The organism is Plantibacter sp. MMLR14_011, from assembly GCF_001865025.1.
In the GTDB taxonomy this organism is placed as follows: Bacteria; Actinomycetota; Actinomycetes; order Actinomycetales; family Microbacteriaceae; genus Plantibacter; species Plantibacter flavus_A.
Genome location: NZ_MJGW01000010.1, coordinates 1 through 112510, shown reverse-complemented (window position 1 = coordinate 112510; position 112510 = coordinate 1). Strand labels below are relative to the sequence as shown.

Annotated in this window: 110 protein-coding genes and 3 tRNA genes (1 of these 113 cut by a window edge); 53 read left to right on the top strand and 60 right to left on the bottom strand. The window is 69.2% G+C overall.

Annotated features, from left to right (window positions below; translation table 11 throughout):
- Positions 1-899, bottom strand: the 5' portion of a protein-coding gene (locus BIU99_RS19350; RefSeq protein ID WP_083397247.1) for an AAA family ATPase. The gene continues 334 nt to the left of window position 1, outside the view; only the first 899 of its 1233 coding nucleotides appear in the window; it begins with the start codon at positions 897-899; its stop codon lies beyond the left edge, outside the window.
- Between the two features lie 19 nt (positions 900-918).
- Here BIU99_RS19350 and BIU99_RS07785 point away from each other — a divergent pair, with 19 nt between their 5' ends.
- From BIU99_RS07785 to BIU99_RS07770, 4 genes are all read left to right on the top strand, one after another.
- Complete coding sequence (locus BIU99_RS07785; RefSeq protein WP_071260643.1) at positions 919-1098, top strand: hypothetical protein; 180 nt, start codon at positions 919-921, stop codon at positions 1096-1098.
- Between the two features lie 157 nt (positions 1099-1255).
- Positions 1256-2674, top strand: a complete 1419-nt coding sequence (locus BIU99_RS07780; RefSeq protein WP_071260641.1) for an FAD-binding oxidoreductase — start codon at positions 1256-1258, stop codon at positions 2672-2674.
- A 57-nt stretch (positions 2675-2731) separates the two neighbouring features.
- Positions 2732-3781 (top strand): biotin/lipoate A/B protein ligase family protein, encoded by a 1050-nt coding sequence (locus BIU99_RS07775; RefSeq protein ID WP_071260639.1) that lies wholly within the window; start codon positions 2732-2734, stop codon positions 3779-3781.
- Between the two features lie 91 nt (positions 3782-3872).
- Positions 3873-4418: a HEAT repeat domain-containing protein gene (locus tag BIU99_RS07770; protein ID WP_082916113.1), complete on the top strand. Its 546-nt coding sequence runs from the start codon at positions 3873-3875 to the stop codon at positions 4416-4418.
- 72 nt (positions 4419-4490) lie between these two features.
- Here the strand turns inward: BIU99_RS07770 and BIU99_RS07765 are convergent, their stop codons facing one another.
- The 3 genes from BIU99_RS07765 to BIU99_RS07755 are packed head-to-tail and all read right to left on the bottom strand — an operon-like array spanning position 4491 to position 6307.
- Positions 4491-4991 carry a hypothetical protein gene (locus tag BIU99_RS07765; RefSeq protein WP_064295762.1) on the bottom strand — a complete coding sequence of 167 codons (501 nt, stop codon included), beginning with the start codon at positions 4989-4991 and terminating at the stop codon, positions 4491-4493.
- A 41-nt stretch (positions 4992-5032) separates the two neighbouring features.
- The gene (gene ppk2, locus BIU99_RS07760; RefSeq protein ID WP_064295763.1) at positions 5033-5953 is read right to left on the bottom strand and encodes a polyphosphate kinase 2; all 921 of its coding nucleotides are present in this window, start codon (positions 5951-5953) and stop codon (positions 5033-5035) included.
- Positions 5954-6013: 60 nt separating this feature from the next.
- Entirely contained in the window at positions 6014-6307 is a 294-nt protein-coding gene (locus BIU99_RS07755; RefSeq protein ID WP_071260637.1) for a GNAT family N-acetyltransferase, read from the bottom strand.
- 70 nt (positions 6308-6377) lie between these two features.
- Between BIU99_RS07755 and BIU99_RS07750 the strand changes: the two genes are divergently transcribed.
- Positions 6378-7244 carry a site-specific DNA-methyltransferase gene (locus BIU99_RS07750; protein WP_064295765.1) on the top strand — a complete coding sequence of 289 codons (867 nt, stop codon included), beginning with the start codon at positions 6378-6380 and terminating at the stop codon, positions 7242-7244.
- Between the two features lie 78 nt (positions 7245-7322).
- On the opposite strand, the gene BIU99_RS07745 is transcribed toward BIU99_RS07750, so the two are convergent.
- The 4 genes from BIU99_RS07745 to BIU99_RS07730 all read right to left on the bottom strand — a co-directional run bounded on the left by BIU99_RS07745 (position 7323) and on the right by BIU99_RS07730 (position 13155).
- Positions 7323-8336, bottom strand: coding sequence for a LacI family DNA-binding transcriptional regulator (locus BIU99_RS07745; RefSeq protein ID WP_071260635.1), 1014 nt, complete (start codon positions 8334-8336; stop codon positions 7323-7325).
- A 137-nt stretch (positions 8337-8473) separates the two neighbouring features.
- A complete protein-coding gene (locus tag BIU99_RS07740; RefSeq protein ID WP_071260633.1) occupies positions 8474-9922 on the bottom strand; it encodes a GH1 family beta-glucosidase in 1449 nt (482 codons plus the stop codon).
- A gap of 232 nt (positions 9923-10154) precedes the next feature.
- Complete coding sequence (locus BIU99_RS07735) at positions 10155-11951, bottom strand: MDR family MFS transporter (RefSeq protein WP_071260631.1); 1797 nt, start codon at positions 11949-11951, stop codon at positions 10155-10157.
- Between the two features lie 109 nt (positions 11952-12060).
- On the bottom strand, positions 12061-13155 hold the full coding sequence (locus BIU99_RS07730; protein WP_071260629.1) for an alpha/beta hydrolase: 1095 nt from the start codon (positions 13153-13155) through the stop codon (positions 12061-12063).
- Between the two features lie 81 nt (positions 13156-13236).
- Between BIU99_RS07730 and BIU99_RS07725 the strand changes: the two genes are divergently transcribed.
- Positions 13237-14088, top strand: coding sequence for a M15 family metallopeptidase (locus BIU99_RS07725; RefSeq protein WP_071260628.1), 852 nt, complete (start codon positions 13237-13239; stop codon positions 14086-14088).
- Positions 14089-14225: 137 nt separating this feature from the next.
- Here the strand turns inward: BIU99_RS07725 and pgm are convergent, their stop codons facing one another.
- The 4 genes from pgm to BIU99_RS07705 form a co-directional block, all read right to left on the bottom strand.
- The gene (gene pgm, locus BIU99_RS07720; RefSeq protein WP_064296891.1) at positions 14226-15845 is read right to left on the bottom strand and encodes a phosphoglucomutase (alpha-D-glucose-1,6-bisphosphate-dependent); all 1620 of its coding nucleotides are present in this window, start codon (positions 15843-15845) and stop codon (positions 14226-14228) included.
- A gap of 28 nt (positions 15846-15873) precedes the next feature.
- Positions 15874-16314 carry a type II toxin-antitoxin system VapC family toxin gene (locus tag BIU99_RS07715; protein WP_231884428.1) on the bottom strand — a complete coding sequence of 147 codons (441 nt, stop codon included), beginning with the start codon at positions 16312-16314 and terminating at the stop codon, positions 15874-15876.
- Between the two features lie 2 nt (positions 16315-16316).
- Positions 16317-16559 carry a ribbon-helix-helix protein, CopG family gene (locus tag BIU99_RS07710; RefSeq protein WP_071260626.1) on the bottom strand — a complete coding sequence of 81 codons (243 nt, stop codon included), beginning with the start codon at positions 16557-16559 and terminating at the stop codon, positions 16317-16319.
- A 125-nt stretch (positions 16560-16684) separates the two neighbouring features.
- On the bottom strand, positions 16685-18253 hold the full coding sequence (locus BIU99_RS07705; protein WP_071260624.1) for an alpha/beta hydrolase: 1569 nt from the start codon (positions 18251-18253) through the stop codon (positions 16685-16687).
- Between the two features lie 289 nt (positions 18254-18542).
- On the opposite strand from BIU99_RS07705, the gene pheA reads away from it, so the two are divergent.
- Positions 18543-19505, top strand: coding sequence for a prephenate dehydratase (gene pheA, locus BIU99_RS07700; protein WP_071260622.1), 963 nt, complete (start codon positions 18543-18545; stop codon positions 19503-19505).
- A gap of 131 nt (positions 19506-19636) precedes the next feature.
- Here the strand turns inward: pheA and BIU99_RS07695 are convergent, their stop codons facing one another.
- Complete coding sequence (locus tag BIU99_RS07695) at positions 19637-20305, bottom strand: GntR family transcriptional regulator (RefSeq protein WP_071260621.1); 669 nt, start codon at positions 20303-20305, stop codon at positions 19637-19639.
- Between the two features lie 93 nt (positions 20306-20398).
- On the opposite strand from BIU99_RS07695, the gene BIU99_RS07690 reads away from it, so the two are divergent.
- From BIU99_RS07690 to BIU99_RS07670, 5 genes are all read left to right on the top strand, one after another.
- Positions 20399-21688, top strand: a complete 1290-nt coding sequence (locus tag BIU99_RS07690) for an MFS transporter (protein ID WP_371263771.1) — start codon at positions 20399-20401, stop codon at positions 21686-21688.
- A gap of 188 nt (positions 21689-21876) precedes the next feature.
- Complete coding sequence (gene gdhA / locus BIU99_RS07685; RefSeq protein ID WP_071260619.1) at positions 21877-23232, top strand: NADP-specific glutamate dehydrogenase; 1356 nt, start codon at positions 21877-21879, stop codon at positions 23230-23232.
- A gap of 162 nt (positions 23233-23394) precedes the next feature.
- Entirely contained in the window at positions 23395-24687 is a 1293-nt protein-coding gene (locus BIU99_RS07680) for an FAD-binding oxidoreductase (protein ID WP_071260617.1), read from the top strand.
- A complete protein-coding gene (locus BIU99_RS07675; RefSeq protein ID WP_071260615.1) occupies positions 24684-25910 on the top strand; it encodes an FAD-dependent oxidoreductase in 1227 nt (408 codons plus the stop codon). The genes BIU99_RS07680 and BIU99_RS07675 overlap by 4 nt, the downstream gene beginning before the upstream one ends.
- Positions 25907-27481, top strand: a complete 1575-nt coding sequence (locus BIU99_RS07670; protein ID WP_071260613.1) for an ABC transporter substrate-binding protein — start codon at positions 25907-25909, stop codon at positions 27479-27481. Before BIU99_RS07675 ends, BIU99_RS07670 begins: the two co-directional genes overlap by 4 nt.
- Before the next feature lie 295 nt (positions 27482-27776).
- On the opposite strand, the gene BIU99_RS07665 is transcribed toward BIU99_RS07670, so the two are convergent.
- The 10 genes from BIU99_RS07665 to BIU99_RS07620 all read right to left on the bottom strand — a co-directional run bounded on the left by BIU99_RS07665 (position 27777) and on the right by BIU99_RS07620 (position 38236).
- On the bottom strand, positions 27777-28409 hold the full coding sequence (locus BIU99_RS07665) for a HutD family protein (protein ID WP_071260611.1): 633 nt from the start codon (positions 28407-28409) through the stop codon (positions 27777-27779).
- Entirely contained in the window at positions 28406-29602 is a 1197-nt protein-coding gene (hutI, locus tag BIU99_RS07660) for an imidazolonepropionase (RefSeq protein ID WP_071260610.1), read from the bottom strand. The genes BIU99_RS07665 and hutI overlap by 4 nt, the downstream gene beginning before the upstream one ends.
- Entirely contained in the window at positions 29599-31068 is a 1470-nt protein-coding gene (locus BIU99_RS07655; RefSeq protein WP_071260608.1) for a formimidoylglutamate deiminase, read from the bottom strand. Before BIU99_RS07655 ends, hutI begins: the two co-directional genes overlap by 4 nt.
- Positions 31065-32282, bottom strand: a complete 1218-nt coding sequence (locus BIU99_RS07650; RefSeq protein WP_139205376.1) for an allantoate amidohydrolase — start codon at positions 32280-32282, stop codon at positions 31065-31067. Before BIU99_RS07650 ends, BIU99_RS07655 begins: the two co-directional genes overlap by 4 nt.
- On the bottom strand, positions 32279-33940 hold the full coding sequence (gene hutU / locus BIU99_RS07645; RefSeq protein WP_071260606.1) for a urocanate hydratase: 1662 nt from the start codon (positions 33938-33940) through the stop codon (positions 32279-32281). Before hutU ends, BIU99_RS07650 begins: the two co-directional genes overlap by 4 nt.
- 132 nt (positions 33941-34072) lie before the next feature.
- Positions 34073-34999 carry an ABC transporter substrate-binding protein gene (locus tag BIU99_RS07640; RefSeq protein WP_071260605.1) on the bottom strand — a complete coding sequence of 309 codons (927 nt, stop codon included), beginning with the start codon at positions 34997-34999 and terminating at the stop codon, positions 34073-34075.
- Between the two features lie 75 nt (positions 35000-35074).
- The gene (locus tag BIU99_RS07635; protein ID WP_071260603.1) at positions 35075-35809 is read right to left on the bottom strand and encodes an ABC transporter permease; all 735 of its coding nucleotides are present in this window, start codon (positions 35807-35809) and stop codon (positions 35075-35077) included.
- On the bottom strand, positions 35806-36456 hold the full coding sequence (locus tag BIU99_RS07630; RefSeq protein WP_071260601.1) for an ABC transporter permease: 651 nt from the start codon (positions 36454-36456) through the stop codon (positions 35806-35808). Before BIU99_RS07630 ends, BIU99_RS07635 begins: the two co-directional genes overlap by 4 nt.
- Positions 36453-37544 (bottom strand): ABC transporter ATP-binding protein, encoded by a 1092-nt coding sequence (locus tag BIU99_RS07625; protein WP_071260599.1) that lies wholly within the window; start codon positions 37542-37544, stop codon positions 36453-36455. The genes BIU99_RS07630 and BIU99_RS07625 overlap by 4 nt, the downstream gene beginning before the upstream one ends.
- Complete coding sequence (locus BIU99_RS07620; protein ID WP_064296873.1) at positions 37541-38236, bottom strand: IclR family transcriptional regulator; 696 nt, start codon at positions 38234-38236, stop codon at positions 37541-37543. The genes BIU99_RS07625 and BIU99_RS07620 overlap by 4 nt, the downstream gene beginning before the upstream one ends.
- 184 nt (positions 38237-38420) lie before the next feature.
- Here BIU99_RS07620 and BIU99_RS07615 point away from each other — a divergent pair, with 184 nt between their 5' ends.
- Positions 38421-39869 (top strand): aromatic amino acid lyase, encoded by a 1449-nt coding sequence (locus BIU99_RS07615; RefSeq protein ID WP_071260597.1) that lies wholly within the window; start codon positions 38421-38423, stop codon positions 39867-39869.
- Positions 39870-39891: 22 nt separating this feature from the next.
- Here the strand turns inward: BIU99_RS07615 and BIU99_RS07610 are convergent, their stop codons facing one another.
- Positions 39892-40860 (bottom strand): diacylglycerol kinase family protein, encoded by a 969-nt coding sequence (locus BIU99_RS07610; protein ID WP_071260595.1) that lies wholly within the window; start codon positions 40858-40860, stop codon positions 39892-39894.
- Between the two features lie 57 nt (positions 40861-40917).
- On the opposite strand from BIU99_RS07610, the gene serS reads away from it, so the two are divergent.
- From serS to BIU99_RS07575, 7 genes are all read left to right on the top strand, one after another.
- On the top strand, positions 40918-42183 hold the full coding sequence (gene serS, locus BIU99_RS07605; protein WP_071260593.1) for a serine--tRNA ligase: 1266 nt from the start codon (positions 40918-40920) through the stop codon (positions 42181-42183).
- Positions 42180-43004, top strand: a complete 825-nt coding sequence (locus BIU99_RS07600; protein WP_071260591.1) for an HAD family hydrolase — start codon at positions 42180-42182, stop codon at positions 43002-43004. The genes serS and BIU99_RS07600 overlap by 4 nt, the downstream gene beginning before the upstream one ends.
- Positions 43005-43153: 149 nt before the next feature.
- Entirely contained in the window at positions 43154-44401 is a 1248-nt protein-coding gene (locus BIU99_RS07595; protein ID WP_064296868.1) for an LCP family protein, read from the top strand.
- A gap of 96 nt (positions 44402-44497) precedes the next feature.
- A tRNA-Ser gene (locus BIU99_RS07590) sits at positions 44498-44582 on the top strand.
- A 140-nt stretch (positions 44583-44722) separates the two neighbouring features.
- The gene (locus tag BIU99_RS07585) at positions 44723-46027 is read left to right on the top strand and encodes a hypothetical protein (protein WP_071260589.1); all 1305 of its coding nucleotides are present in this window, start codon (positions 44723-44725) and stop codon (positions 46025-46027) included.
- 60 nt (positions 46028-46087) lie between these two features.
- Complete coding sequence (locus tag BIU99_RS07580) at positions 46088-47428, top strand: LCP family protein (protein WP_083397245.1); 1341 nt, start codon at positions 46088-46090, stop codon at positions 47426-47428.
- 113 nt (positions 47429-47541) lie between these two features.
- Positions 47542-47630: transfer RNA gene (locus tag BIU99_RS07575), tRNA-Ser, on the top strand.
- A 203-nt stretch (positions 47631-47833) separates the two neighbouring features.
- Here BIU99_RS07575 and BIU99_RS07570 read toward each other — a convergent pair.
- Positions 47834-48082: a DUF2795 domain-containing protein gene (locus BIU99_RS07570; RefSeq protein WP_139205375.1), complete on the bottom strand. Its 249-nt coding sequence runs from the start codon at positions 48080-48082 to the stop codon at positions 47834-47836.
- 102 nt (positions 48083-48184) lie between these two features.
- Here BIU99_RS07570 and BIU99_RS07565 point away from each other — a divergent pair, with 102 nt between their 5' ends.
- The 3 genes from BIU99_RS07565 to BIU99_RS07555 all read left to right on the top strand — a co-directional run bounded on the left by BIU99_RS07565 (position 48185) and on the right by BIU99_RS07555 (position 50997).
- Positions 48185-49087 (top strand): hypothetical protein, encoded by a 903-nt coding sequence (locus BIU99_RS07565; protein ID WP_139205374.1) that lies wholly within the window; start codon positions 48185-48187, stop codon positions 49085-49087.
- A gap of 106 nt (positions 49088-49193) precedes the next feature.
- Complete coding sequence (locus BIU99_RS07560; RefSeq protein WP_139205373.1) at positions 49194-50162, top strand: putative RNA methyltransferase; 969 nt, start codon at positions 49194-49196, stop codon at positions 50160-50162.
- Between the two features lie 91 nt (positions 50163-50253).
- Positions 50254-50997: an RNase H family protein gene (locus BIU99_RS07555; RefSeq protein ID WP_071260583.1), complete on the top strand. Its 744-nt coding sequence runs from the start codon at positions 50254-50256 to the stop codon at positions 50995-50997.
- A 131-nt stretch (positions 50998-51128) separates the two neighbouring features.
- Here BIU99_RS07555 and BIU99_RS07550 read toward each other — a convergent pair whose 3' ends face one another.
- Both BIU99_RS07550 and BIU99_RS07545 read right to left on the bottom strand, forming a co-directional pair.
- Positions 51129-51839 carry an endonuclease/exonuclease/phosphatase family protein gene (locus tag BIU99_RS07550; RefSeq protein ID WP_064296862.1) on the bottom strand — a complete coding sequence of 237 codons (711 nt, stop codon included), beginning with the start codon at positions 51837-51839 and terminating at the stop codon, positions 51129-51131.
- Positions 51840-51941: 102 nt separating this feature from the next.
- Positions 51942-54179, bottom strand: a complete 2238-nt coding sequence (locus BIU99_RS07545; protein WP_083397244.1) for a UvrD-helicase domain-containing protein — start codon at positions 54177-54179, stop codon at positions 51942-51944.
- Positions 54180-54357: 178 nt separating this feature from the next.
- On the opposite strand from BIU99_RS07545, the gene BIU99_RS07540 reads away from it, so the two are divergent.
- Entirely contained in the window at positions 54358-54870 is a 513-nt protein-coding gene (locus BIU99_RS07540) for a DUF4190 domain-containing protein (protein ID WP_064296860.1), read from the top strand.
- A gap of 45 nt (positions 54871-54915) precedes the next feature.
- Here the strand turns inward: BIU99_RS07540 and BIU99_RS07535 are convergent, their stop codons facing one another.
- Positions 54916-55806 carry a metal-dependent hydrolase gene (locus BIU99_RS07535; protein WP_071260580.1) on the bottom strand — a complete coding sequence of 297 codons (891 nt, stop codon included), beginning with the start codon at positions 55804-55806 and terminating at the stop codon, positions 54916-54918.
- 126 nt (positions 55807-55932) lie between these two features.
- Here BIU99_RS07535 and BIU99_RS07530 point away from each other — a divergent pair, with 126 nt between their 5' ends.
- Positions 55933-56307 carry a hypothetical protein gene (locus BIU99_RS07530; protein ID WP_139205372.1) on the top strand — a complete coding sequence of 125 codons (375 nt, stop codon included), beginning with the start codon at positions 55933-55935 and terminating at the stop codon, positions 56305-56307.
- A 98-nt stretch (positions 56308-56405) separates the two neighbouring features.
- Here BIU99_RS07530 and BIU99_RS07525 read toward each other — a convergent pair whose 3' ends face one another.
- The 7 genes from BIU99_RS07525 to BIU99_RS07500 form a co-directional block, all read right to left on the bottom strand.
- Positions 56406-57434, bottom strand: coding sequence for a YdcF family protein (locus tag BIU99_RS07525; RefSeq protein ID WP_071260578.1), 1029 nt, complete (start codon positions 57432-57434; stop codon positions 56406-56408).
- A gap of 73 nt (positions 57435-57507) precedes the next feature.
- The gene (locus BIU99_RS07520) at positions 57508-59088 is read right to left on the bottom strand and encodes a sodium:proton antiporter (protein ID WP_071260577.1); all 1581 of its coding nucleotides are present in this window, start codon (positions 59086-59088) and stop codon (positions 57508-57510) included.
- 145 nt (positions 59089-59233) lie between these two features.
- The gene (locus BIU99_RS19930; RefSeq protein WP_153303529.1) at positions 59234-59404 is read right to left on the bottom strand and encodes a hypothetical protein; all 171 of its coding nucleotides are present in this window, start codon (positions 59402-59404) and stop codon (positions 59234-59236) included.
- A gap of 571 nt (positions 59405-59975) precedes the next feature.
- A complete protein-coding gene (locus BIU99_RS07515) occupies positions 59976-60815 on the bottom strand; it encodes a class II fructose-bisphosphate aldolase (protein ID WP_071260575.1) in 840 nt (279 codons plus the stop codon).
- Positions 60812-61762: a 1-phosphofructokinase family hexose kinase gene (locus BIU99_RS07510; RefSeq protein WP_071260573.1), complete on the bottom strand. Its 951-nt coding sequence runs from the start codon at positions 61760-61762 to the stop codon at positions 60812-60814. The genes BIU99_RS07515 and BIU99_RS07510 overlap by 4 nt, the downstream gene beginning before the upstream one ends.
- Complete coding sequence (locus BIU99_RS07505) at positions 61759-62637, bottom strand: ROK family protein (protein ID WP_071260572.1); 879 nt, start codon at positions 62635-62637, stop codon at positions 61759-61761. Before BIU99_RS07505 ends, BIU99_RS07510 begins: the two co-directional genes overlap by 4 nt.
- Entirely contained in the window at positions 62634-63518 is an 885-nt protein-coding gene (locus BIU99_RS07500; RefSeq protein WP_071260570.1) for an SIS domain-containing protein, read from the bottom strand. The genes BIU99_RS07505 and BIU99_RS07500 overlap by 4 nt, the downstream gene beginning before the upstream one ends.
- A 175-nt stretch (positions 63519-63693) precedes the next feature.
- Here BIU99_RS07500 and BIU99_RS07495 point away from each other — a divergent pair, with 175 nt between their 5' ends.
- From BIU99_RS07495 to BIU99_RS07475, 5 genes are all read left to right on the top strand, one after another.
- Positions 63694-64482, top strand: coding sequence for a DeoR/GlpR family DNA-binding transcription regulator (locus BIU99_RS07495; protein ID WP_064296851.1), 789 nt, complete (start codon positions 63694-63696; stop codon positions 64480-64482).
- Positions 64483-64726: 244 nt separating this feature from the next.
- Entirely contained in the window at positions 64727-65959 is a 1233-nt protein-coding gene (locus BIU99_RS07490; RefSeq protein WP_071260569.1) for a Gfo/Idh/MocA family protein, read from the top strand.
- 23 nt (positions 65960-65982) lie between these two features.
- Positions 65983-67317, top strand: a complete 1335-nt coding sequence (locus BIU99_RS07485; protein WP_254628459.1) for a sugar ABC transporter substrate-binding protein — start codon at positions 65983-65985, stop codon at positions 67315-67317.
- Positions 67314-68258, top strand: coding sequence for a carbohydrate ABC transporter permease (locus BIU99_RS07480; RefSeq protein ID WP_079003469.1), 945 nt, complete (start codon positions 67314-67316; stop codon positions 68256-68258). Before BIU99_RS07485 ends, BIU99_RS07480 begins: the two co-directional genes overlap by 4 nt.
- A complete protein-coding gene (locus BIU99_RS07475; protein WP_079003468.1) occupies positions 68251-69180 on the top strand; it encodes a carbohydrate ABC transporter permease in 930 nt (309 codons plus the stop codon). The genes BIU99_RS07480 and BIU99_RS07475 overlap by 8 nt, the downstream gene beginning before the upstream one ends.
- Before the next feature lie 95 nt (positions 69181-69275).
- Here the strand turns inward: BIU99_RS07475 and BIU99_RS07470 are convergent, their stop codons facing one another.
- From BIU99_RS07470 to BIU99_RS07440, 7 genes are all read right to left on the bottom strand, one after another.
- The gene (locus BIU99_RS07470) at positions 69276-70475 is read right to left on the bottom strand and encodes an acyl-CoA dehydrogenase family protein (RefSeq protein ID WP_071260567.1); all 1200 of its coding nucleotides are present in this window, start codon (positions 70473-70475) and stop codon (positions 69276-69278) included.
- Positions 70472-71653 (bottom strand): hypothetical protein, encoded by a 1182-nt coding sequence (locus tag BIU99_RS07465; protein WP_071260565.1) that lies wholly within the window; start codon positions 71651-71653, stop codon positions 70472-70474. The genes BIU99_RS07470 and BIU99_RS07465 overlap by 4 nt, the downstream gene beginning before the upstream one ends.
- Positions 71650-72315 carry a methionine ABC transporter permease gene (locus BIU99_RS07460; RefSeq protein WP_071260563.1) on the bottom strand — a complete coding sequence of 222 codons (666 nt, stop codon included), beginning with the start codon at positions 72313-72315 and terminating at the stop codon, positions 71650-71652. The genes BIU99_RS07465 and BIU99_RS07460 overlap by 4 nt, the downstream gene beginning before the upstream one ends.
- Entirely contained in the window at positions 72308-73474 is a 1167-nt protein-coding gene (locus BIU99_RS07455) for a methionine ABC transporter ATP-binding protein (RefSeq protein ID WP_083397243.1), read from the bottom strand. The genes BIU99_RS07460 and BIU99_RS07455 overlap by 8 nt, the downstream gene beginning before the upstream one ends.
- A gap of 100 nt (positions 73475-73574) precedes the next feature.
- On the bottom strand, positions 73575-74555 hold the full coding sequence (locus tag BIU99_RS07450) for a MetQ/NlpA family ABC transporter substrate-binding protein (RefSeq protein ID WP_071260561.1): 981 nt from the start codon (positions 74553-74555) through the stop codon (positions 73575-73577).
- Positions 74556-74775: 220 nt separating this feature from the next.
- Positions 74776-75003, bottom strand: coding sequence for a hypothetical protein (locus BIU99_RS07445; protein ID WP_064296845.1), 228 nt, complete (start codon positions 75001-75003; stop codon positions 74776-74778).
- Positions 75004-75124: 121 nt separating this feature from the next.
- On the bottom strand, positions 75125-76396 hold the full coding sequence (locus BIU99_RS07440) for a hypothetical protein (RefSeq protein ID WP_071260559.1): 1272 nt from the start codon (positions 76394-76396) through the stop codon (positions 75125-75127).
- Between the two features lie 142 nt (positions 76397-76538).
- Here BIU99_RS07440 and BIU99_RS07435 point away from each other — a divergent pair, with 142 nt between their 5' ends.
- Positions 76539-77921: an MFS transporter gene (locus tag BIU99_RS07435; protein ID WP_071260557.1), complete on the top strand. Its 1383-nt coding sequence runs from the start codon at positions 76539-76541 to the stop codon at positions 77919-77921.
- 27 nt (positions 77922-77948) lie between these two features.
- Here BIU99_RS07435 and BIU99_RS07430 read toward each other — a convergent pair whose 3' ends face one another.
- Complete coding sequence (locus tag BIU99_RS07430) at positions 77949-78440, bottom strand: MarR family winged helix-turn-helix transcriptional regulator (protein ID WP_071260555.1); 492 nt, start codon at positions 78438-78440, stop codon at positions 77949-77951.
- A gap of 38 nt (positions 78441-78478) precedes the next feature.
- On the opposite strand from BIU99_RS07430, the gene BIU99_RS07425 reads away from it, so the two are divergent.
- Both BIU99_RS07425 and BIU99_RS07420 read left to right on the top strand, forming a co-directional pair.
- Positions 78479-78721, top strand: coding sequence for a hypothetical protein (locus BIU99_RS07425; RefSeq protein ID WP_071260553.1), 243 nt, complete (start codon positions 78479-78481; stop codon positions 78719-78721).
- Positions 78722-78801: 80 nt separating this feature from the next.
- Entirely contained in the window at positions 78802-79839 is a 1038-nt protein-coding gene (locus BIU99_RS07420; RefSeq protein ID WP_071260551.1) for a DUF418 domain-containing protein, read from the top strand.
- Between the two features lie 58 nt (positions 79840-79897).
- On the opposite strand, the gene BIU99_RS07415 is transcribed toward BIU99_RS07420, so the two are convergent.
- On the bottom strand, positions 79898-80695 hold the full coding sequence (locus BIU99_RS07415) for an NmrA family transcriptional regulator (RefSeq protein WP_071260549.1): 798 nt from the start codon (positions 80693-80695) through the stop codon (positions 79898-79900).
- A 79-nt stretch (positions 80696-80774) separates the two neighbouring features.
- Between BIU99_RS07415 and BIU99_RS07410 the strand changes: the two genes are divergently transcribed.
- From BIU99_RS07410 to BIU99_RS07395, 4 genes are all read left to right on the top strand, one after another.
- The gene (locus tag BIU99_RS07410; RefSeq protein WP_071260547.1) at positions 80775-81188 is read left to right on the top strand and encodes a helix-turn-helix domain-containing protein; all 414 of its coding nucleotides are present in this window, start codon (positions 80775-80777) and stop codon (positions 81186-81188) included.
- 117 nt (positions 81189-81305) lie between these two features.
- Positions 81306-81707, top strand: a complete 402-nt coding sequence (locus BIU99_RS07405) for an MmcQ/YjbR family DNA-binding protein (RefSeq protein ID WP_064296837.1) — start codon at positions 81306-81308, stop codon at positions 81705-81707.
- 95 nt (positions 81708-81802) lie between these two features.
- Positions 81803-83311, top strand: a complete 1509-nt coding sequence (locus BIU99_RS19925) for a hypothetical protein (protein ID WP_071260545.1) — start codon at positions 81803-81805, stop codon at positions 83309-83311.
- 23 nt (positions 83312-83334) lie between these two features.
- Positions 83335-84717, top strand: coding sequence for an LLM class flavin-dependent oxidoreductase (locus BIU99_RS07395; RefSeq protein WP_064296835.1), 1383 nt, complete (start codon positions 83335-83337; stop codon positions 84715-84717).
- 101 nt (positions 84718-84818) lie between these two features.
- On the opposite strand, the gene BIU99_RS07390 is transcribed toward BIU99_RS07395, so the two are convergent.
- From BIU99_RS07390 to BIU99_RS07380, 3 genes are all read right to left on the bottom strand, one after another.
- Positions 84819-86060, bottom strand: coding sequence for an acyl-CoA dehydrogenase family protein (locus BIU99_RS07390; protein ID WP_071260543.1), 1242 nt, complete (start codon positions 86058-86060; stop codon positions 84819-84821).
- 76 nt (positions 86061-86136) lie between these two features.
- The gene (locus tag BIU99_RS07385) at positions 86137-87399 is read right to left on the bottom strand and encodes an acyl-CoA dehydrogenase family protein (RefSeq protein WP_083397242.1); all 1263 of its coding nucleotides are present in this window, start codon (positions 87397-87399) and stop codon (positions 86137-86139) included.
- Positions 87396-88871, bottom strand: a complete 1476-nt coding sequence (locus BIU99_RS07380; RefSeq protein ID WP_083397241.1) for an LLM class flavin-dependent oxidoreductase — start codon at positions 88869-88871, stop codon at positions 87396-87398. Before BIU99_RS07380 ends, BIU99_RS07385 begins: the two co-directional genes overlap by 4 nt.
- A 191-nt stretch (positions 88872-89062) precedes the next feature.
- Between BIU99_RS07380 and BIU99_RS07375 the strand changes: the two genes are divergently transcribed.
- From BIU99_RS07375 to BIU99_RS07350, 6 genes are all read left to right on the top strand, one after another.
- Positions 89063-89599 carry a TetR/AcrR family transcriptional regulator gene (locus tag BIU99_RS07375; protein WP_071260541.1) on the top strand — a complete coding sequence of 179 codons (537 nt, stop codon included), beginning with the start codon at positions 89063-89065 and terminating at the stop codon, positions 89597-89599.
- Positions 89596-89958 carry a multidrug efflux SMR transporter gene (locus BIU99_RS07370; protein ID WP_071260540.1) on the top strand — a complete coding sequence of 121 codons (363 nt, stop codon included), beginning with the start codon at positions 89596-89598 and terminating at the stop codon, positions 89956-89958. The genes BIU99_RS07375 and BIU99_RS07370 overlap by 4 nt, the downstream gene beginning before the upstream one ends.
- Positions 89955-90281: a multidrug efflux SMR transporter gene (locus BIU99_RS07365; protein ID WP_071260538.1), complete on the top strand. Its 327-nt coding sequence runs from the start codon at positions 89955-89957 to the stop codon at positions 90279-90281. The genes BIU99_RS07370 and BIU99_RS07365 overlap by 4 nt, the downstream gene beginning before the upstream one ends.
- A 49-nt stretch (positions 90282-90330) precedes the next feature.
- Positions 90331-91017 (top strand): GNAT family N-acetyltransferase, encoded by a 687-nt coding sequence (locus tag BIU99_RS07360; protein ID WP_071260537.1) that lies wholly within the window; start codon positions 90331-90333, stop codon positions 91015-91017.
- Positions 91018-91136: 119 nt separating this feature from the next.
- Positions 91137-91643: a hypothetical protein gene (locus tag BIU99_RS07355; protein WP_139205370.1), complete on the top strand. Its 507-nt coding sequence runs from the start codon at positions 91137-91139 to the stop codon at positions 91641-91643.
- A gap of 96 nt (positions 91644-91739) precedes the next feature.
- Positions 91740-92279, top strand: coding sequence for an AAA family ATPase (locus BIU99_RS07350; RefSeq protein WP_071260533.1), 540 nt, complete (start codon positions 91740-91742; stop codon positions 92277-92279).
- A 128-nt stretch (positions 92280-92407) separates the two neighbouring features.
- Here the strand turns inward: BIU99_RS07350 and BIU99_RS07345 are convergent, their stop codons facing one another.
- Positions 92408-94087, bottom strand: a complete 1680-nt coding sequence (locus BIU99_RS07345; protein ID WP_071260532.1) for a hypothetical protein — start codon at positions 94085-94087, stop codon at positions 92408-92410.
- A gap of 248 nt (positions 94088-94335) precedes the next feature.
- Here BIU99_RS07345 and BIU99_RS07340 point away from each other — a divergent pair.
- A tRNA-Arg gene (locus BIU99_RS07340) sits at positions 94336-94408 on the top strand.
- Between the two features lie 171 nt (positions 94409-94579).
- On the opposite strand, the gene BIU99_RS07335 is transcribed toward BIU99_RS07340, so the two are convergent.
- From BIU99_RS07335 to BIU99_RS07290, 10 genes are all read right to left on the bottom strand, one after another.
- Positions 94580-95221, bottom strand: a complete 642-nt coding sequence (locus tag BIU99_RS07335; RefSeq protein ID WP_139205369.1) for an SHOCT domain-containing protein — start codon at positions 95219-95221, stop codon at positions 94580-94582.
- A gap of 151 nt (positions 95222-95372) precedes the next feature.
- On the bottom strand, positions 95373-95831 hold the full coding sequence (locus BIU99_RS19345; RefSeq protein WP_254773593.1) for a hypothetical protein: 459 nt from the start codon (positions 95829-95831) through the stop codon (positions 95373-95375).
- Between the two features lie 153 nt (positions 95832-95984).
- Entirely contained in the window at positions 95985-96575 is a 591-nt protein-coding gene (locus BIU99_RS07325; RefSeq protein WP_071260527.1) for a hypothetical protein, read from the bottom strand.
- Complete coding sequence (locus BIU99_RS07320) at positions 96572-96973, bottom strand: hypothetical protein (protein ID WP_071260526.1); 402 nt, start codon at positions 96971-96973, stop codon at positions 96572-96574. Before BIU99_RS07320 ends, BIU99_RS07325 begins: the two co-directional genes overlap by 4 nt.
- 465 nt (positions 96974-97438) lie before the next feature.
- Positions 97439-99370: an AAA family ATPase gene (locus BIU99_RS07315; protein ID WP_083397239.1), complete on the bottom strand. Its 1932-nt coding sequence runs from the start codon at positions 99368-99370 to the stop codon at positions 97439-97441.
- Positions 99371-99910: 540 nt separating this feature from the next.
- Entirely contained in the window at positions 99911-101272 is a 1362-nt protein-coding gene (locus tag BIU99_RS19340) for a dsDNA nuclease domain-containing protein (RefSeq protein WP_175484364.1), read from the bottom strand.
- Positions 101273-101566: 294 nt separating this feature from the next.
- Positions 101567-102190: a hypothetical protein gene (locus BIU99_RS07305; protein ID WP_139205368.1), complete on the bottom strand. Its 624-nt coding sequence runs from the start codon at positions 102188-102190 to the stop codon at positions 101567-101569.
- 323 nt (positions 102191-102513) lie between these two features.
- The gene (locus tag BIU99_RS07300) at positions 102514-103290 is read right to left on the bottom strand and encodes an HNH endonuclease family protein (RefSeq protein WP_071260521.1); all 777 of its coding nucleotides are present in this window, start codon (positions 103288-103290) and stop codon (positions 102514-102516) included.
- A 68-nt stretch (positions 103291-103358) separates the two neighbouring features.
- Entirely contained in the window at positions 103359-103619 is a 261-nt protein-coding gene (locus BIU99_RS07295; protein ID WP_071260519.1) for a type II toxin-antitoxin system RelE/ParE family toxin, read from the bottom strand.
- Positions 103616-103864, bottom strand: coding sequence for a type II toxin-antitoxin system Phd/YefM family antitoxin (locus tag BIU99_RS07290; protein ID WP_064296825.1), 249 nt, complete (start codon positions 103862-103864; stop codon positions 103616-103618). Before BIU99_RS07290 ends, BIU99_RS07295 begins: the two co-directional genes overlap by 4 nt.
- Before the next feature lie 342 nt (positions 103865-104206).
- On the opposite strand from BIU99_RS07290, the gene fdhA reads away from it, so the two are divergent.
- The 9 genes from fdhA to BIU99_RS07245 all read left to right on the top strand — a co-directional run bounded on the left by fdhA (position 104207) and on the right by BIU99_RS07245 (position 110925).
- Positions 104207-105427 carry a formaldehyde dehydrogenase, glutathione-independent gene (gene fdhA / locus BIU99_RS07285; RefSeq protein WP_071260517.1) on the top strand — a complete coding sequence of 407 codons (1221 nt, stop codon included), beginning with the start codon at positions 104207-104209 and terminating at the stop codon, positions 105425-105427.
- A gap of 357 nt (positions 105428-105784) precedes the next feature.
- The gene (locus BIU99_RS07280; protein ID WP_071260515.1) at positions 105785-106819 is read left to right on the top strand and encodes a helix-turn-helix transcriptional regulator; all 1035 of its coding nucleotides are present in this window, start codon (positions 105785-105787) and stop codon (positions 106817-106819) included.
- 167 nt (positions 106820-106986) lie between these two features.
- Positions 106987-107406 (top strand): Asp23/Gls24 family envelope stress response protein, encoded by a 420-nt coding sequence (locus tag BIU99_RS07275; RefSeq protein WP_064296822.1) that lies wholly within the window; start codon positions 106987-106989, stop codon positions 107404-107406.
- On the top strand, positions 107403-107591 hold the full coding sequence (locus BIU99_RS07270; protein ID WP_064296821.1) for a DUF2273 domain-containing protein: 189 nt from the start codon (positions 107403-107405) through the stop codon (positions 107589-107591). The genes BIU99_RS07275 and BIU99_RS07270 overlap by 4 nt, the downstream gene beginning before the upstream one ends.
- Complete coding sequence (locus tag BIU99_RS07265; RefSeq protein WP_064296820.1) at positions 107588-107941, top strand: hypothetical protein; 354 nt, start codon at positions 107588-107590, stop codon at positions 107939-107941. Before BIU99_RS07270 ends, BIU99_RS07265 begins: the two co-directional genes overlap by 4 nt.
- A complete protein-coding gene (locus tag BIU99_RS07260) occupies positions 107938-108513 on the top strand; it encodes a hypothetical protein (RefSeq protein WP_071260514.1) in 576 nt (191 codons plus the stop codon). The genes BIU99_RS07265 and BIU99_RS07260 overlap by 4 nt, the downstream gene beginning before the upstream one ends.
- Entirely contained in the window at positions 108513-109115 is a 603-nt protein-coding gene (locus BIU99_RS07255; RefSeq protein WP_071260512.1) for a hypothetical protein, read from the top strand. The genes BIU99_RS07260 and BIU99_RS07255 overlap by 1 nt, the downstream gene beginning before the upstream one ends.
- 84 nt (positions 109116-109199) lie before the next feature.
- Positions 109200-110510, top strand: coding sequence for an Asp23/Gls24 family envelope stress response protein (locus tag BIU99_RS07250; protein WP_071260511.1), 1311 nt, complete (start codon positions 109200-109202; stop codon positions 110508-110510).
- Position 110511: 1 nt separating this feature from the next.
- The gene (locus BIU99_RS07245; protein WP_071260509.1) at positions 110512-110925 is read left to right on the top strand and encodes a hypothetical protein; all 414 of its coding nucleotides are present in this window, start codon (positions 110512-110514) and stop codon (positions 110923-110925) included.
- Between the two features lie 71 nt (positions 110926-110996).
- On the opposite strand, the gene BIU99_RS07240 is transcribed toward BIU99_RS07245, so the two are convergent.
- Both BIU99_RS07240 and mmsA read right to left on the bottom strand, forming a co-directional pair.
- On the bottom strand, positions 110997-111287 hold the full coding sequence (locus BIU99_RS07240) for a DUF1905 domain-containing protein (protein WP_071260508.1): 291 nt from the start codon (positions 111285-111287) through the stop codon (positions 110997-110999).
- Positions 111288-111514: 227 nt separating this feature from the next.
- Positions 111515-112510 (bottom strand): CoA-acylating methylmalonate-semialdehyde dehydrogenase (gene mmsA, locus BIU99_RS07235; protein WP_071260507.1); only part of this gene is annotated, 996 nt, incomplete at its 5' end.

The window sequence follows — 112510 nt, the reverse complement described above, 5'->3', positions numbered from 1 at the left end:
GCGATGAAGAAATGCGAGCCGGATCCCTCCGGGTGCAAGGTGCGCAAGAGTGGAATAAATGCCGACTGCCAATTCGGGTGTAGCCCGAGCTCAGGTTCATCAATTAGGATCAGTGAACCGGTCTCTAGTGTTGCCGCAACTCGCGCAAAGATTGAAAAGAGCATAGCCTGACCGGAACTGAGCTCTCGGGCAAGAACTCCCGTGTAATCTCGAGCGAATTCTACTTCTAGATGAAGACCCGCCGTTCGTCTGACTTGCCGCATTATGAAGGGTATCGGAAGTCCATACTTTCGGGCGAGGTGCGCGATAAAACCCGGATACCGGCCTTCGTCGGTGACAGCGCGTTCGGTGTATGAATTGCCGAAAGCCCTCATCTCGTCATTCAAGTCAGTTACTACTTCGGCCGCACGTGGCTCTTCTGCCTTATCGAGATCGTTGAGAAGTCGTGATCGCGGTGCCTGTGCGGATTTAGTGTTTGAGCGTCGGACGATCAATCGCCAATCATCAAATTCAAGCTCCGAGAGGAGAGGGGCAAGGTCGGCGTTCGACTGGCGCGCGAGATATTCGATAAGTGAATTTGCGATTGAATCGTGAAGTGATCCTGTCGACATGTTGTTGGCGGCTTGTCGCAACCCTAGGTAGCGGTAGGGGCCCTCGATGCGTGCCGAGGCAAAGGGAAATGAGTCTGACACCAAATTCGATATCGCGAGTATGGCGCTCGGAGTTCCGTTGTTCATCCATAAATCGGATCTACGTGTCTCAGCTAGCCTTCGAAGCATCTGGCTCTTGCCGCAACCGTTGGGACCAATGATGACGGTGAAACGATCGCGTTCGCTAGCCGATTGAGGCGTGAGACTGAAAGCGAAGCGTTCGTCACGAAAATTGTCCAACGAGAACATTGCCTCACCCTATAGGCAGATGCTTCTTCAGAGAAACGGCGCAGCAGTCATCTACCCCGAGGCGCGGCACGAGATCTTCACCGAGCTGAACCGCGAGGACGTCGAGCGCGACGTCGTGGAGTGGCTCGACAAGCGCACTTGCGCAGACGGGGCGTCGGGTACCCGGCCCCGGTCCCTGAGCGGCGGCCCCGGTCCCTGAGCTTGTCGAAGGGCTGACCGAAGGCGGGCCCATCACCCTTCGACAGGCTCCGGGACCGGTATCGCGCTCAGGGACCGGTAAGGCGGGCCACCCGGTGACAAGTGCGGGAGCCGCGGGGTACAGTCGCGACACCCACACTCGACGCAGAGGAGACCCGGTGACCTCGGACGGACCCACCTACAGCCACCGCAGACGGAACTCGGCCGAGCGCATCGCGCGGTCGCTCGCGGGAGCGAGTACGGTCCCGTACTGGCTCGACAGCCCCGACCGGCCGACGCCGGAGCCCCGACTCGTCGGCCAGGTCACGGCGGATCTGCTGGTCGTCGGCGGCGGCTACTCCGGACTCTGGACGGCGCTCATCGCCAAGGAGACCGACCCCTCGCGTGACGTCGTGCTCATCGAGGGCAAGGAGGTCGGCTGGGCGGCGAGTGGCCGGAACGGCGGCTTCTTCGAGGAGAGCCTCACCCACGGTGTCGACAACGGCGAGCGTCACTTCGCCGACGAACTGCCGGAGCTCGATCGCCTGGCGGACGAGAACTTCGACGAGTTCGTCGCCACGCTCGACCGCCTCGGGATCGACGCCGAGTTCGAGCACACCGGTGTGCTCACGGTCGCGACCGAGCCGCATCAGGTCGACGCGCTGCGCGAGGTGTCGGGCGACGGTGTCTTCCTCGATCGCGAGGCCGTCCAGGCGCTCGTGCACTCACCCGTCTACCTGGCTGGTCAGCGGGAGTGGAAGAGCACTGCGCTCGTCCACCCGGCGAAGCTCGCCTGGGGTTTGAAGCGCGCCTGCATCGAGCTCGGAGTGCGGGTCTTCGAGCACACCCCGGCGACCCGGTTGCGGCGCTCGGGCGACGGCGTCGCGGTGACCACGAAGCAGGGCGGGGTGCAGGCTCGGCACGTCGCGCTCGCCACCAACGGCTTCCCGTCGCTCCTCAGGCGCACGGAGCTCCTGACGATCCCCGTGTACGACTACGTGCTCATGACCGAGCCGCTCTCCCCGGAGCAGCTCGAGAGCATCGGGTGGACCGACCGCTTCGGCATCGCCGACTCGAGTCGCGAGTTCCACTACTCCCGCAGGTCCGCCGACGACCGCATCCTCTACGGCGGCTTCGACGCGGTCTACCACCGGGGTGGCAGGATCCGGCCGGAGCACGATCAGCGCCGCGAGACGTTCGAGACCCTCGCCGACCACTTCTTCACGACCTACCCGCAACTCGACGTCCGGTTCACCCACGCGTGGGGCGGCATGATCGACATGTGTTCGCGGCTCTCGGCGTTCCAGGGCACGGCACTCGGCGGACGCGTCGCCTACAGCGCCGGGTTCACCGGACTCGGGGTCGGCGCCACGCGCTTCGGTGCGAAGGTCATGCTCGATCTGCTGAGTGGCGAATCGACCGAGTTGACCCGCCTGAAGATGGTCAGATCAAAGCCGATCCCCATCCCTCCGGAGCCCATCGCGAACCCCGCGATCCAGACCGTCCGCCGTGCGGTCGCCCGTTCCGACGCGAACGAGGGCCGCGACGGCCTGCTCCTGAAGGTCATGGACCGCTTCGGTATCGGCTTCGCCTCCTGACCCGGTTCGACGCCCCTTCCGGGGAATCCGGACGCCGTCCAGGAATAGGCTGGGTGCATGCATGGTGAGTACAAGGTCCCGGGTGGCAAGCTCGTCGTCGTCGATCTCGAGGTGGTCGACGACCGCATCGCGGACTTCCGCCTCGCGGGTGACTTCTTCCTCGAACCCGACGACGCACTCGCGCTGATCGACCGCGCCGTCACGGGGCTTCCCGCCACCACCGACGCCGCAGGCCTCGCCGCAGCCATCCGCGGGGCGCTGCCCGAGGACGCCGTGCTCCTCGGCTTCACGCCCGAGGCCGTCGCGACGGCGATCCGCCGCTCGCTCGCGAAGGCGACGGGCTGGGGCGACTACGACTGGCAGCTCATCCACGAGGGCTCGGTGTCACCGCAGCTCCACCTCGCGCTCGACGAGGTGCTGACGAACGAAGTCGGCGAGGGCCGCCGTGGTCCGACGCTCCGCATCTGGGAGTGGGACCAGTCGGCGGTCGTCATCGGCAGCTTCCAGTCGCTCAAGAACGAGGTCGACCTCGACAACGCGAAGGCGAACGGCTTCGAGGTCGTCCGCCGCGTCTCCGGCGGTGGCGCGATGATGATGCAGCGCGGTGGCATCATCACCTACTCGCTCTACGTCCCGGCCGAGCTCGTGAACGGCATGACCTTCGCCGACTCCTACGCCTACCTCGACGACTGGGTGCTCGTCGCCCTCCGCTCGCTCGGCATCGAGGCGACGTACCAGCCGCTCAACGACATCACGAGTCCGTCGGGCAAGATCGGCGGTGCCGCGCAGAAGCGGCTCGGGAACGGTGCCGTCCTGCACCACGTCACGATGAGCTACGACATGGACGGGGAGCTCATGACCCGGGTGCTCCGCATCGGGCGTGAGAAGCTCAGCGACAAGGGCACGACTTCTGCGGCGAAGCGCGTCGACCCGCTCCGCAGCCAGACCGGGCTCTCGCGGGCCGAGATCATCGACCGCATGAAGGACACCTTCGTCGAGATCACCGGCGCGACCCCCGGCCACGTCACCGATGCCGAGCGCTCCGCCGCCGAGCAGCTCGTCACCGACAAGTTCGCCACCGACGCCTGGCTCACCCGCGTCCCATAACCTGCCGCAGCCCGCGAACTGTCACCAGGGGCGGGTGTAGGCCTGCATCACCCACCGTTGGTGACAGCTCGCGGGCTAGGGTGGGGGGACGATGACAGCGCAGAACGAGACACCCGACCCGTCGACCCCCGCCACGCAGGCGTCCCTCGAGCAACGGCTCTCCGACGCGGTGGCCGCCGAGAGCGAGACCCGGGTCGTCGAACGCTGCGTCTCCCTGCTCGCCGGTCGCTACGAGGGTGAGGACTTCCTCCGCGTCGTCGGCGGACACCACGCCGAGGGCATCCTCGGCGGAGCGCCCGCGCTCTACTGGCCCGAGCTCTGGGGCACCCGCGCCCTGCTGCACGTGTGGGACGACTCGGCCACCGCGCCCGTCGTCGGAGCACTCGGCAACCAGGCCTGGCGCGTCCGGGAGATGGCCGCACGCGTCTGCGCCGAGCGTCGGATCGGCGACGTCGCCGCGATCGCCCCACTGCTGAGCGACGACCACGCCCGCGTGCGCGCAGCCGGAGCCCGGGCGCTCGCCGTCGTCGGTGGTGAGGACGCCAAGCCGCTCCTCGAAGCGCTCCTCCGTGACCCCGACCGCGAGGTCCGTCGCGCCGCGCAGCAGTCGGCGAAAGCGCTCGCCGCCCGCCGCTGAGCTCGCGAGGGGGCCCGAACGGTCGGTCCCGGACGCTCGGCGCCAGCCATTCGGGACCCGTCGCGGGCCGGACTAGTGGGTGCCGGCCTCGAGCAGGATGATGACGATCCCGAAGAGGGCCGTCGCGACCCCGCCGAGGAGACACCACCACCAGCGTGACCCGCGCACCACGAACGCCGCGCAGCCGAGCACGAAGAGCATCAGCGTGGACACCTGCAACGCCAGCATCACGGCGTGCTCATGGCTGAGCACACCGGCGATGCCGAAGACGAGCGGGATCGTCGGGAGCACGGCGGACAGGAGCATCCCGGACGACTCCTGGAACCCGTGCCTGATCGACGCGCCGAGTGTCACCAACGCCTCGTGCCGATCGTCACCGTGGTGCGCGAGGGTGGCCGAGTAGACGTGCGCGAGCCAGAACACGATGAGGGTCAGCGCACTCGTGATGAGCACCTGCTCGACGTCGTCGTCCTCGTACACGCTCGACGCACCGACGAGGCCGGCGTAGACGACGGTGCCGTAGATCGCGCTCGACGAGGTGAGGCGTCGCAACGGTGACGGTTTCGGCTGCATGATCCAGAGGATAGCGGGCGCTGCAGCCCTGCGTCCCCGGTTCAGTCGCCGACGTTGCGCTCGCCGCGCTCGTAGACCGAGGCGGCGGGCCCGACGATGTTGGTGTCGGGCGTGCCGACGACCTCGTGGTCCTTGTTCTCGTAGTCGAAGCGGTGCAGCACGTGCCGCATCGCCTCGACCCTGGCGCGCTTCTTGTCGTTGCTCTTGACGATCGTCCACGGGGCGTCGGCGGTGTCCGTCGCTTCGAGCATCGCCTCCTTCGCGCGGGTGTAATCGCCCCACTTGTCGAGTGAGGCCAGGTCCATCGGGGAGAGCTTCCATTGCCGCACCGGGTCGACCTGGCGGATCGCGAAGCGCGTGCGCTGCTCGTCGGCGGAGACGGAGAACCAGAACTTCACGAGGTCGACGCCGTCGCCGACGAGCATCTGCTCGAACAGCGGCGCCTGACGCATGAACTCGTCGTACTGCGCCGGGGTGCAGAACCCCATCACGCGTTCGACGCCCGCGCGGTTGTACCAGGACCGGTCGAACAGCACGATCTCGCCGGCGGCCGGCAGGTGCTGGACGTAGCGCTGGAAGTACCACTGCGTGGACTCGCGGGCGGTCGGCTTCTCGAGCGCGACGACGCGGGCGCCACGCGGGTTGAGGTGCTCCGTGAAGCGTTTGATCGTGCCGCCCTTGCCCGCGGCGTCGCGTCCCTCGAACACGACGACCAGCCGACGGTCGTTCGCCTTGATCCAGTTCTGCAGCTTCAGCAGCTCGATCTGGAGCAGTCGCTTGTCGCTCTCGTACTGCTCACGCGACATGCGCTCCGCATACGGGTAGCCCTCGCGCCACGTGTCGATGTGGCTGCCGGCGGCGTCCAGCAGGATGGGGTCGTCGTCGTCGACATCGACCACCTGGTAACCGTCGACCTGGTCGAGTGCGGGCGGTGGTGCGTAGTGCGAGACGAGCTGCTGCATGGTCGGGACGCTAGTCCCCGTGCGTGACCGCCAGGTGGCCGGTGGGTGACGCGCTCGTGGCTAGCCGGCGGAGCGGGTGAGGAGGTCCTGACGCTCGGGGTGCGCGTCGAACCACTCGCCCACGTACCAGCACATCGGGACGATCCGACGGTCGCTGTGCTGCTCGACGTCGTCGACCGCGTAGGCGACGAGTTCGCCCGCGTACCCCTTGCCGCGGAAGGGCGGCGTGGTGAAGGTGCGGGGGAAGGAGATCGAGTCGCCCGAGATGCGGTAGTCGACGACGCTCACCAGCTGGCCGTCGACGTGCATGGTGTAGCGCTGGGCATCGGTCTCGTTGGCGAACTCCGTGGTCATACGCGGTACAACGCGCGGGGTCGGTCGTTCCTTCCCGGGTGTGCGGGCCGCGGGCTGCCAGAATAGGCACATGTCCCTCGCCGCAGCAGCCGATGAAGTGCCGCTGCGGTGGACCCCGGACGGCCCCGACCTCGTCCTCGAGGGCGACAACCTCGACGTCGTCGCGCAATTGCCCGACGAGGCGTTCACGCTCATCTACCTCGATCCGCCGTTCAACACCGGGCGCGTGCAGCGTCGACACTCCTCGACCTCGGTGCGCACCGCTGAGACGGGGGTGAACCGTTTCGCCGGCTTCAAAGGGCAGGCGTACGAGCGCATCCGCGGCGACCTCAGACGCTTCGACGACGCCTTCGACGACTACTGGGGCTTCCTCGAGCCGCGACTCGTCGAGGCCTGGCGCGTCCTGGCGGCCGACGGCACCCTCTACCTCCACCTCGACTACCGCGAGGCGCACTACGCGAAGGTGCTCCTCGACGCCCTCTTCGGTCGGGAGTGCTTCCTCAACGAGATCATCTGGGCCTACGACTACGGCGCGAAGGCGCAGAGCCGCTGGCCGACGAAGCACGACACGATCCTCGTCTACGTGAAGGACCCGAAGGGGTACCACTTCGACAACGCGACCGTCGACCGCGAGCCCTACATGGCGCCCGGGCTCGTCACCGCGGAGAAGGCGGCGCGCGGCAAGCTCCCCACCGACGTCTGGTGGCACACGATCGTGTCGCCGACCGGCCGCGAGAAGACCGGGTACCCGACGCAGAAGCCGGAAGGGATCCTGCGTCGCATCGTGCAGGCGTCCTCCCGCGAGGGCGACTGGGTGCTCGACTTCTTCGCCGGCAGCGGCACGACGGGGGCGGTCGCGAAGGCGCTCGGTCGTCGTTACGTCCTCGTCGACGAGAACCCGCAGGCGATCGAGATCATCCGCTCCCGCCTCTCCTAGCCCGCGAACGGTCAGTTCAGCACAGTCGCTGCGCCCGGGACTATCGTCTGGTGACCGTTCGCGGGCTGGTGGGGAGGGTCAGACGGAGGCGCGCGAGACGAGGCGGGTCGGCATCATCGTGACGCGCTCGACCGGCTCGCCGGCGAGGCGACGGACCAGCACCCTCGCCATCTCGGCACCGAGGTCGATGGGTGACTGCGCGATCGTCGTGAGCGGCGGTGCGGCGGTCTCGCCGTAGCGGTCGTCGTCGTAGCCCACGACGGCGATGTCGCCGGGGATCGTCAGGCCGGCTTCGCGGATGACGGAGTAGGCGCCGGCGGCCATCTGGTCGTTCGCGGCGAAGAGTCCGTCGATGGGCACGCCGCGCGCGAGGAGACGCCGCATCGCGGCAGCGCCGTCGGCCGGGGAGAAGTCGCCCACCTCGACGAGGTCGTGCGGAAGACCCGCGACCTCGAGCTCCGCGCGCCACCCGGCGAGTCGGTCGACCCCACCCGGCATGTCCTGACGGCCCGCGATCGTCGCGATCCGCGTCCGGCCGGCCTCGATGAGGTGACGGGCCGCGGTCCTCGCGCCCTCGACGTTGTCGACGTCGACGTAGGTGCTGTCGACGACGTCGGCACCCATCGGGCGACCGCCGAACACGATCGGGAGCTCCTGGCCGAGCCGCGTGTACGAGTGGTCGCCACTGTGGTGTGACACGACGAGCGCGCCGTCGACGTTGCCGCCGAGCAGGTATCGGCGGGTCTTCTCGGAGTTCGCCTCGCTCGCGATGAGGAGGTTGAGTGTGTAGTCGGTCTCCGCCAGCTCGAGGGCCACTCCCTGCACGACCGCCGCGAAGAAGGGGTCCGAGAACACCCGGGCGGTCGACTCCGGGACGACGAGCGCGATGACCTGGGTCCGGCGGGAGGCCAGGGACCGGGCGGCGCGGTTCGGGACGTAGTCGAGCGCGGCGATCGCCTCGTTCACGACCGCGACGACCTCGGCCGTGACCTTCGGCGAGCCGTTGACGACGCGCGACACGGTCGCGCGGGAGACGCCTGCGCGTGCCGCCACCATCTCGAGTGTCGGGGCCCCTTGACCGGACTGCATCATCGTCCCCTTCCGAGCGGGTGAGCGTGCCGAGTGCAGTGTATCGCCGGGCGTCTGGACGTCCGTGGCCGGTGTCGCTCCTCAGGAGGTGACCGGCGTGTCGCGGCCCCTCGATCGCGACACGCCGGAGTGTTCCTGCGTCAGGGAAGCTCCGCCACGGTGGGCGCCACACGCGAGGCGGCGATGCGGCGTGCGTACGCCAGTCCGCTGTCCTTGATCGTGCGCTCCTGCGTGTCGTAGTCGACCCGCACGATGCCGAACCGCTTGTCGTAGCCGTAGGCCCACTCGAAGTTGTCGAGCAGTGACCAGACGAAGTAGCCGCGCACGTGGGCGCCGTCGGCGATCGCGAGTTCCACCTGGTCGATGTGGTCCTGGATGAAGGCGTCGCGGTCGACGTCGTGGATGTGGCCGTCCTCCGCGACGACGTCGTCGTAGGCCGCACCGTTCTCGGTCACGTACAGCGGCGGCAGCGTCGGATACTCGTGGCCGAGTCGGACGAGCAGGGCGCGGAGGCCGGCGGGGTGCACCTCCCAGTCCATCGCGGTGCGGGAGAGTCCGCGGCTCGGGAAGGAGATGTCGGGCGAGGCGAGCCACGGCGAACCTGCCTCGCGCTCGGTCGCGCCGGAGTGGCCGCCGTCGGCGCCGGAGTCGTCGGGGTGACCCGACACGAGGTCGTCGTGGTAGTGGTTGACGCCGAGGAAGTCGATCGGGGCGGAGATGGTCTCGAGGTCGCCGTCGTGGACGAGTGTGTCGAGGCCGAGGCCCTCGAGGTCTTGGGCGACGTCGGCCGGGTACTCGCCGAGGACGATCGGTTCGAGGAAGATGCGGTTCATGATGCCGTCGACGCGGCGGGCGGCGTCGACGTCGGCCGGGTCGGTGGGGTCCGCCGGGATCGCGTTGGTGAGGTTGAGGGTGATGCCGATCTGCTCGGCACCGAGCTCGCGGAGGCGGGTGGTCGCCAGCCCGTGGGCGAGGTGCTGGTGGTGGATGGCGGCGAGCGCGGCGGCCTCGTCGCGACGACCCGGTGCGTGCACGCCGACCGCATAGCCGAGGAGTGAGGAGCAGAACGGTTCGTTGAAGGTCGTCCAGTGCCGGACGCGGTCGCCGAGGGCCTCGTAGGTCACCTCGGCGTAGTCGACGAAGCGCAGGGCGGTGTCGCGGTTCGTCCAGCCGCCCTGCTCCTCGAGCGCCTGCGGAAGGTCCCAGTGGTACAGGGTGAGCCAGGGGAGGATGCCGGCGTCGAGGAGCTGGTCGACCAGGCGACTGTAGAAGTCGAGGCCGGCTGGGTTGACGTCGCGGTCGCCCGGCTTGATGCGCGCCCAGCTCGTGGAGAAGCGGTAGGCGTCGAGGCCCAGCTCGGACATGATCGCGATGTCGCCGGCGGTGCGGTGGTAGTGGTCGACGGCGACCTCGAGGTCGTCACCGTTGGCGATCGCTCCAGGCACCCGGGCGAAGGCGTCCCAGATGGAGTCCTCCTTGCCGTCCTCGTGTGCCGCCCCCTCGACCTGGGCGGCCGCGGTGGCGGAACCCCAGAGGAACGGCGGCAGGATCAGGGCCGGGCGGGTGGTGGGCTGGGGGGCGTGCGTCATCGAAGCTCCTCGTGGCTGGGTGCACGCCCATGCTATCGCCTGCTGAGAGCGCTCTCATGTCGGTCTCGCGTGTGGGTGGGGTGTGGCGCCAGCGCGGTGCGCTGACGCGAGCGCGGGTCTACGGAGTGAGCGCGCCCCTCCAGAGGGGCGCGCTCACGTGCTGGGGCCGCGGTGACGCCGATTCGACAGCGCTCACGTCAGCGCGGTGCGCTGGCAAACCGACGAACGACGGTCAGCGACGGGTGGAGGGATCGACGACGCGGTTGCTCGCGGTGTCGGGTGACAGCTGCGACCCCGCCAGCTCGGCGGCACGCTGGGCGGCGAGCGACAACTCGTCCTCGGCGTCCTCCGCAGCCTGGGCATCGGTTCGCTCCTGCAGCGCCGACTTCGCCCGCAGCGGCGGCGCCTTGAGGAACCAGCTGAGCACGAACGCGACGGCCACCACCGCGAAGCTCACCCAGAAGACGGTCACGGTCGCATCCGCGAACCCCGTGAGGAACGGCGCGGCCAGGTCGTGGTTCGCACCGACGAGGAACGAGGTGTCGCCGTCGAGCGCGGAACCGGCCGAGCCGCTGTTCTCCTGCGCACGCTGCAGCACCTTGAGGATGCCCTCGTTCGCCGGGTCCGACAGCACGGCCGGGTCCTGCGCCGCAGCCCGGACCCGCTCGCTGAGCGTCGGGTCGGCGAACGCCGCCGCGATGGTCGTCGGGATCCGCGTGTAGAGCACGGAGAAGATCACGGCCGTGCCCAGCGTTCCACCGATCTGGCGGAAGAAGGTCGACGAGCTCGTCGCCACCCCGATGTCGCGCGCCTCGACGGCGTTCTGGCTCGCGATCGTCAGCGTCTGCATCAGCTGGCCGAGTCCGAGGCCGACGAGCAGCATGCCGCCCATCATCCACCAGACCGGCTTGTCGGCCGTCGCGAAGCTGAAGTAGAAGAAGCCGCTCAGGAGCAGGAAGGTACCGACGATCGGGAACGCCTTGTACTTGCCGGTCCGGGCGATGATCTGGCCGCTCGCGATCGACGAGATCATGAGGCCGAGGATCATCGGCAGCATCAGCAGACCGGACTCGGTCGGCGTCGCGCCCTCGACGAGCTGCAGGAACAGCGGCACCGTCATCATCGCGCCGAACATGCCGAACCCGACGAGCACGCCGAGGATGGTGGCGACCCGGAAGGTGGAGTTCTTGAAGAGCTTCAACGGGATGAGTGCGTCGTCGCCCATCGCCCGTTCGACGAGGATGAACCCGACGATGCCGGCGACCCCGATGGCGTAGCAGGCGATGGACCCCGCCGAAGCCCAGCCCCAGATGCGGCCCTGCTCGGCGACGAGCAGCAGGGGCACGACGGCGAGGACGACCGTTGCGGCACCCCACCAGTCGATGCGGACGCTGTGGCGGGTGTGCGGGATGTGCAGGAAGCGGAGGACGATCGCGAGCGCGATGACGCCGATCGGCAGGTTGATGAGGAACACCCAGCGCCAACCGGTGATGAACAGCAGCTCGGGGGCACCGGCGAACAGACCGCCGATGAGCGGGCCGATGACACTCGAGACGCCGAAGACCGCGAGGAAGTACCCCTGGTACTTGGCGCGCTCGCGCGGGGCGAGCATGTCACCCATGATCGTCAGCGGCAGGGCCATGAGGCCGCCGGCGCCGAGGCCCTGGATGGCACGGAAGATCGCCAGCTCGTACATCGAACCGGACATGCCGGCGAGCAGCGAGCCGATGAGGAAGATCGAGATCGCGATGATGAACAGCGGGCGGCGGCCGAAGATGTCGGACAGCTTGCCGTAGATCGGCGTCGAGACGGTCGAGGTGATCAGGTACGCGGTGGTGACCCACGCCTGGAGGGCCATGCCGTCGAGGTCGTCGGCGATCGTGCGCATCGAGGTGCCGACGATGGTCTGGTCGAGTGCGGAGAGGAACATCCCGGCCATGAGGCCGAAGATGATGAAGAGGATCTGCCGGTGGCTGAGGACGGGGGCGGATCCCGACGGCTCGGTCGAGGCGGGGGAACTGGATGACATGCGGTCTCGTTCGACTCTGGGCGCGCCGGTCTGCAGGCGCACCGACGTTGGGGATTTTGCGTAGTGTGCAAACTTACACCCGGCGCAAGTTCCGCGGCAACCGCTTCGGTCAGGGCGTGGCGGTCTGCGCTGCGTCGAGGTCCGCGTCGAGCGCCGCGAGGTAGTCCAGGGTGGCCGTGAGCGCCACGTGGGCGTCGTCGAGGTCGAGGTGGAACTGATACTCGTGGGGGAGCGCCGGCTCGTGGTCCGCGGCCCAGAAGAGCTTCGTGACGTCGACGCCGGCGTCCTCGAGGGCACTGCTCATCGGGACCGACTGCAGCCAGGTGAGCGCGTCGCCGTTCCCACCGGTGATGAAGGTCGGCGGGAAGTCGGCGGTGACGAAGTCGATCGTCGACATGAGCGCGCCGGTCGACGTCTCCGACCAGTCCTTCGTGCCCGCGTAGGCCCAGAGGGCGGTCTGGAGGCCCCAGGCGCCGATGCCGTCGAGCTCGGCCATCGCCGGCAGGTCGTAGACCCCGCAGTTGAGGATCGTCCCGACGAGCTGGTCCGCAGCGATGCCAGGGGTCATGCCCGACAGCGTCGCGTAGTCGGGGTTGGTCGTGAGGACGGCGAGCTGGCTGGCGAGCTGCGATCCCGCTGAGTCGCCCGCGAGCACCAGGCGGTCCGGGTTCCCGTTCCACTCGGCGGCGTGCTCCGAGATGTACGCGAGGGCGTCGTTGAGCTGGTTCACGGCCGTCGGATAGACGGCCTCGGGAGCGATCGTGTAGTTGACCGCGATCGTCGTGTACCCCTCGGCCGCGAGGATGCGGAGGTAGGGTTCGACGTTGCCCTTCTCGCCGGAGATCCAGGCGCCGCCGTGGATCCAGACGATCGTGGTGAGCGGTTCGGTGCCGTCCGCCGGGGTGAAGACGTCGAGGGTGGTGTCCACCTGTGGTCGGCCACCGCTCGGTGCCGCGTACGCGATGTCGCGGAACTCCGTGAGCTTCGTGTCGGGGACGTACGGCTCCATCTCGGCGACCGTCGCAGCACCGCCGCGTTCGAACACCGAGCGGATGAGGAGCGCGGACGGCCACGGGGTGATGGCCGCGACGACCGCGACGACGAGGCCGAGACCGACCACGACGGCGGCCGCGGTCAGGAGCCGACGGAACCGCGGGCGCTTCCGGTGCGTCGGCGCGTGGTGTGCTGGCGTCCCTGCGGTCATGGTCGGGCCCCTCGTCCGGTGTGCAAGCCTGTCGACAGTGTGGCAGAGGCGCATGCGCCGTGTCGCGGTTAGGCTCGACGTGTGACCGCAGCCCACCAGCCCTCCCACCGACGCCCGGTCTCGCGGCGCGTCCGACGCAACCGCGTGATCGCGTTGAGCGTCCTGGCCGCCGCGCTCGCGATCCTGCTGGTGGTGCTCGTCGTGAACATCGCCGGCGGCGCCACGCCCACCCCGGCCGCCGCCACGAAGACACCGAGTGCGACCCCGTCCGTCACCCCGACGCCGACCCCCACGCCCACGCCGACGGAGACGGTTCCGGTCGCGCCCCCCGCCCCGCCGGCGTTCGACAAGGCCGCCTACTCGATCGATGACCCGCTGAGCCCGTGGGTGGTCGTCAACAAGACCCGGCCGCTGAACCCGGTCGACTACACGCCACCGGACCTCGTGTCCGTCCCCGTCGCCCACACCTGGGACCCGCTGTTGCGAGCCGAGGCCGCCGCCGCGATCGTGCAGCTGTTCGACACCGCCTCAGCCGAGGCCGGCCTGTCGCTCGCTTCGAACAGCGCGTATCGCAGCTACTCGAGCCAGGTGTCGGTGTACGACAGCGAACCCGACGACTCGACGACCGCGCGCCCCGGCTACAGCGAGCACCAGACCGGCTGGACGATGGACATCGGTGCCGAGAGCGGCAACTGCTCGCTCAACACCTGCTTCGGCGACACGGCGGAGGGGCAGTGGCTCGCCGCGAACGCCTACCGCTTCGGGTTCCTCCTGCGGTACCCGGCCGACAAGGTCGACGTCACCGGCTTCTCGTTCGAGCCGTGGCACTACCGCTACATCGGCGTGCCGCTCGCGACCGAGATGCACAACACGGGCGTGACGACGCTCGAAGAGTTCTTCGGGCTCCCGGCGGCTCCCGGATACCTGAACTAACCCTCCGACAGGCTCAGGGACCGGGTAGCGGCTCAGGGACCGGGCGTCCGCTCAGGGACCGGGGTAGCGTCAGGGAAGACCGGTCACTGAGCCTGTCGAAGTGCGCCCTTCGACAGGCTCAGGAACCAGGAGATGAGCTAGGCGCCGAGGGCGGCGTCGACGATCTGCTTCGCCTCCGCCTGGACGAGCTTGAGGTGCTCCGCGCCCTTGAACGACTCGGCGTAGATCTTGTAGACGTCCTCGGTGCCGGACGGACGCGCGGCGAACCACGCGTGCTCGGTCACGACCTTGACGCCGCCGATGGCCGCGTCGTTGCCCGGCGCGTGGCTGAGCTTCGCGACGATCGGGTCGCCGGCGAGCTCGGTCGCCGTGATGGCGTCGCCGTCGAGCTTGCCGAGCCGTGCCTTCTGTTCCTTCGAGGCTGCGGCGTCGACACGCTCGTACACGGGGTCGCCGAAGCGCTCGGTCAGTTCGCGGTAGAGCACCGACGGGGTCTTGCCCGTCACGGCGAGGATCTCCGCGGCGAGCAGGCAGAGGAGGATGCCGTCCTTGTCGGTGGTCCACACCGAGCCGTCGAAGCGGAGGAAGCTCGCGCCGGCGCTCTCCTCGCCACCGAAGCCGACCGAACCGTCGACGAGACCGGGGACGAACCATTTGAAGCCGACCGGGACCTCCCAGAGGCGGCGTCCGAGGGACTCGGCCACGCGGTCGACGACCGACGACGACACGAGGGTCTTGCCCACGGCGGCGTCGTCGCGCCAGCCCGGCCGGTTCGCGTAGAGGTAGTCGATCGCGACGGCGAGGTAGTGGTTGGGGTTCATGAGCCCGGCGTCGGGCGTGACGATGCCGTGGCGGTCGGCGTCGGCGTCGTTGCCGGTGAGGAGGTCGAACTCGTCGCGTCGTGCGACGAGCGCCGCCATGGCGGAGGGCGACGACGGGTCCATGCGGATCTTGCCGTCCCAGTCGAGCGTCATGAACGCCCAGGCCGGGTCGACGTGCGGGTTCACGACGGTGAGGTCGATCTCGTAACGGTCGGCGATCGCCTGCCAGTAGTGGACGCTCGCACCGCCGAGGGGGTCGGCGCCGATGCGGATCCCGCTGCGCTTGATGGCGTCGAGGTTGATGATGTGCTTCAGATCGTCGACGTAGTTGCCGCGGAAGTCGTACGTCTCGACGGCGGACGGTTCCGCCATCTTGACGTCGTGCAGCCCACCGGCGATGAGCTCGTTGGCGCGGTTCGCGATCCAGGAGGTCGCGTCGGAGTCGGCAGGTCCGCCGTGCGGGGGGTTGTACTTGAAGCCGCCGTCGGCCGGCGGGTTGTGGCTGGGCGTGACGACGATGCCGTCCGCCTGGTCGCCGTTGCCTTCGGCGTTGTACTTGAGGATCGCGTGGCTGAGCGCGGGGGTCGGCACGAAGTCGTCGAACTCGTCCACCAGGACGCGCACACCGTTGGCGACCAGGACCTCGAGCGCCGTCGTCTGCGCCGGCCCACTGAGCGCGTGGGTGTCGGATCCGATGAAGAGCGGCCCGGTGATCCCCTGGCTCGTGCGGTACTCGACGATCGCCTGCGTGGTCGCGGCGATGTGGTCCTGGTTGAACGCGGTGTTCAGCGAGGAGCCGCGGTGGCCGGAGGTGCCGAACACCACCCGCTGCTCGGGGATCGAGACGTCCGGCTTCAGCGTGTAGTAGGCGTCGATGAGCGACGGGACGTCGATCAGATCTGCTTCGGTGGCGGGGGTACCTGCGCGATCGTTCATCGCACCAGTCTGGCAGGAACGACCGATGTCAGGAAGGCGCTTGACCCGTGGCGAGTGGCGATTCCCACCGGAGGTCCGGGAAGCGCGCGAAGTCGCGATCGAGCGTCACGAAGGTGGCCCGGTGTTCGATCGCGAGTGCGGCGTGGGCCGCGCCCGAGACGAGGTTGCCTCGGGCCTCGACCGCTGCACAGAGCGAGGTGAAGACCGTCCAGAACGACGGGCCAGGGCGGACCACCTGGACCCCGGGCTCGTCGCGGAGTCGCTGCATCTGGTCCAGCGCGACGGAGATCGGAGTGGGATCGACGAAGATCCGACGCTGGGTCACGATCCGGATGTACCCCGCGAGCACGGCTTCGCTGACGCCCAGGGGCTCTCTCGATCGGACGGCATCTTCCAACCAGGTTGCGAGCGTGCGGTGGTGTTGTGAGTCGGGTCGGAACGCGCCGATGAGGACGTTGGTGTCGACCACCTTCACTCGAAACCGTCCATGATGTCCTCGAGTTGCGCGTTGTTCGTGAGGTCGATTCCTGGGCGGGGTCCTCCCCGGCCGTACGGCACGACCTTGTACGGCTCCCGCTCGGGCGGTGCGGCCGCCGCGGCCAGCTTCGCTCGCAGGGCCTCTTCGATGTAGGCGGTCACGGTCTTCCCCTCCTGCGAGGCGTGCTCGCGGACGGCCTCGTAGAACTCGTCGGCGAGTCGGATGGTCGTTCGCATGACCCGAGCCTACGAAGGCGTATGTCGGTATGTCAACGACGCTACCTTCTCCCATCGGTGCAGGGGTGAGCCGACACGGATCTGTGGAGTGGGCGCTGCTCCAGGTACCTGTGGAGGGCCGTCGACTAGTGCGTGGCGAGGAGCGCCGCGGCTGAGGCGGAAGCGGAGGTGGTCGTGGAGGAGCTCGTCGTGGATGCGCCCGCCCCGACGCCCGCGGCATCCGGCACGGAGCCGCGCTGGTGGGACGACCCGGGCGTCGTCAGATCGGCGACCGCGGACGCCTGACCCGTGACGATGCGCTGGATCGCGTAGAGGCTCTCGGTCGCCGGCCCGAGGTACTTCCCCCGGTCGTCGGCGTTGCTCGACCCGACCGCGTTGTGCCCGTCGACGGCGCCGAGGTGGTCGCCGTCGCCTAGCGTCAGGCCGTCGGAGCCGAAGGTGGTCGCGCCCCAGGAGCTCATCGCAGGATCGGCTCGACCGGACAGGAACTGGCCGAGACCGGCGAGGGTGTCGGCGCTCGCCTGGGAGGCGTACACGCGGCCGGCCGGGACGTGCAGATCCTCGATCCCGATCTCCGTCGGGATGCCGGCCGAGCCGAGCATGACGAAGTCGTCGACGTGGTAGTCGCCGGACGCCAACGCCAGCGAGGCCGTCGCCGTGCCGTAGGAGTGCGCCACGACGCTCAACTGGGAGACGATGCCGCGCGCGGAACGGACGGCGTCGTATCCGGCGAGCACTCCGGCGAGCAGGGGTGCCCCTTCGACCGCCCGGTCGTTCGACGGCACCTCGAGCGCGCTCGGGCTGTGTCCGCCGATCCAGAGGATGACCGCGCTGTCGGCTGCGGCGCTCTGGATGCGCTTCGCCCCGCGCAGGTAGTCGTCGAGTTCGAGGGCGCTGCTGTTCATCCCGGGGACGAACACCGTGACGTAGGCGGCGGTGTCCACGTCTCCCACGGCGACCGCGACCCGCGGGGGTCCGGAGCCGCCCGCCTGCAAGGTGATGAGGTACTCCGGCTGGAGGCGGGCGGCGATCGCGTCCGGCGAGTACCGGTCGACGAGCAGCTTGATCGCGTCCAGGCGCGACAGGGTCGTGGCGAGGGCCGCCGAGTCCGCCTGCCCGTCGACCTGGTCGCTGCTCACCGTCAGCGAGCGGTAGCTCGCCTCGGTGTCGGCGAGGAGGCCGGCGAGGCGGGAGACGTTGGCCGTCGCCCGGTCCGTGTAGGCGACGCCCTCGAGGTTGCCGATGACCGCCGGGTAACCGGTGATGAGCAGTGCGCGGTAGCCGGGAGCGAGCTCGGTCCACAGCTGCGCGACCTGCGATGAGGACATCGTCGTGAGGGCCGTCGCCGCCGCAGCGAGGTCGCCGGCGTAGGCGGTGGTGAAGGCGGCGGCCGTCATCGTCGGGACGGAGGAGGCCGCCGGTGCGAAGTCGGCGGCGGAGATCGCGGTCGCGCCGGCGGTCGAGGTCTGCGTCACCGTGACGACGCCGGCCAGGATCGCGGCGATCGCGACGGTCATGACGAGCGACTTGACGAGAGTCGCGCGGGCCGCCGAGATCGGCCGGTGCACCCAGGCCGGCAGCGACAACGACGGGAGGTTCCAGGAGGAGCCGAGGCTGAACACGGCCTCGCCGCCGCTCGCCAGGTTCAGCCGTGGAGTGGACCGCGGGGCGGCGTCGGTGAAGACACTCGTCACGTCACTCCTGTTCCTGTCTCAGCCCGTCGGGTGGAGCCTCACGCGACATGGGTCACGCATCGAGATCGGGGAGACGAACGGCCGTGAACTCGCTTCCCGAGACGAGCGGCAGCGCTCAATACACCCTTGTATCCATTGTGGCGGGTATTGGCGTGATTTGAATAGCTCAAAACGGGGGGTATCGGGGCCGAAATGGCCCGATCTTCCTGGAAATCACCCGAATGTGACCTGGATGGGAGTCAACGGCCGTTCCAGAGCGTGTCGCGAAGCACACGGTACGCTCGGAGGCATGCCAGCCGCACCCGCCGACGACGCCCTCCGGAGCTACAGTTTCCTCGGTCCGAGCGGGACCTTCACCGAGGTGGCGCTCGGCCAGGTCGAGGAGGCCAAGGGTCAGATCTGGAAGCCCGTGTCGAACGTCGGCGAGGCGCTCGGCGACGTCCTCGAGGGCCGCAGCACGGCCGCGGTCATCGCCATCGAGAACTCGGTCGACGGGGGCGTGTCGGTGGCGCAGGATGCACTCGCCACGATGCCCGGTCTCCGCATCGTCGGCGAAGTGCTCGTGCCGGTGAACTTCGTACTCGTCGCCCGCCCCGGAACCCGCCTCGAGGACGTCGCGGTCGTGAACGCGCACCCTGTCGCCTACGGGCAGTGCCACCTCTGGCTCGACGCCAAGCTGCCCTCACACGGACACATCCCGGCGTCGAGCAACGTCGCCGCCGCAGCCTCCCTGCTCGACGGCACCTCGACCGCCGACGCCGCGGTCGCCCCGCCTGGCATCGTGAACCACTACGACCTCGACGTCCTCGCGGAGAACATCGGCGACAACCCGAACGCCGTGACCCGCTTCGTCGTCGTCAGCCGTTCACGGGAGATCCCGGCCAGGACGGGCGCCGACAAGACGAGCCTCATCGTCGAGTTGCCGAACGACGAGTCCGGCTCGCTGCTCGGCATGCTCGAGCAGTTCTCCACGCGAGGTGTGAACCTGAGTCTCATCGAGTCCCGGCCCATCGGCGATGCGCTCGGCCGCTACCGCTTCGTGATCGACGCCCTCGGCCACATCGAGGACGAGCGGATGGCCGACGCCCTGCTCGGGCTCCGGCGGTTCAGCCCGAACGTGATCTTCCTGGGCTCGTACCCGAGCGCCGACCGCACCGCCGTCGACTATCACTCGCGCTACAACGACGAGGTGTTCATCGAGGCCCGTGACTGGTTGCGCGGGCTGCTGTCGGCGGAGCCACTCGAGGACTGAGCCGTCACGCTCGCGCGCAGCTCCTGCTGTCGGTCCGCATTCGAGGACGGGTTCGACGTCGGGGACGGCGTGTCGACGCTATCCCCAGCGGGGTGCAGGAGTTGTGAGCGCCGACGAGGTGTCGCCGGGGTTCAGCTGACGATGTCGACTCCGTGACCGCGGAGGCGACGCTGGTCGGCGGTGAGCGATGCGATGAGCCGCTCGTTCGTCCCGCGGATGTGGCGCGCGACGAGATCCACCGCGCGCTCGGGGTCGCGCGCCGCGACCGCATCGAGGATGGTGCGGTGCTCCGTGGCGGCCTGCTCTCGGGCCTCGGGCGTCCGCACCTCGAGCCAACGGGTGCGGGCGAGCCGGACCATCGCGCCGCGCACCCCTTCGGCGAGCAGGTGGTTCGCGGACAGCGCCGCGAGCTCCTCGTGGAAGTCGCCGCCGACGCGGAGGACCGTGTGCTCGTCGTCGGGGCGGGGCTCGTCGAGGAGGGTGCGGATCGCGGCGAGCTGCGCTTCGGTCGCGCGTTCGGCGGCGAGCCGGACGCCGGCGGTCTCGAGCGCCTCACGGACCTCGGCGATGAGCCCGATCTCCTCGAGGTCGATGGGTGCCACGATCCAGCCGCGGCCGTCCCGACGCGCCAGACCCTCGGCCTCGAGCCGGGTGAGTGCGGCGCGCACGGGCGTCCGTGACGCCGCGAACCGTTGCTCGAGCCCGCGCTCGGTGAGCGGCTGCCCGGGCGCGAGGTCGAGGGTCAGGATCGCCCCGCGGAGGCGCTCGTAGAGCTGCGTGGTCTGCGTCGGAGTACTCATGTGTGTTCCCGATCTGGCCGGTGACAATTGGTATACCAAAATGGTGTACCGTCATGCTAGCAGCGGGAGACACCCACCGCAGGAAGCGGCACGATGACCGGATCGACACCAGCCCCCGAGGCCCCGGCGACCGCTCGCGGGGCGCGTCCACCGATGCCGAACGCCGGTCGGGCCTGGACCGTCCTCGGGCTCGGTGTCGCCGCGCAGACCGCCGGCACGCTCTTCGTCAGCACCCCGGCGTTCCTCATCCCGCTCCTGCACGCCGAGCGGGGCATGTCGCTCGCCGAGGCCGGCGTCCTGGCCGCCGCCCCCACACTCGGCATGGTGCTGACGCTCATCGCCTGGGGCTGGCTGGCCGACCGTGTCGGCGAGCGCATCGTCATCGCCGGCGGCCTCGCCCTCACCGCTCTGGCCGCTGCCGGGGCGATCGCCGCGGACGGCCTCATCCCGTCGCTCGGCTACGGTCCGCTCGGGATCCTGCTCCTGCTCGGTGGCGCCGCCTCCGCGAGCACGAACTCGGCGAGCGGCCGGATCGTCGTCGGCTGGTTCCCGAAGGACCGCCGCGGTCTCGCGATGGGGATCCGCCAGATGTCGCAGCCCCTCGGCGTCACGGCGGCCGCGGTGACGGTGCCGTCCGTGGCGGCGGCGTCGGGCATCTCCGCCGCCCTCGTGATCTCGCTCGTCGCGACGGGTGTCCTCGCCGTGGCCTGCACGATCGGACTCCGGAATCCGCCACGGACCGTGGTGTCGAAGCCGGTCCCGACGGAGACGACGCCGAACCCCGTGACCGCGCGACCACGCAACCCCTACCGAGGCGACGGCTTCCTCTGGCGCATCCACGCCGTGTCGATCCTGCTCGTGGTGCCGCAGTTCACGCTCACGACCTTCGCACTCGTCTGGCTCGTCGCCGACCAGGGCTGGAATGCGCTCGCGGCGGGCGCGCTCGTCGGTGTCGCGCAGTTCGTCGGCGCCGTCGGCCGGATCGGCGTCGGGGTGTTGAGCGACCGCCTCGGCAGCCGGGTGCGACCGCTGCGCTGGGTGGCGGTGTCGGCGGTCGTCGTCATGCTGCTCCTCGCCGGTGTGGGGCTGCTGCAGGGGCCGGTGGCGGTCGCCGTCGCGCTCGTCGTCGCCAGTGCCGTGACGGTCGCCGACAACGGGCTCGCCTTCACCTCCGTCGCGGAGATGGCCGGCCCCACCTGGGCGGGGCGGGCGCTGGGGGCGCAGAACACCGGCCAGTTCATCGCCGCGTCGGTCGTCGGCCCGGCGGTCGGTGCGCTCATCGGCCTGGTCGGCTATCCGCTCGCCTTCCTCGCGGTCGCGGTGCTCCCGGCCCTCGCGATCCCGATCATCCCGAGCGAGGCCGCGGAGCACGACCACCTCTAGGCCGTCGTCCCACCGGTCCGGTCGGCTCGTCTAGTCGACGTTTGACGGATATCTATCGCGGCTGCCAGGCTTGCCGAGGCCCCACGACGGCCCGTGTACCTCCCCGCCGGCGAGTCGCGCTCCACTGCCTCCGACCACCGTCGAGCGACAGCCGGAGACGCCTGGTCGGCCGATCAGAAAGCACCACAGTGACCGGCACCACCACGTCCACCGACCCCGTCCACGCCGTCGCGGAGGCCGCCCTGCGGCGCAACGCGGGCGAACCCGAGTTCCACCAGGCACTCCTCGAAGTCCTCGAGTCCATCCGCCCGGCGCTCGAGGAACACCCGGAGTACCTCGAGGCGGGCATCCTCGAACGCCTCGTCGAACCCGAGCGGCAGGTCGTGTTCCGCGTGCCGTGGACCGACGACCGCAACCGGGTGCAGGTGAACCGCGGCTTCCGCGTCCAGTTCAACTCGGCGCTCGGCCCGTACAAGGGCGGGTTGCGCTTCCACCCGAGTGTGAACCTGTCGATCGTGAAGTTCCTCGGGTTCGAGCAGATCTTCAAGAACGCTCTCACCGCGCAGGGCATCGGCGGCGCCAAGGGCGGCAGCGACTTCGACCCGCACGGGCGATCGGACGCCGAGATCATGCGCTTCTGCCAGAGCTTCATGAACGAGCTCTACCGCCACCTCGGCGAGCACACCGACGTCCCGGCCGGCGACATCGGCGTCGGCGCGCGCGAGATCGGCTTCCTCTTCGGCCAGTACCGGAAGATCACCAACCGTCACGAGTCGGGCATGTTCACCGGCAAGGGCGTCGGCTGGGGTGGCGCCGAGGTGCGCACCGAGGCGACCGGGTACGGGACGGTGTTCTTCGTGGACGAGATGCTCGCCGTCGACGGCCGCGGGGTCGAGGGCAAGCGCGTCATCGTGTCGGGCTCCGGGAACGTCGCGACGTACGCGATCGAGAAGGTCCACCAGCTCGGTGGTACCGCCGTCACCGCGTCGGACTCCTCCGGGTACGTGGTCGACGACGCCGGCATCGACCTCGAGCTCCTCAAGCAGATCAAGGAGGTCGAGCGCGGCCGGATCTCCGAGTACGCCGCCCGCCGTCAGGGCGCCCACTTCGTCGCCGGCGGCAGTGTCTGGGACGTCCCGGGGGAGATCGCACTGCCGAGCGCGACGCAGAACGAGCTGCACGAACGCGACGCGATCGCCCTCGTGAAGCACGGCGTCATCGCGGTCGCGGAGGGCGCGAACATGCCGTCGACGCCCGAGGCCGTGCGGGTGTTCCAGCAGGCCGGCGTCCTCTTCGGCCCGGGGAAGGCGGCGAACGCCGGTGGTGTGGCGACCTCGGCGCTCGAGATGAGCCAGAACGCGGCCCGGCAGCGGTGGTCCTTCGATGACAGCGAGGTGAAACTGCGCGGCATCATGCACGGCGTGCACCGCGCCGCCTACGAGGCAGCCGAGCGCTACGGCCGGCCGGGCGACTACGTCGTCGGGGCGAACACCGCCGCGTTCGTGAAGGTCGCGGACGCGATGCTCGCCCAGGGCGTCATCTAGTCGGCTCTTCCCGTTCGCAATTCAGGACGCCGCCGGGGCGTCGCCCCCATCTCGTCCATCGGGGTGCGGACACGCCGGCGGCGTTCCTGAGTTGCGAACGCGCACGTGTCCGATTGCGGCGGGATGGTCGGCTCCTGGACGGCGAGTGACTAGCCTCGAAGGGTGACCGACCCCCGCCCCGCAACCACCGTCATCGTCGGCGCCGGCCTCTTCGGACTGGCGACCGCCGTCCACCTCGCCCGCGCCGGTCGACGGGTGACGGTCCTCGAGTCGGGCACCGCCGCCGGTGCGACGACCGCAGCCGGAGCGGGCTTCGTCGGCCTCTGGGCGGCGGGCTACGCCTGGTACTGGGACGAGTCGGAACTCGCCCTCGAGCAGGCCGGCCTCGACTTCTACCGCGGGCTCGACGCTGCCGGATACGACATCGGGCTGCGGAACACGGGCAACGTGTGGCTCGCCCTCACCGAGCAGGCCGTGCTCGACCACCTGCTGCCGTTCGCCGAGCACCCGCTCCGCCCCGAGGACGCCCGCCTGCTCACCGCCGTCGAGACCGCCGAGCTCGTTCCGGGTCTCGACCCCGAAGCCATCGTCGGGGCGTTCATCCATCCCGACGGCATCCAGATCAGCGCGCCCGACGCCGGACTCGCGCTCGCGGCGCTCGCCCGGGCCGAGGGCGTCGAGATCATCGAGCAGACGCCCGTCGTCGATCTCCTCGCCGAAGGTGGCCGAGCCGTCGGCGTGCTGACCGCCACCGGCGAGCGCGTCCTCGGCGACGAGGTCGTCCTCGCCGCAGGGTCCTGGACGAACGAGCTCCTCGCCGCGACGGACCGCGTGCTGCCGTTCGCGCGGGTGATCGCGAGCCGCCTGACCACCGCCCGGTTCGGCCTCGGCGAGGTGCCGACCCTCATGATCCCGGAGCTGGACGGACTGTGGATCAGGGAACACCTCGGTGGTCTCACGTACGGCAACGGCGTCGGCTACGAGGCGCTCGCCGTGCGCGACAGCCCCGCGGATCGTCGACCGGACCGCCCCGACCTCGTCGAGGCGATGCGCGAGCACCTGTCGCCGATCGTCTCCGAGCTCATCCCGGCCGCCGCGCCCGTCGTCGACGACGCCGAAGCCGTGCAGGGGATCGTGTCGTACACCGCAGACCGCCGCTTCATCGCGGGGTCCGTCCCGGAGCTCGACGGGTTGTTCGTCGTGGCCGGCGACAACGAGTCCGGGGTCACGCACGGCCCTGGACTCGGCCGGATGCTCGCCGAACTGATCGTCACGGGTGAGAGCCTATTCGTCGACGCGTCGCGGTACGCCCCCGGTCGGTTCCCGTCCCGTCCGTTCGCCGACGAAGCCGCCGTGGCCGCCGCGATGCCGGCTCGTCGAGCGGTCGACGCGCGCGCCACCGCAGCGAAGCGCGTCACGACGGAGTCGGGCCTGCCTGCGGAGTCCGGCCGATGACCGCGCCGGGTCCGGCAGCGGACGCGACGCCGACCGCGCTGCCGGCGCGCGCCGAGGTCGTCGTCATCGGTGCCGGGATCGTCGGTGCGGCGGCTGCACGCTCGCTGGCCGAGCAGGGCCGCGACGTCCTGCTTCTCGAGCGGTACCCGCGCGGTCACGAGCACGGCTCCTCCCACGGAGCGACCCGCATCTTCCGTCAGGGCTACGACGCCGACGACTACGTCGCCCTGACGTCCGAGGCGCTCTCGGCCTGGCGGGAGCTCGAATCGGCGAGCGGGCGGAAGCTGCTCGACCTCACCGGCGCGCTCGACCACGGCCGCCCCGAGATGCTCGCAGCGATCGAGGCGGCGATGACCCGAGGTGGGGTCGCGTCGGAGCGCCTCACCCCGGATCAGGCGAGCGACCGCTGGCCCGGACTGCGGTTCGACCGCGAGGTCCTCCACCACGCGACCGGAGGTCGACTGTACTCCGCCGAGGCGATCGAGGCCCTGCTCGACCTCGCCGAGGTGGCCGGAGCGACCCTGCGCTTCGGCGTGCGGGTGGCGGGCGTCGATGCGACGGATCCGACCGCCGGTGTCGCCGGTGTCGCCGGCGCCGTCGTCCGCACTGAGCTGGGCGACGTCATCGCAGACAACGTGGTCGTCGCGGCCGGCTCCTGGACGCCCGACCTCGTCGGCGCACTCGCTCGCAGCGTCGGTCGTCCGCTGCCCGAGATCGTCGTGACGCAGGTCCAGCCCGCGCACTTCCCGAGCGGGCTGGGCGCCGACGCCTGGCCGAGTTTCGTCCACTACCCCGCCGAGGGGTCGAGCGTGTACGGGCTGCTGACGCCGGGCGAGGGGGTCAAGGTCGGGCTGCACGGCGGTGCCGTCCACGTCCACCCCGACGAACGCGACGGCCTCGCCGAACCCGAGGAACTCGCGCGGCTCACCGCCTACGTCGCCGAATGGGTGCCCGGTGTCGACGCGTCCGCACCCCATACCATCAGCTGCCTCTACGATCTGAGCCCCAGCGAGGATTTCGTGATCGACCGGATCGACAGCATCATCGTCACGACGGGATTCTCCGGTCACGGGTTCAAGTTCGGCCCGGTACTGGGACGCCTCATCGCCGATCTCGTCGACGGAGCCGAACCGCACCCGAGGTTCGCGCTCGCCGCCCACGCGGTACCCGTCGCGCCATCAGCATCAGCTCTCCCGCAGTCACCCGAAGGAACCGCTCCATGAACCGATCCGCCAGATTCGCCACGGTCGCCGTCGGCCTCGGTGTCGTCGCCGCCCTCACCGGTTGCACGGCCCAGGGCGGCACCACCACGACCACCGCGCTCGTCATCGGCACCACCGATCAGATCGTCTCGCTCGACCCGGCCGGTGCCTGGGATCGCGGATCCTTCACGCCGCAGAACCAGATCTACCAGCACCTCCTCAGCTACGACGAGGGCGACGTCGTCCCCGCCCCCGACGCGGCGGAATCGTGCGACTTCACCGACGAGACCACCTACGTCTGCACGGTCAAGGAGGGGCTGACGTTCTCCAACGGCCACGCGCTCACGGCCGAGGACGTCGTCTACTCCTTCACCCGCGTCCGTGAGATCGCCGCCGACAACGGCCCGTCGCCGCTGCTCGCGAACCTCGACAGCGTCGAGGAGGGTGACGACAACCAGGTCGTCTTCCACCTCAAGGTGCCGAACGACCAGACCTGGCCCTACGTGCTCACGAGCATGGCCGGGCCGATCGTCGACGAAGAGGCCTTCCCTGCTGACGAGCTGCTGAGCGACGACGACGTGATCGGCTCCGGCCCCTACGCCGTCGACAGCTACCAGGCGGGCGGGCTGCTCTCCCTCGAGGCGAACTCGCGCTACTCCGGGACCCGCGCGAAGACGCAGCACGTCGTGCTCAAGCCGTACACGACGGCGTCGAACCTGCGGCTCGACCTGGAGAAGGGCGACGTCGACATCGCCTACCGCTCGCTGACCGCGACGGACGTCGCCGACCTCCGGAGCGACTCCGACCTGCAGGTCGTCGAGGGGCCGGGCGGTTCGGTGCGGTTCCTCACGTTCAACCTGAACACCCAGCCGGGTGCGAACGACGCGCAGAAGCTCGCCATCCGGCAGGCGGTCGCGTCGCTCGTCGATCGTGAGGAGATCGCCGACCAGGTCTACAAGGGCACCTACGCGCCGGCCTACTCGGTCGTGCTCGACGGGCAGACGGGGGCGACGCCCGCGTTCCAGACCGCGTACGGTGACGCGCCGGACCCGGCGAAGGCTGCCGCGATCCTCGCGGCCGCGGGCGTCAGCACCCCCGTCGCTCTGCCGATCCAGTACACGAGCGACCACTACGGCCCCGACTCCGACCAGGAGTACGCGCTCATCAAGTCGCAGCTGGAGGAGTCCGGTCTGTTCACCGTCGACCTGCAGTCGACGGAGTGGACGAGCTACGTGAAGGAGCTGAACCCGGAGTCCGGTTACCCGGCGTACCAGCTCGGGTTCTTCCCGGACTACCCGGACCCCGACAACTTCCTGCGCTCGGCGTACTCGACGACCGGGGCGTCCGTCGCCAACGGGTACTCGGATCCGGCCGTCGACGCGCTCATCGACACCGAGGCGACGGCGACCGACCCGGCGGCGCGCATCGCGGCGATCGAGCAGATCCAGGCGCTGACCGCGACCGCGGCTCCGATCATCCCGCTCCTCCAGGGCACCGAGACGGTCCTCGCCCAGAAGAACGTGACGGGCCTCGAGGACACGCTCGACGCCACCTACACCTTCCGCTTCGCGGTCCTCGACCGCAAGAAGTAGCCCGGTCCGGTTGCGCCAGCGCGGTGCGCTGACGTGGGCGCGGACCTGTGACGTGAGCGCGCCCCTCCGGAGCCCCGCGCTCACGCGCGCGGGGAGCGCTCACGCCGGGTGTGCGCCATTCACGTGGGCGCACCGCGCCGGCACCCGGAGGGGAGGTCTCAGGTCAGCGCGGTGCGCTGGCGCGAGAGCTGTCGAGTCGGCGTGAGTGCGGGTCAGCGACGTCGGCGCACCCCTCCGGAGACCCGCGCTCGCGGCTGTGGGGCGCGCTCGCGTCAGCGCACCGCGCTGGCACCCATCACCGACGGGGGAGGATCCGGGCGAGCGCGATCCTGGCGTCGCCGGTCAGGGACAGGGTGCCGGCCTCGAGTCGGAGGGTGTCGTGCCGCTGGAGCGCACGAGGGTCCAGACCTGGCCCCTCCGCCGACAGCAGCCCATCGAGGAACACGACGAACGTGGTGGCACCAGGGGGCGTGGTGACGAGCCTCGAGCCGTCGACGACGCCGACTTCGAGCGATCCACGGAACCGGTCCCGCGACACCATCAGGTTGAGATCGAGCGTCGGCCCGACCACGCCCCGCGATGACACCGCTGAGGCCCCGTCGAAGGCGGCGACCCGCCACCGGTCCAACTCGACCGGCTCACCGTCGATCACGAGTCCGAGTCCACCCGCCGACAACGCCATCAGCTGACGGTCGACGCCCGGGAACGACGAGAAGGCGACGTCCGACTCGACCGTCGCGATGCTCAGCGTCCACCCCGGAGCGGCCGGCGCGTCACCGTCACCGTCGCCGAGCCCACCATCGGTCCGGAGCCCGACGGCCTCGACGGCGATCTCCGTCGCGGTCCCCAGCCCGTTCCGCCAGCGGTAGCTCCGATGCCGGTCTGCCGGCAGCAACACGAGTGCGCGGCCCTCCGTCGCGTCGCTCACCGCTGCGTCGTCCCTGCCGTGACACGCTCGCCGCGGTGCCGGACGCCGACCGTCAACGGCACACCGGGTCGGTAGGCGAGGTGCGAGACCGAGGGGGCGTCGAGCACCTGCAGGTCCGCAAGACCACCCACGCGAAGCGATCCGACGGCGTCGGCACCGTGCTCGAGACCGACCGCCACCGCGGCCCCCCGCGTCGCCGCCCACACCGCCTCGGCGATCGTCAGTCGCATCTGCAGCACGGCTGTCGCCACGCAGTACGCCATCGACGTCGTGTACGAGGTGCCCGGGTTGCAGTTGGTCGCGAGCGCGATCGAAGCACCGGCGTCGATGAGCGCGCGCGCCGGCGGGAACGGCTCGCGCGTCGACAGGTCGCAGGCCGGGAGCAGGGTCGCGACCGTCGACGAACCGGCCAGGAGGTCGACGTCGGCGTCCGACAGGTGGTTGCAGTGGTCGACGCTCGCAGCCTCCAGCTCGACCGCGAGGCGCACCCCGCCGCTCTCGCCGAGCTGGTTCCCGTGCACCCGGACGCCCAGGCCCGCAGCGCGACCGGCGAGCAGCACCTCACGCGACTCCTCGACGTCGAAGGCCCCGACCTCGCAGAACGCGTCGATGTACGACGCGAACGGGGCCACCGCCGCGAGCATCGGTCCGGTCACGAGGTCGAGGTAGTCGCGGCGGTCGACGCCGGCCGGCACGAGATGGGCCCCGAGGAAGGTGACGACGTCGGCGACCTCGGCCGCCGCGCGAGCGGAGCGCGCCTCGCCCTCCACGTCGAGCGCGTACCCCGTCTTCGCCTCGAGGAAGGTCGTCCCCTGCGTGAGCGCCTCCGCTCGCAACCGCTGCGCACCCGCGACGAGCTGCTCCTCCGATGCGGCCCGAGTGGCGGCCACGGTCGTCGCGATCCCGCCCGCCGCGTACCGGCCGCCGGCCATGCGCGCCTCGAACTCCGCCGAGCGGTCGCCCGCGAACACGAGATGCGTGTGCGTGTCGACCCAACCCGGGAGCACGGCGCGCCCGCCCACGTCGGTCCGCGTGTCGGCGTCGGGTGCGTCGGCCGCTGCGCCGAGCCAAGCGATCCGGCCGTCTTCGATGACGACCGCCGCATCGGTGATCCGGTTGCCGTCGACGTCGCCCGGCCCGGAGCCCGCGTTGGTCGTGAGCTCGGCGATGCCGGTGATGAGTTCGCTGGTCATGGCTGCCTCTCCTGCGAGGGGTGATCGGGTGTCGGATGCGAGGCGGCCGCCCGGGGCGTCTCCGTCGATGCTGCCAGCTCAGCCAGCGCCACCGCGAGGAGCTGTTCCGGCGTCGACTCCCGTGATGTCGCAAGCAGCCGACCTCGCTCCGCCACGAGCCGCCCGCCGACGACGACACGCTCGACGTCGGACGCGGTCGCGACGAGGGCGAGTTGCGCCGGGTCCATGCCGGTGGTGCGGAGGCTCGACGTCGACACCTCGACGAGGTCGAGCGGGTCGCCAACATCCAGCGCGTGCCTCCCGAGTCCGAGCGAACGGTAGCCGTGGTCGGTGCCCGCCTGGAGGAGCTCGGCGGGCGAGAACCGGCCGCGTCTGCCGGAGGCGAGCCGTTCCCCGGCTTCGAGACCACGCAGTTCGAGCAGCGGGTCGACCACCGCGTTCTGGTCGGATCCGACGGCGATCCGGGCCCCCGCGTCCGCGAGGCGGCGGGCCGGTCCGATGCCGTCGCCGAGGTCGGCTTCGGTCGTCGGGCACATGACGACGGTCGCGCCGGACCGTCCGATCGCCGTGACGTCCGCGTCGGTCAGGTGCGTCGCGTGGACGAGGCTGATGCGCGGGGCGAGCGCTCCGAGCGCGGCGAGCACGCCCGTCGGCGTCCTGCCCGTCTTCGCGAGCGTGTCGACGTTCTCCTGCGGTTGCTCCGACAGGTGGACGTGCAGCGGGACGTCGTCGGGCAGGCCGGCGAGGATCGTGCGCATGGCGTCGACGGGCACGGCACGCACCGAGTGCAGCGCGGCACCGAGCGTGACGAGTCCGGCGGTACCGACGGAGCCGGACAGTGCGTCGCGCAGGCGATGCCAGCGGGCGAGCCAGTCGGCCGCGTCGCCGTCGCCGAACGCGAGCTGTTCGGTGAGCAGCGGTGCGGCAGGACCGCCGGCTGGCCCGAGGCCGCTTGCGAGGTAGGCCGTGTCGAGGAGGGTGAGCCGGATGCCGACGTCGGCGGCGGCTTCGGCGACCGCCAGTTCCATCGCGTGGGCGGTCGGGTACGGGGTGCCGTCGGCCTGGTGGTGCACGTAGTGGAACTCGCCGACGGCCGTCCAGCCGCAGACGAGCATCTCGCCGAACACGGCACGTGCGACCCGGCCGTAGCGGTCCGGGTCGAGGCTCGCGGCCGCCGCGTACATCGCCTCGCGCCACTGCCAGAAGTCACCGCCGTCGGCGTGGGTGCGTCCGCGCAGCAGACGGTGGAACGCGTGGGAGTGGGCGTTCCCCATGCCCGGGACGACCGTTCCGAGGCGGCGGTCGCCCGCCTCCGGCTCGACGCCCCGCTCGACGGCGGCGATCCGCCCGGAGTCGTCGGCCGTGAAGCGCACGCGGCCGGTCGGGCGACCGTCGATGATCGCCGTCGCGGCCCAGATGGGGGCCCGCACGTCCGCCGCGCCGGGGTCGATGCTCGCGACCGTCACAGGACGCTCCGGAGCAGGGCTTCGAGCGCTTCGACGCCGGCGACGCAGTCGGCCGTCTCGGCGAACTCCTCAGGCGAGTGCGAGACACCGGTCGGGTTCCGGACGAAGACCATCGCCGTCGGCACCGCGCCGCTCAGGACCCCGGCGTCGTGGCCTGCGCCCGCCGGCAGCAGTGGGACCCCGCCGAGCGTGCCGGCGAGTCGCGCGGCGAGCTCGGGGTCGAACTCGACGACGCCCGACCAGGACTCCTCGATCAGCTCCACCACGCAGCCGGAGTCGACGACGGCCTCCTGCACCCGGCCCTCGATGTCCGCGACGAGGGCGCGCGTGCCGGCGTCGGTGGCCGCGCGGGCGTCCACCCAGGCGTCGACCTGGGAGGCGATGACGTTGGTGCCACCCGGCACGATGCGCAGGCGGCCGACGGTGGCGCGGGCGTCGTCCGTCGCGAGGGCGGCCTGCTCGACCGCGAGGACGGCACGTGCTGCTGCGACCACGGGATCACGGCGCTCGCGCATACCGGTCGCGCCGGCGTGGTTGCCCTGACCGCTCACGCGGAGTCGCCAGCGGCCGTGGGCGAGGATGGACGAGGCGACGGCGGTGGGCGAGCCGAGGTCGATGAGGCCGCGACCCTGTTCCACGTGCAACTCGATGAAGAGTCCGATGCGGCCGAGCGCTTCGTCGTCACGGCCGAGGTGCTCGGGAGCGAGCCCGGCGGCCGCTGCGGCCTCGGCCACGGTGACCCCGTCCGCGTCCGTCAGCGCTCGGGCGGCGTCCGCGGTGATCGCCCCGGACAGGAGCCGGGATCCGAGGCAGGCGACGCCGAACCGGGACCCCTCCTCCTCGGCGAACACCACGACGGCGACGGGACGCGACGGCTGGAACCCGGTGGCCTGCAGACGCGCGACGGCGTCCAGCGCTGAGACGACGCCGAGCGGCCCGTCGAACGCGCCGCCGCCCGGCACGGAGTCGAGGTGGCTGCCGGTGACGACCGCGTCAGGACCCGGCACACCCCACCACGCCCACAGGTTGCCGTTCCGGTCCGTCTCGACGCCGAGCCCGAGTCGGGCGGCGCGAGCGGTGAACCACTCGCGCAGCTCGAACTCGGCCGGCGTCCAGACATGCCGGGAGTACCCGCCGCGTGTCGGATCGACCCCGACGCCGGCGATCTCGTCGAGCCCGGCGAGTCGACCGTGGGCGATCAGGCCGTCGGTCACTCGCCCTCCCACATCGGCACCCGCAGGCCGCGTTCGCGGGCGACCTCGGCCGCCCGCTCGTAGCCGGCGTCGACGTGACGCATGACGCCGGTGCCCGGGTCGTTGACGAGCACGCGCGCGATCTTCTCGGCGGCGAGCGGCGTCCCGTCGGCGACGATCACCTGACCGGCGTGGATGGACCGGCCGATGCCGACCCCGCCGCCGTGGTGGATCGACACCCAGGTCGCGCCGGACGCCGTGTTGAGCAGGGCGTTGAGCAGCGGCCAGTCGGCGATCGCGTCGGAGCCGTCGGCCATGGCCTCCGTCTCGCGGTACGGCGAGGCGACGGAACCGGAGTCGAGGTGGTCGCGGCCGATGATCACGGGTGCGCTCAGCTCACCCGAGGCGACCATCTCGTTGAACTTCAGGCCGGCCAGGTGGCGCTCCTGGTAGCCGAGCCAGCAGATGCGGGCTGGCAGCCCCTCGAAAGCGATTTTCTCGCCGGCCGAGGTGATCCAACGGCGCAGCTTCTCGTCCTCTGGGAACAGTTCGAGGATGGCGCGGTCGGTCGCGGCGATGTCCGCCGGGTCGCCGGAGAGGGCCGCCCAGCGGAACGGGCCCTTGCCCTCGGCGAAGAGCGGCCGGATGTAGGCGGGCACGAAGCCGGGGAAGTCGAAGGCGCGCTCGCAACCGCCGAGTTTCGCCTCGGCTCGGATGGAGTTGCCGTAGTCGAAGACCTCGGCGCCGGCGTCCTGGAAGTCGACCATCGCCTGCACCTGCTTCGCCATGGCGAGTCGCGAGCGGCGCGTGAAGTCGACCGGGTCGGCCGCCGCCTCGGTCTGCCAGTCGGCGAGCGCCGTGTCCTCGGGCAGGTAGGCGAGTGGGTCGTGAGCGCTCGTCTGGTCGGTGACGATGTCGATGGGGACACCGCGTCGCAGCAGTTCGGGGAAGACGGTCGCGGCGTTGCCGACGAGACCGACCGACAGCGGGCGCCGTTCGGCCTTGGCGGCGAGCACGCGTTCGACGGCGTCGTCGAGGTCGTCCGTCATCTCGTCGAGGTAGCGGTGTTCGACGCGTCGCTCCAGGCGGCTCGGGTCGACGTCGACGATGAGCACGACGCCTTCGTTGAGCGTCACGGCGAGCGGCTGTGCGCCGCCCATGCCGCCCGCGCCGCCGGTGAGGGTCAGCGTCCCGGCGAGGGTGCCGCCGAACCGCTTGTCGGCGATGGCGGCGAAGGTCTCGTAGGTGCCCTGGAGGATGCCCTGCGTGCCGATGTAGATCCACGAGCCGGCGGTCATCTGCCCGTACATGGTGAGACCTTCGGCCTCGAGCTTGCGGAACTCGGGCCACGTCGCCCAGTCGCCGACGAGGTTGGAGTTCGCGATGAGCACGCGGGGCGCCCACTCGTGCGTGCGGAAGACGCCGACGGGCTTGCCGGACTGCACGAGCAGGGTCTCGTCGGCCTCCAGCCCTTCGAGCGTGCGGACGATCGCGTCGTACGCCTCCCAGTTCCGCGCGGCCTTCCCGGTGCCGCCGTAGACGACGAGGTCCTCGGGGTGCTCGGCGACCTCGGGGTCGAGGTTGTTCATGAGCATGCGGAGCGGGCCCTCGGTCTGCCAGCTCTTGGCGGTGAGGGTGGTGCCGCGGGCGGCACGGATGGTCCGGGTGGTGGTCGGCATGCGCTGGTCCTTTACGTCTGCGGTGCGGTGGTGGTGGTGCTGTTCCGACGGGCTCAGGGGCGGGTCGCCGGCCCTGAACCGGTTCGCGGCCCTGAGCTGCTTCTCGGCCCCTGAGCCCGTCGAGGGGTGCTGCTAGCCCAGGTCGGCGTCCTTCAGCCACTCCTCGGCGATGCTCTTCAGGCTCGTGCCGTCGGACGCCTTGCCGTTCATCTCGATGAGGTCCTCGGTGGTGAGGGCCGCGGAGACCTTGTCGAGCGTCTTCGAGATCGTGTCGTCGAGCTTGCTCGTGCTGATGACGGGGACGATGTTCTCGGCGGCGAAGAGCGACTTGTCGTCTTCGAAGGCGACGAGCTTGTTCGCGGTGAGCCCGGGGTCGGTGCTGAAGATGTCGCCGACCTGCACCTGGCCGCTCGTGAGCGCGGTCATCGTGAGCGGCCCACCGGCGTCGAGACTGACGAACTCCTTGAAGGTGAGACCGTAGACCTGCTCGAGGCCGACGACGCCGTTGACGCGCGTCTTCCACTCCGGCGGGCCGCCGAGGCTGAGCTCGGACATGTACGGCACGAGGTCGGAGATCGTCTTGAGGTCGTACTTATCGGCCGTCTCCTGGGTGACGGCGAGCACGTCCTTGTCCTCCGCGGGCGAGATGTCGAGCATGCTGACACCCTTCGGGAGCTTGTCGCCGAGTTCAGCGACGACGTCCTCGCTCGTGCTGGCCTTCGACTCGGAGTCGAGGTACTTGAGCAGTGCGCCCGAGTATTCGGGGAGGAGGTCGATGGAGCCGTCCTGCAGCGCGGCCATGTAGACCTCGCGGCTGCCGATGTTGAACTGCTCCTTCACTGTGACACCCTCGGCCTGCAACGCCTGGGAGTAGATGGTGGCGATGAGCTGGCTCTCGGTGAAGTCGGCTGAGCCGATGATGACGGCGTCGCCGGAGGAGCCGGACGCGCCGTCGCTGCTGAGGGCGTCCTGGCCGCCGCAGCCGGTGAGGACGAGAGCGGCGGCTGCGGTGGTCGCGGCGATGGCCGCGAGTCGACGGGGGAAGGTGGGGAAGGGCATGAGGACCTCGATTCGGTGAGATGGACGGATCGGTGGTGCGGTCGTGCGGAGGTGGTCGTGCGGTGCGGGTGCGGCTCAGGCCGGCCGGGGGATCGCCCCGGTGACGGTGGTCGGGGCCGCCGTCCGCCGCCTGCGGCTGGTGCGCCGCAGACCGGGGGAGACGATGAGGGTGCCGAGGAGGGTGAAGGCGATCTCCAGAGCGAAGGCGAGGGCGGCGACGAGGATCGCGCCGCCGGCCATCTGGAAGAAGTCGGCCTGGGCGCGGCCGTCGATGATGTACCGGCCGAGCCCCTGGAGGCCGAGGTAGGCGGCGACCGTCGCGGTCGAGACGACCTGGAGGGTGGACGAGCGGATGCCGGACAGCAGCAGGGGGAGGGCACAGGGGAGCTGGACGTGCCAGAGGATCTGCAGTCTCGTGTAGCCCATGCCGCGGGCGGCGCCCACCGCGTCGGGATCGGCGCTCTGGATGCCCGTGTACGTCCCGGTCAGGATGGGCGGGACGGCGAGGAGCACGAGGACGACGATCGTGGGGATGACGTAGACGAGCTGCCCGGGGACCACCGGCGAGATGAGGAGGAACAGCAGGATGAGGAGGCCCAGGGTCGGCAGGGCGCGGAGGGCGTTGGCCGATCCGGCGACGAGACGCTCGCCCTTGCCGGTGTAGCCGACGAGGACACCGAGCGGCACGGCGATCGCAGCGGCGATCACGAGCGCGATGCCCGTGTACAGCAGGTGGTAGCCCATCTGCGAGGGGATGCCGTCGGGGCCGGTCCAGTTGGCGGGGTCGGTCAGCCAGTCGATGACGCTCATGCCACCACCGTCCGATCACGCCAGGGCGTCGCGAGCGAGCCGAGCCGGACGATGACGAGGTCGAGGATCACGGCGAGGACGACGCAGAGCAGGATGCCGGTGACGAGCGGCACGAACAGGCGGAGCTGGAAGCCCTGCGTGAACAGTGTCCCGAGTTGCGGGATGCCGAGCAGGGCGGCCATCGTCACGATGCTGACGTTGGAGACGACCGCGACGCGCAGGCCGGCGGCGATCACCGGGACGGCGACGGGTAGTTCCACGAGCACGAGTCGCTGCCAGGACCGGTAGCCCATGGCCTCGGCCGCCTGCACCGCGTCCACCGGCACCGAGGAGAGTCCGTCGGAGACGACGCGGACGAGGAGCGACACCGTGTAGACGGTCAGGGCGATGACGATGTTGATCGGGTCGAGGATCTTCGTGCCGAGGATCGTCGGCAGGATGATGAACAGCGCGAGCGACGGGATCGTGTACAGCAGCCCGGCGGTACCGACGATGAACGGACGGCCGCGACGCGAGCGGTGCGCCCACCAGCCGAACGGGAGGGCGACCAGGAGGCCGAGCACCGTCGGGGTGAGTGTCAACCAGAGGTGGTTGAGCGTGAGGTCGCCGATGAGCGGGAGGTTCTCCCAGATCCAGTCGATCGTCATCGGAGGCTCCGCTCGGGGGCGGGGCGCTCGAGCAGTTCGCTGGCGGCGATGGTGCCGGTGAGTCGGCCGTCGTCGTCGAGGAGGCCGACGCGTCGACTCGGGTGCGCGAGCGCTGCGTTGAGCGCGATGCGGAGGGACGCCGTGCGCGGGACGAACAGGCCGTGACCGCTGATGGTGTCGGTCGAGACGGAGCCGTGACCGGCTGCCGTGTCGAACCAGCCGAGGGGACGGCGTTCGTCGTCCGTGACCACCACCCAGCCGCTCGCGTGCACGCCGGTCACGGCGGAGTCGCCGAGCCGGGCGACGGGCTCGCGGTGGAGGGCGTCGTCGTGGTCGAGTCCGAGGAAGCCGAGTGCACGGTAGCCGCGGGCCTCGCCCACGAAGTCGGCGACGAACGCGTCGTGGGGGCGGGTCAGGAGGTCGACCGGCGGCGCGATCTGCGCGAGGAGGCCGCCCTCGCGCAGGACCGCGACCTGGTCGCCGAGCTTGAGTGCCTCGTCGATGTCGTGGGTGACCATGACGATCGTCTTCGAGATGTCGGCCTGCAGACGCAGGAACTCGTCCTGGAGCTGCGTCCGGACGATCGGGTCGACCGCGCTGAAGGGTTCGTCCATCAGGAGGAACGGCGGGTTCGTCGCGAGGGCGCGGGCGACGCCGACGCGCTGCTGCTGACCGCCCGACAGCTGCCACGGGTACTTCTTCGCGAACTTCTCGTCGAGACCGACGCGCTCCAGTAGTTCGAGGGCCGCCGTGCGCGTCTCCCGACGCGAGCCGCCGAGGAGGCGCGGGAGGGCTGCGACGTTGTCGACGACGGTGCGGTGCGGGAAGAGACCGGCGTTCTGGATGACGTAGCCGATCCGACGACGGAGGGTGACGCGGTCGAGCGACTGGGTCTCGACGTCGTCGAGCAGGATCGACCCGGAGGTCGGATCGATGAGGCGGTTGATCATCCGGAGCGAGGTGGTCTTGCCGCAGCCGGACGGGCCGACGAGCACCGTGAGGGATCCGGTCGGCACCTCGAAGGAGAGGTCGTGGACGGCGACCGTGCCGTCCGGGTAGGCCTTCTTGACGTTCGTGAAGCGGATCATGCGCGTCCCTCCAGGAGGTCAGCGGCGTCGTCGGGGACGGTCGCGGCGGTGTTGTCGATGGGGCCGGTGTACGAGGCGAGCCCGCTGGAGAGCCGGTCCGTGGCGGCGACGAGGAGCTCGCCGTAGGAGGCGATGAGGTCGTCGGTCATCCGGTAGCTCGGGATGACGAGGCTCAGCGCCGCGACGACCCGAGCTCCCGAGCGGACGGGTGCGGCGATCGCGGTGACGTCCGACTCGACGCCCCGCTCGACCGTGACGTAGCCGGCGGTGGGGGTCCGACCGGTGAGTGCGGCACCCGCGGCCGACCCGTCGAGGGGGATCGTGCGACCGACCCAGCTCGCGTGACGGACGGAGTGGGTGCCCTCGGTGATCGCGAGGTAGAGCGCGGTGGACGCGTGACCCTCGACGCTCAGGTAGGCGGACTCGCCGGTGCGTTCGACGAGGTCGAGCATCTCCGTGTGGCAGAAGCCGACGAGCGACTCGTTGCTGAGTGCCTGCGTGCCGAGCTGGACGACGCGGCTGCCGGGTCGGTAGCTGCCGTCGGCGTCCTTCCGGACGAACCCCGTGGACTCCAGGGTGCGGAGGAGCCGGAGAGCGGTGCTCGGCGAGAGGTCGACGAGTCGCGCGCTCTCGGCGAGGGTCGTGCGGCCGCGGTCGCACACCACGGCGAGGAGCGAGAGTGCACGCTCCACGGTTCGAGTCGATGATTCAGCCATCAGATCCCTCTCTGTCGAGCCACCACGTTATGGCCCCGCCGTTTCAGCGAACCGCCTCGAATGTTTCCGTCAGGTAAAACTCGAATTTCATCTGGTGGGACGTTCGCCGTGTGAGCAAGGATGGTGCACACGACGGCGGAGCGCAAGAGAGGGTGTCGGGATGATCGAGATCGCAGGAGCACTGGGCATCGACGAGCTGCGGCGGATCGCGGACCTCGAGGAGGAGGCCTCGGTGCCTCGCGCGGTGCTCGAACGGCTGGCCACCGCTCATGACGACGCGCGGGACCTCGCCGAGCACGCGGCCGTCTACGGCAGGAGCACGGGCGTGGGGGCGAACAAGGACACCGCGGTCGCCGACGACGGCGATGCCCACGCACGCCGCCTGCTCCGCAGCCACGCGGTCGACGCGGGGGAGGTCGTCCCCGACCGGGTCGTGCGGGCGATGCTCGCGGTCCGGCTCAACCAGCTCGCGGTCGGCGGATCGGGCGTCGAGCCCGCGGTCGTCGCGGCGCTCGCCGAGATGCTGCGCCGCGACGCGCTGCCGACCGTCCGGACCCTCGGTTCGATCGGGACCGGCGATCTCACCGCGCTCGCCGGTACGGCGCTGACCATCCTCGGTGAACGGCCGGCGTCGACGCCACTCGAGCCGCTGGGCGCCTGGGGCTCGGAGAGCGCCCTGTCGTTCATCAGCAGCAGCGCCCTGACCATCGCGCGCGCGGCGCTCGCGGTCACGGAGCTGCGGAAGCTCCACCAGGTCTGGTCGGCGGTCTGCGCGCTCAGCTTCCACGCGCTGGACGGCAACGCGCAGGCGTACGCCGAGGCGGCCGCGGGTGCGTCCGCCGCACCCGGTGTCGAAGCCGCTGCTGCGGCGGTGCGCGCGCTCATCGGACCCGTGCCGGAACCGGCCCGGATCCAGGATCCGTTCACACTCCGCATCGCGGCGATCACGCAGGGCGTGGTGGTGACGGCGGCGGACCGGCTCGCGGACCAGGTGGAAGCGCTCATCGGTGCCGCGCAGGAGAACCCGCTGTACGTCCTCGGTGCCGATGACGGATCACGCGCGGTCCTCCACCATGGCGCCTTCTTCCAGGCGCAGCTCGCCGCCGAGCTGGACGCGACCGCGCTCGCGCTCGCGCAGACGTCGACGGTCACGTTCTCCCGCCTGCGACTGTTGAACGAGCCCGCGTTCACGGGGCTGCCGCCGTTCCTCGGCGACGGGGAACCGGGTGCCTCAGGACTGATGATGGTCGAGTACGTCGCGGCGGGCGCGGTCGCCGACATCCGACACGCGGCGCAACCGGCGGCGCTCGGCACGGTCGTCCTGTCGCGCGGAGCCGAGGAGGACGCGCCGTTCGCCGCGCAGGCCGTCGCCCAGCTGGAGGACGCGCTCGTCGCCACGAGGACGCTCATCGCCTGCGAACTCCTCGGAGCGGTGCGGGTCGTGCGGCGTCGCGGTGTGGCCGATCGACTGACCGGGGCGCTCGCCGAGGTGTTCGCCCGGGCATCGACGTCGCTCGGCTCGGACGACGCCGACCGCGACCTCCGCCCCGACCTCGAGCGGGCGACGGCGCTCCTCGCCGAGATCGCGGACCTCGTCGAAGGAGGGTAGCCGGGCTCAGCGGTTTCGCCGACTACGGGAACTTGACGAGCAGCCCGCCGCGGTGCGCGTCGAACGCGACCATCGTCGCCATGCCGAACGCGTCGCCGTCGAGCTCGAGGTCCTGCGCCTCGTCGACCCGCACGGTCAACGCCTCAGCACGCAGGTTCGTCACGGTGTTCCCACCACGGCCCTCGGTGAACCGGATCATCCGCCGCCCGACGGCCGTCCGCCGCAGGACCCGGTTCTCCCACGTCACCTTCCGCCACACGAGCAGCCAGCCGAAGGCGCCCTTCGGCTGCAGCACCGCGACGTCGAGGAAGCCGTCGTCGAGCTCGGCGTCCGGCATGAGCTGCACGCCGCCCTGCAACGTGCCGCAGTTCCCGACGAGCACCGAACTCACGGTCGCCGCATGCTGACGGTGCCCGCGCAACTGGTAGTGGATGCGGAACGGCGCGGCCGTGGCGATCGAGCGGAGACCGGACTCGACATAGGCGAGCCAGCCGAGCGACTTCTTGAGGTCGGGGTTCGCGGTGGCGATCATCATCGCGTCGATGCCCATGCCGGCCATCACCACGAACGCGTGCTCCTCCTCCGACCCGTCGGCGCGGGTGATCATGGCGACGCCGATGTCGATCGCGCGCGTGTCGCCGATGAACGCCGTCCCGATCGCGGCAACCTGGTCGCCGAGCGGCAGCTTCAGGTTCCTCGCGAGCAGGTTGCCGGTCCCCGAGGGGATGAGGGTCAGCGGCACACCGCTCCCGCGCAGCCCCTCGGCGACGGCCCGCACGGTCCCGTCGCCGCCGGCCACGAGCACCACCCGGGCGCCGTCGAGGACCGCGCGCCGCGCCTGACCGACACCGGGGTCGTCGACACTCGTCTCATACAGGTGCGGAGCCGCCCATCCCGCCTCTTGCGACCGCGCCTCCAACGCGCTCCGCAGCCTGGTGGCGTCGACCTTCACCGGGTTGTACACGAGCGCGGCGTGCGCGGGAGTCGGCATGGCCCAACGGTACTGTCCCGGGGCCTCGTCATCGACCTCGATCGCTAGACTTGCCGGGTGATCGATCCCGTACTCCTCCGCGAACAGCCAGAAGTCCTCCGAGCGTCGCAGCAGAAGCGAGGGTCCTCCGTCGACCTCGTCGACCAGGCGATCGACGCCGACACCGCACGCCGCGCCGCGATCACCGGGTTCGAGGAACTCCGTGCTGAGCAGAACGCGTTCGGCAAGCAGGTCGCCAAGGCCCCCAAGGAGGAGAAGGCCACCCTCGTCGCCCAGGCGCAGCAGCTCGCCGTCCGCGTCAAGGAGGCCCAGCAGGTCGCGACGGAGGCCGAGGCCTACTTCGCCGATGTCGCCGGCCGCATCCAGAACCCTGTCCTCGAGGGCGTACCCGCCGGCGGCGAGGCCGACTTCATCACGCTCCGCGAGGTCGGCGAACGCCCCTCCTTCGATTTCGCCCCCCGCGACCACCTCGAGCTCGGCGAACTCCTCGGCGCCATCGACATGCAGCGCGGCACCAAGGTCAGCGGCTCGCGCTTCTACTTCCTCCGCGGCATCGGCGCCCGCCTCGAGATCGCCCTCATGAACCTCGCGCTCGACCGCGCGATCGAGGCCGGCTTCGTCCCGCTCATCACCCCGACGCTCGTGCGCCCTGAAATCATGAAGGGCACCGGCTTCCTCGGCGAACACGCCGACGAGGTCTACCAGATCGCCGGCGAAGACCTCTTCCTCACCGGCACGAGCGAGGTGGCGCTCGCCGGGTACCACTCCGACGAGATCCTCGACCTCGAGCAGGGCGCGCTCCGCTACGCCGGCTGGTCGACCTGTTACCGCAAGGAGGCCGGGTCCTACGGGCGCGACACCCGCGGCATCATCCGGGTGCACCAGTTCAACAAGCTCGAGATGTTCGTCTACACGAAGCCGGAGGACGCCGCCGCCGAGCACGAGCGCCTGCTGTCGTACCAGGAGGCGATGCTGCAGTCGCTCGGCCTCAGCTACCGGGTCATCGACACGGCCGCCGGCGACCTCGGGTCGAGTGCGGCACGCAAGTTCGACGTCGAGGCCTGGGTGCCGACGCAGGACGCGTACCGCGAACTCACCAGCACCTCCAACTGCACCACCTACCAGGCGCGTCGCCTCGACACCCGGTACCGCACGGAGTCGGGCAAGACCACGCCGGTTGCGACGCTCAACGGAACGCTCGCGACCACTCGCTGGATCGTCGCGATCCTCGAGACGCACCAGCAGGAGGACGGCAGCGTCGTCATCCCCGAGGTGCTGCGTCCGTACCTGGGCGGCATCGAGGTCGCGAGGCCGATCCGATGACGGACGAGGTGACCACCACCGCCACCCCGCTGCTCATCGCCCTCGACATCGACGGCACCGTGCTGCACGAGGACGGTTCGCTCAGCCTGTCGGTCGCCGACGAGGTGCGTCGCGTGGTCTCCCTCGGCCACATCGTGACGCTCGCCACCGGTCGCAGCTGGGAGAGCACGCGCCCGGTGCTCGAGGAGCTCGAGCTGACGCCGCAGTACGTCGTCTGCGCGAACGGTGCGCTCATCATGAAGCGCGACGAGTCGAAGCCCGACTCCTACGAGCGCTTCTTCACGGAGACCTTCGACCCGACCGAGGTCCTCGGGCTCATCCAGCCGCACCTCTCCGAGGGCAGCTACATGGTCGAGTACCCCGACGGCTTCCGCAAGTACACGGTCGGTATGGAGGACTGGAACCTCGAGAACGCGATCGAGGTGCCGTTCGAGGAACTCGTGACGAGCCCGGTGACGCGCGTCGTCGTCGTGTCCCCGAGCCACGACGAGGAGGAGTTCCTCCGCATCGTCGACGAGATCGGGCTCAGCCAGGTGAGCTACGCGATCGGGTGGACGGCGTGGCTCGACATCGCGCCGAAGGGCGTCAATAAGGCGACCGCGCTGGAGCGGGTCCGGGAATGGCTGGGGCTCGAGCGCTCGCAGATGGTCGCCGTCGGTGACGGCCGCAACGACGTCGACATGCTCGGCTGGGCGGCGGCCGGAGGACGCGGTGTCGCGATGGGCCAGGCGCCCGAAGAGGTCATCGCGGTCGCGTCGGAGGTCACCGGCACAGTCACCGACGACGGTCTCTCTCAGCTCCTCAGGAGCATTTCGGGTTAGCATCGTCCAAAGCTCCGTTCCGATACGCCGTTTCCGGTGGGCACGGGGCGTGTCGGTGCGCGCCTGCTCCAGGTGTCCGCCGGACGACTCGCCGCGGCCCGGTCTCCAGGGTTCCGGCAACCCCTGTTCCTGAGACGAGAGCGAGATCCATGACCCGCAACGCCGACGCGTCCAAACCGCGCGCCGCCGTCCGTCACGGCAGACTCCGCAAGTCGAACCCGTTCGTCACCGTCGCGAAGATCGTCGCCGCGACGGCCGCCGTCGTCGGCGTGAGTGGTATCGCGGTCGCCGGTGTTGCCGCACTCGACCTCGCCAACAGCGTGAAGCCCGTCGCCCACCTCGACAACGAGACGCCGGGTGCACCGCCGCCCAACATCGGCGCGATCGAGGGCGGCGTCAACCTGCTCCTCGTCGGTAGCGACTCGGGCGACGGCAATGCGGCGTACGGCGATCGCGAGGAGAACCTCAACGACGTCACGATCCTCATGCACATCTCGGCAGACCACTCGAGCGCGACCGTGGTCAGCTTCCCGCGCGACATGTACGTGCAGATCGGTGACTGCGCCGACGGCGGCAACGGTCGCGACAAGATGAACACCGCCCTCATGTACGGCGGGGCCGACGGCGGGCTCGCCTGCGCGGTCTCCACGGTCGAGGGCATCACCGGGCTCTCCATCCCGTTCGCCGCGCAGATCGGCTTCGACGGTGTCATCTCGATGTCCAACGCGGTCGGCGGCGTGCCGGTGTGTGTCACCGAACCCCTCAACGACGCCTGGAGCGGCATCAACCTCGACGTCGGCACCCACGACCTCTCGGGCGCGTCCGCCCTCGCCTTCCTCCGCTCGCGTCACGGCGTCGGCGACGGCAGTGACCTCTCGCGCATCTCGAACCAGCAGGTGTTCCTCTCCTCACTTGTCCGCACCCTGAAGAGCAGTGAGACGCTCTCCGACCCGATCAAGCTCTACTCGATCGCCCGTGCGGCGTTGAAGAACGTGACGCTGTCGAGCAGCCTGAACAACATCGACACGATGGTGTCGATCGCCGCAGCGCTCAAGGACATCCCGCTCGACCGTGTCGCGTTCGTGCAGACGCCGACGGCCACGGTCCAAGGTGGCGTGGAGGCGACGTCCGATGCGGATGTGCTGTGGACGGCGCTGCAGAGCGACCAGGCCGTGGCGCTGTCCGCCACCGGCAAGTACGTCGTGACTGACCCGAACGCACCGGTCACGCCAGACCCGGCGACGACCGACGCGGCGGCGGATCCCGCTGCCACGGCGGACCCGGCTGCGCCCGCGGATCCGTCCGCCGCCGGCCCCGTCGCCCTGCCCGACACGATCACCGGCCAGAACGCGGCCCAGAACACCTGCACGGCCGGTCGTCCGGAGGAAGACCAGTAGTCACCGCGTGATCGGATGGGGCCGCCTCGCCGCTGGCCCCATCCGATACACTCGATCCTGGTCGTCAGCTGCGTCATCGCGGGCGATCGACCATCAGGAGGGCTGTCCGAGCGGCCGATGGAGCCAGTCTTGAAAACTGGTGGGCAGAAATGTCTCGTGGGTTCGAATCCCACGCCCTCCGCACGTACTCGAGATGGCCGGGTGGGCCTGCGCTGCACAGTTCATCGGTATGATATTCATCGACTGATATGCAGACATGGAGCGGCTCGAGTTCGTACTCGTCGACTCGTGTCGGCGGACGATTCGAAAGCAGAACCAGCGATGACCGAGCCATCCGACCAGCCTGAGAAACCACAGGAGACGGGCGGGCAGGTGCCGCCGCCTCAGGGCCCCGTTCCACAGCACCCGTCGATCGACGGATCCACGCCGCGCGCCGATGCGCCGCAGAACGGTGCAGGGGCCCAGCAGTATCCGTACGGTGCGTCCCAGTATCCCGTCAGTGCCACGCAGAGCCCGTACGGTGCGTCCCAGAGCCCGGCGGGCGCTCCGCAGAATCCGTACGGTGCGTCTCAGAACCCCTACGTCGGCGCACCGTCCCCCTACGCCCACGGTGTCGCCGGTCCCGCCAAGCGGCGCAAGTTGTCCCGCGGCGGACTCATCGGCATCATCGCGGGGGCGGTCGTCCTCGTCATCATCGTGGTCACGGCTGCCGGTATCGGCATCAGCTCCGCGATCCGCGGGGCGCAGGGTGACCCGAAGAGCATCGTCACCGACTACTTCACCGCCCTGCAGGATGGCGACGCCAAGCAGGCACTGAGCTACCTCGACGAGTCGATCAGCGACAAGACGCTGCTCACCGACGACGTCCTGAAAGCGTCCGCGAAGCTCGGCAAGATCAGCAAGGTCAAGCTGACCTCCGCGAAGGAATCCAGTTCCACCACCACGGTCAGGGCGACGTTCTCGGTCGGTTCCACCCCCGTGACCCAGGAGTTCACCGTCTACAAGGCGTACAAAGGTGGCTACTCCATCCTCTCGGGCGGAACGGTCAGCCTGTACCCGTCGATGCTCGACGGCGTCGCCGTAACGGTCAACGGACAGGAGGCGAAGGGCGACTCCTGGACGGTGTTCCCCGGCGCCTACCAGCTCGCGCTCCCCAAGGCACTCGAGGAATCGTTCTCGATCTCCGGAGCAGACGACCTCGTCGCCGCCGGTGACTCCTACGACCTCCTCTCGGACGTGAAGGTCGAGCTCAACGAGGCAGGCGTCAAGCAGTTCCGCGACGCCGTGACGGAAGCGGTGAACGCCTGCATCGCCTCGACCAGCCTCACCGCAGGGTGCGGTCTCGACATCCCGGCCACACTGTCGGACGGCACGGCGGTCGCGGACGGCACCATCACGCGCACGCTGAGTGCGGACGCGCAGGCCAACCTCGCCAACCTCGAACCCCGCGAGACGTTCGTCAACCCGCTCCAGGTCTACGGAGACTACATCGGGAGCGTCAAGGCGTCCTCGACGAGCTGCACGCAGAACGGAGCGACCGGCGGTTGCGACATCCTGTTCGGTCCCTCGCTCGGCTCGCCGCAGGTGGACTTCACCTCGGGAACCCCGGTGGTGCGCTGGGACTGATGCGTCGCGGAAACCCGGTCGGGCACCCCCGTTCACAGCCGGACCTGCTTTACTGTTCCGATGCCCCCGATCACGTCTGACGCCGTCGAGCCCGCGCGGAACCGCACGGGCCGTGGCGCAGCCGGTCGTGAGGGACGTTCCCGCAAGCTCAGCACCATCGCCCGTCACGGGCGGTTGCAGCGGCCTAGCGCCGTGCGGACCGGCTTGAAGATCGTCGCTTCGACCCTGGCCGTCGCGCTGGTCAGCGGTGGCATCGTCGCGGGGATCGCCCTCTGGGACGTCGCCGCCTCGGTGAAGCCCGGTGTCGCGCTCGTCGATTCGCAGGGTGAGGCGGTCACCGATCTGCCCGCGATCGGCGCGTATCCGGGCGGCGTCAACCTCCTCATCGTCGGCAGCGACTCCCGCGCCGGCCAGGACCCCGTCTTCGGCGACGCTGAGGAGGAGACCGGCAACCTCAACGACGTCACGATGCTCGTGCACATCTCGGAGGACCACAGCAACGCGACGGTCGTCAGCTTCCCGCGCGACATGTTCGTCCCCATCCCGTCCTGTCCCGACCCGTCCGGCGGCTCGTTCGACTCGATGAGCCGGCAGAAGATCAACACCTCCCTGAGCTACGGCGGGCTCGCGTGCACGGCGCTGACGGTGTCGCAGCTCACCGGTCTCGAGATCCCGTTCGCCGCAGAGGTGCAGTTCAGCGGCGTCATGGCGATGTCGACCGCACTCGGCGGGGTGACGGTGTGCGTCGCAGACCCGATCGAGGACGAGTACACGGGCACCTTCCTGTCGGCGGGCGAGCACACCCTCGAGGGCTACGAGGCGCTGCAGTTCCTCCGCACCAGGCATGGTGTCGGGGATGGCAGCGACCTCAGTCGCATCAGCAACCAGCAGGTGTTCCTGTCGGCGATGATGCAGCAGGTCAAGAGTGCCGAGACGCTGACCAACCCTGGGACCCTCTATTCCCTGGCCAAGGCGGCGGCGCAGAACATGCAGCTGTCCGACAGCCTGACGAGCCTCGACACGATGATCGCGATCGCCATGACGCTGCGCGACGTCGACCTGTCGAACATCGCGTTCGTGCAGTACCCGAACGCGGCCGTCGATGGCGGGGTCGAACCGATCGACGACGCGGCCGCCGCGCTCTTCGAGGCCCTCGGTAACGACCAGCCCATCCAGCTCTCGGGCGCGACCGGCGCCGGTGCGGTGACGAACCCGACCGACCCGACCGCGGTCGATCCCGCCGAAGGTGCGGATGCAGGTGGCGATCCTGCCGCGACGGCTCCGCCCGCCGATGCGACCGACACGTCCGCCGGCGGTGCGGTGGTCCTCCCGTCGACGGTGACGGGCCAGACCGCCGACCAGCGCACTTGCTCCCGAGGCCGCACCCTCGACGACCAGTAGGCGTCCCGACCTCGTTCCCTGAGCGTGTCGAAGGGCGTCGCGGACCCGGGGATTCGTCACCACGCCCATCTCCGGTTATGCTGGTCGTCGTGCGTCCGCTTGCGAGCGCACATGGAGACGTCGCATAGTTCGGCCTAGTGCACCACCCTGCTAAGGTGGAGTCCCCTCACGGGGACCGCGGGTTCAAATCCCGCCGTCTCCGCACTGGATCTCAGCTCGAAACCCTCGGTTCGCCGGGGGTTTCTGCGTTGCACGATGTCTGTCGGAATCGCCAGCGCGGTGCGCTGACGTCACCGCGCCCCGTAGGCGTGAGCGCGTCCCTCCGGAGACCCGCGCCCGCGTCTGTGACCCGCGCTCACGTCAGCGCACCGCGCTGGGGAATCCACCAGGTGTCGGACGGGGCGGTCAGGCGGAGCGACGGAGCTCGCCGTGGTGGCGGAGTTCGCGGAGGATGCCGAACGAGCCGGCGTAGTGCTCTTCGGTGAGCGTGTTGAGCGCGGCGAGGGTCCCGCGGTCGAGTCCGGAACGGACGGCGATCGACTGCAGTTCGCGGCGTGAGATCGGGAAGTCCACGGTCCTGAGGAGTGACTTCAAATCGGCGCAGGCCGCTGTTTCAGGCGGCTCCACCGTGTCGGGGTAAGGTCTGGCATCCATGTCCACATTGTCGGTAGCGTCCCCCGAAAAGGCGACAGTCGGACTCCGTTCTGGCGCAAGAGGGCGCTAGCCTGACGTGAAATGATGCGAGGGAGCGGCACCGTGCCCGACGACCGCGACACCGGGACGCCGGCCCCGACGGACCTGGCGTCTGCCGCCGTCGAGCTACTGCGCGTCCCGCTCAGCGGCTTCGTGGCGGAGCGCAGACGCCTGGCCGTCGCAGCGCGCGACGACGGGGACGACGACCTGGCGACGGCGATCCTCGCGCTCCGCAAACCGACGGTCGCCGCCTGGGCGCTCAACGTGTTGACGGCGCACCGCCCGGACCTGCTCAGCGAACTGGAACAACTCGGCTCCGCGCTCGGCGACGCTCAACGCTCCGGGGACGCCACAGCGCTCCGCACGCTCGGCACCGAACGTCGCTCGTTGATCGCGATGCTCGTCACCGCCACCGTCGAAGCCGCCGCAGCGGAGGGGGCGTCGCTTTCGGGCGCGGTGATCGAGACCGTCCGCCAGAGTCTGCAAGCGGCGAGTGCTGACGCCGACCTCGCCGCGCAGGTGTCGTCCGGTCGACTGACCGACGCCCCGACGTCGAGCGGAGCGGGGTGGGGCGGTGTGGTCGGCGGGGCCGGCACCCCCGGCAGGCGCTCCACCGCCGACGGCTCCGTCGGGACGCCGGGCGACGGAGACGGCGACCATTCCGGCGAAGACGACGACCGACGCCGACGCCTTCGGGCCCGGCTGGAGGCGGCCGAGCGCGACGAGGAGGCAGCGTCCAGCGCGAGTGAGGAGGCGACCGCCTTCCTGGACGAGTCGGCGGTCCGGCGGTCGGGACTCCTGCGTGACCGCGAGGACCTCGCGAGGCGGCTCGAGGAGCTCGACGCGGACATCGCCGACGCCGAGCGCGAGTGGGCCCGACGCCAACGAGAGGCTGACCGGGCGCAGCGTGTGAGCGACGCAGCACACGAGGACGTCGAGCGTCTGCGGAGCGCGCTCGAGGACTGAGTGACCGAGCTGATCGAGTCACCGCGGTGCCGAAGCCCCGCCGCGACCGATCGCCGCTCGAATGTTCCGGCGCACGCACCATGCGGCACGCGCCTAGACTCACCGTGTGGGTGAAGTGCGACAACCGGAAGCATCGCGGCAGCGACGGACACAGCAGCTGGAAGCGGAGCGTTTCGAAGGCATGCCGATCCTCGCTGACGTCCCGCAGCACGATCGGCTGAGCCTCGTCGCCCCCGATCTCGCGTGCACGATCTGCACCGCGACCCTCGAGCTCGGCGACCGCGTGTTGCGCTGCCCCGCCGGTCACAGCTTCGACATCGCCCGGCAGGGGTACGCCTCGCTCGTCGTCGGCGGTCGGACGCCGAAGACCGGCGACACGCAGGAAATGGTCGCGGCCCGCGCAGCGTTCCTCGAGGCCGAGCACTACGAGCCGATCGCGGACCACGTCGCCACGACCCTGCCGCTCGCGCGCTTCCTCCCGGACGGCTCGGTCGACGACGACAGCGCCCCACTCGTCGTGGACATCGCCGGCGGGACCGGCTACTACCTCGGCCGGATCCTCGACGCCCGACCGGCCTGGCGCGGGTTCGGGTTCGACCTGTCGCCGCTCGCAGCACGTCGCGCAGCGCGTGCGCACGGACGAGCGGCAGCCGCCACGGCCGACGCCTGGGCACCCTTCCCGCTCCGGACCGCCTCGGTCGACCACCTGCTGAGCATCTTCGGCCCGCGGAACGGTCCCGAGATGCGTCGGGTGTTGCGCCCGGACGGCCTGCTCACCGTCGTGACACCCCAACCCGGTCACCTGGCCGAGCTGCGCGACCGACTCGGCATGATCGGGATCGCCGAGCGCAAGGACGCCCGCCTCGACGCGCAGCTCGACGGCTTCACGCTCCGCTCCCGCGACACGCTCGACTACGCCGTCGAACTCATGCCGGAGGAGGTGCGCGACGAGGTTCGCATGGGGCCGAGCGCCCACCACCTCGACGACGACGTCTTCGAGCAGGCGATCGCCGACCTGCCCGGCTACACGACGGTCACGGTCGCCGTCACGCTCAGCGTCTTCGCGCCCGCCTGACGCCGGCCAGCCCGACACCGGCACCGCGGGACCGGCGTCGGGTCGTCGGTGGTGCGTCGATACGATGGAGGGCACTCATCGAAAGGCGCTCATGACGATCACCGCTGCCGCAGACGGCTCCGCCCTCGGCAACCCCGGACCCGCCGGCTGGGCCTGGTACGTCGACGACGATTGCTGGGCAGCCGGGGGTTGGCCGCACGGCACGAACAACATGGGCGAGCTTCGCGCCGTCCTCGAACTGTTCCGCGCCACCGAGCACCTCGACGAGGACCTCCACATCCTCTGCGACAGCAAGTACGTCATCGACTCCATCACGAAGTGGATGCCGGGTTGGAAGAAGAAGGGCTGGAAGAAGGGCGACGGCAAGCCCGTCATGAACCTCGAACTCATGCAGGAGATCGACGCCGCCATCGCCGGGAGGCGCTACCGGTTCGAGTGGGTGAAGGGGCACGTCGGTCACCGACTCAACGAGGCCGCCGACATCCGTGCCCGCACGGCCGCCGAGGCGTTCCAGCGCAAGACGCCGGTCCCGGAGGGACCAGGCTGGACCGGGGCCGGAGCAGCGGAGACCCCGTCTATCCCCGAGGCTGATGCCGACGCTGAAGACGCTCCCGAGACGACCGAGCCGGAGCTCTTCGCCGAGCTCGAGGTCCAGGAGGAACGCACCGCCCCCGTGTTCGACGCGGAGGACGACGGCGCGCTGTTCTCACTCGACGTCGAGCCGACGTGGCACCAGCTCACCCTCGACCTCACGACCGACGAGCACGAGCGCCTGGTCCGTCGCGCCCGCGAGGCCGGGACGAGTGTCCAGGAGTTCCTCCGCGGCCTCATCTGACGTCGCTTCCGAGTTCACAACTCAGGACGAGCGCGGCGTGTCCCGCGTGACACGCCGCGGCGGAGGGCACCGCGCCGAGCGCATCCTGAATTGCGAACCGGACGGGGCGCGCGCAGGGGCAGGCGACCGGGTCAGCGGGCGGCGGACTCCGGTGCGTCGTCGTCGACCGGCACGGCCGCACCGTAGGTGGCGTCCACGAGGATCGGCAGGTGGTCCGAGATACCGCGGCGGAGCGTTTGCACCCGGTCGATCTTCAGGCCCACGGACGTCGCGAAGTCGAAGTGTCCACGGAACATCTTGTAGCGCGTGTAGGTGCTGCGGTCGCTGAGGCTCAGATCGTAGCCGCTCTCCTGCATCTTGGTGCCGAGGCCCTTCTGGAAGAGCGGGTAGTTGTAGTCACCGACCATGAGCGTCGGGACGTCGCCCATCGCGTGCAGCTGCTCGTGCGCGGCCTTGATCTGGTGCCGACGCAGTGAGTTGAGCGCGGTGAGCGGGGCCGCGTGGAACGATGCGACGATGAGTTCGCGCCCGGCCTCGACGTCGGTGAGGCGGGTGCCGATGAGCCGCTCGTGCGCCGGCGCGAGCACCATGTCGTGCAGCGACTTCTTCAGTGCGAACGTCTGCGTCGACTCGGCGGTGAACCGGTCGCGGCGGTAGTAGATCGCGAGGCCGAGCCGGTTGCGGTGGGTGCTGTCGGCGAGGTGCAGGCCGCCGAGTTCGGCGGGCAGCTGCAGGGTGTCGGCCTCCTGCAACGCGAGGACGTCCGGGCCGAACTCTTCGGTGAGTGCGACGAGCTCGCCGCTGGCCTTGTTCTTGCGGAGGTTGTAGCTGATGACCTTCATCCCAGCCTCACATTCTGTTGGCAGAGCCCAAGCCTACGGTCCTTCCCGTCGCCCGGTGCTCTGGAGGGGTCCGGACGACGGTGCGTCGCCGGTTGCCGACGGTCAGCTCGACGAGTCGATGACCGTGAGCCGTTGGGTGGCGCGGGTGAGCGCGACGTACCGGAGTGACAGCGCCGCGTGGCCCGTCCCGCCCAGCGCGTCGGGCTGCACGAGGACGACGCTGTCGAACTCGAGGCCCTTGCTCTCGCGCGCGGTGCCGGTCCACACCCGGGCGCGATCGGCTCCGGCCTCGGCGAGGAGGGCGTCGATCTCCGCCAGGAGCGAGCGGGGAGCGATGACGCCCGCGATGCCGGGGTGTGCGGTGATCGCGTCGACGGAGGCGCGGACCGCCGTCGGGGCCAGCGCGGCGGGTTCGACCGTGAGCTGCACGGGCTCCTCCTCGCCGCGTCGGATCGACACGGGCGCCGGGGAGTCGGGGTCGAGTTCGAGCCGGACGGGATCGGCGAGCGCCATGATCTGCTCGGGCGTCCGGTAGTTGACGGTGAGCAGCTCCTCCGTCCAGCGCGGGAGTTGCGGGCCGAGCAGCTGCTGCCAGCTGGAGCGGGTGGCGGAGGTGCTCTGCTGGTTGATGTCGCCGACGAGCGTCATCGAGCGGTTGGGGCCGCGTCGCAGGACGGCCCGCAGCAGCATGGGGGTGAGCTCCTGCGCCTCGTCGATGATGACGTGCCCGTAGACCCAGGTGCGGTCGCTCGCGGCGCGTTCGGCGGGGCTGCGGTCGTCCTCCACGGTCTGGCGGTCGGCGAGGTCCTGGGCGGAACGGAGGTAGTCGTCGTCCTGGGCCTCGTCGTCGATGCTGATGTCACCGATCATCTCGAGCACACTGCGCGCGTACTCGACGTCGTGACGGCGCTCGTAGGCGGCGCGGCGTTGCCGTTCCAGCTCGGGGCGCTGGTCCTCGCCGATGAGCTCGGCGGCCTCGTCGACGAGGGCGATGTCGCCGGGCGTGAGCCGCGCGGCCCAGTCGACCTCATCTGCACCGTTCGTTCCGGCGGCGGGTTGACGGAGCAGCAGACGACGCTCCTCCTCGGTGTGGTCGGGAGCGACGCGAGCCAGCAGCTCGGGGTCGGTGAAGAGGCGGTCGATGATCTCGGCCGGCTCGAGGATCGGCCACATCGTGTCGAGCAGCTCTTCGACCTCGGGCTCCTCGCTCAGCTCCTGTCGCCGCTCGTCGGCGTCCTCGCCCGTGCGGGGTTCGAAGCCGTCACGCTTCGCCTCGAGCCCGATGAGGTGCGTCAGCACGGCGCGGTCGAACCGCAGCTTGGCCTCGTTGTGCGGGGTGCCCGATCGCTCGATCCCGGCCTTGATCCGGCGGAGGACGCCCGGCGTGACGCGGAGCGGGCCGTCGCCGGCGATGCGGATGGTGACCGGCTGGTCGAGCGGCACCTGGCGCTCGCGGACGGCCCGGGCGACGACGTCGGCCATGCGCAGCCGGCCCTTGAGCTCGGCGGCCTCGAGCGAGTCCTCGGCGTGCGCGTCGAGGCCCGGCACGAGGGTCGCCGGTGTGACGAGGACGACGGCGGTCTCGCCGAGTGACGGCAGCACACGGCTGATGTAGTCGAGGAACGTCGAGTTCGGCCCGACGATGAGCACGACGCTGCGCATGAGTCGCTCGCGGTGCTCGTAGAGCAGATAGGCGGCACGGTGGAGGGCGACGGCGGTCTTGCCGGTGCCCGGACCGCCCTGGACGAGGAGCGTGCCGGGGAGGGGCGCCCGGATGATCGCATCCTGTTCGGCCTGGATGGTGTCGACGATGTCCGCCATGTGCTTGGTCCGAGCGCGACCGAGGGCCGCCAGCAGCGCACCGGACTCGCCGATGCCGCTCGGCTCGTCGTCGCTGAGCATGGTCGTGTCGAGGACCTCGTCGTGCACCTCGGTGACGCGGCGACCGGCCGTGCCGATGCGGCGGCGCAGGCGGAGGCCTTCGGGGCGGAGTGGCGTCGCCGTGTAGAACGGGCGCGAGGCCGGTGCGCGCCAGTCCAACAGGAGCTGGTCGCCGCTCTCCGGGTCGCGGAGCCCGATGCGGCCGATGTGGTGCCGTTCGTCGGTCTCGCGTTCGAGGAGGCCGAAGAGGAGTCCGTAGCTGGACGAACGCAGCTCGACCATCCGCTGGCGGTGGTGGGCGACCAGGGCGTCGCGTTCCGAGAAGCTCGAGTCGTCGTCGCCGTCGAAGGCGCGGAGGGCGAGTTCGGAGCGCCGTTCCTCGAGGTCCGACTGCGACCGGATGACGTCGTGCAGCCGATCGAGATGGTCCTGTTCCTCGGCGATCGCGTCGTTCTGCACGGTGCTCCTTCTGGGTGTGGCGCGGTCCGTGTTCCGGGTTCCCTGCGAGGACCGCACGAATACGGTAGTCGCTTTCCGGGCCCCTCACCGCCCTTGAGCGTGAGCTCAGAGAGCTGGAGGCTGCCGTCGGGGCCCGGATTCGGGTACCGAGTGCGTGCTCGTCGATAGGCTGACGGGCATGAGCACACCGGACGGATCGAAGCCGCAGCCCTCGGCGCCGCAGCAGGCACACTCGCAGCAGTCGGTTCCGCCGCATCCGTACCCGCAACAGCAGCTCCAGCCGCAGCAGTACGGGGTGCAGCCGTACGCCCAGCAGGCGCCCTACCCGCCGCAGCAGCCCTACCCGCCCCAGTACGGCATGCAGGCGTACGCGCAGCCGTATACGCCCGTGTACCCCGCGCCCTACCCGTACCCGGCGTCGCCGCCGAAGGGGCTCAGCATCTCCAGCATGGTCATCGGCCTGGTGTCGTTGTTCTTCGGGTTCACCTTCGTGCTCCCGGTCGTCGGATTCGTCCTCGGGCTCATGGGGCTCCGCCGCGAGCCCGCCGGTCGGGCGATGGCCATCACGGGCGTCGTGCTCAACGGACTGTTCCTGCTCGTCTGGGCGGCGCTCGTGCTGCTCTGGGTGTTCGTCATCGGCGGGCTGCTCGCCGGCGTCGGCAGTGCGGCCTCCACGGGCATCGCCGCCTGACCGCCGGTCAGTCGCCTGACCGCCGGTCAGTCGCTCGGCCGCCGGTCAGCCGGCCGGGACGACCGTGCTGACCATCGACAGCACCACGGCGCCGTCGACCTCTTCGCGTTCCAGCCAGACGGCGATCGTCGAGAACTCGCCCAACGACGCCACGTGGGTGCCGCCGCAGGCGATGACCGCAGGGCCGCCCGGCAGCTCACAGTGCCAGCTGCGCCGATCGGTGAGCAGCTCGCCCTCGCGATCGATCCGGACGGCGGCGCCGCTGTCCAGCCAGCCGTCGAGCGTGTTCCGGATGCGTGACCCGAGTGCGTCGAGGTCGTCGAGGGCGGCCGGGTCGAACCCCTTCCGTCGGAGCGACTTGCCGATGCGGTAACGGTCGGTCGACGCGTCGGGGGCGATCCGCGACGACTCGCAGGCGAGCGCGTCGAAATCGGGGGCCCCGAGCGCATCGGCGACGACCTCCTTGCGCCAGGCGTCGGCGAGCGCGGCGTTCAAGGCGAGTGATGCGAGGTGGCACCCGGTGTGCCCGGCGGAGAGCGCGTGTCGGGTGGACGCGTCCACCTCGATGCGGGCCGTCGCGCCCTCGACGGCGCTCCGTGCCGCTTCGCTGGAGACCAGGTGGGCGACGAGGAAGGCCCACCCCTCGGTGCCCTTCTTCACGGGGATGTCCGCGCCGAGGTACAGCCGGGTCCCGTCGCTCGCGGCGACGACGCAGTCGGTCACGGCGACCTCCACGGCGCTGGTGCCCTCACCGAAGGTGATGGTCGCCGAGTCCGCAGGTTGGTCGGGCCACGCGGCGTCGACCGGGTGGCAGGCCGTCTCGTCGAGCACGACGGCGAGGTGATCGCCGACGGGTTCGACGTGCAGCACCGTGCCCGTCGAGACGAGGGCTCCGGTGGGATAGGTGACGCGCGTGTCCGTGACGGGGAGGCTCATGTCCCCACGCTATCGCGACCGGCCCGGACGCCCGTCGGCGGCTGTCAACCCCGGGAGACCGTGAAGGATCACGTCGTAGAGTCCGAGGACACGGAGCGCGACGCGTTCCGCGGAGAGGAGTGCATCATGACGGATCAGCAGGACCAGCGTTCAGGCGACGACCTCGCGACCGGTGCGGCCGGAGCGGACCAGGAAGCCTGGGAGGGTGCCGACATCGACACCGCAGAGCTCGTGAGCTCCGACCAGACGACCGCCGGACCGGGCTCGGACGGGTCGAGTCAGACCGTCGACGGCACCGGCTCGGAGGACGCGGCTCCCGACGAGGAGCAGGCGACCGAGGAGGCCGTCGAGACCCCGGAGCCCTCGACCGAACTCGACGCACCGCTCGCCGAGGGCGAGGGTGGCGACGCCGACGGTTCGGCCGACCACCAGCCCGACTCCGGGCCGGCCTCCGAGGCCACCGACGACGCCCGCGAGGTCTACGACACCGCACCCGACTGAGTCGGACACCACACGACCGACGGGCCGTCATCCGATCCCTTCGGACGACGGCCCGTCGCGCGTTGCGGGCGTCGTCGGCCTCGGGCTGGGAGGGCGGCTCAGATCGGTAGGAGCGACCAGACCACCGCGAGGGCGATCAGGGCCGCGACGCCGGCGATCGCCAGCGCATTGAGCAGGCGGTGCTCGACCATGATGGCGACGTACTCGCGGAGGAACGCGCTCGGCACGTAGTAGGCGGCCGTCGGGGAGCCGATCACCTGGGCCTCGCTCCCGATCGAACGTGCAAGGAGGGCCGCGCGGAGGACGTGGTAGTTGTTCGTCACCACGATCGTCTCGCCGTCCCGTCCGACCGACTGCTGCAGGTCGCGGGAGAGCACCAGGTTCTCGCGCGTGTTCGTGGACGCGGTCTCCGGCAGCACGTCGGACGGGTCCGCGCCGTTCGCGACGAGGTACTCGGCCATGGCGGTGCCCTCCGGGCGGGGTTCGTCGTCGCCCTGTCCGCCGGACGGGATCAGGAGCGGCCGCGTCGCCCCCGGTGACGTGGCCCGGTAGATGCGGAGCGCCAGGTCCAGGCGACTGCGCAGCAACGGCGGGACCTCACCGTGGATGAGGCCGGACCCGAGGACGACGAGGGCGTCGGGCGTCCGCGTGTGCCGATAGCGGCTGTAGACGAGTGAGTACACGCCGAAGGCAGCGAACGTCGCCGCCGCGTAGAAGCAGGCGAACCCGAGCAGGAGGCCCAGCGCGACGAGGACGATCGTCAGCCACGAGGGCAGGGACTGCGGGTGCGCTCCGAGGACCAGCAGCACGGCCAGCACGGGCAGGACGAGGATCGCGACCCCGGCGAACAGCGAGAGCAGGTTGCCCAGGCTGCGTCCTTCGAGCCGGAGCATCGTGATGCCGTTGCCGATGAGGAGGACCCCGAGCATACCCACCAGTAGGACTGTGCCGAACGCGGCGAGGAGCACGGTGAACGGCGTCGTGCGGGACGCCTCCGAGAGGAGCGCCACCAGCCCGCAGGCGATCGCGGAGACCAGGAAGACCCCGTTGCGCAGGCGGCGGGCGTCGCTGCGTCGACTCACGACGTAGAGCACCGCGAAGACGGCGGCCGGGAACAACATGATCATGCGCTCATCCTGCCCGACCGATCGTCGTGCGCGGGCCTGGTGGACGGGGCGTGCGAGCGGACCGGTCGGGGTGCTATGACCGCGGCGGCTTCGGCGTCATCGCCTTGAGCGTCGCCTCCTCGGCGTCGATCGCGGCCAGAACAGCCGCGACCGCCGGTTCCTGGTAGCGACCCTCGGCGCGCGCCGAGAGGAGTGCCTCGCGTTCCGCCGCGATCATCTGGCGGCGGAGTCGGGCGAACGCGACCGTCCGGAGCTCCGAGCCGTCACCGGTGTACTGCTCGAGGGCGTTGGCCACGAAGCTCGCATTGGTCCGCAGACGGTTGAGCACCTGCTCCTCGTCCTCCTCGGTCGTCAGCTCGTCGAGGCGGTCCAGGCCGGCCGTCTGGACCTCCGCCATGAGCATCAGTTGCTCGACGCGCTCCTGGCTGTGGTTCGGCGGCGGGAGGTGCAGCGCGCGGATGATCCGGGGGAGCGCGAGCCCCGAGAGGAGTGTGCCGACCACGACGACGAACGCCAGGAACTGCAGGAACTCGCGCGACGGGGTGTCCTCAGGCAGCAGGAACACCGCCGCCAGGGTCACCACGCCACGGACGCCGGCTGCGGAGACGGCGATCCCGTTGCCCCAGGACCAGCTCCGCTCACGGAGCCGTCTGGGGCCGAGCCGGTAGATCGCCGTGACCGTCATCTCCCACACGAACCGCGAGACGATGAGCGCCGCGAGGACCCCGATGCTGATGAACACGGTCGGCCAGAGCCCCGGACCGGTCTGGATCGCCCCCTCGAGGATGCCGGCCAGGTTGAGCCCGATGAACAGGAAGACGGCGTTCTCGAGCAGGAACTGGATGGTGCGCCAGTTGAGCGACTCGGCGATGCGCGCCTCGGCCGACTGCACGATGGGCGCTCGATAGCCGAGCAGCAGCCCGGCGGTGACGACAGCGAGCACACCCGAACCGTGGATCGCCTGCGCCAGGAGGAACGCGAGGAACGGGGTGATGAGGGAGAGACAGGTGTCGAGGACCGGGGCGCGCAGACGTCGGCGGACCTCGGACAGCACCCAACCGACCGCGAGACCGACACCGACGCCGGCGACGACCTCGATGACGAACTCGCCGGCGATCATGACCGGGTTGACGACGCTCGTGATGGCGAGGATCGAGGCGTTGAGTGCCACGAGAGCGGTGGCGTCGTTGAGCAGACTCTCACCCTCGAGGATCGTCAGCACACGGCGGGGGAGCCCGAGTCGTCCGGCGATCGCGCTCACGGCGACGGCGTCGGTCGGCGCGATGACCGCTGCGAACGCGAACGCCGCTGCGAGGGTGATCGACGGGATGAGGAGCCAGCTGGCGAACCCGACCGACACGACGGTGAACGCGACCGCACCCACCGAGAGCAGGATGATGCCGTCGTTACGGGCCCGGATGTCGATGAGGGAGATCCGGATCGCCGATGCGAACAGGAGCGGCGGCAACAGGCCGTAGAGGATCAGGTCGGGTTCGATCTCGACGGTCGGGACGGCGGGGATGAACGACGCGACGCCGCCGACGAGCACCAGGGCCACCGGGGCGGAGACGCCCGCTCGGCCGGACAGGCCCGACACGATGACGGTGACGACGACGAACACGACGATCCACGAGATGAGCGCGACGGGATCCATGTGGGGATTCTCCCACCTGGGAGGCCGTGGTCGTCCGTACGATCGTCCGAACTCCGGACCGGCCGTGAGCGGCGCCGGTCCCGAACGCACGACGCCCCCGCACGGTCAAGCCGTGCGGGGGCGTCGGTTGGAACGGTGAGGCGGCTCAGCCGCGGCGGTTGGCCGCGCTGCTGGAACCGCGCTGCTCCGCGCCGGTCTCGCGGGTGCGGAGACCGAAGCGGTAGGTGAGCTTCTCGGTGGAGTGACCGCGGCCGTGGACGGCGGTGCCCGCGGAACGGTTGGAGGACGCTGGGGTCCGAGTCTGGGTGATGGACATGGTGGTTCTCGATTCTGGTGTTGCGGATGATGGATGGGCCGGTTCCAGAAGGGGAATGCGATGACGATCGGTGCTGGTCGCATGGATGGAGCGACGAGACCGTCCGGAATGCAGCTGCGCCGAGATTCGGCTGCGCTGGTCGGCTGGGGCCGTCCGGTGGATCGTTCTTCGCCGTTCTGGAGGGCGGCTGGTGGTGACGTGTCGGGAGCATCGGCGTATCCGTGGAGGTGTGGACTCTGCACACGGAAGCCGGTTGTGACATCGGCACTCGAGGAACGAACGTACGCGACCAAGCTGAGAAAAACCTGGGAAGAACGGGCTTCAATGCTTGCGCGGGTCGATGCCCGAGGTCAGACCCGAGCATCGACCGGCGGTGTCGCAGAGCTTCGGGCCACCGCACCTAGGGGAGGGGTGGCCGTATCTCCCGCGCACCCGAAGGGATATCGGGCTCGGGAGGCCGGAGGGTGATCGCGGGGGACGATCGGTTACCGGTGGAGGCGCTGGAAGAACTCCAACGCAATATATATTAACAGCTCAGCGTTGCGTGTTGCTGTGGGATTCCTGGGAGTGCTCAGTCGGTGGTGAGGAGGCGCAGGATCCGCGCCGTCTCGGTCGCGACCGCGCTGCGACCGGCCCGGACGTAGGCGCGGGGGTCGACGAGCTTCGGTTGCTCGTCGAGGACGTCGCGCACCGCCCGGGTGAACAATCCGTTGAGGTGCGTCGAGAGGTTGATCTTCGTCATCCCGGAACGCACCGCCGCGCGGAGTTCGTCGTCGGGGAGTCCGGAGGAGCCGTGCAACACGAGCGGAACGGGCACCTCGCTGCGGAGCTGCGCGATCAGCGCGTGGTCGACGGCGGCCTCCCGGCTCGTCATCGCGTGCGAGGTGCCGACGGCGACGGCCAGCGCGTCGACGCCGGTCGCTGCGACGAACGCGACGGCCTCTGCAGGCACCGTGCGCGCGCCCGGAGCGTGGACGCCGTCCTTCCCGCCGACCTCGCCGAGCTCCGCTTCGACGGCCACGCCGCGAGCGTGGCAGAAGTCCACGATCTCCTTCGTCGCGCGGACGTTCTCGTCGTACGGCAGGGTCGAGGCGTCGAACATCACGCTGTCGACGCCGAGATCGACGCCCTCGTGCACGAGCTCGGCCGACTCCACGTGGTCGAGGTGGACGAGGACCGGGACCGTCGCTGCACGGGCGATGGCCAGCGAGGCGAGCGTGATGGGCGCGAGCGACCCGTGGTACCGCACGCAGTTCTCGCTGATCTGCAGGATGACCGGCAGCCCGGCCTCCTCGGCGCCGGCGACGATCGCCTCCGCGTGCTCGAGGAGGACGACGTTGCACGCCGCGATGCCGGCGTTCGAGTCCGAGGCGTTGGCGAGGAGCGCGGTGAAGTCGAGGGCGGTGGTCATTCGGTTGCTCCAATGGGGTCGGATGCGGCGGGTGCGTCGATGAATCGGTGGAAGGCGGCGAGGTCGATCGCGCCGGCGATCGGTTCGAGCACGGCCGCCGCACCTGCAGCCGCCGCTGAGCGGAGTGCCTCGGGAAGTGTGGCTCCCGCGCGGAGTGCTGCGACCAGGCCGGCCGTTGCGGCATCGCCGGCGCCGGTCGGGTTGCCGCTGACGCCGGGGACGGCCGGGACCTCGTGGGCGCCATCGGCGTCGCCGGCGGTGAGGCCGTCGGCACCGCGGGAGATGACGACCGCGCGGGCGCCGAGTGCGAGGAGTGCCGCGCGAGCCGATGCGAGGTCGGCCGCGCCCGTCGCCTCGAGGGCCTCGTCGAGGTTGGGTTTGAGGATCGTCGCACCGGCGCGTGCCGCGGCGAGGAGCGCCGTGCCGCTGACGTCGACGATCACGGGGACGCCGGCGTCGTGCCCGGTTCGGACGAGGGCTTCGACGACGCTGTCGGGCGTGGCCGGCGGGAGCGAGCCCGAGATGACGAGTGCGCTCGCGTCCTGCAGTGAGCGCCTGAGCTCGGTCGTCAGGGCGGCCCACTCCTCGGGCGTCACCGTCGGTCCGGCCTCGGCGTAGAGGGTCGGATGCTGGATGCCGTCGACGACCGCGACCGTCGAGCGTGTCTCGGCGCGGAGCTCCACGACCCGGGCGGGGAGGTCGTCGGCCGCGAGGGCGTCCCCGAGCCAGGTGCCGGAGGCGCCGCCGAGCGGCAGCACCTGCAGGGTCGGGACGTCGAGTGACTCGAGGACGCGAGCGACGTTCACGCCCTTCCCACCGGCACGCCGCACGACGGACTGGACGCGTTGCGTGACCCCGAGCTGCTGCTCGGCGACCGCGTAGGTGATGTCGACGGCCGGGTTCGGCGTCACGACCACGACGCGACGCGGTGCGGGGGTGGTCGTCATCGCGCCGTCACCAGTCGGCGGGCGAGGATCCCCGCACCGACCGTTGCCGCCTCGTCGCCGTGACGAGCGGGCAGGAGCTGCGGGACGCGGACGACGTCGAGCCGCTCGCGGAGTCCGTGCTCGAGCGGCTCGAAGAGGGCGGCTCCGGCCAGGGCGAGCCCACCGCCGATCACGATGGCGGTGGGTGCGGCGACGACGGTGATGCCGGCGAGGGCCTCGGCGAGTGCATCGACGGCGTCGTTCCAGATGGCGCTGGCGGCGGCGTCACCGCTGGCGACCGCGTCGGCGACGGTCTTCGCGTCGCGGGCACCCGCACGACGTGCGATGCCGCCCGCTGAGGCGAGTTCCTCGACCCGGAGTCCGCGGTGCGGGCCGTCCTGGATCACGCGCTGGCCGATCTCGCCGGCCCAGCCGCCGCCGGCGAAGGGGACGCCGTCGATGACGAGCGCCGAGGCCAGGCCGGTTCCGACCGGTACGAACGCGATCGTGCCCGTGACGTCGGCTGCAGCGCCCGAGACCGCTTCCGCCAGCGCCCCGGCGCGGACGTCCTGCCCGAAGGCGAGCGGGACGTCGAGTGCGGGACGGAGGAGCTCGGGGAAGGCGAGGTCGCGCCAACCGAGGTTGACCGCGTGGATGCAGACGCCGTGCTCATCGTCGACGACGCCGGGCACGACCACCCCGACGGCCGCTGGGGCCGCGACGCGGCTCGCGGCGGTGACGAGTCCGAGGACGATGTCGCGAGTCAGGACGCCTGAGGTGTCGCCCGAGGGCGTCGCTTCGCGCCAGCGCCCGAGGACCGTGCCGTCGGCATCCGTCAGTGCGGCTTTGATCCCGGTCCCGCCGACGTCGATGCCGAGGACCGCCCGCTCGGTCACGGCGTCAGGATGACGGAGCGCGTGAGCGAACGGGGGTGGTCGGCGTCGAGGCCGCGGGCCTCGGCCAACGCGACCGCGAAGCGCTGCGCGACGACGAGCCCGGCGATGGGGTCGAGGTCGTGCTGCACGAAGGTCGCTCCGGTGGCCGCGACGTCCTCCGGCAGGCCGGCGGGCGTCGGTCCGAGGGACCACACGAGTCGGCCGGGCTGCGCGATCGCGATGGGGCCGTGGCGGTAGTCCATGGCGGGGTAGGACTCCGCCCAGAACTGTGCCGCCTCCCGGGTCTTGAGCGCGGCCTCGAAGGTGAGGCCCACAGCGTGCCCGAGTCCGATGAAGGACACCTGGTCGGCGCCGAGGTACTCGTCGATCGGGATCTGCAGCGCCCGCTCGGCTTCCGCGGCGAGTGCCTCGACGTCGTGTCCGAGCGAGCCGCGGAGGAGCGCGAGCGTCGTCGTGGCGAAGCGGGTCTGGACCACCGAACGCTCGTCGGCGAAGGGGAGGGCGATCACGTGTGCCGCCGGAACGGTCGCGGGGGAGTCGTCGACCGCGGTGATGAGGACGGTGGTGACCGAGTCGCCCACCGCTTCCAGCAGGTGCACGATCTCCGTGGTCGTGCCGGAGCGTGAGATGGCGACGATGCGGTCGTAGTCGCGGACGCCGGGGAACTCCGAGCCGGCGAACGCGTCCGTGACACCGAGCCCCGCCTGCTCGCGCAACACGGCGTAGCTCATCGCGATGAACCAGCTGGTGCCGCACCCGACCACCGCGACCCGCTCTCCCGGCTGCGGCAGCACGGCGACGGCCTCCGGCACGAGGGCGGCAGCGGTGCGCCAGGATTCGGGCTGCGACGCCAGTTCGGCGGCGACGAAGGTCTCGGGCATGACGTGCCTTTCACGTGAGGGGACGCGATCGCAGCGTGGCGATGCGTTGCCGCAACCATACCGGATCGAATCTGATCGATACCAGTGCAAATCGTCAGAATCAATCAGGCCGGCGCTGGCTGAGCGCCCATATGATGGTCACAGTACGCCCGACCCGACCGGAAAAGCAGGACAGATGACGCAGCAACAGCGACTCAACGCCCTGCTCGAGCTCGTGAGCGAACGCGGCAATGTGACGATCGCGGAGATCGGCGAAGCGCTCGGCATCTCCGCGGCCACCGCCCGTCGCGACCTGACGGCGCTCGCCGAGCAGCGACTCGTCACGCGGACCCACGGCGGTGCCGCCGCCCTCGGCACCGGCTACGAGCTGCCGCTGCAGTACAAGATCGCCCGCCAGGCGGACGCCAAGATGGCCATCGCGAAGGCCACGGCCGCCTTGATCAACGTCGGCGACGCCGTCGGACTGAACGGCGGCACCACCACGAGCGAGGTCGCGCGGGTGATCGGGCGGAGCGAGCACCTCGTCCGTTCGGACGGCGACGCCTCGGTCACGATCGTGACGAACGCGCTCAACATCGCCTTCGAACTGTCCGTGCGCTCGCACGTGAAGATCGTCGTGACGGGAGGCGTCGCACGACGCCAGTCCTACGAACTCGTGGGCTCGCTCGTCGCGGGGGCGCTCGCCGAGATCGCTCTCGACGTCGCGATCCTGGGCGTCGACGGCTTGAGCGCGCAGTTCGGCGCCACCACCCTCCACGAGGGTGAGGCCTCGGTGAGCCAGGAGTTCGTCAAGGTCGCGAAGCGGGTCATCGTGGTCGCCGACAGCACCAAGATGACGAAGGCGACCTTTGCCCGCATCTGCCCACTCGACCGCATCGACGTGCTCGTCACCGACCAGCCGGTGGATCCGGCGTTCGCCGACGCCCTGGCCGCGGCCGGCGTCGAGCTCATCATCGCCGCCTGAGTCCTCCGCTCCCGGTCACTGAGCCACCCCGCTCCTGGCCACTGAGCCGCCCCCTCCCGGTCACTGAACCGCCCCCTCCCGGTCACTGAGCCTGTCGAAGTGCGCTCCCCATGTTTCGGCGCGGTAAAACCTCTCCACATCAGCCACCCCGTGCTTGCGCCAGCGCTGTGATCGCCTATTGTCATTTCATGATCGTTTTGGCATCATATAAATCAACTTCACGCAAGGAAGCGGATGTGATCGAGTGAGCACTGCACCAGCCACCACCCCCGAAGGCCTCCGGGTCGCCGTCATCGGCACCGGCCAGCGGGCCTACATCGCCGAACACGTCGCCACGAGCCCCACGTCCGCCTCGGTCGTCGCGGCGGTCGACACCACCGAGATCGGTCGCGGTCGGGCACGGCAGCTGTTCGGCGACGACATCGAGGTCCTCGACTCCCACGAGGCGCTCATCGCGCGGGGCGGTGTCGACGCGGCGATCGTGACGACGCCCGACTGGACCCACAAGGAGATCGCGGTCGACCTGCTGCGCGCCGGCATCGCGGTCTATCTGGAGAAGCCACTCGCGATCACGCTCGACGACGCAGACGCGGTCCTCCAGGCCGCCTACGAGTCGCGGACGCCGCTCTACGTCGGGCACAACTTCCGGCATGCCGCCGTCGTCCGGCTCATGCACGAGGTCATCGAGCGCGGCGAGATCGGCGCGGTCAAGTCCGTCTGGGTCCGCCACTTCGTCGGCAACGGCGGCGACTACTACTTCAAGGACTGGCACGCCGACCGCTCGCGCGTGAACTCCCTGCTCCTGCAGAAGGCGAGCCACGACATCGACGTCGTCCACTTCCTCGCCGGCGCGTACACGCAGCGCGTCGTCGCGATGGGCGACCTCGCGGTCTACGGCGACATCGACGACCACGAGGACCGCAGCGGCCAGACCATGGCCGACTGGTTCTCCTACGACAACTGGCCGCCCGAGGCGCAGCGCGGTCTGAACCCCGTGGTCGACGTCGAGGACGTCTCGATGATGCTCATGACCCTCGAGCACGGGATCACCGCCAGCTACGAGCAGTGCCACTTCACCCCCGACTACTGGCGGAACTACACCGTCATCGGGACGCACGGCAGGCTCGAGAACATCGGCGACACCGCCGGTGGCACCGTCAAGGTCTGGAACCGTCGTCGTACCTGGAGCACCGAGGGCGACGTGGAGTACCCGATCGCGGGCGTCGAGGAGGGCCATGCCGACGCCGACCTCGACACGATGAACGAGTTCCTCGCCTTCGTCGCCGAGGGCACCCCCACCACGCTGTCGCCGGTCGCCGCGCGACAGGCCGTCGCCGCCGGAGCCCTCGCCGCTCACTCCCTCCGCAACGGTTCGATCCCGCTCGACGTCCCGCCGCTCGACCCCGCACTCGTCGAGTACTTCTCCTCCCTCACCGCCCGCACCGCACCGCACTCCCTCGACGCCGCCACCCGGTAGCGCACCTCGAAAGGACTCCAGTCATGCCTTCGCCGTTCATGAACCGCAACACCGCATCCGGCGGTCGCGCCCGCCGCCGCGCCGTCCTCAGCGGCATCGGCCTCCTCGCCGCCGCCGCGCTCACCGCCGGCTGCAGCACCGGTGGCGGGGGCGCCACCGGTGGCGAGTACGCCGCCGCCCCGAAGGACCTCAAGGCCGAGATCACCTACGGCGTCTGGGACCAGGCCCAGGTCGAGGCGATCGACGCCAACATCGAGGCCTTCAACAAGGTCTACCCCGACATCACGGTCAACGTGAACGTCACACCCTGGGCCTCGTACTGGTCGAAGCTCCAGACGCAGGCCTCGAGCGACACCCTGCCCGACCTCTTCTGGTTGAACGGGCCGAACTTCCAGGTCTACGCGGCGAACGGCAAGATCGAGCCCATCACCGGGGCCGTGAAGGCCGGCGACATCGACCCGAAGAACTACCCGGAGGCCCTGAACGAGCTGTACTCGCTGGACGACACCCAGTACGGCGTGCCGAAGGACTTCGACACGATCGGTGTCTGGGTCAACACGGCGCTCTTCGAGCAGGCCGGCGTCGCGCTGCCCGCCGACGGCTGGACCTGGGACGACTTCGACACCGCCGCGCAGGAGATCTCGACGAAGCTGAAGGACCAGGGCGTCTATGGTGCCGCCGGCGGCATGGACGGCCAGACCACCTACTACAACACGATCCTGCAGGCCGGTGGCGAGGTCATCAACGCCGACCAGACCGAGTCCGAGTACGACAGCCCCGAGGCCCAGGAAGGGCTCCAGTTCTGGACGGACCTCATCGCGGACGGCTCTTCGCCCAGCATCCAGCAGCTGACGGACACGCCGGCCGACCAGTGGTTCACCTCCGGCAAGCTCGCCATGTACTGGGGCGGCAGCTGGCTGCGTCCACTCGTCGGTGAGTCCGACGTCGCCGCCACCGCCCAGGCCTTCCCGCTGCCGACCGGCAAGGAGCAGGCGACGGTCATCCACGGTGTCTCCAACGTCGTCGCGTCGGCGAGCAAGAACAAGCAGGCTGCACAGGCCCTGCAGGTCTTCCTGGCGAGCGAGGAGGCCCAGCAGCAGCAGGGCGACCTCGGCGCCGTCATCCCCGCCTACACCGGTACGCAGCAGTCGTTCGTCGACTCCTACCCGACGATGAACCTGCAGGTCTTCCTCGACGCTCTCGACTACGCCAAGCCGCTGCCGGTGTCGGAGAACACCGCCGCCTGGAACGCCCTCGAGGTCGAGCTCCTGCCCGACGCGTTCAGCGGTGACAAGCCGGTCGCCGACGTGGCGAAGGATCTCGCCGAGCAGATGAACGCCGCGCTGGCCAAGAAGTGACCGGTCAGACCGTGCTGCGCACCCCGTCGGCGCCACGCTCCTCGCGGAGCGTGGCCCGGCGGGGTGCCGCCCGCGGCGACGGCGCCTGGCCGTGGGTCTTCGTCCTCCCGCTCCTCACCGGCATCGGCGTCTTCTTCATCTGGCCGATGATCCAGACCGCCTACTACTCGTTCACCGAGTGGGGCGTCTTCGGCGGAACGACGTTCACGGGCGTCGAGAACTACGTCCGGTTGTTCGCCGACCCGCGGCTCTACGCCTCCCTCGGCAACACGCTGATCTACACGGCGGTGGTGCTCCTCGGCATCCCGATCGCCGTCTACCTCGCGAGCCTGTTGAACCTCCCCGGCCTGCGGTTCGCGAGCTTCTACCGGGTGCTCTTCTTCCTGCCGTACGTCGCGATGCCGACCGCCGTGGCCATCGTCTGGCGCATCATCTTCAACGGTGATTTCGGCATCCTCAACTACACGCTGTCGCTCGTCGGTGTCGACGGCCCCTACTGGATCAGCACGCCGGGCACCGCGATGTTCGCCGTCGCGATCGTCGGTCTCTGGTCGTCGCTCGGCTTCTCGATGATCATCCTGGCGTCCGGACTCAAGAACATCGCGCCGGAGCTCTACGAGGCGGCCGAGCTCGACGGCGCCACCCGGTGGCGGCAGTTCCGTTCGATCACGGTGCCGCTGCTCACCCCGAGCATCTTCTTCGTCACGATCATCACGGTGATCTCGAGCTTCCAGCTCTTCGACCTGCTGTACGCGATCCTCGGCAGCACCAACCCGGTGCTCCCGAAGAGCATGTCGCTCGTCTACTTCTTCTACGACCAGGGCTTCGTCCAGAACGACAAGGGCTACGCGGCGGCGATCGCGATCGTGATCTTCCTGATCATCGGACTCGTCACGCTCCTGCAGTTCCGGCTCCAGAAACGATGGGTGAACAATGACTGAGCAACTCACCGCCACAGCACCGCTCACCACCCGTGCCGTCACCGTTCCGGGATCGGGTCGTCCGTCCGCCGCGTCCGCGCGACGCCGCGAGGTCGGTCGGCCCGGCCAGCGGCGCGGGTCGCACGTCGTCGCCCATATCGTGCTCGGCGTCGGTGGCCTCATCATGGCGTTCCCGTTCATCTGGCAGATCATCATGTCGCTGTCGACGAACGCGGAGGTGCAGAGCGTGGTCCCCACGTTCTGGCCGGCCGAACTGCAGTGGCAGAACTACGCCGCGGTGTTCGAGCGTCTTCCGTTCCTCGATCAGCTGCGCACGTCGATCGTCATCACGGTGATCAGGACGCTCGCGCAGATCGTCCTCTGCACGATGGCGGGGTACGCGTTCGCACGGATGCGGTTCCGCGGACGCGCGGTGCTGCTCGCCGTGACGCTGTCGATCCTCATGGTGCCGTCGCAGGCGTACCTCATCTCGCAGTACCAGATCGTGCAGGGCTTCGGGTGGCTGAACACCACGCTCGGCATCGTCGCACCCGGCCTGTTCAGCGCGTTCGGAACCTTCCTCATGCGGACGGCGTTCCTGAACCTGCCGACGGAGCTCGAGGAGGCGGCGCGGATCGACGGCGCCGGACCCTTCCAGATCTTCTGGAAGATCATGCTGCCGCTCGCCAAGCCCAGCATCAGCGTCCTCGCCATCACGACCGTGCTGTGGTCGTGGAACGAACTGCTCTGGCCGCTCGTGGTGTCCACGTACGCCAACTCCATGCCGCTCGCCGCCGGTCTCGCGACGCTCTCGAGCGACAAGACGACGGACTACCCGGTGATGATGGCGGCGTCGATCCTCGCGATGGCGCCCGTGCTCATCCTGTTCATCGTCCTCCAGCGCCGGGTGATCGACGGGCTGGCGTTCTCCGGGCTGAAGTAGCACTTCGCCCCGGTCCCTGAGCTTGTCGAAGGGTGGTTCCTGAGCTTGTCGAAGGGCGGTCCCTGAGCCTGTCGAAGGGCGTGACCGGTGGGGCGTCAGGCCTCGCCGGTGCTCCACCAGGAGGCGATCGGCGTCCCGTTCACGACGTGGTCGCCGATCGCCCTCGCCTTGAAGCGGGACGGGTTGTGCGAGGCGATCGTGCGGGCGTTGCGCCAGTGCCGGTCGAGCGCCCGGTGCGTCTCGACGGCACTCGCACCGCCGACGTCGAACAGGGCGGTCGCGGCGTCGAGCACGGCGGGCAGGATCACCAGCTGCGCGCGCGCCGTCGCGAGTTCGACGTCGGCGATCCGTTCCTGGACGAGATCCGGGTCTGCTCCGAGGATCGCCGCGCTCGAACGACCAAGTGCAGCCGTCGCGGCGGCCAGTGCGGCATCGGCGGCGAACGACTTCGCCGACAGCTCGCCGACGACCTCCTGCACGATCGGGTCAGCTTGGGCGGTCGCGGCCGCACCGTGACTGTAGGTCCTGGTCCGAGTCCGGACGAACGCGCCGGCGTCGTCGACGATCGCGCGGCCGATGCCCGTCACCGCCGCGAGCAGGACCAGCTGTACGAACGCGCCGCCATGCGAGGGGCGCTCCGGCTCGCGCCGGGTCACCGTCGACGGTTCGACGGGGACCTCGGTGAAGACGGTGGTGCCGCTGCCCGTCAGTCGCTGGCCGAACCCGGTCCAGTCGTCGATCCGATCGACACCCGCGGCGTCCGTCTCCACGAGCACCGAGACGAACTCGCCGTCCTGCTCAGCGGCGACCCCGACGAGGTCGGCGAACAGCGTCCCCGTGCTGTAGAACTTGGTCCCGTTCAGTCGGAGACCGCCCGGCGTCTCGGTGAGCCGGGTGGCGAGCGAGCCCACCTTCGCGGCCGACCGCTCGTGGCTCGCGTTGCCGACGATGGCTCCGTCGGCCAGTCGGGCCAGACGCGCCTCACGGTCCGCCGACGACGGCGTGTGCAGAGTGCGGTCGATGTAGGAGAAGTGGGAGCGGAACAGCTGCGCGAGGTTCGGGTCGCGCCTGGCCAGCTCGGCGAGGAGCTCGAACAGCTCGCCGTGCGTGGCGGCCTCGCCGCCGTACCGTCGCGGCAGTGTCACGCGGGTGAAGCCCGCCGCTCGGAGCGCCTCCACCTCGGCATACGGCAGCCGGCGCTCTCGCTCCCGTGCGACGGCGTCCCGCCCGAGCTCGTCGAAGAGCGGCGCGAAGCGCTGCGTCAGGTCGCGGTCGACCGTCGCTGTCTCGCTCATGCCCGCTCTCCATCCGTCGGAACGGGCTCGGTCTCGGGCCGCGCCCCCGGAGCCTGCCACTCGGGCAGGGTGCCGTTGAGTTCGAACTGCCCGAGCGCCGCCGAACGCTGGACGGCGGGATTGTGGGAGGCGATCGTCCGGACGTTCCGCCAGTGCCGGTCCAGCGCGGTCGACCGGCCGACAGCGGAGGCACCCCCGACCTCGAACAGGCGGCTGAGCGCGTCGAGGACGAGCGGAAGGACGACCTGCTGGACGCGGAAGACCTCCAGCAGCGCGGACCGGGCGGCGTCGGGATCGGTGGCCGGCCCGTCCAAGGTTCGAGCGGACGTGAGGACGAGCGCGCGGGCCGTGTGCACGACGCTGCTGAGCTGGCCCACGATCGACTGCACGAGCGGATCCTCGCGTGGCCAGTGCTCGCCCGCGTGGCCGACGGTCCGTCGCCTGGCGCGCACGTAGTCGACGGTGTCCTCGAGGGCGCGTTGCGCGATGCCGGCGACGACACCGAGCAGGATGAGCTGTTGGAGTGCGCCCGTCCGGTGCCACGCCGCCGGGTCGCCGCTGTGGACGACGAGGTCGCGCTCGTCCACCGGCACACGGTCGAATGTGGTCGTCCCGCTCCCGGTCAACGGCTGTCCGAAGCCGTCCCAGTCGTCCACCGAGCGGGTTCCCGGATCGTGCGCGGACACGGTCACCGCGACGCGGTCGGTTCCGTCGAGCGCGGACAGGTAGATCCAATCGGCGTAGATGCTGCCGGTCGTGTAGTACTTCGTGCCGGTCACCGTGAGCGACTCGCCGTCGCGGTCGAGGACGGTCTCGAGGTGGGCGGTCGCGTGCCGCTCCGACTGCGCGTTCCCGACGAGGTCGCCGGCGTTCAGCCGGGCGAACCAGAGCTCCCGATAGGTGTGGTCGGGGGAGGCGAGCAGCGCCTCGACGAACAGGATGTGCCCTCGCCAGACGTGCCCGAGGCTCGAGTCGGCCGCCGAGAGGTCGATGAGCCGCTCGAAGAGCTGCTCGAGGGTGAGTCCGCCACCCCCGGATGTGATGGGGACCCTGGCTGCTGCGAAGCCCAGGTGCTTCAGTTCGGCGACCTCGTCGAACAGGAGGCGCCGGTCGGTCTCGCGTGCTATGGCGCCGCCGCGGATGGCGGAGAGGAAGGAGTCGAAGTCGTCGGCGCTCATCGGTGCAGCACCCGCTTCGCCAGCACGTTGCCGAGCAACTGGGCGAGCTGCACGAGCAGGACGAGCGTGACGACCACGAGTCCGACGACGATCCAGTCGAACCGTTGGTAGCCGTAGGTCATGGCGAGGTCACCGAGGCCGCCGCCGCCGAGCACCCCGGCCACGGCCGTCGCATCGACGAGGGCGACGAGGATGTACGTCAGCCCGAGGATGAGCGGGCCGAGCGCTTCGGGCACGACGATCGTGAACAGCACCCGCACGGGGCTCGCACCCATGGCTGCGCCGGCCTCGATGGCGCCCGGTGAGACGGCGACGAGGTTCGACTCGGAGACGCGCCCGATGGCGACGCTCGCGACGAGGATGAGCGGGATCGTCGCCGGAAGCGGTCCGAGGCCGGTGCCGAACACGAGCCGCGTGAGCGGGATGAGCGCGATCGCGACGATGAGGAACGGTACCGGTCGGATGACGTTGATGATGAAGTTCAGGACGCCGAACACGACGCGGTTCTGCAGGAGGTTGCCGGGCCGGCTCGCGTAGAGCAGGAGGCCCAGCAGGATCCCGATGACCGTCGCGACGGCGAAGGACACGGACACCATGAGGCCGGTCTCCCCGATGGCCTTGAGGAGACGCGGGAAGAACGCGTCGGGATCGAAGTCACGCATGGGTGTGCTCCTTCAGGGTGTCGGGGTCCTCGGCGAGCGGTTCATACCCTTCGACAGGCTCAGGGACCGGTGCAGGTTCAGGGACCGGCGTGGACTCAGAGACCGGTGCAGGCTCAGGGACCGGCGCGGTCGGGGCAGGGTCGATCGCGGTGACGGTCGCCGTGGCGCGGAGCCCCGCGATGGCGGCGTCCACGCGGTCGTCCGGTCCGAGCAGCTCGACCGTGAGACTGCCGAACAGTCGCCCCTGCAGTTCGTCGACGCCGCCGAACACGACGTTGAAGTCGATGTCGTTGTCGCGGGCGACCCGCGAGAGGAACGGGTGGTTGGTGTCGCGGTCCTCGACGTGCAGCTGGACGAGGCGCCCGTGGTGCACGGCTCGGATCTTCGCGAGCACCTCCTCGGAGGGGATGTGGTGGAGCACCGACGAGACGAAGCGTCGCGCTGTCGCGGTGCGTGGCGCCGAGAACACCTCGTACACGCTGCCCTGCTCCACCACCTCGCCGTCCTCCATGACGGCGACCCGATCGGCGAGTTCGCGGATGACGTCGATCTCGTGGGTGACGAGCAGGATCGTGACGCCGTACTCCTCGTTCACCCGCCGAAGGAGTTCGAGGACCTCGCCGGTCGTCTGCGGGTCGAGGGCGCTGGTGGCCTCGTCGGAGATGAGGATCTCCGGGCGGGTGGCGAGGGCGCGGGCGATGCCGACCCGCTGCTTCTGCCCACCGGAGAGCTGCGACGGGTAGGCGAGCGCCTTGTCGCTCAGCCCGACGAACGCGAGCAGTTCTTCGACGCGGTCGAGGATCTCGGCGTCCGGCACCTTCGCGAGTTTGAGCGGGTAGGCGATGTTCTTGTAGACGGTCCGAGACTCCAGGAGGTTGAACTGCTGGAAGATCATGCCGATCCGTTGACGCGCGGCGTACAGCGCCTGCCCGGCGAGCGCGGAGATCTCGAGGCCCTCGACGACCACCCGTCCGCTCGTCGGCCGCTCGAGGGCGTTGACGGTGCGCAGGAGCGTTGACTTCCCGGCGCCGGAGTACCCGACGATGCCGAAGATCTCGCCCCGCTCGACCGTCAGGTCGACGTTCCGCAGCGCCTCGAAGGCGCGGCCCTTCACCTCGAACGTCTTGCTGACGTCCTCGAAGACGATTGCTGTGTTCATCACCTGCTCCTCTCGCGGGAGGGCCGTCCGGGAGACCCCGGACGGCCACTGCGTGGTGGCGGCCGGTCATCGCGGGAGGCGATGACCGGCCGCCGTCGTCCTACTCGGCTTCGGCTTGGAGCTCGGCGAGCTTGTCGCGGAGGTCCTTCACCGGAACCTTCACGAGGATCGAGTTCCCGGCGAACTCGTCGTCGAGCGCCTCGGCGACGCGCGGGTCGGCGTAGGTGTCCTCGAGGATCTTCCAGGCCGGGTTGTCCTTGTCCTCGTCGCGGGTGGCGATGACGTTGACGTAGGGCAGGTTCTTCTCGGAGAGCGAGTCGTCGAGGAAGAGCGCGTCGTCCTTCGTGATGCCCTGGCTCGGGTCGAAGTAGGAGGTCCCGACGACGACGGCTGCGAGCGACGGGTCGTCGAACTGCTGCGGGATGCTCGTCGCCGGCAGCGGCACGAACTGGAGGTTCTTGTCGTTCGCGGTGACGTCCTCGACCGTCGGGAAGTTCCCCGCGTCCGCTGCGATCTCGATGAGTCCGGCCGCAGCCAGGATGTTCAGGGCACGACCGCCGTTGGACGGGTCGTCCGGGATCGCGATGCGCGCGCCGTCGGCGAGGTCCTCGACGTCGGTGAGTGTCTTCGAGAAGATCCCCCACTGCGTGATGACGGTCGAGAACACCGGCGTCAGGTCGGCGTCGTTCTCCGCGTTGAAGGCCGAGAGGTAGAGGATGTGCTGGAAGGCGTTCGCGTCGACGGTGCCGGCGACGAGTTCGGTGTTGGGCAGGACCCAGTCCTTCACGTTCACCCACTCGACGTCGAGGCCCTTCTCGGCGGCGACCTCCTTGACGGCGTCCTGGAACTGCGTGTCCTCGGACACCGCGATCTTCACGCTGAGACGCTCGGCGGGTGCGCCGGAACCGGTCGCCGCGTCGGCGGTACCGTTCTGGCCACCGACGACGACCGAGACGACGACGGCGATCGCGGCGACGGCGACGGCCGCGACACCGCCGATCAGCAGGTTCCGGCGCTTCCGCTTGCCGGAGGCGATCGACGCCCGCAATTCGCTCGGTTCTGGTCCCGTGTGCTCACTCATGATGGTCCTCGGCTCTGTCTGTGGGTGCACTGGTGCGTGCACGGAGCCAGTCTCCACAGGCATGCGGAGTGACGCCCGTTGCGTTACCGCGGACCGTCACCGTTCGAGATGAAACGTAAACGCGCAGCACGGACGGGCGATCATCCCTAGACTGCGGCGCTCCGCACCTCCGGTCCCTGGACGCGCCTCTTGCGGTCCCTGAGCTTGTCGAAGGGTGGGGTCAGGCGGGGTGGATGAAGTTGCTGCGGCGGCGGGCGAGGCGTCGCCCGGCGAGCTGATCGAAGATCGGGCAGTCGGGTGAGGGGAGCGGCGAGCCGTGCTCGGTCGTCGCTCCGGCCAGGCGGGTCTGCTCGGGAGGAGAGGACGTCACCCGCGCGTCGAACCCGTGGGTGAGCGTCGTGAAGATCGGGGACGGGGAGAGCGGCTGGCGCGCGGACGAGCTGGGCACGGGATCCTCTCAGGGGTCGATTGGAGACTGCGCGATCCGGTGGGCCCGCCTCACGACAGCGATACTCATATTCTAGAACATGAATGAGGCGTGAACGGCCAGGCTCGGCACGTCGCGAGGGTCACCCGACGTCGTATCGCGCCAGCGCGTCCGCGTCCTGGGCGATCCGAGAGGCCCGACGGGCGGCGTCGAGCGCCTCGACCGGATCGTCGACCGCTGCCGCCTCCGCGAGTGCGAGCTGCCGCTGTGCCTCGGCGAGGCGGGTCCTCGCGTCGGCACCGACCCTGCCTCGGTGCGCGGAGATCACGTCGACGGCGACGCGGATGTTGCTGTCCGCGGTGAACAACGCCCCGCGCATCGCCTCGCGTGCGTTGTCGAGACGTTGCTGCGTGCTGCGGGCGGTCGCGAGAGCTGCGTCGAGGTCGATGTCGGCTGCGCGAACCACCTCGAGACGTCGCATCGGATCGGGCAGGACGCGGTCGCCGTCCGGGGATGTGGTCGACTCCGCCTCCAGAAGTGCGCGGTTCGCCCGCTCGACGGCGGTCGCGATGACGGCGGCTGTCTCCGCGCGTTCCACCGTCGCACCCAACGCCTCCGCTTCGGCGATCACCGTGCGGAGCTCACGCCCCGCTGCGGCGAGTTCGGTCTCCGCCGCGGCGATGCCCGCGAGCGAACGCTCGACGGCGTCCAACCGGTCCTCCGCCTGCTGCAGCTCGCGCCCCAGGGCGTGCAGTGCCGCGGCGGCCGGTCGGCCGGTGTCGATCCGATCCTTCGTCGTCGTCGCATCGTCGGTCGCCTGGTCGACCGTGTCCTGCGCGGTCCGGCGAAGTACCCGGGCGTCCTCGACGGCGCTCGCCGCATAGCGCTCGGCCGCGGAGGCGATCGCGAGGCCGGTGGTGGTGAGTCGTTCGCGCGCGCGTTCGATGCGTCGCTCGAGCTGGTCGAGGAGGTCGGGGGCCGAACGCTCCGCTCCACGGCGCTCGTCGAAGCCGCGCAGTCGGGCGCTCAGGGTGCGTTCGACGTCCTCGCAGACGCTGATGATCCGCTCGTTCCAGGCGCGACGCTGCGCCTCCGTGTCGGCGATCTCGTCCTCGAGCGACTGACGGAGCCGGAACGCCTCCCCGAGCGCCGAGCGCGCCGAGGCGACGTCGGCGGCATACCCGCGGGCGGCTTCACGTCCGAACTCCGCTTCGGCGAATCCGACCTCGTCCTCGGCCTCGCGGACCGCGTCGTCGGTGCGGACGAGGGCGATGCCCGCCCGGCGGTGGAGGTCGTCGATGGAGGCGACGGGGGTCTTCGGATTGCGCCGACGCAGCAGGGTGACGAGCAACCACACGATGATGCCGACGCCGCCGAACACGATGAGCGAGGGGAGCCACCACAGGTCGTCCATGGGCTCCAGTCTATGAACGCGGAACGGGCGTCGGCTGGGAAGGACGTGGCGTCGGGCGTCGGTCGTCGACGGTGTTCCGACGCCTGTCGAGCTTCCTCGGGATCGCGCTCGACACGTCGGTCCGCGGGGCTACCCTGAACCCATGACCCGCCAGCAGCGCCTCGTGCTCACGATCGCGATCCTCTCCTCGTTCGTGGCGTTCCTCGACGGCTCGGTCGTGAACGTCGCGCTCCCTGCGATGACCGAGGAACTCGGCGGTGGGCTCATCGTGCAGCAGTGGGTGGTCGACGCCTACCTGATCACCCTCGGGTCGCTCATCCTGCTCGCGGGCTCGCTCTCCGACGCGTTCGGGCGCATCCGCATCCTCCGCATCGGGCTCATCGGCTTCGGTGTCACCTCGATCCTGTGCGCGGTCGCACCGACCGCCGAGGTGCTCATCATCGCGCGGCTGCTGCAGGGTGGTGCCGCCGCGTTGCTCGTCCCGAGCTCGCTCGCCATCATCATCTCGACCTTCAGCGGCGTCGCGCAGGGCAAGGCGATCGGCACCTGGACGGCGTGGACGGGAGCCGCGGGCATCACCGGCCCGCTGCTCGGTGGCGTGCTCGTCGACACGCTGTCCTGGCGCCTCATCTTCGCCATCAACATCGTTCCGATCCTCGTGACCCTGTGGCTCATGATGCGCACCGATCGCGTACCCGAGCCGGAGCACCGTCCCCGCATCGACGTGGTCGGCGCGGTGCTCGGCGCCGTCGGGCTCGGCGGCCCTGTCTTCGCGCTCATCGAGCAGGAGCGCTACAGCTGGTCGAGCCCGATGCTGCTCGTGCCGCTCATCGGCGGGCTCGTGTCGTTCGTCGCATTCCTCTGGTGGGAGCGCCGCCACCCCGACCCGATGCTGCCGCTGTCGCTCTTCCGCGTGCGGAACTTCGGCTACGGCAACATCGCGACCGTCTTCATCTACGGTGCCCTCTCGCTCGGCTTCTTCGCCATCGCGGTCTTCATCCAGCAGACGGCGGGCTTCAGTGCCACGCTGGCGGGCATCGCGACGCTGCCGCCGACGCTCGTCATGCTCGCGTTGTCGTCGTGGTTCGGCAAGCTGGCCGGCAAGCACGGACCGCGGCTGTTCATGACGGTCGGACCGATCATCGCCGGCGTCGGCTTCCTCCTGATGATGGGTGCGCAGCAGGATCTGAACTACTGGGTGCAGCTGTTCCCGGGCATCCTGCTCGTCGGTCTCGGCCTTGCGATCACGGTCGCGCCGCTCACCGCGGGCATCCTCGGATCGATCGACCCGGCCCATGCGGGCATCGGATCGGCGGTCAACAACGCGGTGTCGCGCGTCGCGGGCCTCGTGTCGATCGCGCTGGTCGGCATCATCGCCGGTGGCGCGCTCGGCGTCGACGGGTTCCCGCGGGTGGTCCTGGCGACCGCCGTGTTCATGTTCGTCGGTGGCGTGGTGTCGTTCGTCGGCATCCGGAACCCGCGAACCGCGACCGCACCGGAGACGACGACCTCGTCGCGGGCCTGATGACCTCGCCGGGCGCCGGGATCTCGATCAGAGCGGGTCGGCACCCGTGACGGCGGGCGCGGTGGTGGCAGCCCCGATCACCGCGTGGAGCATCTCGCGGAGCTGGGTGAGGTGCTCGGCGTCCATGCGGAGCTCGTTCATGACCCGGTGTGGGATGGCCTCCGCCTGGGTGCGGAGCTCACGGCCGGCAGTGGTGAGCGAGACGTCGAGGACGCGCTCGTCGAGTCGGCTGCGGTCGCGTCGGACGAGCCCTGCGGTCTCGAGGCGCTTGAGGAGCGGGGACAACGTCGCCGGCTCGAGCTGCAGTGCCCCGCCGAGGTCCTTGACCGAGCGCGGGCTGTGCTGCCAGAGCGCGAGCATCACGAGGTACTGCGGATGGGTGAGACCGAGCGGTTCGAGGATCGGTCGGTAGAGCGAGATGACGCTGCGCGACGCGACGGCGAGCGCGAAGCAGACCTGGTTCTCGAGCTGGAGCAGATCGTCGGCCGTGGCGACGGTGGTGGATTCGTTGGCGGTCACGGTCCCATCGTACCCAAATGATTAGTACACTCATCAATATGAGCGAGAAACGATCCTTCCGGGAGTCCGTGCGCGAGGCCGGTGGTCTGTACGGCTGGGTGAACGGCCGCATGTGGAAGGTGCTCGGACCGCCGCCCCTCGGTCCCTACAACGAGGAGCCGTTGCCGCCGGCCGCACAGTCGGGGTGCCCGATCTGCGGCCACGCCATGTCCGAGCACATCGTCGACCGCACGACCGGCCCGCGTACGCAGCTGCACTGCCCGAAGGCCCCGGCCGTCTGAGGCGATCTCCATCCCGGGTGGCAGGACGTCATCCCGTGGGTGCATGCGGTGCCCCACCACAGCTGCTGAACTGGTGATATATGTCTCAGGTCAACATTTCCTCCGCGCCGCCGATCCCGTCCACCGACGACGCCTCATCGCGTCGGTGGCACCTCATCGACGCCCTCCGTGGGTTCGCTCTCGTCGGGATCCTCTTCGTCAACGTCCCCGACATCACACGGCTCGGCAGCGACATCCCGTTCGACCGACGACAGTCGACGCTCATGGACACCGTGCTCGAGTTCGCGGTGCAGACGCGGTTCGTCCCCATCTTCGCCTTCCTCTTCGGGCTGAGTGCAATGCTGGTGATCCAGTCCGCCCGCCGCCGCGGCACCGGCGCGCTCGTCCCGATGCTGCTGCGTCTCGGAACACTTCTCCTCATCGGGATCGCGCACGGGTTCCTCTACCCGGGGGAGATCCTCCGCGAGTACGCGATCTGCGGGATCCTCATGCTCCCCCTCATGCTGTGGTTGCCGCGCTGGGCGTTGCTCTGGTCCGGCGTCGTGCTCACCGTCGCCGCGTATGCGGTCACCGGTGGTGGCCTCACCACCCTGCCCGGACTGTTCCTCGCCGGTGCGGGGGCGGCGGCGTACGGCTTGCCGAAGGTGCTCGACGCCGGCGGACGGCCCGTGTGGATCACCTTCCTCGTGGCGACGGCCCTCGCCGTCCCGGCCATCGTGTGGCAGACCACCGAGCCCGGCGACCCACGGTTCACGAACGCCGGTGGGATCGCGGGCGGGATCCTGGCCGTCGTGTACGTCACCGGATTCGCGTTGCTCTGGCAGACACCGGTGCGTCGAGTCCTCGCAGCCGTCTTCGAACCCCTCGGCCGCATGGCGCTCACCAACTACCTCGCCGCGAGCGCCGTGTTCGTCGTCGTCGGCCTGCTCGTCCCCTTCCGGGAGATCGACGACCTGGCCGCGGTGAGCGTCGGAGCACTCGCGCTCATCGCGGTGCAGTCGGTGCTCAGTCGCCTCTGGCTGCGGCACTACCGCTACGGGCCGGTCGAGTGGGTCTGGCGGATGGCCACCTGGCGTCGCGCCGTCCCGCTACGGGGTGCTGCGCTGCCAGCCGCCTGAGCGCTGAGTCGCCCGGAACTGCGCGGTTTGGGCTCGGATTCGTGCAGTTCCGGGCGACTCAGCGGGGCGGAAGGGAGGCGGCGGCGACCGCGACCGTGTCCGCCGGTTCGCGTCCGAGCAGGGTTCGGAGGTCGTCGCCCGCGCCGTCGAGGAATCCGTGCCGGACGCCGGTGAAGATCGACATCAGCATGGCGGGTTGGAACGGCTTGAGTGCGGCCTCAGCCAGCGCCGTCCGCTGCTCGGCGAGGGAGACGGTGCGGTGCGGGACGGCCAGCCGATCGGCCACCTGCGCGGCCGTGATCGGTTCGCCCACGAGGTCGTAACCGCGACCGACGTGGTCCGACGGGGACATCGCGACGACGGCCGCGGCTTCAGCGAGGTCGGCTCGTGCGACGGCGGCGAGCGCCCCGTCGCCGAACGCCGAGCCGAGCGAGTCGCCCGACCAGGACAGGAGCGACCCGAACAGTTCGGCGTACAGGCCGTTCCGCAGGATCGTCCAGGACAGGCTGCTGCGCTGCAGCCGACGCTCGGTCCACCGGTGCGCGAGCGCGAACGCGAGGTGGTCTCCGGCCGAGGTGAGGCTCGTGTACACGACGTGCTGCACCCTGTCCCGCTCGGCCGCGGTGATCGCCGTCTCGTGTCGGGCGATCACGACGTCGTCCTCGGCTTCGCCCGCCGATACGAGGACGAGCGTGTCGACCCCGACGAAGGAGACGGTGTCGGGGTCGTCGAAGTCGATCCGTCGTGCGCCGCCCTGTCCGCTGCGGTTGCTCGCGAGCGGTGCGGCCCCACGGGTGGTGAGCGCATCGGCGATCGCGCCGCCGAGTTGGCCGGTGGTTCCGGTGACGAGGATCATTTCAGGGCCTTTCGGTGTTCGGATTGATGACTCGGACGAGTCTGCGTCCCCTGTTCCGGCCCCACAAGAAGGCACTTCCATGTCACTCACGCACACCGCGGTAACCGCCGACCTCGAACCCTGCGGCAAGGAGGACCACCCGGACTGCGGCATCCGGGACGTCCTCGACCGAATCGGAGACACCTGGTCGGTCCTCCTCGTCGTCGAGCTCGCGTCGGGCGATCGCCGGTTCCGTGAGCTCCAGCGGGCGATCGACGGGATATCCCAACGCATGCTGACGCTGACCCTCCGCAGACTCGAACGCGACGGCCTCGTCGACCGGACCGTGTACCCGACGGTGCCCGCGCAGGTGTCCTATGCCCTCACCCCGTCCGGTGCGGGGCTCTCCCACCTGATCAAGACGCTCGCCGACTGGTCGCTCGAGCAACGGCCGGCGATCGCGGCGTCACGCTCGGCGTACGACGCCGCCCACCCGGGGCACCGCATCCGATGATCGCTGTCGCGCCTCGCACCGAGAGTGCTCGTTCTGTTGTCTGAAGCGCCAAGCAAGCGCAGAACAGGCACGCTCGATGGGCTGTCGCGTGATGCCCGCGCGGAGTAGCGTCGGTGCATGGAGCATCCGATCGTGCACGAACCCGACGACCCGTTCGTCGAACGTGTCAGACGGTTGTGCCTCGCCTATCCGGAGGCCGTCGAAACGTTCGGCCACGGACGCCCACGGTTCAAGGCGGGCAAGCGCGTGTTCGTGACCGTCGGGTCGGAGATGCGCATCCCGCACAGCATCACGTTCACGCCGGCCGAGGAGGAGCGCGGCGCCTGGCTCGAGGACAGGCGGTTCTGGTCGCCGAAGTACGACGGCCCGTCGGGGAAGCTCGCGTTCGACGCCGGTCTCGACGGCGACGACAGCCGCACGCTCGACGACGTCGACTGGGCGCTGATCGCCGAACTCATCGACACCTCGTACCGGCAGGTCGCCCTCCAGCGACAGCTCCGGGCGCTCGATGCACGCTGACCGGGGGCCGGCCCGGCCGCGGCAGCATCTCGGAAGGGCCGTGCGAGACTGGCGACCGGGGGAGCGTCATCGAGACGCATCGGAAGTGGGGAGCCATGAGCGACGGGGGCGCAGCCGGGGCATCGTCGGAGCGCGATGACGCCGAGGTGAGCGACGTCGGACCCGTCGTCGCGACCTCGACCGTGGCGACCTCGTCCGAGCCCGACGACGCGTCAACGGACCCGCAGTACCCCGCCGGCCGATCGCCGCGCGTCGCATTCCTGATCGCGTACCTCACCCGCTCCCTCGACCTCGCCGTCTCGGCCGTCCTGATCGTCGGCGTCGGGGGCGTCATCACCACCCTGTTCAACCTCATCGGCCAGGGTCTGCGTCCCGAACCGCCCACCGGGTCGTACGGCCCGGACGCACCGATCGTGCTCGGCGGACCGTCGGAAGCGGAGCTCTGGTACCAGATGCTCGGCTCGCTCGGCGGGTGGATCCTCGTCGCCGTCGGCGTCATGCTCGTGATCGTCCAACCCGTGATGGAGGTCATCCGTCGCGTGACACCCTCTCGCGGGCTCGCCTACCTGGGCGGCCTGACGGCGGTCGTGGGCGCCGGGATCGGCTTCGGCGTCTTCGTGATCTTCGGGATCTCGCCGTGGACGTGGCTGGGTGCCAACCTGGGATCAGCGCTCGCGTTCCTCCTCTTCGGGCTCATCGCCTACGGCATCCCCGTGCTGATGGTCGCCGCGGTCATCATGCTCCTCACGTTCGCCATCGGCCGCCGGCGGGTGCGGGTCGTGACCGCTGGGCTCGCCGGACTCGTCGTCGTCGCCGTCATCGTTGCGTCGACCGGCGCGTTCCGTCCGCCGCCCGCGCGTGAGGTGGCCGCAGCGCAACGCTCAGAGGCTGTGGACGGATTCACCCGCGCGCTCGCCGACATCGACGGGATCGCCGACATCGAGGTCGTCGGTCACGGTGCGACGGTGACGATGTCGCTCGACGCCGGCGTCGGGCAGGTGCTCGGCGCGGCAGACGCGGCGAAGCGGGCCGGCGAGGAGCTCGAGGGGATCGCGATCGTCGTAATCCAGCGGGAGGCCGACCCGACATCGCTGGCCCAGCAACAGGATCCGCCGCGCGGTCCGTGGCGTGTACAGCTCGTGCCGAGCGATCAGAGCATCGACGAGCTCGCCGACGAACTGCAGCAGCTGATGCTGACGGAGCGGCTGCAGGTGTCGATCGCCGTCACGGAGGGGGCACCGCTCATCACCGTCTTCTCCATGGACACCCTTCCCGCTGCGGTCAGGGAACTCCGGGCGATCTACCCGGACGGCGCGCACTACCGCGTGCCGGAACGCTTCTCCATGGCGGACGACCCGAGCGAGCTGAGCATGCCGATGGTCGACGCCATCCTCGCCGTGGTCGAGGCCACCCCCGGCGTCGAGATCGAGGTGACGACGCAACCGAAGCTCTGGATCACCGACGTGACGCCTGAGCAGGGCGCCGCGATCGTCGCCATCCTGCAGGACCCGGCGCTCGTCGGGACGAGTCCGTCCGGATATCCGGTCGACTACTCGATCAACACCTCCGGTACCGACGTGTACCTCGAGGGCACCTTCGGCTGAGCCGCTGCCGGTAGCGTGAGGGCATGACCGCCGCTCAGTCCTCCCGCCTCCAGTTCGGTGCCTTCGTGATGAACACGGGCTCCCACATGCAGCACGGCCTCTGGCGCCACCCGGACGCGAAGCAGCACACCTTCGACGACGTGAACCTCTGGGTCGACCTCGCGAAGACGCTCGAGCGCGGCCGGTTCGACACGATCTTCTTCGCCGACGTCGTCGGGGTCTACGGCGGCGCCGGGGCGTCCTTCGATGTGAACGCGCGTGAGGGCATGCAGCTGCCGAGCAACGATCCGTCCATGCTGCTGTCGGCGCTCGCGATCAGCACCGAGCACCTCGGGCTCGCGTTCACCTCGTCGATCCTGCAGGAGCACCCGTTCACCTTCGCCCGGAAGATCTCGACGATCGACCACGCGTCCGGCGGGCGGGTCGGCTGGAACATCGTCACGAGCTTCCTCGAGAACGCCGCGCGCAATTATGGGCTCGACCGTCTCGTCGAGCACGACGAGCGGTACGCCTGGGCCGAGGAGTACGTGGCGGTCGTCGGCAAGCTCTGGGAGGGGTCGTGGGACGACGGCGCACTCCTCGCCGACAAGGCCAGCGGCGTCTTCGCCGACCCCACCAAGGTGCACCGGATCGACCACGTCGGCGAACGGTACCGAGTGGAAGGCCCGCACCTGTCGTCGCCGTCACCGCAGCGCTCGCCGCTCCTGTTCCAGGCCGGCTCGTCCGGTGCGGGGAAGGCGTTCGCCGCGAACTACGCCGAGGTGCAGTTCATGATGGCGCCCAGCATCGAGGCGGCGCGGGCGTCCGCGGAGTCGACGCGCGCGCTCGTCGCCGAGACCGGCCGCGACCCGCGCGACGTCAAGTTCTGGCAGGCGATGTCGTTCATCATCGGCAGCACCGAGGAGGAGGCGAAGCGTATCGAGGCCGAGTACGACGACCTCCTGTCGGCCGACGCGTTCCTCGCGCACTCGAACCTCGGCACCGACCAGGCGACCGGGAAGCCGATCGACCCGGACACTCCGCTGAAGGACGTCGAGACCCAGGGCGGGCACAGCATGCTCGAGGCACTGAAGGCCCTCTCGCCGGACCGCGAGCCGACCGTCCGCGACCTCGCGAAGCTCACCGCGAAGCTGCGTGGCCGCGTGGTCGGCACGCCGGAGCAGATCGCCGACCACCTGGCCGAGTGGCGCGCGGCCGGGATCGACGGGATCAACGTCGCCAACTGGATGATCCCGCACTCCTACGAGGTCTTCGTCGACGAGGTCATGCCGGTGCTGCAGGAGCGCGGGCTCGCCCAGCGCGAATACGCGCCGGGAACGCTCCGAGAGAAACTCTTCGGCGCGGAGCCCACCCTCCCGGAGACGCACCCGCTGCGCGCCTACCGGGGCGCCTTCGCCGGCCGCTGACCCCCGCCCGCTCGGCAGCAGGACATCCGCCCGAGAACAGGACGTTTCGGCGCGGAATGTCCTGCTCTCGCGCGGATGTCCTGTTCTCGTGCCACGGCGGCCTACTCCGGCTTGGCCGTACCGACGGCCCAGACGAATGGCGGCGGCGTTCCGTTGATGGACCAGTCGCCGACGATGCGCGTCTTGTAGATCACGGGGTTGTGCGACGCGACCGTCCGGGCGTTGCGCCAATGGCGGTCGAGGGCGCTCGCGCGGCTGACGGCCGAGGCCCCGAGCGTGTTGAAGAGCAGCGTCGCGGCGCGTGGCACAAGCTCCGAGAGCACCACCTGCGCCTGGGCGGAGCGGATCTCGGCCTCGATGTTCGCCTGCAGGTCGTCCGCGGAATCACGGTCGGCGGCCGTCTCAGACGCACGCTCGATCGCCGCGGCGACTCCGAGGACGGTCTGCTTCGCGACGAACGCGATCGACGAGATCTCGCCGACGACCGCCTGGATCTGCCCGTCGTCCTTCACGAGTGGCGCGAGACCATGCGTGTAGACGCGGGTGCGCGCACGGATCTGCTCCCCGGCGTCGCGCTCGACCGCCGCCGCGATCCCCGCGTGCACGGCGATGAGCACGTGCTGGTAGAGCGCCGTCTGGTAGCGGAACCGGTCGGTGAAGGGGTGCAGCTGGTCGGCGTCGACGACGGCGTCCTCGAAGACGATCGTCCCCGTGCCGGTGAGCTGCTGCCCGAATCCGTCCCAGTCGTCGGCGATCGTCACACCCAGCTGGTTCGTGCGGACGAGCACGGTGACCTCGGTGTCGGGCTGCCCGTCGACGACCAGGCGCGCGGTGGCGTCCGTCCAGTCGGCGTAGATGCTGCCCGTCGTGTAGAACTTGCGGCCGTTCACGACGTAGCGGCCGTCGCGCTCGGTGACGACCGTTCCGGAGACGCCGAGTGCGCCGGAGCCGACCTCGCTCCAGGCGTTGCCGACGATCTCACCCGCGACGAACCGCTCGAGCCAGGCGGTGCGGCGGTCGCTCGGGGCCGCGACCAGCTGGTCCTCGACGAGGGCGATGTGGCCGCGGAAGATCTGCGGGAGGTTCGAGTCCGCCGCTGCGAGTTCGATCAGGAGCTCGGTGAACTCCGGGAAGGTGAGTCCCGAACCGCCGAACTCGGCGGGGACCCGGAGCGCGCCGAAGCCGGCGGCGGCGAGCTTCCGCACCTCCTCCCGCGGGAGCCGGTGCTCGAGTTCGCGCTCCACGGCGCCTGCCTGGATCTCAGCGAACAGCGGCAGGAGCAGCTCCCGGGCGGCCGCGAAGCCGACCGGGCGGGCGGTGGTGGAGGTGGTGGCGGAGGTCATGTGGTTCCGTTCCGGAGGCGGCGGTGGGCTGGTCGTGTGGTGGGCCCTTCGACAAGCTCAGGGACCAGACGAGCCCCTAGGTGTAGAGCGAGATCGGCTGCAGCTCGCCGTTCAGATGGTTCGCACCGACCTCGAGCTTCTTGTAGTCGACCGGGTCGTGGAGGGAGTGCGTGCGCACGTTCCGCCAGAACAGGTCGAGCCCCACGGAGGCCTTCGCCGAGCTGGACCCGGTGACCTCGAAGATGCGGTTCGCGACCTCGATGCCGAGCTCCGTGGAGACGACCTTGAGTTTGGCGATCTCGATGGCGATGGCGCCGCGGTCCTCCGCGGTCACGTCCGCTCCCCGCTCGATGATGCGGTCGAAGCGGGCGTTCGTGCGGTCGGCGAGCGCCTCGACGGCGGCGATCGACGACACGAACTCGCCGATGACGCGCTGCACGAACGGGTCGTCGCGGTAGGTCTCGGCGTGGCTGAGGAACCAGGCGTTCTTCCGTGCCCGGACGAGTTCCGTGCCCTGCGCGAGCGCACCCTCCGCGATGCCGAGGTAGAGGTTGCCGAACGCGAGCTGGATGCCGGGCGTCACGAGGGAGGAGAACGGTTCGTCGCCGACGGTGCCGAGAATGTCCGCCTGCTCGACGAGCACGTCCTCGAACCGCACGGACCCCGAGGCGGAGAGCCGCTGGCCGAGCGCGTCCCAGTCGCCGAGGTAGGCGATGCCGGCGCGGTCGTGGTCGAGGACGAACTGGAAGATCGTGCCGTCGTGGTCGCCGCCGCGGACGACCGCGTTGACGAGGATGACGTCGCCGGCGGAGGCGCCCGTCGAGAACCGCTTGAGCCCGTTGAGGCGGAACGCGTCGCCGTCCTGGGTGAGCGAGAGGTCGGGGTCCGTCGGGTTCACGGAGTCACCCCAGATCCACCGGCCCTCCACGGTCTTGCCGTGCCACTCGGCCTGCGTGGCCGGGTCGGCGGTGAAGCCGATGTTGCCCGCGTTGATGTAGTGGTAGGCGAGCAGCTGGCCGATGGAGGCGTCGACGCGCGACAGGATGCGGACGACCCGGAAGGCGCTCTCCCAGTGGCCGCCACCGCCGCCGAACTCGGCGGGGTCGAGCAGGTTGACGAGGCCCGACTCGCGGAGGAGGTCGAGCTCGGTGGTGGGGTCGAGGTTCGCGCGGTCGCGGTCGAGGACGTCGACCGCGAGCTTGGTGGCGACCTCGGTGGCGACGGCGTCCCAGTGCGCGAGCTCGGCGTCGTCGGCGGTGCCGGACCAGTGGGTGCGCCTATCAAGGACCGGCTGCCCGGTCACTGAGCCGGTCGAAGTGCTGATCGTGTCGGTGCTCATGCGGAGGCTCCTTCGGTGGCGTAGACGTTGTCGTCTGCCGCGTCGGCGTTGTCGGTGTCGAAGAGGGAGGGTGCCGTGTCGTCGGCGGCGGACGGCTGCCCGACGTAGGCGCCGCGGTACTGGTGGGCCGGGTGCCACTCGGGCACGACGGGGGAGCCGGTGCCGTTCAGTCGGCCGCGCAGCGTCCCCTCCGGGTACTCGTCCCAGACCCGACCACGGCGACGCAGCTCGGGCACGAGCAGGTCGACGACGGCCTCGAAGGTGCCGGGCGTGATGACGTAGGCGAGGTTGAAGCCATCGGTGCCGGCGACGTCGATCCAGCGCTCGATCTCGTCGGCGACCGTCGCGGCACTGCCGACGAACACGGGACCGATGCCGCCGATGCCGATGTAGTGGGCGATGTTGCGCGGCGTCCACTCGCGCTCCGGGTCGGCGAGCGTGAAGATCGCGAGCGCCGAGCGGGCCGCATCGGTGTCGACGTACTTGAGCGGCTTGTCGGGGTCGAACGACGAGAGGTCGAGGCCTGACCAGCCGCCGTAGAGGGTGAGGGCGCCGTCGAGCGAGATGTACTGCTGGTACTCCTCGTACTTGGCCTGCGCCTCCTCGTCGGTCTCGGCGACGATCGCCGTGGCGAGGGTGAGGATCTTCACGCTGTCGCGCGGGCGTCCGAGGGCCTCGGCGCGGTCGCGGATGTCGTCGGTCGTCTTGCGCGTCAGCTCCGGGACGAGCCCGTTGATGAACACCGCCTCACCGTGCGTGGCCGCGAACTGGCGACCGCGGGCCGAGGCGCCGGCCTGGAAGATGACGGGCGTGCGCTGCGGCGACGGCTCCGAGAGGTGGATGCCGGGCACCTGGAAGTGCTCGCCCCGGTGGTTGATGGGGTGCACCTTGGTGGGGTCGGTGTAGACGCCGTTCTCCCGGTCGATGACGACCGCGTCGTCCTCCCAGGAGCCCTCCCACAGCTTGTAGGTGACGTCGAGGAACTCCTCGCCGATGCCGTACCGGTCGTCATGCTTGATCTGGGTGGTGAGGCCGAGGTTGCGGGCGGCGGAGTCGAGGTAGGAGGTGACGACGTTCCAGCCGACGCGACCCTTCGTGAAGTGGTCGAGCGTCGAGAAGCGGCGGGCGAGGGCGTACGGCAGCTCGTAGGTGGACGCGACGGTGACGCCGAAGCCGAGGTGCTCGGTCGCCTTCGCCATGGCCGACACCTGGATGATCGGATCGCCGACAGGCAGCTGCGCCGAGTCGATGAGCGCGGGCGCGGAGGAGTGACGGTAGACGTCGTAGATGCCGACGACGTCCGCGATGAACAGGGCGTCGAAGGTGCCCCGCTCGAGGAGCTTGGCGAGGTCGATCCAGTAGTCGATGTCGTTGTAGCGGTGCGCCTGGTTGTCAGGATGCTTCCACAGGCCGGGCGCCTGATGGGTCACGCAGCTCATGTCGAACGCGTTGAGGATGATGCGCTTGCTCACAGGGATACCACCGGGTCGTCTCGTCGAGGCTGGGTCCGACGGCGATCACGGCGCCGTCCAGCACGACGGTACTCGGGGGCTCGGGTGCTCGCGAGGGGCCCGAAACAGAGCGTCACATGGGCCGCCGGGCGTTTGTTCCTCACGGTTCGTTCCCAGGATTACTTTACCTTACGTAAGCTAAAGTAACTCCCATGAGACCCAGTGCACGGAACGAGATCCTCGATGCGGCCGTCCGCGTCGTCGACGCCTCCGGAGAGGCGAACATCACCTACGAGGCGGTGGCGCAGGAGGTCGGTCTGACGAAGGCCGGCCTGCGCTACCACTTCCCCTCGCGGGACGCGATGATGATCGCGGTGATCGAGCACGTCGTCGCCCGCTGGCAGCGCGAGCTCGTGGAGGAGTTGGGGGCGCCGCTCGAGACGTCGACGCTCGAGGAGCGGGTGCGGGCCTTCGTCGCCTTCGCCGGGGAGGGCGGTGCGAGCCAGGGCGAGTTCGTCGTCTTCGCCGAGGCGGTCAGGCGTCCCGAACTCGCCGCTCCCTGGCTCGAGTACCTCCGGACCTGGTTCGGGTTCGGCGAGGACACCGATTCGACCTCCCTCCTGCTCGTCTGGTTGGCGGCGAACGGTCTCTGGATCGCCGAGGCGACCGGCATCCTCGACGTCGGCCGCGACCAGCGCGCCGACCTGGTCTCGCGACTCCTGACGCTCGCTGGAGGTGAAGCGCGATGAAGAAGTGGCTGATCCTCTCCGCCGCCATCCTGCTGGAGGTCACGGCGACCCTCTCGCTCCGTGGCGCCATCGAGAACCCCTGGTGGTCGATCCTCGCGGTGGCCGGATACGCGGGCGCGTTCGTCGCCCTGTCGCTCCTGCTCCGGATGGGCGTGCCGATCGGGGTGGTCTACGGCATCTGGGCTGCGGCCGGCGTCGCGCTCACCGCGGTGCTCGCCTCGCTCGTGTTCGGCGAGCAGTTCACCTTCACGATCGGACTCGGCATCGCGATCGTGATCGCCGGCGTCGTGCTCGTGGAGACGGGCCACGCGCCGGAGTCGCCGAAGCCCGCCGCGACGAACGAGGAGGTCGGCGCATGACCTGGTTGCTCCTGGCCGGTGCCATCGTCACCGAGGTCGCCGCGACGCTGTCCCTGCGCGCCTCGGAAGGCCTGCGGAAGAAGCGGTGGATCGCTCCCGTCGCCGTGTTCTACGTGACCGCCTTCGGGTTGCTGACCATCGCGCTCGCGAACGGGATGCCCGTCGGGATCGCCTACGGAATCTGGGCCGCCTGTGGGGTCGCGCTCACGGCCATCGGAGCGCGCGTGCTCTTCAAGGAGAAGCTGACGCCGAAGATGATCGTCGGCATCGGCCTGATCGCGGTCGGTGTGCTCGTCATCGAGCTCGGTTCGCAGGCGCACTGACCTGCGCGGATCGTCGCCCCACACCCACTCTCCGTCCGAAAGGAAACGCGTGTTCACCATTGCTCCCGCCTCGCCCGCCGACCTCGAGGAGGCCGCGGCCGTGCTCGCGACCGCCTTCCGACAGGACACGGTCACCTCGACGCTCGTCTCCGGTTCCGACCGTGAGCGTCGGCTCGCCCTCCTCTTCGAGGCGATGCTGTGCTCTGGTGCGGCGTCGAGTGGCCGCGTCGACCTCGCTCGCCGGGACGCCGACGGCGTCGTCCTCGGTGTCGCCGTCTGGGAGACGCCCGACGCCCGCCACTCCGTGCTCGACCAGGTGCGGCAGCTGCCGAGGTTCGCCCGTGCGCTGGGACTGCGCGGACTTCCGCGAGCCATGCGCCTACAGCGGACACTCGGCCTGCACCGTCCGGTCGAACCGCACTGGTACCTCGCGCAGATCGGCGTCGGCGACGGCGCTCGCGGGGCCGGTGTCGGGGGTGCGCTCCTCGAGTCACGCCTGCGCGCCATCGACGCCGACGGCCTCCCCGTGTACCTGGAGTCGTCGAACGAGCGCAACCGCGCGCTGTATCGGCGAAGCGGATTCCGGAGTATCGCCTCGATCATGGGGATCCCGGGCGTGACGCCGGCTGCGATGTGGCGGGAGGTCGCACGGTCCGCTCCAACGTCGACCGTCCCGGCTTCGACGGACAGGTGGGCGTCGGCGGTCGTTGACGCTGGACGCCCGTTGCCGGCCTGACCATGGCCTGACGGGGTGGGGACCGGTACCCATTGAACGGATGTCGGGTCTACGGCATCCTCGTCGTGAGCGATACCGCTCGTGACCGACAGCCTTGGGGGGCTCCTGTGGACAGCAACGTGCTCGCAATCATCGCCATTCTCGTCCTGCTCGCCATCGTCGGGCTGGGGGTGTTGAAGGGACTCGGCCGCCGGAAGCTGCGCGAGACGGCGACGAACCGTCGCGCCACCAAGGTGCCGGAGATGCTGCAGGAGTTCGGGCGCTCGGTCGTCCTCGGCACGGACCCCGCCGGTGCGACCGCGCTCATCGAGGGGCTGCCGAAGCGCAAGGCCAAGTCGCTGCGGCCCGGCGTGTGGGGCATCGATTACGTCGCCAAAGACGATGTCACGATCGAGGTCCACTCGACGGGCGCAGGTTCCGAGGTGGTGGTGACGTCGCTCACCGAGTACCTCGGCTTCCCGCAGGGCCTCGACGGCTGGCAGCGCTTCGCCACGCAGCTGGAGGAGGCAGCGAAGGCGCAGGGTGTCCCGGTGCAGCGTGGTGCTCGGGCGTTCCAGTACCTGCCGGCACCCGCGAACACCCTCGATAAGGCGCGCTGGGTGCTCGCCAAGGTCGTCGCTCGATGAGTCACCTCCCCTGAATCGCGGCGGCGCTCATTCACCCCTCCGCAGGAGCGGTGGAGGCACCAGCACCGTCGTGGCCGCGACCGATACCATCGGGCAATGCCCATTGCGAGGTTCGACACCGTCCTGATCAATGGCAGCGTGGGCACCGGGAAGACCTCCGCTGCCGAGGCAGTCGGTGAGGCGTTGCAGCGATGCGGCGTTTCAGGCGCGGTCATCGACGTCGACTGGTTGCGCCGGTCCTGGCCTGCACCGGAGGGCGACCCGTTCCGGACCGCTCTCGCTCTCGAGAATCTGCAGGCGATCACCGCGAACTTCCGGCGCGCCGGCGCAGCGGTCGTCGTCGTCGCCACGGTGATGGAGACGCCCGACCAGCTGCAACGCACCACCGTCGCCCTCGGCTCCCCGAGGCCGCTGCACGTGCGCCTGACCCTGGATCCGGACGTTGCGCGCTCGAGGTTGGCCGGACGCCACGGTGACGACGAGGCGGCGCTCAGCTGGCACACGCGGCGTCACCCCGAACTGGCGGGCGTCCTCGAGCGGGCCGGATTCACCGACGACATGCGCATCGACACGACTCACAAACGGCCCAGGGAGGTCGCTCGAGAGATCCTCTCGGCAATCATCGCCGGTCCCTGAGCTTGTCGAAGGGCGGGGAGCCCTCGTCTGGTAACTGAGCCTCCCTCCGGTCCCTGAGCCTCCCTCCGGTCCCTGAGCCTCCCTCCGGTCCCTGAGCTTGTCGAAGGGCCCGCCGACCGCTCTCTCGCCTACAGGTTCCCGAGGTAGGCCATGCGCTCGCCGCCGAGTTCGATCGCGAGCGCCCGCTGCCGCTTCACCCGTCGCCATCGCACGATGAAGAGCGCCGTCCCGGCGGCCGTGAGGACGAGGCTGACGCCGAGCATGATCGGTCCGGTCGCGCCCAGCTCCTCCGGGTCGATGGAGAGCAGTGCACCCGCGAGGACCCCGACGCCGCCGACGCAGGTGCCGAAGTACGCTCCGGCCGCGAACAGGCGCGACGCGGGGATCGGGCCGAGGAAGTGCTGCAGCAGCACGGGCGGGAGCCCGCGGCGGCGTTGCTCCGGCCCGCGCCGCTCGAGCCAGTCGAGGGAGAAGCGCTGGGCGACGTGGATCTCCCTCGCCCGCGCGATGCCGCCGACGATCCACGCGACGAACGCGAGCAGTGCCGAGCCGACCACGGCGACGGCGACGAGCGCGTTCGCATCGGACGGCAGGAGGCTGTCGATGACCCCTTCGGCGATGGCTGCCCCGAAGATCGCGAGCAAGCCGACGCCGGCGAGACCGATGAGGATCCAGTCGCAGATCCTCCGGAGGGTGCGTGCGCCCACCGTCTCCGGGATCGGTTGCAGGTGGACGACCTCGTCGTCGTCCGCGAGCCAGGAGCGGACCCGCGCCCGATCCTGTGGCGGAATCCACGATGGCAACTCGCGTCCGTCGTCCGGGCCGACGCGCTCCGCATCCCGATTGCCGAGCGCCCCATTCCGGTCACCGAGCTTGTCGAGGTGCACCCGGTCGACGATCTGCTCGGCGGCCAGCCGGGCCGGGTCGTCCGGTCGACGGAACCGGTCGTCGTCTGTGTCGTCGTCGACCGCCGTCGCCTCGTCCTCGTCAGCGATGATCGACCCGTACTGCGGCGCAGGCGGCACCAGGGGAGTCGGGTTCGGGGCATCGGGCGCCGCCGGAGCGATGTCCTGATGCGCGCGCACGACGTCCTCCACTGCGCCCTGGGCGGCCCGCATCGCTTCGTCCCGGATGCTCCGGCCGAGCGGCCCCGCGGCCTGGACCACCGCTTCGAGCAGTTTCACGTCGCCGGTGGACTCCGCAACGGCGATGCAGTCGGCGATGAACCCGCGTCGACCGATCATCACGTCCGAGCCCTTCCCAGCGAGTGAGCGGGAGATGCGTTCCCGGCCGACGTCGAGTGGATCCTGGCCGGTGTCGTCGGGGATGCCGCTGCCGGCGATGAGTGCGACGAGCGGCACGAGATCGGAGGTGGGGAGGCTGCGGAGCCACCCGCCGTTCACGATGATGCGGGCTCGGGCTCCGGTGTCGGTCGTGAGTCGCAGGCTGAGGGCGGGCGTGGTGGCGGCGGGATTGCGGGTGAGGAGTTCGCCGCTCACGATCGAGCGCAACGGGATCGTCTCGCCCCGGAAGAGCGCGGTGCCGCGGCCGACGTCGACCCCGACCGGGCGGAAGGCGGTCCGGAGGTAGGACAGGCAGATGCCGGCGGTGATGACGAAGAAGACCGGGATGACGATGAGTGCTGTGCGCGCGATGTCGAAGATGCCGTCGATGACGCTGCCGGTGATCCAGCCGAGGACGCCGCCGAGGATGCCCGACAGGATCACGATGAGGACGAGGTTCGCCTGCACGGGCGGTCGGCCGATCATCGTGAAGCCGTCGTTCGTCGGTCCTGGTGCTGCGCTCACGTCGTCCTCTCGGCAGGTGGTCGCATCGACTGTTCCACGTCGGCGCCCGTCGTGTCGATGGGGAGCCCATCCGTGGTCTCCGAGCCGCACTCGCCCCTGAGTCACCTCCTCCGGTCCCTGAGCCTGTCGAAGGGCGTCACCTTCCCCGGTCCCTGAGCTTGTCGAAGGGCGATTCGCGTCTTCGGCTTCCGTGTTGTAGGCTCTACTTCGGCCTGCCGAGCCGAAGTTCTCTTCTCTCAGCAAGCAATGCGCCCGTAGCTCAACGGATAGAGCATCTGACTACGGATCAGAAGGTTGGGGGTTCGAATCCCTTCGGGCGCACATTGTGAAAAGCGGTCCACTTCGGTGGGCCGCTTTTGTCTTGCCTGGACGAGGGCTGGCCATCCCCGTGAATCGTAGCCTTCGGTGTCCTGGCGTGAAACGGCCCACCGCCGGGGGAGGCCCAGTCTGCTGCTGCTGTTCGAATCGCGAATCTGCGTCAGTGGCACAACATCAGAGCCGGGCCAAGAGCTCCGCCTTCTTCTGGGCAAACTCCTCGTCGGTGAGTATGCCCGCGTCTCGAAGAGAAGCGAGCTTGTGGAGCTGCTCGACTGCGTCAGAACGCATCTCAGGGGTTGACGTCAGTTCCTGTGGCTCATGGGTGCTGGAGGATGAGCGATCTTTCACGATGCCGGAGACCAGGTCGAAGGCCCTGTCGGCGAGAGTCGGAGTGGTGGTCGTAGCTTCAGATGTAGCCGAGACGGTCGGAACGACCGTCGGGATGCGCTTGTCGCGGAGGACGAGCTCCAGGTGGGTGAACAGCGCGTCCGGCAGTTTGAGGAGTGACCGCTTGCCGTCCAACCAATCAACGCGCACCTGGTGATCGGGCCTCTTGGATTCGAAGGCCGCCCCAACCGCGGCGGAGGCCGCCTTGCCGAACCGGCCAGGGAGGGCGACGCCGGCGGCGGCCTTCCCCATGGCGGTGAACGCTCCGTCTTTCGCCTCCACGACTACCTCTTGCCAGGCGTCAACGGTACTCTCCGTGAGCCGACGGCCTTTGAGTCCTGTCTGCACGACAAGGTCACTTCCAAACGTGGCGGTAGTAACACTCGCGTCCAGATACGCACCGCCAATAACACGTCCAAGTGAGCTCATACAGAGACTCTATTGGCTCAGGAAGCGGAACATCCCGTGCCGTCACCATTACCTCGTCACGAAGTTCGGGTACGGAGTAGTCGTCAGAACAGGAACGACTTTGGTGCTAAGCGCTTCTGGCGAAGTGAAGCAGACCACAAGCTCGGACAAGTCACCATGTGGGAAGAGAAACTCTCCACGGATGGTCTGCGGGCAAGCCAACGCGCGGTTCCAGGGCAAGATCGCGATACTCGGGGGGAAGGAGTACCGGACACTCGTGCTCGTCGATGTCGAGCAGATCCCAACGATCTTCGTACTGCTCGAACGTGCGAACGTGGACGCGGGAACGCGACGCGGACACGTTGCGCGTTCCTACGGGGATCCCGGGCTCAGTCAGCCAGTGTTGATGGGTGATCCAGGCTGCAGCAGCCACATGCGCGCGAGGCAGTACGAAGAACCGGGGCGCGATCGCCAGGTTGGCAAGCACACCCACCATCACGAAGTACTCCTGTTCTGAAGCACTGGGCGTTTGGCTCTTGTCGCCAAGCGGCCAATTGACGTATTTCCACCCGGAGTTCATCGCTGTCTTGACTTGGACCTCAATGAGTCGCCGTTGCGAGTCAGTCTTCACGGCGAGAATGTCTGTTCGCTCGAGGCCGTCGCGAGTGAGCGCTGGCGCCCATCCTCTTCGCGCCAGCTCTGCAGCAGCGTAGTGCTCACCGATGGTCTTCGTTTGCTTTGTATCCACCATTGTTACAAGACAACAGCATGAGGTAACTCGGTGCTAGACGAGCGCTTGCGGATGACGGTTCGGCACTGCTCCGAGGTCGACATGGTCGCCGGGGTCCGGAACCACGACCGGCTGAGCGAGCGGATCCGCGAACTGAACTGTCACGTTCGCTCCGCCCGGTGCTGCATCAACGGTGACGGCCACAGATCCAAGCGACTCCGCAATGGCCGACGCTGCTAGCGCGAGCCTGTCTCGCTCCAGGCCCATAGGGATCAGGACACTGAGCACCTGAGAGTGACCAGTCCACGATGCCGACCGGATCGTAGGAACTTCCGGCGCAGACTGCGCAACTCGGACGGCGATCCCAAGCCGGAGCATCAGCTCGGGCCAGACGGCAAGGATGTAAGCGGACTGACGTCGCCGCCGGACATGGAACTGGTGGAGGGAGAGGTTTGGGCCGTCCCGGTACCGCCAAACGAGGGCGATGAGGATGAGAACGAGTACTGTCGCGCCCAGAACGACTTGGGCCGGTCGCCACTGTCCGAAGAGGACGATCGTCGCAACGAAGAGAACCGCGATCACCTTGTGTTGCTTGATGACCGCCCTGAGCGCAGCACCATAGTTGCGGAGTTCGGCGATGATCATGAGTCGCCGGTCTTCCGAGAAGCGGCGGGACGGATACCGCTTGCGCGCAGCGAGTACGCGACGCGAGGGCGGCCACTTCCCTCCTTGACGTAGGGCACGACGACGAGATCGTCGAAGATGACGGGGCGGAAGGGGAGCCCAGGCAGCTCCGCAGGCAGAGCGGGAGGTGTAGCTGCCACAACCTTGACGGTGACCTCGCCCTGGCCTTTGGGAGCCTCGGGGTCGGTGTCGAACACCCGGACCGTCCACAGTGGCTTCCCGGTGTCCTTGTCGTGCTGCTGGCCGGCTGGCTTCCCATCAACGAACTCGATGAGCGGCTCCGCATCGCCGACCGCGTAAGCCGGCCCGCCGAAGTAGCTCTCGCTGTTGACCGGCAGGCCTGATTTCTTCACTGGCATGGTGTTCCTCCTGGATCGGGTGCGCAGTTGCGCACAACCTGTGTTCCAGGAAGATGTTCCTCAGGACCCCTTGATTGAATCCTTGATTGAATGGTCCAAGCAGCAGACTTCAGTCCTGAGAGCGCGGCTCGACGGGGTCGCCCCTGTAACGCCCCTGCACACCGGCGCAACACGATTCCGGAACCTTGGTCGAGAACGCGGCCACCACGGAACCGCTGTGGCGATGGCAGCCGAACCGCAACACTTTCCAGTTGAATGCATGGGCTGATGCATCAGCAAGATGCCATAGCAAAGTGACCGAGGTCTACACGTACCAAGCCACTATTGCGTCCGGTGCAGCCAGCGGCCAGCCGCCCGAGAATGGTGAATCATGCACAAGGGCTGTTGGTTCGAGGTCGATCTAGAGCCCTGGTAGGTCTATCACAGGCACCGTTGCCTGCAGCCCAAGAAAAGGAAATCTACTCGTCAACCCCACCCATCAGCGGCGCCGCTGTCTACGGTCACCACGTTCGCCTCCCCAGGGTGGGGAACCGTGGGGACCGTCGGGTTCTGGTAGTCAAAACGCACGGCACGCCAGTTCGATGACAGCTTCGCGGGGATGTCGTTGTCCGCAATGATGACCTGAAGTCGACCAGGGTATGCGATGGACAAGGTGTCAAGCTCGCGGTAAAGCTGGTCAACGAGACGAGCGTTCTTCTCGCCGATCGACTTACGTGGAGTGTCGAGAATAAGCAACGTTGGATACAACGTTTGTCCATCTCTCAGGGCAACAGAGAGCATTGCTACCCAGTAGGAGCAGATTAAGGCTGTGGCGATACCTCCTGTGCTGAGTCGATCAAACCTGAGGTTGTTCGCAAACGGCAGGTAGGTATCCGGATTAATCGTCGCGGAGGTGACTGTCGGTATGCCAATCTTGGCGATGACTCGCCAGTACTCGCTGCTGAGCTGGTCGATTACCTCTGCCTTAAGCTCAGAGGTGCCTGCAACAATCTCTTTCTGTTCAGATTGGTTGGATCTCAGGCGTTCGCGAGCTTCAAGCACGACGTGTTCAAGGTCCTGTACAAGATCCCACTGTCGTAAGAGGTTCTCCAGTTCCGAGATCTGCGCCTTCGATCGAGCAACCGCCGACGATGCGTCCGCGTACTGCTCGAGCCTGGGGCTTACGAACTCCTGGGTCCGTTTGTCGAGCAAATCGTCCAAACGCTTCAGATTCTCTTTGGTGCCATGAGCGCTCTCTGCAAGACGAGCAGCCTCCACTTCGCCCGCTCGAAGTAGAATCTGCACCTCCGTCAACTGTGAATCGAGTCTGGATCTCTCATCCGCGCTACGCCGGAGCAAGGACTCTGTCGGGACGGGCTCAGGCTGGAGGCAGAGCGAACAGCTGTGCTCTGGGATATCGCGCTGGGTGATCGATTGGACGCAGCGGGGGCAAACGACGAAGTCAATAGGCGCAAGTATGGACTCCGCACTTTCAACGCGATCGGCGCTTGCCGTCCGCGACCTCAGCTGACGTTCTAGCGCCTTTCGTTCCACCTGATCGCGGCGCACCATCTCAGCGCGTTCCTGGAGCAGTGCCAACTCAGAGCGAGTGCGGAGGACCAGCTCACGCACTACGCCGACGTCCCCTCTAGATCTGGCCGAATCCGCCTTCAGCGACTCAACATCCATCAGGCCGCGCTGGAGACTCTCCTTGGCGGCAGTCAGCTCGATCTCAGCCTCGATGCGGCTGCGAGTGCGGCTCTCGCGCAAGAAAGATCTAACCGTGTCTTCTCGCCGAGCAGCCTCGTCAACTTCTCCCCGGATAGTGCGTTCGAGCGCGCGAAGTTGAAGCAACTTGGCATCCGAAATGCCGAACAGAATCTCGAAAACCGCCTTGCGGGCCGACTCAGAGAACTTATCCGTGTTGTGCGCAACACTACGGTCAATCTCGCGTTGCTCGATATACAAGTACGGAAGGAAATTGTTGAACGTCACTCGTGACGTTTTGTTTGCGGTAGTAACTTTCGCGTCGGTCGGAAGACCGATCGCCTCCAGGAGAACATCACCAATAGTACGGTCCGAATCTGGGCCAGGCAAATGTTTGACGCGAAATTGTCCGCTAAGCTCTGGCTTGTCGGTATCGACCGTAACGAATCGATGGTCTGTCCCCAAGCGGCGAGTTAGGCTTAGCCGGCCGTTCTGCGTTGAGACAATGACCGTCACGGAACTCACGTGATCGCGAGCGACCGGTGATAGTCGCGCGTCGCCGCCGAGAGCGTACTTTATGAGCTCAAAGAGAGTTGTTTTACCGACACCCACCGGACCCGTCAAAACAGTGAGCGGCCCCTGAAACGTGTGTGCGACTGGGCCGTCAGAGGTCTCTAGGTGAACGCTGTCGATTCGTAGTTGAGTCGTCATTGCATAACCGTTCGATAGGGTACGTTTAGCGCTGCCGGAAGAGCGGTGTAGATCGCATCCTTTAGGCGATTGCCGGTCTCGAGCCCGAATTGCGACGCTACCGAGTGATATGAATCAAAAACTGCGGACCACCGTGAATCCTGTCGTAGTGTCTTTATCAGCTTTCTGCCCTGCGGTGAGAGTGATATAGCCACTCCGCCCCGACGTCCCTTGGCATAGCTTGCAAGGCCTCTGCCGACCAGAGCTCCTAAGACTGGATAGTATCGGTCATCCCAAGGACCGAATTTGTAGCGCATCATAGGGAGGTCAGGCGAAAGGTGAATCACTCGATTTCGCTCGCTGACAAATCCATCAAGCGCGTCAGCAACTAGTGGCTGAGCAGCGGGATAGCGCGTGAGAAAGTCAAGCTTGGCCAACTTGGTCAGGCCGTCGAGTTTGCTCGCGTTCCCGGGGATGGATGCAACCTCAGAGATCAGTATCAGTATCCGCAGCTGTTGGTGTTCGATGTCGCGTTGTCGGATGATTGCATCGTCGGACTCGTTAATCAATTGCGTCCCCTTGTGCCTTCGCCTGGTTGAGCCTCAAGGGGAACGCGCGGCGTGCATCCGCAATCGCGAACCGTTCGCTAAACCAAATCTGACATTCGCTAGCCAGATTGCACGCGGCGCCGAGGAAGAGCAATTCATCTGCATCAACAGGCTTCCTGGGCATTATCTCCGTTGAGAACACGCGGTCGAGTTCGCTCCACATCTCGGGTCCATAGTCTTCGCGTGTTCCGGAGCTGCTACTAAACCGTTCGGCGACTTTACTTGATTTCACATGAACCCAAAGCTTTATTCTCTCGATATCACTAGTAGAGCCAAAGGCCTCATCGAGCGCCGCGCTTTCGTGGGTTCGCCAATATAGAGCCGCTCGTTCCGCTGCTTGGATCGTCGTGTCACTGCAGCCAGCATTCTTTAGCTTGAGCGCGAGAGCGGTAGGAGCTATCACTGTTTCGTCATCAACGTACGACATCTCGGCTGCGGTGCATACCTCCGCGATCTGCATCAAGTCTTCTGATGTGAACGTTCTCGACTCGAGTTTGACCAGATTTGCTGCGCCCTCATCGACACCGTTCATCTGCATTGCAGTTTCAGCGAGCCCTTCAAGAACGGTCGGTCCCTGCGCGGTCATTCTGGCATGCACCATCTTCATCGCCTGTTGCCAAAACGCCGCCGAAATCGCAATATTCACCCCGATCATATCGAGAAAGGGCCGCGCATACTTCGTAGGAGCAACATGATGGATGTCTGCTCGACCAGTCCTTGAGTCCCTAATCGTCAGAACGTGCAAGAACTGTCGCATCAAGTCAATAAAAGTATCGCTGGGATCTTTTCCTGCGGTCCATGACTGTTCTCTTTTGTCGGTGGATATCGCACCAAAGACCTGCTTTGTAAAAAGCGAAAGAAGCTGCGTTTCTCGCTCGAGCAGTGGTTGCTGAGGATGGGATTTGAGCCGCCCTAGGAATCGTACCAATTCGCGTGAGTCGCCGCTCTTAATGCCGGCATTTGTGACAAGTGTAATCGAGGCATTCATCTGAAATGCACGCCATCGGAGAAAGAGGTGTGCGATACCGCCTTGGTCGGGCAGCAGTGCCATTGTCCACGGGCCCAGAGACATTTCGCGATGTTTTACGCTAACTAATTCGATCTTGTCGTCACGGCAAATTATGTAGTCCTCGTGGTGTTCGCAGATAATCGAGATTTCAGAGCGTGCGCGTTTTGACTCTTTATCCCAGCACTCGGCTATACACGCAAGGCCATCGACGACCGCCATCGCGGTCTGCCAGTCGTATCGTGACGCAGTCTCTGCCCCTGAGTCATCTGGGGCAGGAATCGCGAGCATGGGTGGAAGGGCGTTCACGTCGCTGTGTTCTGCCCTTCGTCCATTGGGACGCAGTATGTATCCCCCGATCTGAGGATGTACCAGTTCGCCCATGTGCGTCAATACTGAGCCTGTGAGAACTTTCTCTACTCGTTCAAGGCCGGGCTCCGCCCGGCAGACTCACCTGCGGTGCGTCCGGTCCTCGCTTCGCTCCGGTCCGGGCGCTCCTCGACGAGTCCGAGGTGCTGACCGGTTGAGCCGTTAATCAGCAAGACCCGCCGATCCACGTGTGTGGGGCGAGTCCGCTGTTGCAGCTTACTTCTGCTTCTTGATCTAGCCGAGCCCAAGATCGAGCTGCGTGGCCTGGGGTGTCGGGTGCGATCGCTTCCATGAGTTGCCGTGGAGAACTCGTTCGGCAGCTGTGAACTGGAGCGACGGCGAGCCGGGGACATTGAGCTGACCGCTCAAGGCGGATAGATCGAGATCCACAGCGAGACCTTCCAAGAGCTGGAGGCGTCGGAATCCGCGACGAATGTCTGTCTGAGCCGCCGCGTGGGTCCAGCCGTTCACGAGTTGTAGTCGGTCGTTGACATCCTCGAGGTCTGGCGCCCGACCGATGTGCTGGGTGTTGTGACACCTCTTGCAGAGGGCGATGAGGCCAGCGAGCACCTGGGTAATGACGCCGTCGCTCATCTCGAATCGCCAGATCTCGTGGCAGTCGGGGTGTTGAACCTTGCCGAAGGGACCGTAAGACTGATCGCCGCACATCTGGCAGAGCTTCCCGGCGCGTGCAGAAACCGCGAGACGAATCCTGTCCCATTCGGATTCACGAGCAATGCCTCGAACGTTCGAGCCGAAGACGCTTGGAGGAAGGACATCGGCCCGCATACGCGGATGGCCGACTGGAGCATCGGGCGTGAGCGTCGGCATAAAGACGCTGGTCCAGTCCTGATCCATCACAGGGTCTCCGACCGGGCGCAGACAGCAACCGTGACAGCAACGCGAGCGCATCCGTAGCTGTCGGACCGGATCGTGTCGACGGACGGTACGCAGCTCCGCGTGACCACCGGACGTCTGTGGACGTCGCGACTCTTTCTACGGATCAGAAGGTTGGGGGTTCGAATCCCTTCGGGCGCACATTGTGAAAAGCGGTCCACTTCGGTGGGCCGCTTTTTTCGTGCCGCCTGCCAGCAGGATATCGGCGCGAGAAGCGGATGGAATCGCGCGAAACGTCCGGTTCTCGGGCGTTCGTCCTGTTCTCGTGCGGCGCCCACACGCCGCTACGCCCGGCAACTGCCCAGCGTGCCCGTGAGTGCCCGGCGGTCGGCGTCGTCGACCGTGAGGTCGTACGCCATCAGCACGAGGACGAACCGCGCCGCGTACTCGCAGTGCGACGCGACCGCCGGCGGCATCCAATCGCCGGGGCCGGAGTCCGACTTCGACGAGTTCGTCGCGCCGTCGACGGCCTGCAGGTTGATCGGGTCGTTCGCGAACTGCTCCCGCTGCTGCTCCGTCCACGTTTTCCCGCCGTGACGCCAACCCCACGCGAGCGGCACGACGTGGTCGATCTGCACGAGCTGACTCGACCGCTCACCGCGCTGGAAGTCGATCGTCGACCCCGTGTAGAGGTCGTTCAGCACGCCGGTGAGGACGACGCAGTCGCGGGTCCCCGGCTTGAACGTGACGTCGACGAGGTCGCGTGCTAGCACGTCGTTGCGGGTGTCGCAGCCGTTGCGGTCGATGTCGGCCCAGCGCTGACCGAACCGGTCCCGGTCGTAGCCGGTGGCCACCTGGGTGGCGGTGTCGACGTCGGCCAGCGCGTCTTCGACTGCGGCGGCCGAGACGACCAACTGCCCGGACGCGTCCACGACGGCGAAACCGGCGGCCTCGAGCGATGCCCGTGCGCTCGGGCTGACCGCCGCGGGCGTCGGTGCGAGCGACGTCGGCGGTGGCGACCCCGGGTCGCCGAACACGATCCCGCCGTCGAACTGCGTTGCGACAATCACCACGACGGCTGCAAGGAGCGCGACGAGCAACGCCAAGGGAGTCTTCTTCATGCTGGGTGCTCTCCTCGGGGTCTGCTCCACCAGCGTAGAGCCGGGCGCCGACACGAGGTCGCCGGACGTCAGCCCCGGTAGACGTCGCTCCGATGGCCGAGCGTGATGACGACCACGAGGAGCACACCGTCATCGATCGTGTACACGATCCGATAGTTACCCACCCTGACACGGAAGCCGGGGCGTCCTTGCAACGCCGTGGCACTCGGCGGGCGCGGGTTCTCCCCAAGCAGAGCGATCGCGGCCCGGATGCGTCGCTGGTCCTGATGGTCGATCCTGCGGAGCGCCTTGATCGCGGCCGGCCGCAGCTCGATGTCGTATCGACTCATTCCCAGCCGAGGTCGGCCTTCGCCTGCGCCCACGGGATGCTGTCGCCCTCCTCAGCCATCGCCGCATCGAAGGCACGGGCGTCCTCGGCGTCTTCGAGCGCCTCCATCATCCGGTCGTACTGTTCGGGACTGATGATGACGGCCTCTGCGCGCCCGCGTCGCTCCACGAAGACGGCTTCGGTGTGGGATCGCGCGATGAGTTCGGAGAACTTCGCGCGAGCCTCGGTGACGTTGATCCGGGACATGTCGCAAGTGTACGTTTTGGGCCTCCGTCTGTACATATGGGGGATGACCGTGGCATTGGCCGACGGTCTCAGGGAAGCCTGGAGAAGGTGTGCGGACGCCCGGGGGCGTTCTCCACAGGTGCCCTTCGACAGGCTCAGGGACCGGTGGAGGTGCGCTCAGGGACCGGGGGAAGTGCTTTCAGGGACCGGGGGGGCGTGCGCTCAGGGACCGGGGGAAGTGCTTTCACGGACCGGTGGAGGTGTTCTCAGGGACCGGGGGACTGCCGCTTGCGGCAGGCGCGGGATAGGGTCGAGCAGACACAGGGTGCCCCACAACGGGCGCCCGCGATCAAGGAGGATCACGTGTCAGGTAACAGAGCTGTCGCCTACAAAGCAGCGGGTGTCGTCGAGGTCATCGACATCGACTACCCCACCTTCGAACTCAAGGACGGACCGGGGGTGAACCCGGCCAACGTCGGCCGGAAAGTCCCGCACGGCGCCATCCTCAAGACCGTCGCGACCAACATCTGCGGCTCCGACCAGCACATGGTCCGCGGCCGCACCACGGCACCGCCGAACCTCGTCCTCGGACACGAGATCACCGGCGAGGTGGTCGAGGTCGGACCGGACGTCGAGTTCATCAAGGTCGGCGACATCGTCTCGGTGCCCTTCAACATCGCCTGCGGCCGCTGTCGCAACTGCAAGGAGCGCAAGACCGGCATCTGTCTCAATGTGAACCCCGACCGCCCGGGCAGCGCCTACGGCTACGTCGACATGGGCGGCTGGGTCGGCGGCCAGGCCGAGTACGTCCTCGTGCCCTACGCCGACTGGAACCTCCTGAAGTTCCCGGATCGCGACCAGGCGCTCGAGAAGATCATGGACCTCACGATGCTCTCCGACATCTTCCCGACCGGCTTCCACGGTGCGGTGACGGCGGGCGTCGGCGTCGGATCGACCGTCTACGTGGCGGGCGCGGGGCCGGTCGGCCTCGCCGCAGCGACCGGGGCCATGCTCCTCGGCGCCGCTGCGGTCATCGTCGGCGACATGAACGCCGACCGGTTGGCGCAGGCGCGGAGCTTCGGTTGCGAGACCGTCGACCTCACCAAGGGTGAGCCGGGGGAGCAGATCGAACAGATCCTCGGCGTCCCGGAGGTCGACTGCGCGGTCGACGCCGTCGGGTTCGAGGCTCGTGGTCACGGTGGTGACGCGGGTCATGAAGCACCGGCGACCGTGCTCAACTCGCTCATGGACATCACGGCGGCCGGCGGTGCGCTCGGCATCCCCGGACTCTACGTGACGGGTGACCCGGGTGGCATCGACGAGGCCGCGAAGAAGGGTGCGCTCTCGCTGAGTCTCGGTACCGGCTGGGCGAAGTCGCTGTCGTTCACCACCGGTCAGTGCCCGGTGATGAAGTACAACCACGGCCTCATGATGGCGATCCTGCACGACAAGGTCCACATCGCCAAGAACGTCAATGCGACCGCGATCACCCTCGACGACGCCCCGCGCGGGTACGCCGAGTTCGATGCGGGGGCAGCGCAGAAGTTCGTCCTCAATCCGAACGGGTATCTGGACGCCGCGTAGGCGGCACGGGGACATCACCGAGGGCGCCCGTTGCGTCGTCTGGAGAGCTCCAGGACGACGGAACGGGCGCTTTCGGCTGCCCTTCGACAAGCTCAGGGACCGGGGAGGAGTGGCTCAGGGACCGGGGTGGAGTGGCTCAGGGACCGGGGTGGAGTGGCGCAGGGACCGGGGGTCCCGACTACTGATTTTTCACCCGAACGCCTGCCGCAGGGCATCCGGGACGGCGTTGTCTGACGAACTGCTGAGTGAACCGTGAGATTCCCTCCTCTCGGTCCGTCTCTCCAATGACGCGGGAAACCGACGGGGCCTTGGGGCCCGTCCCGCGACGAAGAGACCCCCACTCGCACAAGGACGACCATGCAACACTCCTTCCTCGCATCCGAATCAGATCCGGAGAGCGACTCGGACACCAGCCCACTGCTCGGCAGTGCGAGCAGTACGGCGTCGACGGTTCCGATCCGCAAGGTCACGGTCAGCGGCGACGACCCGGCCACCGCCCGGCAGAACTACGAGCGCGCCTACGACGGCAGCCGCTTCACCGTCACCCGCGGCACCGAGCCGTTCTCGTTCCAGTGGGTGTCGATCGGCGACGACCGTGTCTCGCTCCGCACCGCGACGATGACCGGACACGTCACCGGCGAGACCCCGGGCCTCACGGATTACGTGGTCTCGTGGGTCACGACCGGCGGCGGCTGGATCGTGCGCCGCGACGGCCAACGGATGGAGATCCCGCGACACCCGTTCGTCCTCCCGTTCCACCGGCCGTACACGGTGCACCTCACCCCGCACCGGCAGAACTCCGTGCTCTTCTCCGCCCCGTACCTCGAAGACATCGCGACCGAGATCCACGCCGGCCCGAGTCAGCAGGTGTCCTTCGATCTCGAGGCGACGCCGACACCCGAGGCGATCGAGCGCTGGCGCGTGGCGCTGAACGCCTCCACGCCGGTGCTCACCGACGAGACGGCGCCTCCGCTGCTCCGTATGAACGCCCAACGACCGCTCGCCCTCGCGCTGCTCCAGCTCGCACCGTGGGCGGTGGTCGACCTGCCGGAGCCGCTCCGCGAGCCTTCGATGGCGCGCACACGCCTCGCGGTCGAGTACCTGCACCATCACGCGGCGGAGCCCATCACGCCCGCGGACGCGGCGAAGGCGGCCGGGCTGCACACGAGGACGCTGCAGCTCCACTGCCGTCGTGAACTCGGCATGTCGCCCACCGCCTACCTGCGCGACATCCGCCTCGACCGCACCCGTCGCGAGCTCGCCGAGAGCTCGCCGCAGGAGACGACGGTCGGTGAGGTCGCGAAGCGGTGGGGCTTCGTCCACCTCGGACGCTTCGCCTCCGCCTACCGGAACCGCTTCGGCGAGGGCCCGAGCCAGACCCTGCGCGGCTGACGCCCGTCGCCGGATATCCAAAAAATGAGTGCTTCCGGAAAAGTTCGAGACGGACCGTGAGATTCGGGCGTGACGCGCAGTCTCATAGATGTCGCCCGCAACACGGGCACCGCCGCCGGACACCCGGAGCGTGAACCAGCACCACCAGACACCGAAGGAGCAACACCATGTCGAACACCACCGACACCGCGAACCACGCCGCAACGACCTCCACGGGCAAGAACGTCATCGCCGATGGCGTCGTCCAAAAGGTCGCCGGCATCGCAGCCCGCGAGGTCCCCGGCGTGCACGACCTCGGTGGCGGAGCGGCTCGCGCCATCGGCGCCATCCGCAACGCCATCAACGCTCAGGACCGCGGTCAGGGCGTCTCGGTCGAGGTCGGCGAGAAGCAGGTCGCCGCTGACATCGTGATCGTCGCCGAGTACCCCGTCGACCTCCAGCGCGTCGCGGACGACGTCCGTCGCAGCGTCACCGACGCGATCTCGAACGTCGTCGGCATGGACGTCACCGAGGTCAACGTGACCGTCGCCGACGTCCACATCCCGTCGGACGACGACAACGACGCTGACGAGAGCCGCGTCCAGTGACCACGACCGATCGCGGCATCCTCGTCGGTGCCGTCCTGGCGCTGGCGGCCGTCGCATTCGGGTTCTGGAGCATGATCCTCGTCGCACTGTTCATGCTGATCGGATTCGGCATCGGACGCGTGCTCGAGGGCAAGCTCGACCTGCGCGGTGTCGCCGACGCGCTCCGCGGGCGGCGGTCGTCGTGACCGCGGCGGTGACGGCCGAACAGGCCGTGCATGGTCGCAACACGATCAGCTCCCGCGCCGTGCGTCGCGTCGTGTCTGCCGTCACCGCGGAGGAACTCGGGGTGCGGGCGTCGGAGGTCTCGGTCGAGCTCTCCGACGCCCAGGGGGCCCTCACGGTCACCGCGAGCACGCCCATCCACGTGTCGCCGCTCGGCGCCGGATCCCGGACCTCGGGAACCGTCCTCGAACGCCTGGCACGCGCACAGACCAGCATCCGAGAGCGGTGCCTGGACCTGACCGGGTCGACGATCGGACGCGTCGACCTCCACATCACGGGCGCGAAGCTCGAAGAACGAAGGAGGGTGTTGTGAGCACCCCAGCCCTGTACCGCCGCGCGGTGCGTCGCGAGACCCACTCGCCGCGGTCGACGCTCGCGATCACGATCGCGATCATCCTCGCGCTCGTGCTCGCCTGGCTCGGCACCGAGTCGGTCCTGGCCGCGATCGGGCAGCCGGCGCTCCTCGTCGCGCCGAAGGACATCGTCACCGCGGTGCTGACCGCGGCGACCGCCCCGGCCCCACTCCTCGTCGCCATCGGCGCGGTCGCGGCGATCGTCGGCCTCGTGCTGATCGTCCTGTCGCTGGGTCCCGCCCGCCAAGGGCGTCGCGGGTCGATCGCCGAGCGCACGGCGGCGGTCGTGGACGACCGGGTGATCGCGCAGTCGCTCGCCCGCGTCGCCTCGTACGCCGGTGACATCGACCCCTCGCAGGTGAGTGTCAGCGTCGGCGCCAGGAGCGCCCGCGTCGACGTCACGCCGACGAGCGGCCGACGCGTCGACCAGCGCGAGATCCAGCAGGCCGTGGACGCGGAGGTCGCGTCCTACGACTACCGGCCGGCGCTCCGCGCCAAGGTCCGCGTGAGCAGCAAGGGAACGGTGGCCTGATGAACTCCACGAATCGCTTCCTCAACCGGTTCTTCATCTTCGTGGTCGGACTCGTCGTCCTTGCGGCCGGCGCGGCCCTGTCCGTGGGTGCGCTCCTGCCTGACGTGCAGCGGACGATCAGCGAGAACGCCGAGCGTGCTGTCCGACCGACGAACGACACCATCGACGCCCAGCCGTGGATCCTGTGGGTCGCGGCGGTCGTCGCCCTGATGCTCATCCTCGCCATCATCTGGTTCGTGTTCCGGCAGGGCCGCGGGCACACCGGAACGCTGCTGCAGGTCGACGAGCAACGGACGAAGGACACGCCGACCGGTGGTCGCGTCGTGCTCGACGTGAAGGTCGCCGAGCAGGTCCTCGAAGAGGCGATCGGGCGCAACCCCGACGTGGTCTCCGTCGACGTCACCGGCTTCCGGATCCGCAAGCAGTCCACGCTGCGCCTCACTGCACACGCTCGTCGCGGCGCCTCGCCCGTCCAGCTGCGGCGCGACATCGAGGCGGCCATCCACGAGTGGGACGGCGTCCTCGGGACGTCCACCCCGGTGGTCATCCAGATCGTCAGCGGGCTGCGCACGCGGCTCGCCAGCACCAACCGGGTCGTCTGACCCGACACTCCGCGGTGCCACCGCGGCACCCGAATCGACAGCAGTAGGACCGATGCACCGCCGACGCGGTGCGAGGAGGATCGCATGAGCGACGACACGAAACACCCGGACCAGCAACACATCCCCACCCCGGCCGAGGTCCGGGCGGAGCACCCGACGGTGCTCGTGCCCGCGCATCCCGATGACGAGGTCCGCCGCATCGAGTCGCACGACGGCGAGCACGCGGGTGGGCCCGCGCCCGCTCCTGAGGTCGCGCCGGCGAACGGGTCTGTCACTGGTCCGGAGGTCGCTGAACCGGCCGTGGCCGACTCGGTCTCCGTCGAGACGCCGACGGTGTCGGTGTCGGAGTCGGTGGCTCCGCCGGAAGCGGCGGACGCATTGGTGGTCGAGCTCGACTCCGGCCGGCGACGTGAGCAGGAGGCCGACGAACTCGCCCAGGTGATCGCCACGACGGCCGAGACGGTCCCCGGCGTGCACGCCCTCGGGTCCCCGACGGCCCGCGCCATCGACAGCGCCCGCACCCGCCTGCTCGGTCGCACCGCCGTCCCCGGCGTCAACGTCCTGGCCGATGAGGACGTGCTCAACGTCGAGGTCTCACTGGTGGCCGAGTACCCGGCCAGCATCGACGAGCTCGCGGACACGGTCCGGGCCGACGTCGCGGCCGCGCTGGAGGCCCGCCACCCGGGACCGGTCGACATCGACATCACGGTGACGGACATCCACGGGCCCTTCGACCCGATCGAGCCCGATCCGGGCGAGGCGATCGACGAGGCGAAGGCCGCCATCGGCAATGCGACGTCCGCGGCGGGTGCCGCGATCGGCGATGCAGCAGAGGCCGCCGGGGATGCCCTCGGCACGGCGAAGGCTGCTGCATCGGACGCGGTGGACTCGGCGCGAGCCGGAGCGGCCGACCTGGCCGACGCCGCTGGTGACGCGGTCGAGCAGCGGACCGGCCGGTCCGAGGGCGACGGCGGCCGGTCGCTGGGAGACGGGCAGCCGGGCGCGGCCGCGGGTGCCGACGGCGAGCTCGTGACTGACGGCGACGTCGGCGGCGAACCGACCGATGCGGTGGTGTCGGAGGAACTCGCCGAGGCCGCCCGTGAGCTGGCCACCGCGGCCGACTCGCTCGCGACCGTCGCCGAGGAGGTGACGCACGGCGCCGACCCGAACCTCGCCGATGCTGAGCCCGCCGGGGCGGCTGACGCGATTCAGGACGCTCCGGCGGAAGAGCCCGTCGCGACGGGCTCGGATGCCGACCCGGTTTCGGCCCCCGAGCTGGACGGCGAGGACGCGCACGACCAGTCTGCCCCGAAGGTCGCCGACGTCGACGAGGTGGCGGACGCTTCCGCCGAGGTCACGGCCACCCAAGCCGCGGCGCCGGCGAAGGAGCAGTGACATGCCGCTCTTCAGCCGGACCACGTCGTACGGTGCGCGTCCGCGTCCGCGTGCCGTGTGGGCCGCTGCGATCACGGGTGTCGTCCTGCTCGTGCTCATCGTCGTCGGCGTGCTCATCCCGATCCTCGGGCTCATCGGCGCCGCCGACGGCGCGACGGTCGGTGCGCTCGACGTCCCGGTCGGCGGCATCGTGGTCGCGCTCCTCATCGGGTACGTCCTCGCGCTGCTGTTCCTGCTCGGGTGCGTCCGCAGTCGCAACGGCGCACTCTCCTGGGTGCTCGCCGTCGCCGCGGTGATCTCGGCGCTCCTCGTGTCGCTGTGGCCGCTGCTGGCGGTCGCCTTCGCGGGCGTCGACCAGGCGTCCGACGTGGTGCCGTTCATCCAGGACCTCATCCGCCAGGTCACGGGCGGCTGAGCACCGGAGATCCGCGCGGCAGCAGGAGGTTCTCCCTCAGGGTCTCCTGCTGTCGCGCGGATCTCCTGTGCTCAGCTCAGGCGGCGGGTGAGGTGGACGTCGACGGTGTCGCCGATGTCCTTGCCGAGGCGCTTCCGGAGCTTCGCACTGATGGACAGCATGTGACCACCGGCGCCGGTCGGCATGAGGCCGACGTTCGGCAGCTCGACACCGTCGACGGTCGCGTCGACGCGGACGGATTTGCCGGTGCCGAAGAACTCGGCTGAGCCGGGCATCTCGACGCAGGACCAGACGTCGCCCTTCACATCGACGCCGATCGGTGCGGTGAAGCGGTGGTCGAGCTCGGTCGGTTCGATGGCCATCGTGACGCCCCTCGTCGGTCGTGGTCGGCGTGGCCATTGTCGCGGCTGAGTCCGACCCGTGGCAAGGGCGGGACCGTCCCTGGTCCCGCCCTTAGACAGGCTCAGGGACCGCGTTTCCTACCCCGTTCCCGCCCTTCGACAGCCTTAGGGCCCGCTTGTCGAGGGCCCCCGGAAGCACTCGGCCCCTCGGCAGGCTCGCGAGGAGCACTGCCGAGGGGCCGGGAACCTCAGTTCTGGGGGAAGCCGAGGTTGATGCCGCCGTGGGAGGGGTCGAGCCAGCGGGAGGTGATGGCCTTCTGCTGGGTGAAGAACCGGACGCCCTCGGCGCCGTGGGCCTTGGTGTCGCCGAACAGGGAGTCCTTCCACCCGCCGAAGGAGAACGTCGCGACCGGCACGGGGATCGGCACGTTGATGCCGATCATGCCGACCTGGATCTCGTTCTGGAACCGTCGGGCGGCACCGCCGTCGTTGGTGAAGATCGCCGTCCCGTTCCCGAACGCCCCGCCGTTGATCAGTGCGACGCCCTCTTCGTAGGACTGCACGCGGACGACGGCGAGGACGGGTCCGAAGATCTCCTCCGTGTACACCTTCGACGTCGTCGGGACGTTGTCGATGAGGGTCGGGCCGAGCCAGAACCCGTTCGGGTCGCCGTCGATGGGCGTGTTGCGGCCGTCGACGACGATCGTCGCGCCGTCGGCTTCGGCGATGTCGAGGTAGGAGGCGACCTTGTCGCGGTGCACCTTCGTGACCAGTGGCCCCATGTCGCAGTTCCGTCGGCCGTCACCGATCCGCAGGGTCGCCGCGCGTTCGGCGATCTTGGCGATGAGCTCGTCCGCGACGGGCTCGACCGCAACGACGACGGAGATCGCCATGCACCGCTCGCCCGCGGATCCGAAGCCGGCGTTGATCGCGGAGTCGGCGACGAGGTCGAGGTCGGCGTCGGGCAGCACGAGCATGTGGTTCTTCGCACCGCCGAGCGCCTGGACGCGCTTGCCGTGTGCGGTGCCGGTCTCGTAGACGTACTTCGCGATCGGGGTGGAACCCACGAAGGAGATCGCGCGGACGTCGGGGTGGGTGAGGAGCCCGTCGACGGCCTCCTTGTCGCCGTTCAGCACTGTGAACACGCCGTCGGGGAGCCCGGCTTCCTTCCAGAGCTTCGCGAGCCAGATCGCCGCGGACGGGTCCTTCTCGCTCGGCTTCAGCACGACCGTGTTCCCGGCCGC

Bases quoted from the DNA above. Each gene is read 5' to 3' on its own strand.
- BIU99_RS07365 (WP_071260538.1), top strand. From the start codon at position 89,955: ATGACCTGGTTGCTCCTGGCCGGTGCCATCGTCACCGAGGTCGCCGCG.
- BIU99_RS07610 (WP_071260595.1), bottom strand. From the start codon at position 40,860: ATGCCGACTCCCGCGCACGCCGCGCTCGTGTACAACCCGGTGAAGGTC.
- BIU99_RS07290 (WP_064296825.1), bottom strand. From the start codon at position 103,864: ATGTCCCGGATCAACGTCACCGAGGCTCGCGCGAAGTTCTCCGAACTC.
- BIU99_RS07425 (WP_071260553.1), top strand. From the start codon at position 78,479: ATGAGCGAGAAACGATCCTTCCGGGAGTCCGTGCGCGAGGCCGGTGGT.
- BIU99_RS07735 (WP_071260631.1), bottom strand. From the start codon at position 11,951: ATGTCATCCAGTTCCCCCGCCTCGACCGAGCCGTCGGGATCCGCCCCC.
- BIU99_RS07350 (WP_071260533.1), top strand. From the start codon at position 91,740: ATGCCCATTGCGAGGTTCGACACCGTCCTGATCAATGGCAGCGTGGGC.
- BIU99_RS07520 (WP_071260577.1), bottom strand. From the start codon at position 59,088: ATGGATCCCGTCGCGCTCATCTCGTGGATCGTCGTGTTCGTCGTCGTC.
- BIU99_RS07750 (WP_064295765.1), top strand. From the start codon at position 6,378: ATGTCCCTCGCCGCAGCAGCCGATGAAGTGCCGCTGCGGTGGACCCCG.
- BIU99_RS07325 (WP_071260527.1), bottom strand. From the start codon at position 96,575: ATGATCATCGCCGAACTCCGCAACTATGGTGCTGCGCTCAGGGCGGTC.
- BIU99_RS07550 (WP_064296862.1), bottom strand. From the start codon at position 51,839: ATGAAGGTCATCAGCTACAACCTCCGCAAGAACAAGGCCAGCGGCGAG.
- BIU99_RS07485 (WP_254628459.1), top strand. From the start codon at position 65,983: ATGCCTTCGCCGTTCATGAACCGCAACACCGCATCCGGCGGTCGCGCC.
- BIU99_RS07440 (WP_071260559.1), bottom strand. From the start codon at position 76,396: ATGGACGACCTGTGGTGGCTCCCCTCGCTCATCGTGTTCGGCGGCGTC.
- BIU99_RS07420 (WP_071260551.1), top strand. From the start codon at position 78,802: ATGTCTCAGGTCAACATTTCCTCCGCGCCGCCGATCCCGTCCACCGAC.
- BIU99_RS07525 (WP_071260578.1), bottom strand. From the start codon at position 57,434: ATGATCATGTTGTTCCCGGCCGCCGTCTTCGCGGTGCTCTACGTCGTG.
- pheA (WP_071260622.1), top strand. From the start codon at position 18,543: ATGCCAGCCGCACCCGCCGACGACGCCCTCCGGAGCTACAGTTTCCTC.
- ppk2 (WP_064295763.1), bottom strand. From the start codon at position 5,953: ATGCAGCAGCTCGTCTCGCACTACGCACCACCGCCCGCACTCGACCAG.
- BIU99_RS07370 (WP_071260540.1), top strand. From the start codon at position 89,596: ATGAAGAAGTGGCTGATCCTCTCCGCCGCCATCCTGCTGGAGGTCACG.
- BIU99_RS07385 (WP_083397242.1), bottom strand. From the start codon at position 87,399: ATGAGCACCGACACGATCAGCACTTCGACCGGCTCAGTGACCGGGCAG.
- BIU99_RS07395 (WP_064296835.1), top strand. From the start codon at position 83,335: ATGACCGCCGCTCAGTCCTCCCGCCTCCAGTTCGGTGCCTTCGTGATG.
- BIU99_RS07515 (WP_071260575.1), bottom strand. From the start codon at position 60,815: ATGACCACCGCCCTCGACTTCACCGCGCTCCTCGCCAACGCCTCGGAC.
- hutU (WP_071260606.1), bottom strand. From the start codon at position 33,940: ATGCCGACCACCACCCGGACCATCCGTGCCGCCCGCGGCACCACCCTC.
- BIU99_RS07255 (WP_071260512.1), top strand. From the start codon at position 108,513: ATGAACTCCACGAATCGCTTCCTCAACCGGTTCTTCATCTTCGTGGTC.
- BIU99_RS07600 (WP_071260591.1), top strand. From the start codon at position 42,180: ATGACGGACGAGGTGACCACCACCGCCACCCCGCTGCTCATCGCCCTC.
- BIU99_RS07435 (WP_071260557.1), top strand. From the start codon at position 76,539: ATGACCCGCCAGCAGCGCCTCGTGCTCACGATCGCGATCCTCTCCTCG.
- BIU99_RS07475 (WP_079003468.1), top strand. From the start codon at position 68,251: ATGACTGAGCAACTCACCGCCACAGCACCGCTCACCACCCGTGCCGTC.
- BIU99_RS07770 (WP_082916113.1), top strand. From the start codon at position 3,873: ATGACAGCGCAGAACGAGACACCCGACCCGTCGACCCCCGCCACGCAG.
- BIU99_RS07300 (WP_071260521.1), bottom strand. From the start codon at position 103,290: ATGAAGAAGACTCCCTTGGCGTTGCTCGTCGCGCTCCTTGCAGCCGTC.
- BIU99_RS07280 (WP_071260515.1), top strand. From the start codon at position 105,785: ATGCAACACTCCTTCCTCGCATCCGAATCAGATCCGGAGAGCGACTCG.
- BIU99_RS07635 (WP_071260603.1), bottom strand. From the start codon at position 35,809: ATGAGCGTCATCGACTGGCTGACCGACCCCGCCAACTGGACCGGCCCC.
- BIU99_RS07500 (WP_071260570.1), bottom strand. From the start codon at position 63,518: ATGCCCGAGACCTTCGTCGCCGCCGAACTGGCGTCGCAGCCCGAATCC.
- BIU99_RS07470 (WP_071260567.1), bottom strand. From the start codon at position 70,475: ATGAGCGAGACAGCGACGGTCGACCGCGACCTGACGCAGCGCTTCGCG.
- BIU99_RS07585 (WP_071260589.1), top strand. From the start codon at position 44,723: ATGACCGAGCCATCCGACCAGCCTGAGAAACCACAGGAGACGGGCGGG.
- BIU99_RS07390 (WP_071260543.1), bottom strand. From the start codon at position 86,060: ATGACCTCCGCCACCACCTCCACCACCGCCCGCCCGGTCGGCTTCGCG.
- BIU99_RS07765 (WP_064295762.1), bottom strand. From the start codon at position 4,991: ATGCAGCCGAAACCGTCACCGTTGCGACGCCTCACCTCGTCGAGCGCG.
- BIU99_RS07690 (WP_371263771.1), top strand. From the start codon at position 20,399: ATGACCGGATCGACACCAGCCCCCGAGGCCCCGGCGACCGCTCGCGGG.
- BIU99_RS07730 (WP_071260629.1), bottom strand. From the start codon at position 13,155: ATGACCGCAGGGACGCCAGCACACCACGCGCCGACGCACCGGAAGCGC.
- BIU99_RS07495 (WP_064296851.1), top strand. From the start codon at position 63,694: ATGACGCAGCAACAGCGACTCAACGCCCTGCTCGAGCTCGTGAGCGAA.
- BIU99_RS07250 (WP_071260511.1), top strand. From the start codon at position 109,200: ATGAGCGACGACACGAAACACCCGGACCAGCAACACATCCCCACCCCG.
- BIU99_RS07530 (WP_139205372.1), top strand. From the start codon at position 55,933: ATGACGGATCAGCAGGACCAGCGTTCAGGCGACGACCTCGCGACCGGT.
- BIU99_RS07675 (WP_071260615.1), top strand. From the start codon at position 24,684: ATGACCGCGCCGGGTCCGGCAGCGGACGCGACGCCGACCGCGCTGCCG.
- BIU99_RS07745 (WP_071260635.1), bottom strand. From the start codon at position 8,336: ATGATGCAGTCCGGTCAAGGGGCCCCGACACTCGAGATGGTGGCGGCA.
- hutI (WP_071260610.1), bottom strand. From the start codon at position 29,602: ATGACCAGCGAACTCATCACCGGCATCGCCGAGCTCACGACCAACGCG.
- BIU99_RS07240 (WP_071260508.1), bottom strand. From the start codon at position 111,287: ATGGCCATCGAACCGACCGAGCTCGACCACCGCTTCACCGCACCGATC.
- BIU99_RS07775 (WP_071260639.1), top strand. From the start codon at position 2,732: ATGCATGGTGAGTACAAGGTCCCGGGTGGCAAGCTCGTCGTCGTCGAT.
- BIU99_RS07305 (WP_139205368.1), bottom strand. From the start codon at position 102,190: ATGGATCAGGACTGGACCAGCGTCTTTATGCCGACGCTCACGCCCGAT.
- BIU99_RS07405 (WP_064296837.1), top strand. From the start codon at position 81,306: ATGGAGCATCCGATCGTGCACGAACCCGACGACCCGTTCGTCGAACGT.
- BIU99_RS07540 (WP_064296860.1), top strand. From the start codon at position 54,358: ATGAGCACACCGGACGGATCGAAGCCGCAGCCCTCGGCGCCGCAGCAG.
- BIU99_RS07335 (WP_139205369.1), bottom strand. From the start codon at position 95,221: ATGAGCTCACTTGGACGTGTTATTGGCGGTGCGTATCTGGACGCGAGT.
- BIU99_RS07580 (WP_083397245.1), top strand. From the start codon at position 46,088: ATGCCCCCGATCACGTCTGACGCCGTCGAGCCCGCGCGGAACCGCACG.
- BIU99_RS07295 (WP_071260519.1), bottom strand. From the start codon at position 103,619: ATGAGTCGATACGACATCGAGCTGCGGCCGGCCGCGATCAAGGCGCTC.
- BIU99_RS07320 (WP_071260526.1), bottom strand. From the start codon at position 96,973: ATGCCAGTGAAGAAATCAGGCCTGCCGGTCAACAGCGAGAGCTACTTC.
- BIU99_RS07670 (WP_071260613.1), top strand. From the start codon at position 25,907: ATGAACCGATCCGCCAGATTCGCCACGGTCGCCGTCGGCCTCGGTGTC.
- BIU99_RS07630 (WP_071260601.1), bottom strand. From the start codon at position 36,456: ATGACGATCGACTGGATCTGGGAGAACCTCCCGCTCATCGGCGACCTC.
- BIU99_RS07555 (WP_071260583.1), top strand. From the start codon at position 50,254: ATGACGATCACCGCTGCCGCAGACGGCTCCGCCCTCGGCAACCCCGGA.
- BIU99_RS07455 (WP_083397243.1), bottom strand. From the start codon at position 73,474: ATGAACACAGCAATCGTCTTCGAGGACGTCAGCAAGACGTTCGAGGTG.
- BIU99_RS07640 (WP_071260605.1), bottom strand. From the start codon at position 34,999: ATGCCCTTCCCCACCTTCCCCCGTCGACTCGCGGCCATCGCCGCGACC.
- BIU99_RS07315 (WP_083397239.1), bottom strand. From the start codon at position 99,370: ATGACGACTCAACTACGAATCGACAGCGTTCACCTAGAGACCTCTGAC.
- BIU99_RS07465 (WP_071260565.1), bottom strand. From the start codon at position 71,653: ATGAGCGCCGACGACTTCGACTCCTTCCTCTCCGCCATCCGCGGCGGC.
- BIU99_RS07410 (WP_071260547.1), top strand. From the start codon at position 80,775: ATGTCACTCACGCACACCGCGGTAACCGCCGACCTCGAACCCTGCGGC.
- BIU99_RS07415 (WP_071260549.1), bottom strand. From the start codon at position 80,695: ATGATCCTCGTCACCGGAACCACCGGCCAACTCGGCGGCGCGATCGCC.
- BIU99_RS07570 (WP_139205375.1), bottom strand. From the start codon at position 48,082: ATGGATGCCAGACCTTACCCCGACACGGTGGAGCCGCCTGAAACAGCG.
- BIU99_RS07695 (WP_071260621.1), bottom strand. From the start codon at position 20,305: ATGAGTACTCCGACGCAGACCACGCAGCTCTACGAGCGCCTCCGCGGG.
- BIU99_RS07785 (WP_071260643.1), top strand. From the start codon at position 919: ATGCTTCTTCAGAGAAACGGCGCAGCAGTCATCTACCCCGAGGCGCGG.
- BIU99_RS07625 (WP_071260599.1), bottom strand. From the start codon at position 37,544: ATGATCCGCTTCACGAACGTCAAGAAGGCCTACCCGGACGGCACGGTC.
- BIU99_RS07275 (WP_064296822.1), top strand. From the start codon at position 106,987: ATGTCGAACACCACCGACACCGCGAACCACGCCGCAACGACCTCCACG.
- BIU99_RS07460 (WP_071260563.1), bottom strand. From the start codon at position 72,315: ATGCGTGACTTCGATCCCGACGCGTTCTTCCCGCGTCTCCTCAAGGCC.
- BIU99_RS07450 (WP_071260561.1), bottom strand. From the start codon at position 74,555: ATGAGTGAGCACACGGGACCAGAACCGAGCGAATTGCGGGCGTCGATC.
- BIU99_RS07510 (WP_071260573.1), bottom strand. From the start codon at position 61,762: ATGACGACCACCCCCGCACCGCGTCGCGTCGTGGTCGTGACGCCGAAC.
- BIU99_RS07615 (WP_071260597.1), top strand. From the start codon at position 38,421: ATGATCGAGATCGCAGGAGCACTGGGCATCGACGAGCTGCGGCGGATC.
- BIU99_RS07710 (WP_071260626.1), bottom strand. From the start codon at position 16,559: ATGCGAACGACCATCCGACTCGCCGACGAGTTCTACGAGGCCGTCCGC.
- pgm (WP_064296891.1), bottom strand. From the start codon at position 15,845: ATGAACGATCGCGCAGGTACCCCCGCCACCGAAGCAGATCTGATCGAC.
- BIU99_RS07535 (WP_071260580.1), bottom strand. From the start codon at position 55,806: ATGAGCCTCCCCGTCACGGACACGCGCGTCACCTATCCCACCGGAGCC.
- BIU99_RS19925 (WP_071260545.1), top strand. From the start codon at position 81,803: ATGAGCGACGGGGGCGCAGCCGGGGCATCGTCGGAGCGCGATGACGCC.
- BIU99_RS07245 (WP_071260509.1), top strand. From the start codon at position 110,512: ATGCCGCTCTTCAGCCGGACCACGTCGTACGGTGCGCGTCCGCGTCCG.
- BIU99_RS07375 (WP_071260541.1), top strand. From the start codon at position 89,063: ATGAGACCCAGTGCACGGAACGAGATCCTCGATGCGGCCGTCCGCGTC.
- BIU99_RS19930 (WP_153303529.1), bottom strand. From the start codon at position 59,404: ATGTCCATCACCCAGACTCGGACCCCAGCGTCCTCCAACCGTTCCGCG.
- BIU99_RS07755 (WP_071260637.1), bottom strand. From the start codon at position 6,307: ATGACCACGGAGTTCGCCAACGAGACCGATGCCCAGCGCTACACCATG.
- BIU99_RS07595 (WP_064296868.1), top strand. From the start codon at position 43,154: ATGACCCGCAACGCCGACGCGTCCAAACCGCGCGCCGCCGTCCGTCAC.
- BIU99_RS07740 (WP_071260633.1), bottom strand. From the start codon at position 9,922: ATGACGCACGCCCCCCAGCCCACCACCCGCCCGGCCCTGATCCTGCCG.